Origin of the sequence: Salegentibacter salarius (genome assembly GCF_900168265.1) — a bacterium.
GTDB lineage: Bacteria > Bacteroidota > Bacteroidia > Flavobacteriales > Flavobacteriaceae > Salegentibacter > Salegentibacter salarius.
This window is the reverse complement of the sequence record NZ_FVZF01000002.1, coordinates 173015-267686: the sequence shown is the minus strand read 5'-3', so window position 1 is coordinate 267686 and position 94672 is coordinate 173015. Positions and strand designations below refer to the sequence as shown.

Sequence of the window (94672 nt, the reverse complement as noted above, 5' to 3'; positions counted from 1 at the left end):
TACTATTAAGTGAAGCGGGAATAGCACATCGTAAACGTCGGTGCTGGGATGTGGAAGCCGTTTTTGGGAATATCAAGCAAAACATGGGCTTCAAGCGATTTATGCTTCGGGGAATGGAGAAAGTAACTACTGAAATAGGGTTAATCGCTATGGCGCACAACTTAAGAAAATTCAGTATAGCATAGGAAGGGGGCTTCCTTCCTTTTTTATCATTAAGAATATCTACAAAAGAAGAAGCGCTTCTCTCACAAAAACTTTTATCAATAAAAAAGGCCATCTAAATACTTTTTAGACGGCCTCTTTTTGTTGGTAAGATTTTGCGAATCTACATTTCTACATAATTTTCTCTTAAAAAATGGGGTTTTCTACATAATAGATTCCCAATAAGATTCGTGAATTTTTCTTAAACGCTTGTTTTTCAATTAAATATCAATAGCATTGAAGTTTTGGTACAATTATTCCTTATTACTTATCAGATTTAAACCACATAACTTAAAACCTTATTATTATGAAAAAGCTAGGATTAACTTTAATGGCCGCTGCGGGAATGTTTTTGTTCAGTCAAAATGCCCAGGCGCAGGAAGAAGAACCAGAAGAAATGGAGCAAATTGAAGCTGTAGAAGAGGCTCAGGAAGTGAAAGATGATTTCAAAAAGCTTGACGTCTTAGCATTACCACAAGCTGTAAAGGATGCTGTAATGACCGATATGAATGGTGCCGTTGCCGAAGAAGCCTGGGTAAAGGAAGAAGACGGTAAAAATGTTTACAAACTGGCACTTAATGTAGATGGCGAAAAGAAAAAGGCCTATATAGACAGTGAAGGAAACTGGATCGAGAAAGAGTATAAATAGTTTACTACTCCAACTTCAACTAACCACTAATTTCCGTTGTATTTATTTGCCCTACCAAAAAAAGTTCAACGGAAATTTTAAACTAACAGCCGGAATTTAAGAGAGACCAACTCCTTCGGCACCAGATCTAAAGCAAGAAGTAACAGAGAGCATGTGTACAACTTAATCGGTTAAATTGCCTTTTGGCTTACTAACTAACACTTATTAACCAATTAAGTAAATGGAGGGATTTTATGCAGATTGTGCTTTTGCAGTTTGGAAAATGGATACCACCCAATGACAGATTAATAAATAATTTAGATTGTCATTGAAGAGAGACCTTTAGCGAGGTCTCTTTTTTTTATACTTATTTTTAAACCCAATGAATTTTAGATTGTTAAATTTGCAAGACGGCTAAATTAAAAATCAATGACAAAAATTCTTATAGTTGAAGATGATGTTCCTTTTGGAACTATGCTGAAAACTTTCCTAATCAAGCGCGACTATGAGGTTGAATTGGTTTTTTCTGGAGCAGAAGCTTTTAAAAAGTTGAAAGAAAACTCTTTTAACCTAATTCTTTCTGACGTTAGGTTGCCCGATACCAGCGGACTTGATATTCTAAAAGAAGTGAAAGCTGAGAATGCCGACACCCAGGTTATCATCATGACCAGCTATGCCGAAATTAGTATGGCGGTAGAAGCCATGAAAATAGGAGCCTTTGATTATGTTTCTAAACCATTTAGGCCTGAGTCTATTTTACAAACCATAGAGAATGCTTTAACTCATACCCAGGTGCAACAACCCAGCGCACCAAAACAAGCTAAAAAACCACAAAAACCTGTTTCAGATCAGGAAACCAGTTTTGTAAAAGGAGTTAGTGAAGCGGCGATAAAATTAAGCGATTATATTGAGCTTGTAGCACCTACAAATATGTCTGTTTTAATAATGGGTGAAAGTGGAACAGGGAAAGAGCAGGTGGCAAAAAGTATTCACAAACAAAGTAAGCGAGCCGGCGCTCCATTTATAGCCGTAGATTGTGGGGCTATTCCGCGAGAGTTGGCTTCCAGTGAATTTTTTGGTCATTTAAAAGGTTCTTTTACCGGGGCAATTAACGATAAAACAGGACATTTTGAAGCAGCTAATGGTGGTACTCTTTTTCTCGATGAGATCGGTAACCTCAGTTATGAACTCCAGGTGCAATTATTAAGAGCACTTCAGGAAAGAAAAATTAAACCGGTAGGCAGCAATAACGAGATACAGGTGGATATTCGAGTGATTACCGCTACCAACGAAGATCTTGCGCAAGCTGTAAAAGATGGAGAGTTTAGAGAAGATCTTTATCATCGTTTAAATGAATTTTCAATTAAAGTTCCTGCTTTAAAAGAACGTAAGGAAGATTTGATGCTTTTTGCAGAATACTTTCTTGATGAAGCAAATACTGAATTGGAAAAGAATGTGATAGGCTTTACTGAAAGTGCTATAGAAGCTTTTAAGAACTATAACTGGCCTGGTAATTTAAGGGAGTTAAAGAATATGGTGAAAAGGGCTGCCCTGCTTACCCAGGACGAAATGATACCTCTTAAAGTGCTTCCGCACGAGATTGCGACAGCTACTCATTCTAACACAGAAACCGAATACGGGCTGTTTAAGAATAAGAATGAGGAACAGCTAATTTTGGATGCTTTGGAGAAAGCGGGTGGGAACAAGAGTAAAGCAGCGAGATTGCTTTCTATAGATCGGAAAACACTTTACAATAAACTAAAACAGTACGATATTAAACTTTAATTTCTTGTTCGAGCTCTTCCATTAAGTTTAAAATTCCAGCTTTTAACTGATTAAATTCTTTATCTGTAAAAGCTTCATTTTGTTCCAGCCTTTCTAATTGCCCGGCCAGATGTTTTGCGTTTATCTGCTTTAGCATTGGCACCATTTTATGGGCTAGTCTGGCGACTTCTTTTTCATCATTATTCTTACGAGCAATAGCAATAAGCTCTATTTGTGACCTGGAACTTTCTATAAAAGCCTCTAAAATAGTTTGCACAGCTTCTTGATCTCCCGCCGAAAAATCATAAATATCCTGGAGATCATAATGGTTATTTTTAGAATGTTGAAGGTTGCTATTTACTTTCTCTTTGAGTTCAAGTTTAAAAATATCTGCAATACTTTGTTGCAGTTTTGCAGGCTTATAAGGCTTTAAAAGACTTTTGTTGAATCCGGCGAGTTTGTATGTTTCAGCATCAACATCTGTTCTACCCGATAAAGCGATAACCGGTAATTCCCCAATTTTGTACTTTTTCCTTATGTTTTTAATTAGGTCAAAGCCATCCATTTCTGGCATTTGGATATCGGTTAAAACCAGCGAATACTTTCTGTTTTCCAGTTTCTTAAGAGCATCACTTCCATTTAATGCGCTATCACACTGCATTCCCATAGATTTAAGCAATTCGCCCGTGAGCGACAGCTGAGAAGGTTCATCGTCTACAATAAGAGCGGTTTTCCCGGTGAGATCGGGTAATTCGGGAGTCGCTTCTACTTCAGGTGCTTTGGCTGCTTCAGTAGCTAGCTTTCTAACAGGAAGAAAAACCGTAAACTCACTACCTTCGCCCTGTTTACTTTTCAGTTTTAATTCACCATTTAATAATTCGGTTAAACTCTTGGTAATGGTCAGTCCGAGTCCCGTGCCGCCGTAAGCTTTCTCTATTTTTGTATTTTCCTGTGAAAACTCCTCAAAGATCTCTTCCTGTTTTTCATCAGAAATTCCAATACCGGTATCTTTTACCGAGATAATAAGGCAGTAACTATCTTCAATTTCTTTCTTAAGGTAAATATTGACTTTTATTTCACCTTCTTTAGTAAACTTACAGGCGTTGGTTATTAAGTTGGCGATTATCTGCTTTATCCTAAAGGGATCGCTAAGAACCTGCGTGTCTGTATCTTTAGAAGCTTCAAAAACAATCGCGACATTTTCATTTCTGGTTGCCGGTAAAGCGTTGTAAACAGTATCTTTTATAAGTTTTGCGGGATTAAATGGTAGCTTTTCAACCGTCATTTTTCCGGCTTCCAGTTTAGAAAGATCCAGGAGATCATTAACCAAATGAAGAATGAAGTTAGACGATTTTTTCACCTGTTCCATATAATGGGACTGCTTGGTGTTCAGGGAAGACTTTTCAATAAGATCTGTATAACCAATAAGCGTATTTAACGGCGATCTTAAATCGTGGGTAATCGCGGCCATAAATTGCTCCCGGCGTTTTAAAAGAGTTTCAGCAAAATCTTTGGCTTCCTCTAATTGTCTTCGGTACTGCTGACTTTTAGTGATGTCTTTAATGATAAAAATTAGCGATAATAATATAATTAGGAAACTCACAATACCCGCAATCAGGAATATTTGGGAGCTTTCCTGTATCATATTTTGGGACACTTTAGCTCGCTGTATGGAGGCTTCCCGTTCTTCCAGTTCAATTTTACCCAGCAAGCGTCTTAATTGCTGGTTAATAATCATATCATTTTCCAGGAATTCCTGCTCCTTTTTATCTACGGTATTTCGAAACCGACGATTAGCAATTTCTAACTCGCTTAATACATTTCTAACCGAACCTATTATAGAGTCTGCAGTTCGGTTGGTGAGTTTTTCAGCATTGTCTTCCCGTGAATATTCCAGCCATCTAATTAATAATCTACGTTGATGAGGTTCGAGGTTGGAAAAACGTTGGCGGTAATTGTAATCTTCAAAAGATGGATCTATTTTTTTTAATTCATTTAAAACCTGGGAATAGTAATTCTGATTTCGTTGTTGTTCTCTTAGTTCGTAGAGTTCCTGGAGGTTGGTTGACTTTTCAGATAGCAATTCTTTTATGCTATCCAGTTCATTCTTCATAGAACTATCGGCATAACCGGTTTTTAATCTTTGAATATCAAGCTGAATGCTATCTATTTGATTTTGGTACTTCTCGAGATCAGCTTCATTCCCGGTTTGGATAAGCTGCCTGCTTAAGTTTTCAGTTTCATAAAGGCTGGTGGTAATATCGCTCAGCATAAAGAGCTGCTCGTTATTATTATTGTTGTTCTCTGAAACTTTACTAAAAGCAACTACCTGGTTCCATACCAGCCAAACGGCAACAGTGGCCAGCGCGGCTATCAGGAGATATCCACCAATTACTTTATAGGTTATGGAGCGCTTTGTGTTTCGCATAAAATTATTACTACCAAAATTACACCATTTAAACGAAATGAAACCGGCATTATGCCTGATCTTAGAATTTTATGCCTGGGGGATGATTGTAAGCCGTGATGAGCTAATAATAAATAGGGCTAAATTATAGGCGCAAAAATTATTGCTATTTCATAAAAGTCTTATACATTTGCCGCAAATCTCAAAGGGGTGCCACTTAAGTGTGGCTGAGATCATACCCAAAGAACCTGGGCAGGTAATGCTGCCAAGGGACACGCGCAGAATGCGCAACGTATGTACTCCTGAAAATGCCAAAACACCGGTGGGCAATTTCAGGATTTTTTTTATCTAATTTTTAACCAAGGAATAATAGCCCCTTTTATTCGTAAATAATTTCTTACGAATGAAATCTTTATTATTTTTTACCGGCCTCTGCCTTATTTCACTGCAAGCCGTTGCTCAAACACACATTGTACAGGGAAAAGTAACCCGTGGCGAAAAGCCGGTAGAAGGCGTGGCAGTTTATGCCGTAGAATCTGGAGAAGGTACAGCCACCGATGAAAACGGCAGGTATAGCCTGCAGCTGAAAGAAGGAACTTATAAGCTTGTATTTTCTTATGGAAATCAGAAAAGTTTAGATGTAAACCTTGATCAGGACAAAACCTTAAATGTAGACCTCGCTAATGTTGAGGAAGTTCTGGATGAGGTTTTTCTTTCTTCGGTAAGAGTTACCGCAAAATCTCCCATTACTTATAGTAATCTTAGCAATGAGGAAATTGAAGATCGTAACCTGGGCCAGGATATTCCTGTGTTAATGAATTATATGCCTAATGTGGTCACTACCAGTGATGCCGGTGCCGGTGTGGGTTATACCGGGATTAGGGTAAGAGGAAGCGGCCCAACCAGTACCAATGTGACTATAAATGGGATTCCTTATAACGATGCTGAAAGCCTTGGAACCTTTTGGGTGAACCTGGGGGATTTTGCATCTTCGGTAGAGAATTTACAGTTGCAACGTGGGGTGGGAACTTCCACAAATGGCGCCGGTGCTTTTGGTGCCAGTATAAATATTCTAACCGATGGTTACAGCGAAGAAGCAAACGCAGAAATTGCCAATAGCTACGGTTCTTTTAATACGCACAAGCATACCGTGAAATTCAGTACTGGACTTATAGACGATCATTGGGAATTTGCCGGTCGTGCTTCACAAATTAAAAGTGATGGCTATATAGATAGGGCTAGCAGCGATTTAAAATCTTACTTTCTACAAGGAACTTATGTAGACGAAAATACACTAGTTAAGGCCATCACTTTTGGGGGTAGCGAAACTACTTACCAGGCCTGGTATGGGATAGACTCTACAACGCTTGCCAATGATAGGACTTATAATCCTGCCGGGGTTTATACCGATGAAGAAGGGAACACAAAATTCTATGAAAATCAAACCGATAATTACAAGCAAGATCATTACCAGTTATTGTGGAACCAGGAGTATAATAAAAACTGGTCTTCTAATCTTGCTTTCCATTATACTTACGGGCGTGGTTACTATGAGGAATATGAAGAAGATGCCACTCTAAATGAATTCGGCCTGGAAAATTTTCAGGCTAATGGGGAAGAGGTTCTGACCTCAGATTTGGTAGGCACTAAATGGCTGGATAATGATTTCTACGGAACTACTTTCGGTTTAAATTATCAGGATGCAGATTGGGATGTGAATTTTGGCGGCGCCTGGAACCGATACATTGGCGATCATTTTGGTGAGGTTATTTACACGCGTTTTGCTAGAAATAATGATCCTTATGAGCCATATTATGAAAATGTGGGAAGAAAAACTGATTTTAATCTCTACGGAAAAGCAACTTATGCGATTTCAGAGAAACTGGCCGGTTATTTAGATATGCAAATTAGAACTATAGATTATGAGACCGAAGGGGTTTTATCTGAAGGGAATGAATTTCTGGTAAATGATTCTTTCACTTTTTTCAATCCAAAAGCCGGATTAACCTATGCTTTAAACGACCAAAATCAATTTTATTTCTCTTATGCGCGTGCCAATAGAGAGCCAAGACGAAGCGATTATGAAAATGGTGATCCTGAACATGAAGAACTGGACGATTACGAATTGGGCTGGAGACTTAATACACCAGGTGTTCAGCTAAATACCAATTTATATTATATGGATTATCAAAATCAGTTGGTACTCACTGGAGGGATTGATGATGTTGGTGCTTTTGTTCGTGAAAATAGTGGAAATAGTTATCGCTTAGGTTTGGAAATAGACGCGGTAATTAGACTTTCAGAGAAAGTAGTGTTAAGACCAAACCTGGCTTTAAGTCAAAACAAGAATATTGATTTTGTATCTGCCTGGGATGGTGAACTGGTTGACTTTGTTAACACCGATATTTCTTATTCCCCTTCAATAGTAAGTGGTAATAGAATTAGCTATCTGCCGGTAAACGGATTGGAGTTAGGCCTGCTTTCAAAATATGTGGGAGAGCAATATATGAGCAATATTGAAGCTGAAACCTCTAAGTTAGACGCCTATTTCGTGAACGATTTTAATGTACAATATACCTGGAGAAATGCACCCTTGTTTAAAGAAGTAGTATTTACAGGTTTGGTCAATAATATATTTGGCGAAGAATATGTATCTAATGGCTATTACTATACTTTTGATGTAGAAAACCCAGATACTTCAACTGGTTTGCAAACTTTAGATGGAGCAGGATACTATCCTCAAGCTACTACCAACTTTTTAGCCGGAATTACTTTGAAGTTTTAATTTGTTTGTCACCTTTCTCCTCCTTTTAATGGGAGGGGAGAGGTTTTAATTATAAACCTCAATCGTATTGCCGCGGCGTTCAATTCGGTAAGGTTTCATGGCGTATTCTCCATCGCCTTCCAGTAATTCCCCGGTAATAATATTGTAAGAATTTCCGTCTTCACAATTACAGGTAGCAACTACGCCTTCAACGGTCATTGCAGAACAATTACTTGGCGGATGATTAGGATCGCTTAATTCAAAAGCGGTGTATTGTGAATTATTGATATTATATACAACAACCCCACGTATACCTTCGTTATAGGTTACAAAGCTGTTGCCTGGGAACTGAAGATCATTATATTCAGGGAAATCTAAATTTAGTTGAAGCCTGAAATTTAAATTAATAAGGTTTGGGTTATTAAGCAAATTATCATCATTTGTGGAGCACGCGCTAAAAATTGCTGAAAATAGAAGTAAAACAAGAGTTTTTTTCATCATATTGGCAAATTTTTCGCTAAATAATATTATTGTTTTCAAGGCGTAAATTTATTATATTTGTTAAACAAATCCCGTCGTGCTATGGGATTTTTTCTATTTATATAAACGATGAAGTTATGAGCAAAGTATCTTATTATACTGAAGAGGGGCTAAAAAAATTGAAAGATGAGCTAAATCAGCTACGTGACGTAGAACGGCCAAGAGCTTCTGAAGCTATTGCCGAAGCCCGCGATAAAGGAGATTTAAGTGAGAACGCAGAGTATGATGCTGCTAAGGAAGCACAGGGACTTTTAGAAATGAAGATTTCTAAATTAGAAGAAGTGGTTGCTAACGCAAGAGTGATAGACGAATCTCAATTAGACACAGATAAAGTTTTAGTGCACTCTCACGTAAAAATAAAGAACCAAACTAATGGTGCTGAGGTAGAATATAAACTGGTAGCCCAAAGTGAAGCCGACCTAAAAACAGGTAAAATATCTGTAGATTCTCCAATTGGTAAAGGTTTATTGGGAAAAAAAGTTGGTGATACCGCAGAAATTAATGTTCCTAGTGGAACGATGAAATTTGAAATATTAAAGATCTGGAGAGAATAAGTTCCCGGTTTTTAACACTTTGTAAAATCCTTTTCCAATACCTTTAACTAAGGTTCTGTGAAAAGGATTTTACTTTTAAGATACTAACCAATTCAACAATTAATATGTCTAGTTTATTCACCAAAATTGTAAAAGGCGAAGTGCCTGCTTACAAAATCGCCGAGGATAGTCAGTTTTTAGCTTTTTTAGATATAAATCCCAATGCCAGGGGTCACGTACTATGTATTCCGAAAAAAGAAGTAGATTATATCTTTGATCTCGATGAAGAAATCTATCAGGAATTGATGCGATTTTCTCGAAAAGTAGCGCTGGCCCTAAAAAAAACCGTTGATTGCAAAAGGGTAGGAATGGCAGTTGTAGGACTTGAAGTTCCACACGCCCACGTTCATCTCATTCCACTTAATTCTATGAGTGATATGGACTTTTCTAATAGCGTGAAAATGGAGGATGAAGAATTCAAGAAGTTAGCAGAATCTATTCACGTAAATCTTTAATGGAACCCGAAACGTATAAGTTAGAACTTCAGCTAAGAATAGACTGGAGTGATTTAGATATGTACAAACACGTGAATAATATCTCGTTTATGCGATATATGCAATCGGGGCGTGTTAATTTTTGGGAAGCTTCAGGAATCTATGAAATGTATGAAAATAGCAATATGGGAACCATGCTCGTTTCTACACATTGTGATTTCAAAAAGTCCCTTTACTATCCCGGTAAAGCTATCGTAAAAACCAAATTAGATTTTATTAAGAATAGTAGTTTTGGCTTAAAGCATTTGATTTTAGATGAAGCCAATGAGATTTGTGCCGAAGGAAAAGATGTGGTGGTTTGCTATGATTTTGATAAAGATAAAACATTCAGAATTCCTGAAGATCTAAGAGAGAAACTATCTGAATTTTAAACTTTCCTAAAAGAGATTTTAAAGGTTGTACCTTTATTAATTTCGCTTTCGGCTACCTTAATTCTTCCGTGGTGATAACCTTCAATAATTCTTTTCGCTAAAGATAATCCAAGTCCCCAACCTCTTTTTTTACTCGTATGTCCGGGTTCAAAAATAAGTTTGAATTTGTTTTTTTCCAGGCCTTTGCCGGTATCTTTAATAAAGATATGAGCCCATTTTTGTTCCTCCCGAATACTAATATTTAGCTTTCCTTTTCCTCGCATAGCATCTATGGCATTTTTTACCAGGTTTTCTATGGTCCAGCTATAAAGTTGGCGGTTTAGCATCACCGGAATATTTCCTTGTGGGGTATCTATTGAAAATTCTATAAGCCTGGAACTTCTGGTTTTTAAATAATCATAGCTATTTTGAGTCGCTTCAATGATATTTGTTTTTTCCAGAATCGGAGAAGAACCTATTTTAGAAAATCGCTCTGTAATTGTTTCCAGTCGCGTAATATCTTTTTCCATTTCGGTGATATAGGACTCATTTACATTTTCCTGTTTCAGGATTTCGGTCCAGCCAATAAGAGAAGATAAGGGAGTTCCAATTTGATGTGCGGTTTCTTTAGCCATCCCGGCCCAAAGTTTATTCTGTTCGCTATTTTTGGTTGTGGTATAAAAGAAATAAACCACTCCAATAAAGAGGAAACCTATAAGCACTAATCCTATTGGGTAATATTTAAGGCTGTTTAAGACCGGCGAATTTCCGTAATAGATATATTGTTTTTCTCCATTTCCCAGGTTAATAATAATAGGTTCATTTTCATCTTTTAAACTGGCTAACAATTTTTCGGCGCGTTCAGAATCTTCTAATTTACCGGGATCTATATTAGTTGTATATGCAATTTCTCCATCGGTGTCGGTATGAATAATAGGGATCGTGGTATTATTATTTAAAATTTCCAGAATAAGATCCAGGTCGGCATCCTCGGGGGCGGGATCTCTATCCAGCGCTTCTTGAGCTTTGGCCCAAACGCTCATTTTTGCTCTTTCGTCTTCTTTTAAACGCTGAAAAAAGATGCTGGTATTCCATAATACCAGGCCTACTACGATAAGGCACGAAATAATAATAAACCAGCGGTTAAAAGTGCGTTCGTCTGTGAAGTTCATACAGGCCTTTAAGCTTTAAAAGATTTAAAGATAAGCGTTTTTATACGAATTTTATTGCACGCTCTGGCTTTTCATTCCCTGTTGGTTTCGTTACCTTTGCCAAAAAATAAATATGCTTACAATAGATCCAAAAGAGGTTAGCACGGGTAAACTTCACCGCTATTTGCTTGGTGCCATTGGGCCAAGGCCTATTGCTTTTGCCAGTACCATAGATGCTGAAGGCCGTCCAAATTTGTCACCTTTTAGCTTTTTTAATGTTTTTGGATCTAACCCACCCACCCTAATTTTTTCGCCGGCCAGGAGAGGTCGTGATAATACGGTAAAGCATACTTACAATAATGTGAAAAGTATAGATGAGGTGGTGATCAATATTGTGAATTATGATATTGTTCAGCAAATGTCTCTTTCCAGTACCGAATATGCCGAAGGCGTAAATGAGTTTGAAAAAGCAGGATTTTCAATGCTGAAATCGGAACTTGTAAGACCATTTCGTGTAGCGGAATCTCCGGTACAATTTGAATGTAAAGTAAAGCAGGTTGTAGAAACCGGCCAGGAAGGTGGCGCTGGAAATCTTGTGATTTGCGAAGTCCTTAAAATGCATATTAATGAAAGTATTCTGGATGAAGACGGGTTTATAGATCAGCATAAAATAGATCTTGTAGCCAGAATGGGCGGCAATTGGTACAGCCGCGCCAACCTCGGAATGTTTGAGGTGCCAAAACCACTTTCCACGCTTGGAATTGGTATTGATGCTATTCCTGTTGAAATTAGGGAGAGTAAAACCCTAACCGGAAATGATCTGGGTAAATTAGGAAATGTAGAAGCACTCCCTAAAGATGAAGAGATAGATAGCTTTATAGCCGAAAATAAAGATTTAGCAGACTTGGTGAAAGCCAATAACAAAAAAGATATTCATACACAGGCACAGTTGTTTTTGGAGAAAAACGATACCGATGCTGCCTGGAAATTATTATTAGCAAAAACAGATTAAGATGGAAGTACAAGGTAAGATTAAATTGATAGGAGAAACCAAGACCTTTGGAAATAACGGTTTTAGAAAGAGAGAAATGGTAGTGACTACCGAGGAGCAATATCCGCAACATATTATGGTTGAGTTTGTGCAGGATAAAACAGACTTGCTGAATAATTTTCAGGTAGGGCAACCAGTAAAAATCGGAATTAACCTAAGAGGTAGAGAATGGGTAAGCCCGCAGGGTGAAACCAAATATTTTAATTCTATCCAGGGATGGAGAATAGAAAACTTACAGGCAGATCAGTCTGCCGGTGGCCAAAATGTACCACCACCAGATAATTTTGAGCCTGCCAATAATCTTAATGAAGAAGATTACGACGATCTTCCTTTCTAGTAGTTTTCTGAATAGAAATAAAGTAAGATTAAATTAAACTATTGCGTTTATCCAGATCTCATACAGTGAGAAAAATTGGATTCAAATTATAAAAAGCTTAGCATCCTATTAAGATGGCTAAGCTTTTTCTTTTTGTACATTTCCTATTCACCCAATAATAACGTTTAATTGCATTATTTACAGCATAACGAAAAATTCCCACCCGTTTCTGATACCGATGAACATGGGCTTTTGGCTATTGGTGGTGAATTGAGTATTCCGCGATTGATCTATGCTTATAACCACGGAATTTTTCCCTGGTACGATTCTTCACAGCCTTTACTTTGGTGGAGTCCAGATCCAAGAATGGTACTTTTTCCAAAGAATTTAAAAGTCTCTAAGAGTATGAAACAGTTGCTCAGAAAAGAGAAGTTTAAAGTAACCTTTAATAAAGATTTTAGAGCAGTAATAGAAGCCTGTGCCGATATAAGACGTGAAGGCCAGCACGGCACCTGGATTACCCAGGAAATGATAGATTGCTTTGGCGATTTACACGAACTTAATATAGCGCACTCTGTAGAAGTTTGGGAAGATGATAATTTAGTTGGCGGCCTTTATGGAATTTACCTGGAGGATAAGAAAGTTTTCTGTGGCGAAAGTATGTTCACCAGGGCAAGTAATGCTTCTAAATACGGATTTATAACCCTGGTTAGAAAATTAAAAGAAGAAGGAGTAAAGCTTATAGATTGCCAGGTTTATACCGAGCATTTAGAAAGCCTGGGTGCAGAAGAAATTCCACGGGACGAATTTCTTAGCTATTTAGATTTTTCTGCATAGATTTTCACCAGAGCGTCTTTCACTTGCAGGAGACCTGTTTTATTTTTCCAGGTCTTTCACTTCTGAATGTCTAAAACAAGATATTTCGTGATCGTTCACCATTCCTGTAGCCTGCATATGTGCATACAATACTGTAGAACCAACAAATTTGAAGCCCTTCTTTTTAAGATCTTTGCTTAATTTATCACTAATAGCGGTAGTTGCCGGCGCATTTTTATAGTCTTCAACTTCGTTTTGTATTGGATCACCATCCACGAAGTCCCAGATATATTTACTAAAGCTGCTAAATTCTTTCTGAACTTCCATAAAGGCTTTAGCGTTAGTCACAGTGGCTCGAACCTTTAGTTTATTCCTGATAATTCCCGGATTTTGAAGTAATTCCTGAATTTTTTCTTCAGAATAATTCGCGATTTTTTTATAATCAAAATTATCAAAAGCTTCCCTGAAGTTCTCCCTTTTACGCAACACGGTAATCCAGCTTAAACCTGCCTGAAAGGTTTCCAGGATAAGGAATTCAAAAATAGTATCATCATCATACACGGGTACACCCCATTCGTTATCGTGATAAGCTTCATAGAGTTCATCACCTTCACACCATCCACAGCGGTTTAGTTTTTCCATTCTTAAGGTTTAAAATTGTAAGTGATTGTGCCTGGTTGCTCATTTCTTCCTTCTAACCGCGAAAACCTGGCGTTAAGGGCGTATTCGAGTGCTTTTTCCGTTAAACATTCGTTATCTGAGTTTGAACTTGCTTTGTTAATATCAGTATCAATAACCCGTCCTTCAGCATTTACGGTAATGTTTACTACAATTTTTCCGGGGAGATCACAGGTGTAAATGGGATTTGGGATGGAAACGGCATTTCTTCCGCGAAGCGAAAATGAAATTGAGCTGTTTCTCAAACTCCCAGATTGGGTTGAAATATCTTCTGAGGTGTTATCACCATCAGATCTTTTTTTGTTTTCTGATTTTTTTCCGGTAGCGAAAGTTCCGGCAGTAGAAGCGTCGTTGTCACTGTCTGAACTTTGTTCCTGCTGAGCACTGTTTTTTTCCAGAATTTCGTCGAGTTCCCGGTTAAAATTCTCTTCCCGTGCTTCCTGATTTTCGTTGAATGCTCTATGCGTTTTTGGTGAATTCTGGTTCTGGGTGGTTTCTGGCTTAGGTTCTTCCTCTGGTTTCTCTTCTTCTGTCTCCTCAGCTTCGGTATATTGTTCTAAATCTACCAGCATTTGCTGTTCAATTTTTTTCTTCTGCGATAAGTTGAAATTATAAAGTCCAAGAATTAATACCGAACAAAAAAGTACGGTAATAATAAGGGCTTTATGTTTTTCGAAAAAATCCATGCTATAAAACAAAACCTAAGCTGGTTTATTTTATGCTGAAGGTAGTAATTTTTCAAAAAATTCGAGGTCTAAAGCATTCTCTATACTAAATTCTCCAACACGAGTACGCTTGAGGGTAGAAAGATAAGCGCCAGAGTCTAGAGCCAGGCCAAAATCGTTAGCCATACTCCTTATATAGGTACCTTTGCTGCAAACTATTCTAAAATCCACTTCGGGGAATCGGGGTGCATTAACCTCAAACTCTTTTATAGTAACAGGTCTGCTTTCTACTTTCACTTCTTCTCCTTTGCGGGCATACTCATACAGTCTTTTGCCATCTTTTTTTAAAGCTGAAAAAACCGGAGGTACCTGCTCTATTTCTCCTGTAAATTTCTGGGTGGCTTCTTCAAGATTTTCTTTAGAAATATGGCTTGTTTCAAAAGTTTTGTCAACTTCAGTTTCCATATCAAAAGAAGGAGTGGTGGCGCCCAGGGTGAAGGTGCCGGTGTATTCCTTTTCTGTTCCCTGTAGTTCGGGGATTCTTTTAGTGAATTTCCCCGTACAGATAACCAAAACGCCGGTTGCTAAAGGATCTAAAGTGCCGGCATGGCCAACCTTTATTTTTTTTATTCCGCAGCTCTTTCTAATTAGCCAACGCACTTTATTTACTAACTGAAAAGAAGTCCACTCCAGGGGTTTATCAAAAACCAGAATTTGGCCATTTTTAAAATCTTCAGGAGTAAATTTTTCAATTTCTGTAGTCATAAAAGTTTTTCGATTTCTAATTATAATATGCAATGGCTATAGAGACAATTCCTGCAATAAAGCAGTAAATAGCAAAATAGGAGAGTTTACTTTTTCTAACAATACTAATCATCCAGGTACAGGCAGCAAGTCCGGCGATAAAGGAAGTGGCAAAGCCTATTGCAAGCACAGAGAAAGAAGTAGAGCTTTCCATTAAATTACCGTTTAAAAGATCTTTTGCAATTTTTCCTAATATTAAAGGAACCACCATTAGAAAGGAAAATCTTGCGGCTTTGGTTTTATCGTTTCCTAATAATACCGAAGTAGAAATTGTAGCCCCGCTTCTGGAGATTCCTGGTAAAATTGCGATAGCCTGAGCAACACCTATTACAAAAGCATTACTGTAACTTACCGGTTTATTTGTGTTTTTGGCTTTGTCTGCCAGCCACAACAAGAGCGCTGTAACAATAAGCATAAACCCAACAAATATGATGTTTCCTCCAAAGAGGCTTTCTAATTGTTCTTCAAAGAATAGACCGATTAGCGCTGCCGGAATCATAGACAGCACAATTTTTAGGGAAAATTTAAATTCCTCGTTCCATTTAAACTGGAACAGTCCTTTAAAAATTTCTGCTACATCTTTTCTAAACACCACTACGGTGCTCAATGCGGTTGCGGCGTGAAGAATTACGGTAAAAAGTAAGGATTCACTAGGTATACTGTTATCGCCTAATAGTGCCTTGCCAAGTTCCAGGTGACCGCTGGAAGAAACGGGTAGAAATTCGGTTAGCCCCTGGATAATTCCCAGAATGGCAGCATCTAATTCGTTCAATGTAATTTACTTTTTGGGATTTAAAAGAATAGCATATACTTCTATGGCGAAACCAAGTAGTACTAAAGTTGGTGCCAAACGAATGCGCTGAAAATTATAGATATCTGGGTTAAAAGTATTTGGATCGTCACTTCCGCCACCGGCCATAAGGATAAAACCCAGGGCAATTACTGCCAGCCCAATAAACATAAACTGGTAGTTCTTCTTTTCAAAAATGAAATATTTTTTGTGATCTGTAGATTGCTGATTTTTACTCATAGTGTCTCGTTAACGCTGCAAAAATATGTGAATTGTAACATTTCGCTCAAAAAGTTCAAAATTAACCAATTTAAGTTAAAACAAGAGTAAGGTATATGCTTAATTATTGAATAATAAAAAAGCCATACGGTAGGGCGCATGGCTTTAATCTTTAGCGGCTTATAATATTAAGCAGCGTGAAAAATGCTGTAATGATTTAAAGCTTCCTGGTAAAAACCCATGCTTTTTTCATCTTTCTTTAAACAGGATTTTAGAAAACGTTCTAAGTCCTGGCATTCAAAAGTAATTCCTGTGTACTTTCTCTTTCCTACTGGTATCTGTAAATCTACAGTATGTTCTTTGTAGTTAATTCTTACATTCTTGGCATCAAAATATTTTTTGATAATAGCACGATGCAGAATGGTGTAATTTGAATCTTCTTCGGAGTGTAAGTGAAAAATGCTATACGAGATCAAGCTTTTAAACTCGTCGAGCGTAGCATTAGGGTTAGTATTAAATTCCATAGGTGTTGGTATTATAGGTGTTAGAGATGGCTAAATTACACTTAGATTTCTTTATCTCTGTTAAAAAACTTTTAATAATCCTGTGATTAGCAAATATTTAACGACTAAAGCATCTTTTTTAATTTTTATTAAGCTTTTAATGCTTGAGCTTGAATGAATTATCTTACAGGTTAATTAAGGGTATTCCCTTATAACGATAAAAAGAAGTTTTTTGTATCTATTTAATAGTTACTGCTAGCGGTTGATGCAGAAATCTATCCTTATTGTCCAGGCAAGAGGCGTTAATAAATTTTGTTCCCGAAACAGAAGTAATTCCGTAGGAATCATGAACGTGACCAAAAATATGGAATTCTATTTGTCGATTTTGAATGGTTTTTAATAAAGAAGCACAGCCGGCGTGCCTTCCGTTATTCAATACATCTTTAATTTTATAGGGTGGGGTATGGGTAATAAGAACTTGAGTGTCTTCGGGAATTTGCTTCCAGTGTTTATTTATTTCCTGTGTTTGTTTTTGATTAAAAGCCCACATGCCGTTTCCGGGTGTTACCGGGGAACCCCAAAATTTTATATTATTAATGGTGATGCCATCATTTTTTAAATAACATACATTCTGCGGAATAATTTCCTGAATAGCTTTATCCTCGTTTTTTTCAAAATAGAAATCGTGGTTGCCGGCAATAAATATTTTATGCTGATGTGGTTGTGAAGAAAACCATTCCAGAAAATCTAACACTTCTCTTTTTGTACCACCTTCAGTAATATCTCCTGCATGAATTAAGACATCACCATCAGGAATTGGGATTTGATCGTGTTTATTATGAGTATCTGAAATACAAATGAGCTTCATAGTGGGGAATATAAAAAAATCCGAAGAAATAAATCTTCGGATTTTTAATATGATGATAATTAAAAAATTCTAATCCTCGTCTTCTTCTTCCGAGGAGATATAGTCTTTATCTATAGGTAGTAATTTGTTTGTTATTTTGGTTAAGGAAAAAGCGATAATTACCGCTGTTACCGCAAAAAACAGAAATTTGATCAATAGACTATCACTAAGCGCAAAGCTATACACCGCTAAAAAGATTTCTACGGCTATAAATATTACTTTGATGCTTAATTTAAAAATCATGATTTCTGTTAGGTTGTTTGGACAAATATACAATCAAAAACCATTGAAAATTTGATGTTTATAGGCTTTTGCTAAAATTTAACGCAAAGAAAACTTCGGGGTTAAATTTTTAAGTTAAAAACTCTTAAACAAGGAAACTTAGTGTTTTGAAATTGTAAATTTCAATGGTAAAAAAAGATGAAGATTTGAAAAAAAGGTCTAAAATAATTCTCGGTTTTATTGTTATTCTTATAGTGTTGGTGGTTGCTATTATTGGTGGCAATTTATTTATAGAGAGCAAAATGAAAACTGCACTTCAGGAAAACTTAAGTAAGTCAGAATTTGAATATAATAATCTTAATGCAAGTATTTTAGAAAGAAGTGCTTCCTTAAACAAAGCGGTTTATAGGAAGAGTGGCTTGCAAATTACCGCAGAGGAAATAGAACTGGAGGGTATTGATATTTTGGTATACTTAAGCAGTAAGAAAATTGAAATTTCTACCTTAAAACTTGTAAAACCTGAAGTAACGATTTATACCCAAGCCCAGCAAGAAAAGAAAAAAGATAGCTCTAAAAATGGAAATTCAACAAAATTAGACATGTTGATCAAATCTGTAGAGATTGCTAATGGCAGTTTTAAAATGGCTAAAAACGATTCGGTTAAAAACCAACTTTTTGCCAGCATTCCATCGCTTACTATGAAAGATGTAAGCGCAGACCAGGAATCTTTTAAAAATGGGCTTCCGTTTAATTATGAACAGCTTCAAATGGCTTCAGATAGTTTATTTTTCAATTTGAATGATCAACATGATTTGTTTGTAGAGAAGATAAAAATTGACGGTAGTTCCCTTACGTTCAATAAGATCAATATAAAACCTTTGTATGATAAGCAGGAATTTCAGCAGCATATTCCGTATGAGAAAGATAGGTTCGATCTAAGTATCGAAGAACTGGCGCTTAATTCTTTTAAATGGAATCTTAAAAATGATTCGCTTAGCCTCTTAAGTGAAAATATGAAAATAGCGAATGGTGATATAAAAATTTACCGTGATAAACGCGTAAAAGACGATACGCGCCAAAAGCCTATGTATAGTAGAATGATTAGGGAGTTACCTATAAGATTAAAGCTGGATACTATTAGGGTGAAAAACCTGGCCATACAATATGAAGAATTGGTGAAGGCTAAAAGAGGGGCGGGAAAGGTTACTTTTAAAAATCTAGATGCCAGTATTTATAATATTACGAATATGGAAATGTCTAAAAAAGATTTTCCCAGAACCGATATAGATGTGGAAACCCAGTTTATGGGAGAGGCTAATCTTAATGTAAATTGGAATTTTGATATTTCTAATAAGGCTGATGCATTTACTATTTCAGGACAAATGGATAGGATTTCCAGTGAGGGAATTAATGAATTTTTGAAGCCTGCGTTAAATGTGAAAACTGAAGGCGGAATTAGAGATATGCGATTCAACTTTGCCGGGAATAGCCAAAACTCTACCGGAGAGATGAAACTGATTTATGATAATTTTAAAGTAGAAGTGCTGAGGGAAGATGGGGAAGAAAAGAATAAGCTCCTTTCTGCGCTGGCAAACTTAATAGTAAATAACGAGGCTACTTCTGCCGAAAAAGAACAGAAAAATATAAAGACCAAACGCACCCAAACCAAGTCTTTTTGGAACTATTTATGGAAAAATATTAGAAATGGTGCTTTAAAATCTTTTCTCTAAACGATCTTAAAAGTCACTACCGGCATCTTGGCGTGGTTCACTAGATCTTCGCTTATGCTGCCATTAAAGAAATGAGCTAAACCTTTATGCCCGTGAGTACCAATTCCAATTAGGGTTTTTTCCTTTTTTAAAGCGAAATTTAAAATCCCTTTTTCTACACTTACATCATTGTAAATATGTATTTTATAATCTTTTACGGTGGTGTCTTGAACAAAGTTTTCTATACGTTCTCTAACTTCGGTACTGGTAATAAAGTTATTAGGAGTGTTGATGAAGAGAATGTGAAATTTAGATTCGGTTAGTTTAGAGAAATCGTAGGCGGCTTCCAGTGTTTTTTTGCTATTTATGTCTGCATCAGTAGCGAAAATAAAATTCTCGACCTCAAAGTTTTCATGCTCGTTTTTAATTACGAGAACAGGAATAGTTGAGGTGCGTACTACTTTTTCGGTATTACTGCCAATAAACATTTCTTTGAAACCGCTCGCGCCATGGGAGCCCATTACAATCATATCACATTTATATTCCTGGCTTACCTCCATAATGCCTTCAAAAGCCTGGTGGAACATTACCGTTTCGTGAACTTTAATGTCTTTTAGGAAAGGCCTGGCCATAAGTTTGGCAAAACGCTGGTGAGCTAACTTCATAAAGAAAATAGATTCCGGTAAATTTTGGCTGCTACCGCCACCTACAGGGTCTATAAGCTGCAAAGGTAGTTCTAACATGTGTAGAAGGTAGATCTCGCTATCGTGTTTCTTTGCCAATTGAGCGGCTATTTTTAGGGCGTGTTCGGCGGTATCAGAAAAGTCGGTTGGAACGAGTATTTTTTTCATAGATTCTTCTAAGAGTTTAAAAATGATTGCTTTATTAAAGTTAAGAATAAAATTTCATTTCAAGTCTGGTTTTCTTTCTCTGAAATTATTATTATATTTGCAGCGTTGAAACTAAAAAAGTACAGCGAGGGGACATAAAGTCCCCTCTTTTTATAAGCTATGTTGCAGGATAAAGTAGAAAATTTGTTGAAGGAAGCTTTCCAGGAAAATAATTCACTATTTTTAATAGACCTTAATATCACGAAAGACAACAAGATTTCTGTCGTAATAGACGGTGATAATGGGGTTTCTGTTAACGATTGTATTGCGGTAAGCCGTAAAGTTGAACACAATCTAGACAGGGAAGAAGAGGATTTTTCTTTGGAAGTTAGCTCGGCAGGAGTTTCTGAACCTTTGCGCCTGGAACGGCAATACCGGAAAAACCTGGGTAGAAAACTGCAGGTGACTACCAATAACGAAAAAATTGAAGCAACTTTAACTGAAGTAGATCAGAACGGGATTAAACTAAACTGGAAAGCCAGAGAGCCAAAACCCGTAGGAAAAGGAAAGCATACCGTGCAAAAAGAAGCGGTATTGCCATATTCTGAGATTACAGACGCTAAAGTTATGATAACATTTTAACCTCAAATTGATATGGAAAATATCGCCTTGATTGAGTCATTTTCAGAGTTTAAGGATGACAAATTGATAGATCGTGTAACCCTAATGGCCATCCTTGAAGATGTGTTTAGGAGTGCTTTAAAGAAAAAGTATGGTGAAGACGATAATTTTGATATTATTGTAAACCCAGATAAAGGAGATCTCGAGATTTGGAGAAACAGGGTTGTGGTTGCCGATGGTGAGGTAGAAGATCCTAACCAGGAAATTTCTCTTGCTGAAGCTAGAAAAATTGAACCCGATTTTGAAGTTGGTGAAGATGTATCAGAAGAAGTAAAACTTGTAGATTTGGGTCGTCGTGCTATTTTGGCTTTAAGGCAAAATCTTATTTCTAAAATCCACGAACACGATAACACTAATATTTTCAAGCACTTTAAGGAGCTTGAAGGCGAAATTTACACCGCAGAAGTTCATCATATTAGGCACAGGGCAATTATTTTGTTAGACGACGAAGGAAACGAGATCGTTTTACCAAAGGATCGCCAAATTCCTTCAGATTTCTTCAGAAAAGGAGATAACGTAAAAGGAATAATAGAAAGTGTAGAGCTTAAAGGAAATAAGCCTACAATTATACTTTCACGTACAGCTCCGGTTTTCCTTGAAAAACTATTTGAGCAGGAGATTCCTGAGGTTTTTGATGGTTTAATTACTATCCAGAATGTGGTTCGTGTTCCTGGTGAAAAAGCAAAAGTAGCGGTAGATACTTACGATGATAGAATTGATCCCGTTGGTGCCTGTGTAGGTATGAAAGGGTCTAGAATTCATAGTATTGTTCGCGAATTGGGGAATGAGAATATAGATGTGATCAATTTCACCAATAACGATCAATTATATATTACCAGGGCATTGAGTCCTGCAAAAATTACATCTATTAAATTAGATGAAGAAAATAAAACGGCTGAGGTAATGCTTAAGCCAGAAGAAGTTTCTAAAGCTATTGGCCGTGGAGGTCATAATATTAGGCTTGCCGGGCAGTTAACCGGTTACGAAATAGACGTTTTCAGAGAAGGAGTGGAAGAAGATGTAGAATTAAAAGAATTCTCTGATGAAATTGAAGATTGGGTAATCAAAGAATTTTCAAGAGTTGGGCTGGACACTGCAAAAAGTGTTTTGGAACAGGAATTGGAAGATCTTATTAGACTTACCGATTTAGAAGAAGAAACCATTCGCGAAGTAGTGAAGGTTTTAAAAGAAGAATTTGAAGAGTAGTAAAAAACTCATTAGAATATAAATAATTAAAAGAGGTTAATTTAGAGGGCAATTTATGGCTGAAGCAAAAACAATGCGACTAAACAAAGTATTACGTGAATTCAATATTTCGTTAGACCGGGCTGTAGAATTTTTAAATTCTAAGGGTCACGATATTGAGGCACGTCCTACTACCAAAATCTCACCCGAAGTTTATCAGGTGCTTTCTGATGAATTTGAGACCGACAAGTCTAAAAAAGTCGAGTCTAAAGAAGTAGGTGAAGAAAAGAGAAAGGAGAAGGAAGAATTGCGTTTAGCAAGAGAGAAAGAGCAGGAGGAGAAACGCAAAGCCGAGGAAAAGAAAGAAACTGAGCGTCGTAAAGACGAAGAAGCAGTTTCTTCTAGAGCAAAATTGGCTGGTCCTAAAAAAGTAGGTAAAATTGATCTGGATAAAAAGCCGGAGAAAAAAGCCGAAAAAGAAGAGGAGAAGCCAGCGCCAGCGCAACCTGAACAGCCCGAGGAAGCCAAGAAGCCTGAAGCCAAGGAGGAAAAGCCTGAAAAGACTGAATCTCCAAAACCCAAAGAAGAAGCACCTTCTAAAGAGGATCAAAAAACTGAATTACCTTCCAAAAAAGAGGAAGAGCCTTCAGCTAAAGAAGAAGAGGCGAAAGATCCTGAGTCTATGACTCATAAAACTAATTATACCAAGCTTAACGGCCCTAACTTTACCGGGAAGAAAATTGACCTTTCTCAATTTAAAAAACCCGAAAAGAAAAAAGACGAAAAGAAAGCTGCTGAGGAGAAGAAGGAGAAAGAAAAGCGTAAGAAGCGTCGTCGAAGAATTAGTAAAGATGTGAAGCCTGGAGCTTCAAATCAGGGTGGCGGTAAGAAAGGAGCCCCTAGAAAAAGAGCTAAACCTATTACTAAAGAAGAGCCTAGCGAAGAAGAAGTTCAAAAGCAGGTACGTGAAACCCTTGAAAAACTTCAGGGTAAATCTGGTAAAGGTAAAGGAGCTAAATATAGAAGAGATAAAAGAGATCAACACCGTCAACGTTCAGAAGACGATCTTGCACAGCAGGAAACAGATAGTAAAATCCTTAAGGTTACAGAATTTGTAACAGTAAGTGAAGTTGCTACGATGATGGATGTGCCGGTAACGAAAGTAATTTCGGCCTGTATGTCTCTTGGAATGATGGTAACGATGAATCAGCGATTAGATGCTGAGACACTTTCTATTGTTGCAGATGAATTTGGTTACGAAGTAGATTTTGTAACTGCAGATATCGAGGAAACAGTAGAAGAAGTTCCTGAAAATCCGGAAGATCTTGAAGATAGAGCACCAATTGTAACTGTAATGGGTCACGTAGACCACGGTAAAACTTCTTTGCTGGATTATATTCGTAAAGAAAATGTTATTGCCGGGGAAAGCGGTGGTATTACACAGCATATTGGAGCCTACGGTGTAGAGCTTAAAAACGGTCAAAGAATGACCTTCCTGGATACTCCTGGTCACGAAGCCTTCACGGCGATGCGTGCTCGTGGTGCACAGGTAACAGATATCGCGATTATTGTAATCGCTGCAGATGATGATGTGATGCCGCAGACTAAAGAGGCTATTTCTCACGCCCAGGCTGCCGGTGTTCCTATTGTATTTGCGATCAATAAATCTGATTTGCCAACGGCGAATCCAGAGAAAATTAAAGAAAAACTGGCAGGGATGAACTTGCTTGTTGAAGACTGGGGTGGTAAAGTTCAGTCTCACGATATATCAGCTAAAACAGGAATGGGAGTTGAAGAGCTGCTTGAGAAAGTTTTACTGGAATCTGAAATTCTTGAATTAAAAGCTAATCCGTCTAAAACAGCGACAGGTACAGTAGTAGAGGCCTTCCTTGATAAAGGTAGAGGTTATGTAGCTACTATCCTTGTGCAGGCAGGAACCTTAAAGATTGGAGACTATGTATTAGCAGGTCGCCATAGTGGTAAGGTGAAAGCGATGCACGATGAGCGTGGGCATGAGGTTAAAGAAGCAGGACCAGCAACGCCGGTTTCTATTCTTGGACTTGACGGTGCTCCTCAAGCTGGTGATAAGTTTAAGGTGATGACAGATGAGCGTGAAGCTAAAGATATCGCTGCTAAGCGAACTCAGTTGCAACGTGAGCAGAGTGTTAGAACTCAGCGTCATATTACCCTTGATGAAATTGGACGTAGAATTGCTTTAGGTGACTTTAAAGAACTTAATATTATCCTTAAAGGTGATGTGGATGGTTCTGTAGAAGCCTTAACTGATAGCTTCCTGAAATTATCTACTGAAGAAATTCAGGTGAATATTATTCATAAAGGTGTAGGTGCTATTACAGAAAGTGATGTATTACTTGCTTCGGCTTCAGATGCTGTAATTATTGGGTTTAACGTTCGTCCTGCTGGAAATGCAAGACAGGTAGCCGATAAGGAAGAAATTGATATCAGAACTTACTCAATTATATACGATGCGATCAATGATCTTAAAGATGCGATGGAAGGAATGCTTTCTCCAGAGCTTAAAGAAGAGATCACCGGTACTGCAGAGATTAGGGAAACCTTTAAGATCTCTAAAGTTGGAACCATTGCAGGTTGTATGGTGACTTCTGGTAAGATTTACAGAAACGCTGGAATTCGTCTAATTCGCGACGGAGTTGTGATTTATACCGGAGAGCTTGCTTCATTAAAACGTTTTAAAGACGATGTGAAGGAAGTTGCAAAAGGATATGACTGTGGTCTTCAGGTTAAGAATTACAACGATATTAAGGAAGGTGATGTAGTAGAATCTTTCCGTGAAGTAGAAGTTAAAAAGAAACTTAAATAATTAGGTTTACTATTGAATAGAGAAAAGCGGCTTTAGGCCGCTTTTTTTATGTTCTGATTTTGCTGAAAATAGCTTTAAATATTTCTTTTGAAAACTATTTGCGTCTGGGTTTTGGGATAAATGCTGAAGGAAAGCTTTCTTTAATCTTAAGAAGAGCTCTATCGGCTTCCAGGCGATTTCTAAAGTTACCTACCCATACTTTATAATTAGGGGCTTCGTAAGCGATTAGAGAGGGGTATTCGAACTTACTGCGATAATCCTTAATAACTTCGTTGGCTTCCCCATTATTCCCGTAAAAAAGCTGAATTTTATAACGATCTCCAATTTCGTTATCCTTGCTCATTTCAGATTTTAGTTCCAAAAGTTTAGTGATCTTATCGTTTTCACTTATATTGACCTGACCTTCTTGTGCTGTTAAATTCAGAAAAGAAATTCCTGAGATAAAACAACTTAACAGAAGTTTGTTTAAGCTTAATTTTCTCATAGTTATTTATTTAAGGCAAAAGTATAATTTAATAACTTAAACAAGATGTGTTTTATTATTTAGAACTAGTATAAATTACCGATTAACACTATTGTAACATTCCGAAAATCGACTTTAAGTATTACTTTTGTTGCCGAATTTAAGGGTGCGAAATGTTAATATTACTAAGGCTTAAGGCTTTAAAAACCGTACCAAAGTTAAGACGTTAATTCAACTTATAATATGAAAAAGGTGAAATACCGCCACTCAACTTCGCGACTATTGCTATTAAGTGTAGCATTTTTTATCTCATTTAGCGTTTTGGGAATTGCACAGGAGGAGGCTTCGCAAGATGCCGCAGCCGAAGGCCAGGAGCAAACCGATGAATCATCGGGTGAATCTTCAGGAGATTCTGCGGCTACGTCAGATCTTGGAGATCCTGCGAATGGAAAATCCTTGTTTAATTCGCTATGTGCTGCCTGCCACAAACCGTATTCAGCTTCTATTGGTCCTGCTCTTCATGGGGTGACCGAGAAAAGGGATATGGATTGGTTGTACAGCTGGATCAAGAATAGCCAGGAGTTAATTGCTTCTGGAGATAATGAGGCTGTAGCGATCTACGAAGAGTATAACCAAACTGCTATGCCGGCTTTTCCTCAATTATCAAATACTGATATTGATGATATCCTTGCTTATGTAGAGCAACCAAAGCCAGAACCGCAAGCGACGCAAACCGGTGGTGAATCTGCTGGAGGTGAATCTTCAGGTGGAGGGGTTTCGGTAAATGTTATTCTGGGAATTCTACTTTTTGTTTTGGTGATGCTGCTTGCAGTATTATTCCTGGTAAACAAAACTTTAAGAAATTTTGCAACCGCAAGTGGGGTTGTTATTCCTGAGAAGCCAAAAAGAAAACCGATTTGGAAATCTTTTGTTGAAAATCAATTCCTTGTTTTAGTAAGTGCTGTTTTTGGCTTGCTGGTTATTGGTTGGTTCGCTTATGGTTTCTTTATGCAGATTGGGATCGATCAGGGTTATCAGCCAATTCAGCCAATTCACTATTCGCACAGAATTCACGCCGGCGATAACGAGATAGATTGTAAATACTGTCACTCTTCAGCTAGAACATCTAAGCACTCGGGTATCCCTTCGCTTAATGTTTGTATGAATTGTCACAAAACAATATCTGAAGTTGCTCCAGAAACTGCTACCGAAGATTATTCTAAAGAATTTTATGACGGTGAGATCGCTAAGTTGTACGATGCGGTAGGCTGGAACCCTGCAGAGCAGGATTATACAGGAGAAGAAAAACCTGTGAAATGGGTTAGAATACATAACCTTCCAGATTTCGCATACTTTAATCACTCACAGCACGTAACAGTTGGTGGAATTCAGTGTCAGAAATGTCACGGACCAATACAGGAAATGGAAGTGGTTTATCAGGATGCACCGTTAACAATGGGTTGGTGTATCAATTGTCACCGAGAAACCAATGTTAGAATGGAAGGGAATGAGTATTATGAGAAAATTCACGAAGAATTATCTAAGAAGTACGGTGTAGAAGAACTTACAGTTGCTCAAATGGGAGGCCTTGAATGTGCCAAATGCCATTACTAAAATTTTTTTCCCGGTTGTTCGGGGTTAATTAAGAAGTTAATATCTAGATATATATGTCATCAAACAAAAAATACTGGAAAAGTGTTGAAGAGCTAAATGAAAACAGCTCTGTTGTTGAGACGCTCCAACAAAAAGAATTTGCTGAAGAAATTCCAGTTGATGAATTTCTTGGGGATAAAAACTCCCTTGAAAGTTCAAAAACCTCAAGAAGGGATTTCTTGAAATATGTTGGGTTTAGTACAGCAGCGGCTTCATTGGCTGCTTGTGAAGGGCCTGTTATTAAATCTATTCCTTACGTGGTGCAGCCGGAGCGTATTGTTCCTGGGGTAGCGAATTACTATGCCTCTACCATTGCAGATGGTTTTGATTTTGCCAGCGTATTGGTGAAAACCAGGGAAGGAAGGCCTATTAAGATTGAAAATAATGAATTATCGAAGTCTAAAGGCGGAGTTAACTCTCGTGTGCATGCTTCGGTATTGTCAATGTATGACGCCAATAGGGTAAAACGCCCAATGATTGAAGGAAGAAATGTTTCCTGGGAAGAGTTTGACCGTGAGGTTGGAAGTGCCCTTGATAATGTTTCTGGTGATATGATTTTGTTAACTCAAACATTTGCCAGCCCTTCAACTACAAAATTGATAAATGAATTTTCAGAAAAGTATCCTAATGTACGTCACGTAGTTTACGATACGGTTTCTGAAAACGATGCTTTAAATGCTTTCCAGTCTAAATTCGGAAGGCGTGCATTACCAAATTACGATTTTTCTAAAGCTGAAACTATTGTTTCTGTAGGAGCCGATTTCCTTGGCGACTGGCAGGGCGGTGGATATGATGCAGGCTATGCTAAGGGTCGCGTACCTAAGAATGGTAAAATGTCTCGTCACGTTCAGTTTGAATCTAATATGAGTTTAACAGGAGCGAATGCTGATAAGCGTTATCCTGTAACTCCATCGCAGCAAAAAGCTGTGTTGGCTGCATTGTATGGTTATGTTGCCGGTGGTTCTTCTACCAGTGATTTGCCTGCTAAAATAGACGATGCGGTTGTGAAAGCAGCACGCCAGCTAAGAAAAGCCGGAAGTGGTGCAGTAGTTGTTTCTGGAATTCCAGACGCTAATGCCCAGGCTTTAGTGCTTGAAATTAATGAGGCTCTGGGAAGCGCTGTTATGGATACCGATAATCCTCGTATGATTCGTCAGGGTAATGCTGAAGAAGTTATGCAGGCGGTTGAGGATATGAAATCTGGTTCTGTTGGTGCTGTATTAATGGCTGGGGTGAACCCTGCTTATTCTTTGCCTAATGGGAAAGAGTTTGCTGAAGCTTTAGCGAAGGTTGAAGTTTCTTTGGCTTTTAGTATGAAGCCTGATGAAACTGCTCAGCTTTGTAAGTTTGTAGCTGCAACTCCGCATTATTTAGAAAGCTGGGGTGATATTCAATATACAGCTTCAGACTTTAGTTTAATGCAGCCTACAATTAGACCGTTATTTGATACAAGACAGTTTCAGGACTGCTTGTTGAAATGGACTGGTAATGATAAATCTTATCACGAGTATATAAAAGAAACATGGAGTGGTAGTATTCCTTCCTGGAATACCGCGCTTCACGATGGTGTTTTTAAAGCGACTTCACCAGTAGAAATTGGAGCATCTGAAGCTTCAGGATCTATAAATGTTGCGACAGCTGCCAGCGAGTTAGCTCGACCTTCAGAAAATAATGGGATGGAGCTAACGCTTTATACCAAACCTTCTATGGGAGATGGTCAGCAGGCCAATAACCCTTGGTTGCAAGAAATGCCAGATCCTTTAACAAGAGCATCCTGGGATAATTACCTTACCATTTCCAAGGCCGATGCCGAGTCTATGGGTCTTGAGAACGAAAATGTTTCTAACGGTGGCTTAAACGGAAGTTATGCTAACGTAACTTTAGACGGCGCTGTAGTTAAAAATGTTCCTGTGCTTATTCAGCCGGGACAGGCAAAAGGTACAGTAGGACTTGCGCTAGGTTATGGTAAGAAAGAAGGGATTCAGGAAGAAATGCAAGTAGGTGTAAATGCTTACCCACTATATAAAAACTTAAACGCAGTACAGTCTGTAACTATCGAGAAAGCTCCCGGTGTACACGAATTTGCTTGCGTTCAGCTCCACAATACCCTAATGGGCCGTGGAGATATTATTAAAGAAACTACGCTAGAGGTATTTAATACTAAAGATGTTCACGTATGGAATTCGGTTCCTGAAGTTTCTTTAGATCATATTGAAAAACCTGTTACCTCTCCTGAAGTGGATATGTGGGATGGTTTTGATAGAAGTGTAGGACATCATTTTAATCTATCTATAGATCTTAATGCCTGTACCGGTTGTGGTGCTTGTGTTATTGCCTGTCACGCTGAGAACAATGTTCCTGTGGTAGGAAAAACTGAAGTAAGACGATCTCGGGATATGCACTGGTTGCGTATAGACAGATACTATTCTTCTGAAGACAATTTTATTGATGATCTTGAGAAGAAGGAAACCATTTCAGGTTTAGGAAGTTCTCTTTCTGAATTTGGGGAATTGGAAGAGCCGGCAGATAATCCTATGGTAGTTTTCCAACCTGTAATGTGTCAGCATTGTAACCATGCTCCTTGTGAGACTGTTTGTCCCGTAGCTGCAACTTCTCACGGAAGACAGGGTCAGAATCAAATGATCTATAATCGTTGTGTAGGTACAAGATACTGTGCTAACAACTGTCCTTACAAAGTGCGTCGTTTTAACTGGTTCAACTATACTGAAAACGAAGAGTTCGATTACCATATGAATAATGACCTTGGAAGAATGGTTATTAATCCTGATGTAACCGTGCGTTCAAGAGGGGTTATGGAGAAGTGTTCTATGTGTATTCAGAAGACTCAAAAAACTATTCTTGATGCCAAGCGTGAAGGAAGAGTGATTGAAGATGGTGAGTTCCAGACAGCTTGTTCTGCAGCTTGTGATAAAGGAGCGATGACATTTGGTGATATTAACAATGAAGGTGCTGTGATTAGAGATAAGAAGGAAGATGACAGGATGTATCATTTATTGGAATATGTAGGTACTAAACCAAACGTGATGTACCAGACCAAAATTAGGAACACAACAGAAGCTTAATAAATTAATAAAGAAATCAATTAAAAAAGGATATGTCTCATTACGAAGCACCTATACGAAAGCCTTTAGTTACCGGGGATAAAAGCTACCACGATGTTACCGTGGATGTAGCTGCGCCGGTAGAGGGAAGGGCTAATAAATCCTGGTGGATTGTCTTTTCAATTGCCCTTATTGCCTTTCTTTGGGGTGTAGGTTGTATAATTTATACTATCTCTACAGGTATTGGAACCTGGGGACTTAATAAAACCGTAGGCTGGGCCTGGGATATTACCAACTTTGTTTGGTGGGTAGGTATTGGTCACGCTGGTACTCTAATTTCAGCCGTACTTTTATTATTCAGGCAAAAATGGAGAATGGCAATTAACCGTTCTGCAGAGGCGATGACTATCTTCTCTGTAATGCAGGCTGGTTTGTTCCCTTTAATTCACATGGGTAGACCATGGTTGGCTTACTGGGTGCTGCCTATACCAAACCAATTTGGTTCATTATGGGTAAACTTTAACTCGCCATTGCTTTGGGATGTATTTGCTATCTCAACCTATCTTTCTGTTTCATTGGTGTTCTGGTGGACAGGATTACTGCCCGATTTTGCGATGATTCGTGACCGTGCAATTACTCCTTTTAATAAGAAAATCTACGGAATTTTAAGTTTTGGATGGAGTGGCCGTGCAAAAGACTGGCAACGTTTTGAGGAGGTTTCTTTGGTACTTGCTGGTTTGGCAACACCTTTGGTACTTTCTGTACACACCATTGTATCATTTGACTTTGCTACATCGGTTATACCGGGTTGGCATACCACGATTTTCCCTCCTTACTTTGTTGCGGGAGCGGTATTCTCTGGTTTTGCTATGGTAAATACTCTTCTTATCATTATGAGAAAGGTATCTAATCTTGAAAATTATATTACCGTACAGCATATAGAATTAATGAACATAGTAATTATGATTACTGGTTCTATTGTTGGGGTTGCTTATATTACTGAGTTAGTTATTGCCTGGTACTCTGGAGTAGAGTATGAGCAATATGCATTCCTTAACAGGGCTACTGGGCCTTACGCCTGGGCATATTGGGCAATGATGACGTGTAACGTATTTTCTCCGCAGTTTATGTGGTTTAAGAAATTACGTACAAGTATTATGTTCTCGTTCTTTATTTCTATTGTGGTAAACATCGGGATGTGGTTTGAGCGTTTTGTGATTATTGTAACATCACTTCACCGCGATTACCTTCCATCTTCCTGGACAATGTTCTCACCAACATTTGTAGATATAGGAATATTTATTGGAACTCTTGGATTCTTCTTTGTATTGTTCTTGTTATATGCAAGGTCTTTCCCTGTAATTGCACAGGCTGAAGTAAAAACAATACTTAAATCTTCTGGAGCAAAGTATAAAAAACTTAGAGCAGAGCACGGAGATGATGTAAAACATTATACTCCCGTAAATGTAGGTGAGCCAAAGAAAAATATCGACACTAAGGTTGATAAGAAGATGGGTGATGACGATGCTTATAAAGCTGAAGGAGACGATGGGCATAATGAAACTGTAAATGCAGATGCATTAGTGCTTACCGAAGTTCAAAAGGATAGAATAGATACAATGCTAGACAGAACCGGATCTTATAACCCGGAAAATCAAACAGCAGATAATCTACAAAAACTTAAAGCAGTAGGTCCCTTCCTTGAACAGCGTTTACACCAGGTAGGTCTTTATACCTATGTTCAGGTAAGTAAACTTACCCAGGATGATTTTGAATTGCTTGATGAAGTGATAGAAAACTTCCCTAATTCGGCACAACGTGAAGATTGGGTGGCACAGGCAACTGAACTAAAAAATAAGTAATTAAGATGGCATCAAAAGTTATACACGCTATTTATAATGATGACGATCTGCTTTTGCAGGGCGTAAAGCAAGTGAGAGAGGCTCGTTATCATATTGGTGAAATTTATACGCCAATGCCTGTTCACGGTTTAGATAAAGCTATGGGCTTAGCGCCTACAAGATTGGCAATTACCTCTTTTCTTTACGGTGTTGTTGGTTTTGTGGTGGCAGTTGCAATGATGAATTTCATTATGATAGAAGACTGGCCGCAGGATATTGGAGGGAAACCAAGTTTTAGTTTCATCGAGAATTCACCTGCATTTGTACCTATTATGTTTGAGCTTACAGTATTTTTTGCGGCTCACCTTATGGTAATTACTTTTTATATGAGAAGTAAATTATGGCCTTTTAAACAAGCAGAAAATCCAGATGTTAGAACAACTGATGATATGTTCCTTATGGAAGTTGATGTTGCGGATCATAACGTAGATGAGTTGACGAAATTCCTTTACGATACCGGAGCTGCTGAAATTAAATTAATAGATAATAAATAGACAGAATGAAAAATTTGTTCTATAAAACGATAGTATTGTTCCTGGTTGGGGGCGTTGTAATGTCTTGTGCAGATAGTGACGAGCCCAATTACCAGTATATGCCAGATATGTATAAACCAATAGGCTATGAGACTTATGGCGAATACGATATTTTTGTAAACGGCCAGGAAGCCAAACTTCCGGTAGAAGGAACTATTCCAAGAGGATGGATGCCTTACGATTACGAGAATACACCAGAAGGTATGGCTAATGCTAAAGCCAATCTTAATAATCCACTTCCGTATACAGAGGACAACCTTAATGAAGGGAAACAACTGTATACTATCTACTGTGCTGTTTGTCACGGAGATAATGGAGATGGTAAAGGGATTCTTGCTGAAAGAGAAAAGATTCTTGGTATTCCTTCTTACGATGATGCCGGGCGTGCTATTACCGAAGGAAGTGTTTATCATGTAATTTATTACGGGTTGAATTCAATGGGTTCTTATGCTGCACAAACCAGTGAAGAAGAGCGTTGGAAAATTACTCATTATGTAATGAATCTTAAGAATGAGCTGGAAGGCGGTGAAGAAATACCTTTTGAGGAAGAAAAAGAAGCCTCTATTGCTGAAGCCAATCCTGTAGAAGTACAAAGAGCCCAGCAAAATGCAGAAGAATCTCAGGGTGAAGGTGCAGCGCTAACCCTAGATGAAGAAAACAATAATTAAGAACAAAGCATTTAGATCTATAAATATGTATACGCTATCCAGTAAATTAAAATTAACAGCAATTATTTTTATGATTGTTGGTGCTATTGGGCTCGTAATTGGGTTTCTTCAGGCGCCATCAGATTTGGATGATGTTAGAGAAATGATGGCTGCGGAAGAACATCACGGTGAAACATCCCACGGAGAAGAGGAAGCTGCTAACTTTGCAGAAGCCGAGCACGGGGTATTATTAGATGATGAACCTAGCAGAAATGCTGATGAGGATGAAGCTCACGCTGCTGAAGCCGGAGCGCATGATACCGAACATCTTGAGCATAAATTGCATCAATTACAGAACAAGCCCTGGGCTGCAGTTTATGTTGCTGCATTCTTTTTCTTTATGATTTCACTGGGAGTCTTAGCATTTTATGCGCTACAATATGCTTCACAAGCAGGATGGTCTCCGGTATTGTTTAGAGTTATGGAGGCTATTTCAGCATATATTGTTCCTGGAGGGATTATTATGTTCGTATTATTGGCTCTTTCCGGTTTTCATCTAAATCACTTATTTATATGGATGGATCCAGAAGTTGTAGCTCACGATGAAATTATTCAGAATAAAACCGCTTATTTAAATGTGCCTTTCTTCTTGATAAGAGCAGCTATATTTTTAGGAGGTTGGTTTATTTTTAGACATTTTCTGGTTAGAAATTCAAGAAGACTTGATGAAGCTACAGATCTCCATTACTTTAAAAAGAACTTTAAACTTGCGGCAGGATTTTTAGTATTCTTCCTTGTTTCAGAATCTATGATGAGCTGGGACTGGATTATGAGTTTAGATCCGCACTGGTTTAGTACTTTGTTTGGCTGGTATGTATTCTCGAGTATGTTTGTTTCAGGAATTACTGTTATTGCATTGGTGAGTATTTACCTGAAATCAAGAGGTCACCTGCCTTTTGTAAACAACAGTCATATACACGATTTAGCTAAGTTTATGTTCGGAATTAGTATTTTCTGGACTTACCTTTGGTTCTCGCAATTTATGCTTATCTGGTATTCTAACATTCCTGAGGAAGTAGTGTACTTTATTAGTCGTATTGAAAATTACAGCTTGCCATTCTTCGGTATGGTAGTATTAAATTTTGTTTTTCCATTATTAGTATTAATGAATAGCGATTACAAAAGAATCAATTGGTTTGTGGTGATGACGGGAGTTATTATCCTTGTAGGGCATTATTTAGATATATTTACAATGGTTATGCCTTCAACTGTAGGAGAATCCTGGTTTATAGGAATTCCTGAGATAAGTGCAGTATTTTTCTTTGGAGGATTGTTTACTTTTGTAATCTTTAACGCGCTTACTAAAGCTCCATTGCTTGCTAAACGCAACCCGTATATTAAGGAAAGTGAACACTTCCACTATTAATAAAAGATTGTTTAAAGAAGAAATTATAAAATGACCGTATTTTTAGTAATAATTGTACTAGCCCTATTGGCCGTTACCGGTTGGCAAATGTCTAAGATTTTTCAGCTTTCTAAAGGTCCTGGTGCCGAAAGTGCTGAGATAGCTAACGATAATGATAATAGGCAACAAGCCAAGCTTATGCTTTGGTTTATGATCTTCCTTTACGTGGGGATGGCTTACAGCTTTTGGCATTGGAGTAAATTATACCTTCCTCAAGCTGCTTCAGAGCACGGGAACGAGGTAGATACGTTAATGTTTATATCTATCGGACTTATTATGGTAGTGCAGGTTATTACACAGGCATTGCTCCACTGGTTCGCTTATAAGTATCAGGGGAAAAAGGGAAACAGAGCTCTTTTCTTTGCAGATAATGATAAACTTGAATTTATCTGGACCATTATTCCGGTAATTACTCTTGCAGGTTTAATTATCTACGGATTATTTACCTGGAGTGATATAATGAATATTAGCGAAGACGATGATCCAATAGTTATTGAGATCTACGCTAAACAGTTTAGCTGGCAGGCAAGATATGCCGGAGAGGACAATACCTTAGGAGAAGCTAACGTGCGTTTTATTGAAGGTATAAACACCGTAGGACTTAACGTGAACGATACGTATGCAGATGATGATAAGATCACTACAGAACTTCACCTTCCGGTTGGAAAACAAGTTTTGTTTAAATTCAGATCTCAGGATGTACTTCACTCTGCTTACTTTCCGCATTTTAGAGCTCAAATGAACGTAGTGCCTGGTATGGTAACCCAATTTGCCTTTACTCCAGATATTACTACAGCAGAAATGCGAGATTCAGAATATATGGTAGATAAAGTAAAAACCATTAATAAAATAAGAAAAGAGAATAGCAAAGCCTTAATGGCTGAAGGAGAAGCTCCGTTAGATTCATACGAATTTGATTACTTCTTGCTTTGTAACAAGATTTGTGGAGATGCACACTATAATATGCAGATGAAGATTGTAGTAGAAAGCGAAGAAGAGTACAACCAATGGTTAAGCGAGCAAGACGAGTTTGCTACCGTTATGGAATCACAAGAATAACAGAACTAAAAAGAATATACTTTAGATATGTCAGCAATAGCAACAGCACCGGCTCACGATCACCACGAGGATCACGGACATCATCATAAACAAACTTTTATTACTAAATACATATTTAGTACAGATCATAAGATGATTGCCAAGCAATATCTTATCACAGGTATTTTAATGGGTATTGTAGGGATTATGATGTCCGTACTTTTCCGTTTACAATTAGCCTGGCCAGAAGAATCTTTTATGATCTTCGAATGGCTTTTAGGAGATAAATGGGCTCCGGAAGGTGTGATGACACCTTCAATCTACCTTGCTTTGGTAACCATACACGGTACCATCATGGTATTCTTTGTATTAACTGCCGGCTTGAGTGGTACCTTTAGTAACTTACTTATTCCACTTCAAATTGGAGCACGGGATATGGCATCTGGGTTTATGAACATGCTTTCTTACTGGTTGTTCTTTATCTCTTGTTGTATAATGTTAAGCTCGCTGTTTATAGAATCTGGTCCTGCTTCTGCAGGTTGGACAATCTATCCGCCGCTTAGTGCATTACCACAGGCTATTGGAGGTTCTGGTATGGGGATGACCCTTTGGTTAATTTCCATGGCAATCTTTATCGCTTCGTCACTTTTAGGATCGCTTAACTATATTGTTACGGTACTTAACCTTAGAACTAAGGGAATGTCTATGATGAGACTTCCGCTTACCATTTGGGCATTTTTTATTACTGCCGTTATTGGTGTGGTTTCTTTCCCAGTTCTATTATCTGCAGCACTTTTACTAATAATGGATAGAAGTTTTGGAACTTCTTTCTTCCTTAGTGATATTTATATACAGGGTGAAGTATTAAGTCACCAGGGTGGTTCTCCGGTTCTATTCGAACACTTATTCTGGTTCCTTGGTCACCCAGAAGTTTATATTGTAATTCTACCTGCAATGGGTATTGTATCTGAAGTTTTAGCTACAAATTCACGTAAGCCAATCTTTGGTTACCGTGCGATGGTTGCTTCAATTCTTGCAATTGCGTTCCTTTCTACAATCGTATGGGGTCACCATATGTTCGTTTCAGGGATGAATCCATTCTTAGGTTCTGTATTTACATTTACAACATTATTAATTGCAATACCTTCTGCAGTAAAAGCCTTTAACTGGATCACAACACTCTGGAAAGGTAACTTGCAAATGAACCCCGCAATGCTGTTTTCTATTGGTTTTGTTTCAACATTCATTACCGGTGGTCTAACAGGAATTATTCTTGGGGATTCAACATTAGATATTAACGTTCACGATACTTATTTCGTAATTGCTCACTTCCACCTGGTAATGGGTATATCTGCGATCTACGGCCTTTTAGCCGGTGTTTATCACTGGTTCCCTAAAATGTTTGGCCGAATGATGAACAAGAACCTTGGTTATGTTCACTTCTGGATCACTGCTGTAGGTGCTTACGGGGTGTTCTTCCCAATGCACTTTATAGGTCTGGCCGGTTTGCCTAGACGTTACTATACAAACACTGCATTTCCTTATTTTGATGATCTTGCGAATGTAAACGTGATTATCACGGTATTTGCACTTATTACTGCTGGTGTACAGGTAGTTTTCCTATATAATTTCTTTAGCTCTATGTTCTACGGAAAAAAGGCTACACAAAATCCATGGAATGCTACTACTTTAGAATGGACTACTCCGGTAGAGCACATTCACGGAAACTGGCCTGGTGCTATTCCTGCAGTTTACCGTTGGTCTTACGATTATAGTAAGATGAATCTTGAAGGAACAGATTATGTAATTCCTGGTCAGGATTTTGTTCCGCAGAATGTTCCTCTACAGGATCACGAAGAAGAATTAAATCACTGAACTTGATAAATAGAATATATAAAAACCTCTCCCTACTCGGAGAGGTTTTTTGCTTTTAGACTTATTTTAGAGATTCTTATAGAATTGCCCCAGGGTATTTTACTCGATAATCGGGATTGAATGCTCCGCGGCTTGCCCCGAAATCAAATTATATTTTTCAATAATAAAGCTTCGTGAGCTTGCTCCGAAGTAGTTTACTTATCTTTGCTTATATACAGCTCCATAATTTTGATGTTTTATGAATGAAAATCTTGATCCTTCAGGAGAAAATTTCTCCCCAGAAGAATTTGATATCGAAAGGGCATTGCGCCCCTTAAGTTTTGATGATTTTGCCGGCCAGGATCAGGTTTTGGAGAATCTTAAAGTATTTGTTGAAGCCGCAAACCAAAGGGAAGAAGCTTTAGATCATACTCTATTTCACGGCCCTCCCGGATTAGGGAAGACTACCTTAGCCCATATCCTGGCTAATGAGTTGGGAGTTGGAATAAAAGTCACTTCAGGTCCTGTTTTGGATAAGCCCGGTGATCTTGCCGGTTTACTTACCAATCTCGAAGAACGTGATATCTTATTTATAGACGAGATCCATAGGTTAAGTCCGGTAGTTGAAGAATATCTGTATTCTGCAATGGAAGATTATCGTATAGATATTATGATTGAATCTGGGCCAAATGCAAGAACAGTTCAAATCAATTTAAATCCGTTTACACTTATTGGAGCTACAACGCGCTCAGGATTGCTCACGGCGCCTATGCGGGCACGTTTTGGTATTTCCAGTCGCTTACAATATTATTCAACCGAATTGCTTTCAGATATCGTACAGCGTAGCGCTGAGATACTTCGGGTTCCCATTAGCCTGGATGCTGCAATAGAAGTTGCCGGTAGAAGCCGCGGAACTCCCAGGATTGCCAATGCTTTACTGCGTAGAGTGCGGGACTTTGCCCAAATTAAAGGGAATGGCAAAATAGATATGGAAATCGCTAAATACGGGCTTAAAGCTTTAAATGTAGATGCCCACGGTTTAGATGAAATGGATAATAAGATCCTGGAAACCATTATTGATAAATTTAAAGGTGGTCCGGTAGGATTAACTACCTTGTCTACCGCAGTAAGCGAAAGTGCGGAAACCATTGAAGAGGTGTACGAGCCTTTTCTTATTCAGCAAGGATTTATTTATAGAACTCCAAGAGGGAGGGAAGTGACCGAAGCTGCTTACAAACATTTGGGCAGGGTGAAAGGAGATATTCAGGGCGGACTTTTTAATCAATAATTTATGACTGAATCTGGCAAAATACCTGAAGTATCTTTACTGAAATTCCTTAAGCACTCTGCCAATATTTTAAAGAATCCTCTGCCTTTTCATCATGATAATTTTCAGAAGAAAGGTGATACATTTCGGTTAAATATTGGATTTAATAAATCGGTGATATTTTCCAGGGATGCCGGACTGGTGGAATATGTACTTCAAAAGAATCAGAAAAATTTCGTAAAGTCTGAGATTCAGACTAAGGATCTGGTTAAATATGTTGGAAAAGGTTTGCTTACCTCAGAAGGCGAGCATTGGAAAAAACAACGAAAACTAATTCAGCCTGCATTCCATAAAAAACAACTTGCTAACCTGCTGGATTCTATAAAGCAAGCAATATTACTGGAATATAAAAAGATCACAGTAAATGAAGAGCTTGATATTTTTCCTGTTTATAATGATCTCGCTTTTCAAACCGTTGTGAAATCTTTGTTTAGCAGTGCTGCGAATCAGGAGGAGATCAACAGGCTGCAATATATTACAGAAGAGACCCAGAAAATGCTTGTTAAGGAACTACGCCAGCCCTATCTGGGTTGGTGGTTTAGAGCAAGCGGGAAGATCGATAGCTATCTTAAGCTAACTGCCGAAGCCCGGAACATTCTAAGCAAGATAGTTCAGGAAAGAAGGGATTCACAAGAAAAATATGATGATCTTTTGGATATGCTGTTGGAAGCAAAGTATGATGACGGAAATTTTATGGATGAAGAGCAGCTTATAGATGAGATTCTGATACTTTTTACAGCCGGTCATGAGACTACATCTAATGCACTAACCTTTACAGCTCAATTGCTGGCGCTAAATCCGCAATGGCAGGAAAAGATCTATGAAGAAATTTCTGCCTTAAAGGAACAGGAACTGGACTTGATGAGCTATGTGACCAAATGCCAGATTACTCAGCAGGTGATTGAAGAGTCTATGAGACTATATCCACCGGCATATTTTATAGATCGGGTTAACCTTGAAGAAGATAATTTCGAAGGAAAATATTTCGAGCCTGGATCTAATTTATTGTTCTCCATTCATGAGGTTCATCGTCACCCTGATCTATGGGAAGATCCCGATGCTTTTAAACCGGAACGCTTCGCTGAAGGAGGACGAAAATTTTCTTCGCAATATTTTCCTTTTGGCGCCGGTCCCAGGAAATGTATAGGTAATAACTTCGCCATGTTCGAGATGATCATTGCAGTCACCGAATTGGTAAGCCAGTATAAAATAGTTCCTGGTTTTGATGAGATCGATATTAAGCCACTTATTACGCTCAAACCAAAAAATGCTATTCTAAAATTTCAATCAAGATCCTAATTTTATATTCTGCTAAATCCATCTATTTTATTACTGATGGCCATAATATTGATCTAACTTTAGATTAATAAACAATCATTGTTTCCTTTTAATTATTACTGAGCGCATTTAAGTTTTCTAAAAAAACTATTCTTCCTAAAGATTTCTCAGGAGGCATTTTAAAAACCTCCTGTAAACCCTTATTGTTTTGTAAATCAATTAGTTGTATATTAAGTATTCACGTGTTTGAAAAAAAGTAACCTTAAAACTAAGTATGATGAAAGCTAAAATTTTTATTCTAATTGTCTTACTTTTTGGATTTAGCTCGGCTTACTGCCAAATTGATTTGAATAAGGAGTACGCGCAAGAAAAGGAGGAAGTGAAGGAAGCTCTTGAGGAGATTGAGCAAAGCATAAGAAATAACGAGACAGATAAATTAATCTCGATGCATGCCTACGGACCAAAATTTACCGAATTCCAGGATGGCGATAAAAGACAGGGTCCTAAAGAAAATGAAGAATTCGAACGAAATTTCCTTGGTAGCATTACTGAAGTTGAAAAGTGGGATTGGGAAGACCTGGAAATCCATATATATGGTGGTGACGTAGCTAATGTGACTTTTCATGCCAATTTCAAATTTGAAAGGGGCGAAGAAGCTTATGATTTTAAGATGCAGGGAACTTTACTCTTCATTAAAACCAGTGATGGCTGGAAAATCACCCATGAGCATATGGCTCCAATAGCCGAAAACACACCATAGCCATATTTACCGAATATTCTTCGAAGCCAGGATATAATTTTGTTTCCAGAGCTTTTGGTTTTAAATCTTTCAAATGTTTTAAAAATCGCATCTTTGTAAAACTATGAAGGATACTCTGAAGGAAGCTTACACAAGTATGATAAAATCCGAAGCCGAACGCCTCGGATTTTTATCTTGTGGCATCTCGAAAGCAGAATTTCTGGAGGAAGAAGCTCCGCGTTTAGAAGAGTTTCTCAAGAAAAACCGTCACGGGGAAATGCGCTGGATGGAGAATAACTTTGATAAGCGACTGGATCCTACAAAATTGGTAGAAGGTTCTAAAAGTGTGATTTCACTCTTGTTAAATTATTATCCTGGTGAAACTCAGAGGGAAGATTCTTATAAAATCAGTAAATACGCATATGGCCGGGATTATCATTTTGTAATTAAAGATAAACTGAAGCAGCTATTGCAGTTTATGCAGGATGAAATTGGAGAAATTGATGGGCGTGCTTTTGTAGATTCGGCCCCTGTTATGGATAAAGTTTGGGCCGCAAAAAGCGGACTCGGCTGGATTGGGAAGCACTCCAATTTACTCTCCAAACAAACTGGTTCTTTCTATTTTATAGCCGAATTGATTGTAGGTCTCGAGTTGGAATACGATACGCCGGTTACCGATCACTGCGGAAGTTGTACCGCCTGCATAGACGCCTGTCCTACTGATGCGATTGTAGATCCTTACAAGGTAGATGGCAGTAAATGTATTTCATATTTTACCATAGAGCTTAAAGACGAATTGCCTAATTCTTATAAAAACCAGTTCGAAGACTGGATGTTTGGTTGTGATATTTGCCAGGATGTATGTCCCTGGAATAGGTTTTCAAAACCACATAACGAGCCATTATTTAATCCGCATCCAGAATTGCTTGAAAAAGATAAAAAAGGCTGGGAAGAACTTACTAAAGAAACTTTTAATGAGATCTTTAGAAAATCGGCTGTAAAGAGAACCAAATTTGAAGGTTTGAAGAGAAATATTCAGTTTTTAAAAGACTAACTGTTTGTTTCAGGCTTCAGGTTGCTAGCTAAAGATTTTTGTTTCTTGCATATAATTCAGAATAAATCAGCTTTCTGTTGTTGATTTTTCATAAAAAATTCCGCAGGAAAATATTCTTCTAATTTATTAAAATTTAAATTTTCTTTTGGTTAAAGAAAGTCAATTTTGCAGCTAAGCTTGCTACCTTTGTAATTAGCAGAAAAATTAAATTATGAGTAATAATCCTAGAAAAAGAAGAGAGGCCCTGGTGTATCACGCCAAGCCAAAACCAGGAAAAATAGAGGTTAAACCAACCAAAAAATACGCTACGCAAAGGGATCTTTCCCTCGCTTATTCACCAGGGGTGGCAGAGCCCTGTCTCGAGATAGAAAAGGATAAAGAAAATGCTTATAAATATACCACAAAGGGAAACCTTGTAGCGGTAATATCTAATGGAACCGCAGTTTTAGGTCTTGGAGATATTGGTCCTGAAGCCTCTAAACCGGTGATGGAAGGAAAAGGCCTTCTTTTCAAGATCTTTGCCGATATAGATGTTTTTGATATTGAAGTAGATACCAAAGATGTAGATAAATTCATTGAAACGGTTAAAAACATTGCACCTACTTTTGGCGGAATTAACCTGGAAGATATCAAAGCTCCTGAAGCTTTTGAGATAGAACAAAGGCTAAAGGCAGAGCTGGATATTCCGGTAATGCACGATGATCAACACGGGACGGCAATTATTTCTGCCGCGGCTTTACTGAATGCATTAGAGCTCGCTAAGAAAAAGATAGAAAAAGTGAAAATCGTAATAAGTGGCGCCGGTGCCGCTGCGGTTTCCTGTACAAAACTCTACAAATCTTTTGGCGCAAAGGCAGAGAATATTGTGATGACAGATAGTAAAGGCGTGATTAGAAAAGACCGACCTGACCTTTCTGAAGAAAAGAAAGAATTTGCGACTTCCAGGAAAATAGATACTCTTGAAGAAGCGATGAAGAATGCCGATGTTTTTGTAGGCCTTTCTATAGCCGATATTGTTTCTCCTGAGATGCTGAAAAGTATGGCGAAACGCCCTATCGTTTTTGCGATGGCAAATCCAAACCCAGAGATAGATTATCAGGTGGCGATGGATACTCGCAAGGATATTATTATGGCGACCGGAAGAAGTGACCATCCTAATCAGGTTAATAATGTACTCGGATTTCCTTTTATTTTTCGTGGAGCTTTAGATGTTAGGGCGACCAAGATTAATGAAGAGATGAAAAAAGCCGCGGTAAAAGCCCTGGCCGAACTTGCCAAAGAAGCCGTGCCAGAACAAGTGAATATCGCTTATGGAGAAACCAGGCTTAATTTTGGTTCAGATTATATTATTCCCAAGCCATTTGATCCGCGATTAATAGCTAAAGTGCCTCCAGCCGTAGCTAAAGCCGCGATGGAAAGTGGTGTGGCAAGACAGCCAATTCAGGATTGGGAGAAATACGAAGAGGAGCTGCTTGAAAGAATGGGCAGTGATAATAAGATTACGAGATTGTTGCTTAACCGCGCAAAAATGAATCCTAAAAGAATTGTTTTTGCTGAAGCCGATCATCTTGATGTGCTTAAAGCTGCGCAAATTGTTCATGATGAAGGTGTGGCCATTCCTATTCTGCTTGGTCGCCGAGGTGTGATTGAAGAATTGATGCACGAGATAGATTTTAATGAAGATGTGCTTATCATCGATCCAAAATCTGATGAAGAAGAAGAACATAGAAAGGCTTATGCGCAGGTTTATTGGAAAACCAGGAGCCGAAGTGGAGTAACGCTTTATGATGCCGAAAAACTAATGCGCGAACGTAATTATTTCGCAGCCATGATGGTTAACGAGGGTGATGCCGATGGTTTACTGTCTGGTTATTCCAGAGCATATCCGGCGGTGGTAAAACCAATGCTGGAACTTATTGGAATGGCTCCTGGAGTAAGTCGTGTGGCAGCTACTAATATTATGAACACTTCCCGAGGTCCGCTTTTTATTAGTGATACCTCTATAAATATAGACCCGCCGGCAAAAGACCTTGCTAAAATTGCACAAATGACGGCGAGAACGGTTAAGTTATTTGGTTTGGAACCGGTAATTGCCATGATGTCTTATGCGAACTTTGGTTCTTCTAAAGACCCTCACGCTACAAAAGTTAAAGACGCTGTCTCTTACTTGCACCGTTATCACCCCGATTTAAATGTAGACGGGGAATTGCAGGCAGATTTTGCGCTTAACCGTGAAATGCTTCAGAATAAGTTTCCATTTTCAAAACTGGCAGGGAAAAAAGTGAATACTTTAATTTACCCTAACCTGGATTCAGCTAATAGTACCTACAAACTTATAAAAGAGCTGAACAAGGTAGACTCTATTGGCCCAATTATGATGGGAATGCGCAGGCCGGTGCATATTCTTCAGCTTGGAGCAAGCGTAGAAGAAATTGTGAATATGACGGCAGTGACTGTTGTAGATGCCCAGGAAAAAGAAAAGAAGCAAAAGAAGTAAAATTAAGCGGAAATACAGTAGTTAAGCCCGGGACAAAGGTTTCGGGCTTAACTTTTATTTACTACATTTGGCTCTTTAAGTTAAAATTTTATGATTCATCATCTCAAGGGGCAATTAATAGAGAAGAATCCTACCTACTTAGTAATCGCCTGTAACGGTGTTGGGTATATGGTCAATATTTCCCTGCACACTTTTTCCCTCATTCCAGATTCAGAAAATATAAGTATTTACACCCATTTGCACGTAAAGGAAGATTCCCATACGCTGTACGGATTTTATCAAAAATCAGAGCGGGATATTTTTAGGTTACTAATTTCTGTTTCCGGCGTGGGGACTAGCACTGCAAGAACAATGTTGTCTTCTTTAGAACCCAATCAGGTTAAAGACGCCATTGCCAATGGCGATGTGCCTACTATACAAAGCGTTAAGGGAATTGGAGCTAAAACCGCCCAGCGGGTAATTTTAGACTTAAAAGACAAGATATTAAAAGTCTATGGGGAAGACGAAGTTTTTGTTCCTCAAGACAATACAATAAAAGAAGAAGCGTTATCTGCATTAGAGACTCTGGGCTTTGCCAGAAAGCAGGCTACCAGGGTAGTAGATAAAATCATGAAAGATTCAACCAGCCCTACCGTAGAATCTATTATAAAAATGGCTCTTAAAAATCTGTAAAGAATTGAGGCACAATTATTTGAAGCTGTCAACTTCAGTTAGACTCAGCTTGTTGTTGTCATTGATAATTTCATTGAGTTCCACTGCGCAGGAAACCCCACAGGATACTACTGATACGGGGTATACTTTGGGTGAAATTGCCCTGCCAGATTCTCAGCTTATTTCTTCTTTCTATGAATACGATCCTATCCTGGACCGCTATATTTACCGCGAAAAATTAGGAGATTTAGACCTTTCTGTTCCATTAATTTTAACTCCGCAAGAATATGAAAATCTTGTTTTAGATGAAGAAATGCGGAATTATTTTAAGCGCAAGATTGATGCGCAAGCCGGTCGAAAAGAAGGTTCAGAGGAAATTCAGCGAGATCTACTGCCAGATTTTTACGTCAATAATAATTTTTTCGAGAGTGTTTTTGGAGGTTCAGAAATTAATATCGTTCCGCAGGGAACGGTAGAAATGGATCTGGGCTTACTGTATACAAAACAGGATAATCCGGCCTTCTCCCCACGAAACCGAAGTAATCTTACTTTTGATTTTGATCAGCGAATAAGCCTTAGTCTTTTAGGGCAAATTGGGGAGCGCCTGCAAATTACCGCCAATTATGATACACAGTCAACTTTCGATTTTCAGAATCAATTAAAGCTTGAATATACGCCTACTGAAGATGATATAGTTCGAAAAATTGAAGTGGGTAATGTGAATATGCCGCTTAACAATGCGTTAATGCAAGGAGCGCAAAGCTTATTCGGATTTAAAACTGAATTACAATTTGGGAAAACCCGAATTACCGGCGTGTTTTCTGAACAAAAATCAGAGCGTCGTACCGTAAATGTTGAAGGTGGTGCCGCGGTAGAAGATTTTGAAAAATTTGCGCTGGATTACGATCAGGATCGTCACTTTTTTCTTTCGCATTATTTTAGGGATCATTATGATGAGGCTCTTGAAGATTATCCGTTTATCAACGCAAATATTCAAATAAAAAGGGTTCAGGTTTGGGTGACCAATCGTACCAATAACGTACAGAATCTTACCGATACCCGTAATATAGTCGGGATTCAGGATCTGGGAGAAACAAATGAGTCCGGCAATATAGGTCTTGATAATATACCTGCCGGTTTTTTCAATCAGCCCGCCGGAAGTTTTCCTGATAACGCCAACAACGATTTTAATCCATTCGGAATAGATGATTCAGCTGAATCTGTTTTAACACCTGCTATTCGTGACGTGGCTACTGTAGATAATGGTTTTGGCGGTGTGCAGGTTTCTGAAGGTCTGGATTATGTGAAATTGGAGAATGCCCGCCAATTACAGCCTAATGAATACAGCTTAAATACACAATTAGGATATATCTCCTTAAATCAACGCTTAAGTAACGACGAAATTCTTGCGGTTGCTTTTCAATATACGGTAAACGGCGAAGTTTATCAGGTTGGAGAGTTTGCCAATGATGGTGTAAATGCTACGGGAGATAATATTGTTGGTCAGGATCCAATGGAGCCTAGCTCTAACCAGCGGGTAAACCGAAATCTGGTAGTTAAAATGCTTAAAAGCACCATTACCAATGTAGATGAGCCGGTTTGGGATTTAATGATGAAGAATATTTACAGTCTTGGAGCTTATCAATTGGAGCGTGAAGATTTCAGGTTGAATATTCTATATACAGATCCACAACCTCTAAATTATATAAAACCGGCTGGTGATGGTTCTGTTCCGCTTCCGGAAGATGTTAGCGATACGCCGCTGCTTCGTGTTTTTAATTTAGATAAACTGAATAATAATAATGATCCCATAAATGGCGGAGATGGTTTCTTTGATTATGTCCCCGGCCTAACTATAGATCCGCAAACCGGAAATATTATTTTTACTACGGTAGAACCCTTTGGGCAGCATTTATTTGATGAACTGGATAATTCTCCAAATACCGGGACAGAAGATTATGATAATCCTGAAACATGGAATGCCAACCAGCAGAAATATGTTTTCAGGTCTTTGTACCGCACCACGAAAACCCAGGCCGAACAGGAAGATGCCGATAAAAATAAATTTCAGTTAAAGGGAAGATATAAATCTGGAGAAGTTGAAGGAATTCCAATTGGTTTTAACCTGCCACCGGGCTCAGTTACCGTAACCGCTGGGGGAAGAGTCCTGCAGGAAGGTGTAGATTATGTGGTAAATTATGAACTTGGAAGAGTGCAGATTCTTGATGAAGCTTTGCTGGCTTCAGATATTCCAATCCAGGTTAATACTGAAAATAATGCCTTATTTGGGCAGCAAACCAAACGTTTTACCGGAATAAATGTAGAGCACCAGTTTAATGAAAACTTTTTAGTAGGTGCTACTTTTTTAAACCTGAAGGAACGCCCGCTTACTCAAAAGGCGAATTATAGTTACGAGCCTATAAATAACTCCATATTTGGATTTAACGTAAACTATTCTACCGAAGTTCCTTTGTTTACCAGGATGGTAAATAAACTGCCAAATATCGATACCGATGTGCCTTCTAATTTCTCTGTTACCGGGGAGTTTGCTTATTTGCAACCGGGAGCGCCGGCAATTAATGACTTTCAGGGAGAGGCTACTACTTATATAGATGATTTTGAAGCAGCGCAAACCACTATAGATATTAGTTCTCCGCTTAGTTGGGAGTTGAGTAGTGTGCCTTTAGGTTTTGGTGGTGAACTGGCCAATGGTGATAATAAGGTAGGGTACAAACGTGCAGGTTTATCCTGGTATACTATAGATCCAATATTTTATAGCAGTAACCGACCCGATGGAATTACAGATAATGATATTTCAAACTATGCTACAAGAAGAGTAGCACTTAGCGAGATATTTCCAAATACCGATGTAGTACAGGGCCAACCGCAGGTAGTTTATACGATGGATGTGGCTTATTTCCCTACAGAACGTGGTCCTTATAACTTTAATCCCATGGCAACTGAAGGTACTTTACCAAATCCCTCTCAAAATTTTGGAGGAATTATGCGCGGTATAAATACCACGAATTTTGAGCAAAGCAATGTGGAGTTTATAGAGTTTTGGGTGATGGATCCTTATATCTACTCCGAAAATAGTGGGAATTCAGCCGGAACTATCAATTTTAACTTGGGGAATATTTCTGAAGACGTGCTAAAAGATGGGCGTAAGCAGTTTGAAAATGGATTGCCACCCGGTGGCGGTACAGAGAATACTATAGAAACCGAGCTTGCTAAAGTTCCGGCAGATCAATCTTTAATTTATGCTTTTGATACTGAAGGGGAAGAACGTACCAATCAGGATGTAGGTTACGATGGGCTTTCAGATGCGCAAGAAGCTTTAAAATTCCCGGAATTCAGCAATTTTCCTGATCCTGCGGCCGATAATTATGAGTATTTTCTAAACACTACAGGAGATATTGTTACCCGTTATAGAAACTATAATGGCCCCGATGGAAATTCACCTCCGGAAGTTGGAGATACCAATAGGGGGAATACTACTTTACCCACTACAGAAGATGTGAATCGTGACAACACGATGAACACTATAGACAGTTATTTTGAATACGAAATACCTTTTTTCCCGGGTATGGGTATTGAAAACAACCAATATATAACCGATGAAAAGGAACTTGTTACAACACTTAGAAACGGAAACGAACTCCCGGTACGTTGGCTTCAGTTCAAAATTCCTATTTACGAACCCACAGATGCAAAGGGCGGTATAGCAGATTATAGGTCTATACGCTTTATGAGAATGTTTCTTAGCGGTTTTCAGGAAAAAACATTATTGCGGTTCGGGACTATGGAGTTGGTTAGAGGAGATTACCGAAGATATAACCGCGGTTTAAGAGACAGGAATATACTTCCTGAAAATCAGAACACACTTTTCGAAGTTTCAGCGGTAAATATTGAGGAAAATGAAAATCGGGAGCCGGTGCCTTATGTGTTGCCTCCAGGGGTAATTAGGGAAGAGCTTTTCGAAAATAACACTAATATCAGGCAAAATGAACAATCCCTTTCGCTTAGGGTTTGTGATTTAGAACCGCAAGATGCCAGGGCGGTTTACAAGAATTTTCAGTTAGATATGCGGCAGTATAAGAAACTGGAAATGTTTTTACACGCTGAATCTCTACCGAATAGAACTCCGTTAAAAGACGGCCAGTTGGTTGCTTTTATTAGAATGGGAACCGATTTCACCGATAATTACTATCAAATTGAAGTGCCTTTAAGTCCTACCGCTTTTGGCGCAATGACTGCTGAAGAAATTTGGCCGGCAGGAAATAGAATGGAATTACCATTAGATTTATTGCAACGCGTAAAGACCAGTGTGTTAGGCGATCCAGCCTTAAATGCAGGAGAATTGAATTTCTTTACCGAGAATTTAGATTTAGTAGATGAAGAAGAATCCTATGAAATGGATCAACTGCGCCTGGGAATTAAGGGTAATCCAAGTTTTGGAAATGTTAGAGTGCTAATGCTCGGTTTAAAAAATGGAACTCCAACCAACGGTGTCCAGGATTTATGTGGAGAAGTTTGGTTTAACGAACTAAGACTTTCAGACCTTGATAATGAGGGTGGTTGGGCAACCATAATTAATATGGATACCAACCTGGCCGATTTTGCTACCGTAGCCGCTACCGGTAGAAAAAGTACGGTAGGATTTGGAACTATAGAACAGGGGCCAAATCAGCGAAGCAGGGAAAATTCCCAGCAATACGACGTAGTTACTAATATTAATGCCGGCCAGTTACTTCCGGAAAAATGGGGCGTAAAAATTCCTTTTAATTATAGTAGGGGAGAAGAATTAATTACTCCAAAATACGATCAGGAATTTTTAGATTTAGAATTAGAAACGCGACTTGCAGATATTGTTGATCCTGCCGAAAGAGAGCAGATAAAAAGACAGTCTCAGTCTTATACCAAGCGACAAAGCGTAAATGTAATTGGTTTGCGTAAAGAACGTACCGGCGAAGCAAAGCCTATGCCTTACGATATTGAGAATTTTGCTTTTACCACTTCTTACAACCAGGTTGATCATCGGGATTTTGAAATTGAAGAATCTCTGAATCAAAATGTGCGGGCTGGAGCTACTTATGAGTTTAATTTTGAGCCTAAGCAAGTAGAGCCTTTTAAGAATATTTCAGCTTTAGATAGTAGCGATTATTATTCGCTGGTTAGAGATTTTAATGTGAACTTATTACCGTCTAATATAAATGCGAGTTCTACTATTCTGAGACAATACAATGAGCAGAAATTTAGATCGCTGGAACTTTCAGATGAAGATTTAGGGATTCCTACCCTTTACCAGCGAAACTATTTATTCAATTGGGAATATGGTATAAATTATAATCTTACAAATTCGCTAAGCTTTGCTTTTAACGCTTCAAATAATCGAATTGTTAGAAACTATATAGATGAAGAAGGTTTTGCCGATAACTCTATTGGAGTTTGGGATAATTTCTTCAGTATTGGTACTCCAGATTTGCATTACCAGAATTTACAGGTAAATTATGATCTTCCTTTTGATAAAATCCCAGTGTTGGATTTTATAAATGCAACTTATTCTTATACTGGCGATTTCCAATGGCAACGTGGTTCTAGGATCTACGAAAACCTGGAAGGGATTCCCGATATTGGAAATAGCGTACAGAATTCTAGCTCTCACCAGATAAATGCTAATCTTGATATGGAAGCGTTATATTCTTATTTGGGGCTGGAAAAGAAAGATGGTAGAGGCGGTCAAACTATAAAACAACGTAGTGCAGGTGTGCCCACGCTAGATGGAACACCTCAAGATGAGCAGCGAACACAGGATGCTGAAGTGGTTGAAAAAACCAGTAAAAGCTATAATACTTTTGTAGATTTTGTAACTATTTTGAGTAGGTTGCAAATAAACTACCGGCAAAATGAAGGAACTTTCCTGCCCGGTTACACCCCAAGTGTAGGTTTTATGGGAACTTTGCAACCAAGTACAAGCTTTACTTTTGGCTGGCAGGACGAGGTGAGGTACCAGGCTGCCAGGAGAGGTTGGTTAACTTTATTTCAAAATTTCAATCAGCAATATTCTACTTTAAAAAACGAGCAATTAGATTTACAGGCTTCCCTGGATATTATTCCAGATCTCACGGTAGACATAAGTGCTAATAGAAATTATTCAGAGAATTATTCAGAAAATTATAGGGTAAACCCAACTACCCTGGAGTATATTCCATTGACTCCATATAACTACGGAAACTTCAACATTTCTACTATTCTTATCAAAACAGCCTTTAATCAATCTAACGAGCAATCTTCAGCAACTTTTGAAAGCTTCAGGGAGAATCGTTTAGAAATAGCTCAAAGATTAGCCCGGGAGCGTGGTTTAGATCCTAATGATGTAGATGAAGACGGTTACCCGGTGGGAATAGGGAAAACAAACCAGGCTGTCTTGCTTCCGGCATTTGTTTCGGCCTACGCAGGTAAAGATCCAGAGGATATAAAGTTAGGAGCGTTTAGAGATATGCCTTTGCCTAACTGGAATATGAAATATACCGGGTTAATGCGTATTGGTTGGTTTAGAGATAAATTTAGAAGGTTTTCTATAAACCACGGATATCAATCTAACTATACCATCAACCAGTTTCAAACAAACCTGGATTACGATGCCGATAACGAATTTGATACTAACCAGGCTGGAGATTTTAAAAACCCTATCCTGTATTCCAATATTGTTTTAACCGAATTATTTACTCCGTTATTCCGTTTAGACCTGGAAACTAAGAATGCTATTCAATTATTGGCAGAGGTAAGAAAAGACCGAATGCTTTCCCTGAGTTTTGATAATAATTTATTGACTGAAACTACAGGAAATGAATACATAGTTGGTGCCGGGTATAGAATTAAAGATCTAAAAATTGCCACTGGTCTTGGTGGGAGAAATAGAATTTTAAGTAGCGATCTTAATTTTAAAGCTGATGTTTCTTTTAGAAGAAATAAAAGTATCATCAGGTATTTAGATTTAGAAACCAGCCAGGTGATTGCCGGGCAGGATATTTGGCGTCTAAATTTCACGACAGATTATGCCATTTCCAGTAATTTAACGGCCATATTCTACTACGAACATAACTTCTCTGAATATGCTGTTTCTACTGCTTTTCCGCAAACAACAATAAGATCTGGAATAACCCTTAGATATAATTTCGGAAATTAATTGAGCCTTGTTTGAAGTATTGCTTTAAAAAATTAACTTTGCTCTAATATAAAATAGAACTAATGAATATTCCACAAGAATTAAAGTACACTAAAGACCACGAATGGATTAGGGTAGAAGGTGATACAGTAACCATCGGTATTACAGATTTCGCTCAAAGCGAATTGGGAGATATCGTTTATGTAGAGGTAGAAACTCTGGATGAAACCCTAGATAAAGAAGAGGTTTTTGGTACTGTAGAAGCTGTAAAAACTGTTTCAGACCTTTATTTGCCAATATCAGGAGAGATAATTGAGTTTAATGAGAGCCTTGAAGACGAACCGGAAAAGGTGAATTCAGATCCTTACGGAGAAGGTTGGATGATTAAAGTGAAATTTTCTGATGAATCTCAGTTAGAAGAGCTTTTAAGTGCAGATGCCTATAAAGAAATTCTTGGTAGCTAGAATAGCCTTATTTGTAGCTGCTTTTTATACTATTTTACTTACGGTTTCCTCTTTAGTGAAACTTGGTAAGATTAGCGTTGGAAGCTTTAGTCCTACAGATAAACTTTTACATCTTGGAGCTTATTTTGGGTTGTTGGTATTGTGGAAGGTATATTTTATGTTGAAAAATAAGCCTAAAAGTACTTATAAAAACAATCTGTTTAAAATAGCGGGCCTCGCAGTGCTGTTTGGTATGTTAATTGAGGTTTTGCAAGGTGTGCTCACCAGTTATCGCGAGCCAGATTGGTTCGATATCCTGGCTAATACCGCTGGAATTTTACTTGCTGTTGTTATCTTTCTTTTCTTTGAAAAGAGTCTAAAAAGGTTAAATAGTAAGATTAATTTAATTTTTTAGAAAAAATATTTAATTTAGCAATCCTTATTAATCAATAACCTATTATGGAACCAAAGAAAAATCCAAAAGCCGATTTAAAGAGAAAGAGCGTGCTGTTTCTCCAGTTGGGGCTTGTCCTGGTCCTGTTAATTACCTGGCGTGCTATTGAATGGAAGACTTATGACAAGGAAGCCATTGATACCGGTCAGTTAAATATGGACGATCTAGACGATGAAGAAATCCCAATTACAGAGATGCAGAATACGCCTCCACCGCCACCACCTCCGCCTCCGGCACCAGAGGTTATTGAAGTTGTAGAGGATGAGGAAGAGGTAGAAGAAGACGAAATTGAGTCTACTGAAACAAATCTTGATGAGATTGTAGAAGTAGAGGAAGTTGTTGAGGCGCCTACAGAAGAAGAGGTGGAAGATGTACCTTTTGCTGTTATTGAAGATGTGCCAATTTTCCCAGGTTGCGAAAACCTAAGCAACAACGAAGAGCGTAAACAATGTATGAGCCAAAAGATCAGTCAGTTTGTAAACCGTAACTTTGATACCGATCTTGGTGCAGAGCTTGGTCTTTCTGGTGTAAACAGGGTAATCGTTCAGTTTAAAATTGATGAAAAAGGAAATATTACCAATGTAATGTCTCGTGCTCCTCACCCAAGGTTGGAGCAAGAAGCAGCAAGGGTAATTAATAAATTGCCTAAAATGCAACCAGGTAAACAAAGAGGTAAAGCAGTAGGAGTTATGTACTCTTTACCAATTGTATTCCAGGTACAGGACTAATAAAAGTTCTTATATAGATTTTAAATCCCGGGCTCGTCCCGGGATTTTTTATTTTTAGCTGGTTTACTCTATTCAAAAAATGTATATTTCCAAGGTGTAACCAATCTTTCCCTAATTTTAATATGAAGAGCTACCTGTTTCTTCTGGTTTTATTATTCAGTATTAATTTAAAATCTCAGGCTCAGGGTTATACCCAACGCTTTCCCGAGTTTCCCCAGTGTGTAAACGTAGATTTCGAAAATAAATCGGTGTGTTTTAAAAACACCTTAAGGGAGTTTATTCTTGATAATTACAAGGTTCCTTCTGAAGTTATTAGAGAGGATTACCGGGGAAAAATTACTGTGATTTTTGAAGTTGATGAAAATGGTGATTTCGCAATTATTTATACAGATGCAGCATATATTGAGCTGAAAGAAGAAATGCAACGGGTTTTTGATCTTCTTCCTCAAATTAACCCAGCCACCTATAACGCCAGGCCTATTTTTGTTCAATTTAAAATGCCGGTAAAAATTCCGTTATCATTAAATACGGAGCAACTAGAGCAAACTTCCAGGAGTAATTATAAAGCGGAGCCTGAGATTATTGAATTGGAAAAAGAAAGTGATTTAATCAATGAATATGATGAGATTCAATCGGGAGAATTTACACGGCCTCGCTACGAAAGCCAGATAAATATTCCGCTTTCCCACGAGTATTATAGCCGCTTTTATGCTGAATTCAATAAAATAGGGGTGAATACACACGCGGCTTCAAAACCTTTACTTTTTTCTGAAGTTTCAAAATATTACGATTTTAAGGCTGAAGAAAATAAAATGCTTAAGGATGTGAATTCCTGGTTTGGGCGTAAATTGCTAAACGAACACCTGGTTCAATATGAAACCGAAGATTACTGGTTTACGCTGGATTTTGCTTTAGATCTTCAGTTAGGTAAGGATTTTCAGCAAACAGAATTCGACTTTACTTATAACAATACCCGGGCGCTAATTTTTCAGGGTGGTTTAGGGAAAAATTTCAATTTCTATACGGTAGCCTACGAAAATCAGGGCAGGTTTGCCGATTATTATAACCGCTTTGCAGAGTCTTTAAGGCCAGATGGTGGTGATCCGGCAATAATCCCGGGAAGAGGAATTGCAAAACCATTTATGGATGAGGGGTATGATTATCCTGTGGCCGAAGGTTATTTGTCTTATACGCCAAATAAATTCTTCAACCTGCAATTTGGTCACGGTAAAAACTTTATTGGAGATGGCTACCGCTCGCTTTTAATGAGTGATAATGCTTCCCCGTATCCTTATTTTAAACTCAACACCACGTTTTGGAAATTAAAATATACCAATACCTGGATGTCTTTGCGTGATGTGAGACCGGCAGTTACAGAAAATGGATCCTTTAGAACAAAATATATGGCCAACCATTATTTAAGTTATAATGTTACCAAAAGACTTAATATTGGTTTATTTGAATCTGTAGTTTGGGAAAATGATAATAATCGTGGTTTCGATTTAAATTATTTGAATCCGATTATATTTTACCGGGCCATAGAATTTTCTACCGGGGCCCGAGGCGGAAATGCAATAATCGGTCTTACTTCAAAATATAAGTTTTCAGATGAAATTAATGTTTATGGTCAAATGATTATAGATGAATTCTCCACCTCTGATGTATTTGGAGGAAATCAAAGCTGGAAAAACAAACTTGGGTATCAATTAGGAGTAAAATATTTTGATGCTTTTAAAATTCCCGGGTTATTTCTACAGGCAGAATATAACCAGGTGCGGCCTTATACTTATTCCCATAATACGGGAGTTTTAAATTATGGGCATAATAATCAGTCTATGGCTCACTTATGGGGTTCTAATTTTAGAGAAATTCTTGCTATTGCTCGTTATAAAAAAGACAGGTGGTATGGAAATGCCAAGGTGATTTACGGCAAAAGAGGTTTCGATTATAATATGGCAACCAATCAGGCTGCTTATGGAGGAGATATTTATACCAGTGAGCGTCAGCGACCTTTTGATACGGGTGTAGAAATAGGCCAGGGAAATACTACTAATTCTTTATTTTCCAGTATTGAGGCCGGCTATATTGTGAACCCGGCAACCAACCTTAAATTATATGGAAGTTTTATTTATCGCTCTTTCGATCCAGATATAAAAACTGCCCAAACTTTTGAGAATACTACAAGCTGGTTAAATTTTGGAATTAGGACCGATATTTTTAACTGGTATTATGATTACTAAACATTCCATTTCTTCAATTTTTTTCTGAATATTATATCAAATCGCTAAGTGCTGAAAATTAACATTTTTGCCCCCTTGCCAAAACCCAATTAAGGAGTATCTTTGCGCCAATTGAAAAAACCTATTTTTGAGCAGCACCGGTGTACATACTTCCTCGGCTTCTATCCTAACAGACTTTAAAGAAATTACCAAGGTTCGGCTTGCTGTAAGCGTGGTTTTTTCATCTATTGCAGGTTATTTTTTAGGCGCCGATAACATAGATTTTGTTACTGTCTTTTTATTAGCTATTGGCGGGTATTTTATGGTTGGTGCCTCAAATGCATACAATCAGGTTATAGAACGTAATTTGGATGCGCTTATGGATCGCACCAAGAACCGGCCGATTCCCGATGGAAGAATGTCGGTAAGTACCGCGTTTTTAATTGCCAGTGTTTTTACAATTTCAGGACTTATAGTACTATATATTATTAACCCTAAAACCGCGATGTTTGGGGCTATTAGTATTTTTATATATGTAAGTGTATATACTCCGCTAAAGACTAAAACTCCGTTATCGGTATTTGTGGGTGCTATTCCGGGAGCAATTCCTTTTATGTTGGGTTGGGTAGCGGCCACCGGAGATTTTAGTATAGAACCCGGCACTTTATTTATGATCCAATTCTTCTGGCAGTTCCCGCATTTTTGGGCTATTGGCTGGTGGTTATATGACGATTATAAAAAAGGTGGGTTCTTTATGTTGCCTACCGGAAAACGGGATAGGGGAACTGCAATACAAATTATTCTTTATTCTGTTTGGACTGTTTTAGTATCATTAATTCCGGTGTTTGGGGTAACAGGGAAACTCTATCTAACTCCTGTTGCTGGTGCAATTATTCTTTTGCTGGGTCTGGGAATGCTTTATTATGCATTTAAATTGTATAAAGAAAAAACTGCCCAAGCAGCTAAAAAATTAATGTTTGCGAGCGTATCTTATATTACGCTGCTACAAATAGTATATGTTTTAGATAAATTTATAAGACAATGGATTTAACTCAGGGTGCTGAAAAGCACAAATACGACCGGGCTAAAAAGATGATGCTCTGGTTTGGAATAATTAGCATGATAATGACCTTTGGTGGTTTAACCAGTGCTTATGTTGTGAGCAAAACAAGGCCAGACTGGCTAACGGAATTCGAGCTGCCAAGTGCCTTTTTTTGGAGTACGCTTGTTATAGTCTTGAGTAGTGTCACTTTTATTCTTGCGAAACAAAGTATTTTGTCTGGAAATCGCAGAAATGCTTCAGCCATGTTAATTGGCACATTAGTACTTGCAGTATTGTTTGTGGTCTTTCAATTTAATGGTTTTACTGAAATTATTGCTAACGGATATTACTTTACCGGAAGCGAAAGTAGTATTACTACTTCTTTTATTTATGTGTTGGTTTTAGTGCATATGGTGCACCTACTGGCAGGTATAATCACGCTTTTAGTAGTAATTTATAACCATTTTAAACAACGTTATAAAAAAGGTCAAATGCTTGGTATTGAGCTAGGTGCGACTTTTTGGCATTTTGTTGATCTTATGTGGATATACCTGTTTGTGTTTTTATATTTCTTTAGATAATAAAATTGCGTATTTTTGCGCAATACTTAAAATTTAAATACTCTTCTATGGAAGCTACTGTTGTTAGAACAGGCACCGAAGGTAAAACCTGGGGTGGTGGAAATGAACCTTTAAAGGCCAGTTATGGCAAATTGATGATGTGGTTTTTTATCACTTCCGATGCTCTTACCTTCTCTGGTTTTCTTGCAGCTTATGGGTTCTCCCGCTTTAAATTTATAGACTCCTGGCCAATTGCCGACGAAGTTTTTAATCACTTCCCATTTTTACACGGTGTGGATGCACCAATGTATTATGTGGCTTTAATGACGTTTATTCTTATCTTTTCTTCTGTAACCATGGTATTGGCAGTAGATGCCGGTCACCAGTTAAAGAAAGGAAAGGTTACTTTTTATATGTTTCTTACCATAATTGGAGGGATTATTTTCCTTGGTTCTCAAGCCTGGGAATGGAAAAATTTCATCAATGGTACTTATGGCGCTGTTTATACCGAAGGTGGTAACATTTTACAATTTATTGATGGCGATGGTCACAGAGTGGCTCTTTCAGATATCGCTGTTCCAGAAGCTTCAGTTAGAGTAGAACATGAAGCCAGAAATGGAATTTGGTTTGAAAGTGAAAGATCTTTACCATCTTATTCTATAGAAGAAGTAAAAGCAGGTTTTGGCGAAAACTCAGACCTCTTAATAAGAACTCAAATGGTAAACGAAGAGGGTGAAAAAACCATTCTTTCTCGCGAAGAGTCCGTTGCTAAATTAAATAGTGAAGCTGTTGGCGTGATAGAAGGTGCTAATCTTACCCGTAACGAATATGGCCCGCCATTGTTTGCCGATTTCTTTTTCTTTATTACCGGTTTTCACGGTTTCCACGTTTTTTCAGGGGTACTCATCAATATCATTATCTTCTTTAATGTGATTCTGGGAACTTACGAGCGTAGAGGTAATTATGAAATGGTAGAAAAAGTTGGTCTTTACTGGCACTTTGTAGATTTAGTTTGGGTATTTGTTTTTACATTCTTTTACCTGGTTTAATTTCAGAAATAAATAAAAATGGCACACGATACAGCACATCATCACGAATCTAATACAAAGAGGATCTGGACGGTTTTTGTAATCCTTTCCGTTATAACATTAGTTGAAGTTATTTTAGGGATTATAAAGCCCGATTTTCTAACAGAAACTTCTTTTTTAAGTATGTCGCTCCTTAACTGGATCTTCATCATACTAACAATTTACAAAGCTTATTATATCGCCTGGGCGTTTATGCACCTGGAGGGAGAAACTAAAGGCTTACGACGTGCAATAGTTTGGACGTCAATTTTCTTGATTAGTTACCTTATTTTTATTCTTCTAACCGAGGGTGGTTATATCTACGAGGTTTATAAAACTAACCACGTTGCCTGGGATTTTTAAGTAAAGGCTTTAAAAGTTAAAAATGTATAGAAAGGCGGTTTTGTTAAACCGTCTTTTTATTTTTGCACCACTTTTATATACAGGATATGAAAAAGTTTTTTGTGCTTTTAGTGCTCTTTGCACTGCCTATTATCGCTTATATGTTTTTTGCTTCAGGGCAAAATAATTTCGCCAAATTACCTGTTTTAACCGAAAATGTTAACGATGTTTCTGAGTTTGAAGACCTTGATGGGAATTCAATTAGCTTAGAGGATAAAATTAGCATTGTATCTTTTTTTGGTGAAAATCTCGATGATCTAAAAGGCAACACCTTTAATCTTGATCAAAAAATACTTGAGAAATATTACGAATTCAATGATTTTCAGTTTGTAGTAGTGCTTCCCAACGAAGCCCGCGAGGAGGCCAAAAAATTTAAAGATGAGTTTAGTGGTATTTCTGAAACCGAAAAATGGAAATTCATTTTTGGTGCTCCTACAGAGATAAAAGAAACCTTTAAAAGCTTTGATACACCGCATAATTTGGAAGGTACTTATACTCCCTATGTTTTTATTGTGGATAAAGATCTTAATTTAAGAGGTAGGGATGATGATGAAGATTTTGGAAAAGTTTATGGCTATGATTCTCGCTCCGTAGCAGAATTGAGCGATAAAATGAATGATGACGTAAAAGTAATTCTTGCCGAATACCGGTTAGCTTTAAAAAAGAATAACGCCGAAAGAAAAAATAATTAAAATGAAAAGAAAATATTCTTACATTGGTCTCTCTCTAATTATCCTTGTCTTTGGAATTATTTTTATTCCCAAAATTGTGAAAACCATTACGAGTGATGAGGTGGTGAAAGCTGATAGGTTGAATGTTAAAGGCGCAGAAAAGAGATCTAATACCAATAAGAAACTTGCTTATATAGAAATTAATGGGAGAAAGAAAAAGGCTCCAGATTTTCAATTGGTAAATCAGGATGGGGATACCATTTCTAATAAAGATTACCTGGGGAAAGTATATGTGGCCGAATTCTTTTTTACTACCTGTCCTACAATTTGCCCAATAATGAATCAGAATCTCGTAGAGGTTCAGGAAGAATTTCAGGATAAAGAAGATTTTGGAATAGTTTCATTTTCTATAGATCCAAAACATGACACGCCAGAGGTTTTAAAATCTTATGCCGAAAATTATGGAATAGATCATCCTAACTGGAATTTATTAACCGGTGAAAAAGATTCTATTTACGGCCTGGCCAATGGAGGCTTCAATATTTATGCGGGAGAAGATAGCGATGTTCCCGGTGGTTTTGCACACCAGGGCTTGTTCGCGCTTGTAGATAAAGAAGGTTATATTAGGTCTCGTCTGGATAGGTTTGGTAACCCAATAATATACTACCGCGGTTCGGTAGAGAGAAACAAATCGGTAGTGGAAGGTGAGGAAGAACCACAAATTGATATTTTAATTGAAGATATTAAAAAATTACTGTGAAAAGAACATTGACAAAAACCGATAAAGTTGCGGTGCCCGTAATTATCGCGCTATCTGTATTGGTGCCTATCATAGTGCTAATTTTAATGTATTTGCCTGAGCGCTATAATATTTTTGGTACTCAAACCGGGACTTTCCCGTTTTTTCACGCGGTTTTAAATGGCTCAACGGCCATTTTATTGATGCTTGGTTATTTCTTTATGAGTATTCGGGAATATAAATTGCACCGAAATACTATGATTATTGCTTTTGGGCTTTCAGCTATATTTTTAGTGAGTTATGTGATCTCAAAAATCAGTAATGATCCTGTGCCTTATGGCGGGGAAGGTATTTTGCGACCTGTTTATTTCTTTATCCTTATAACTCATATTGTGCTTTCGGCCATTATTGTGCCTTTAGTTCTTTTCACTATGTATCGCGGTTTGACCGGGGAATATAAAAAGCACGCAAAAATTGCCCGCTGGACGTTTCCTATTTGGTTATACGTGGCGATTACCGGGGTTTTGGTCTATATTTTTATGTGGCCATATTATTAAAAATAATTGCTTCTGAAAAAATCAAGTCTTAACACCTCTAATTGAAGCTTGAACGAAAACAACTTAGTAGCAAGCTCACAAAACATTATTATTGGAAAATATAGCTTGATTTCTAGGCATCCCGATTTTTCGGGACGGAGCATTTAATCTCAATTATCTAGTAAAATTTCTTAACTTTGCATTCAGAAATTATCACTATGAAAATCAGGTTTTTATTTCTTATTTCCCTCTTACTTTTGCTTCCTGAAATAGCAGAAGCACAATGCTCAATGTGTCGGGCAGTTCTGGAAAGTGATACCGATCAAAGCGCTGCAAAAGGTATCAATGATGGGATTCTTTACCTTATGGCTTTTCCTTATCTCCTGGTTGGTGGGTTAGGTTACTTTATCTATCGTTCACGTAAAAAAGCCAAAAAATCTGGCGAAGCTTAAACAACTTCAAAATATTTTCTTAATTATACTGTAACTTTTTCTCTTTCGCAGAGTCTTATGGGTGACGCTTTTCAATAAAAAGTTAGCAACCTGTAATTTCACTGCGATGATAGAAATTAAAGATCTTCATAAATCCTATAAAATGGGTAGTAACTCACTGCACGTTTTAAAAGGAATTAATTTTAGCGTAGCCGAAGGAGAACTCGTTTCTATTATGGGGTCTTCAGGATCGGGGAAATCTACCCTTTTAAACATTCTTGGGATGCTTGATGAAGCAGATTCAGGTTCTTATACCCTGGATGGCGTTCCTATTAAAAATCTAAATGAAAAAATTGCCGCTCGTTACCGTAATAAGTTTTTGGGCTTCATTTTTCAGTCTTTCAACCTTATTTCTTATAAAAATGCTTTGGATAATGTAGCGCTTCCGCTTTATTACCAGGGGATTAAACGTGGCGAACGTGTAGATAAAGCTATGGCTTACCTGGAAAAAGTTGGTCTTGCCGACTGGGCAGGACATTTGCCAAATGAACTTTCCGGAGGGCAGAAACAAAGAGTTGCAATTGCAAGAGCGCTAGCCAGCGATCCAAAAGTACTTTTAGCCGATGAACCTACCGGAGCATTAGATTCAAAAACATCTTATGAAGTGATGAATCTAATTCAGGAGATCAATGATGAAGGCCGAACAATACTTGTAGTAACTCACGAACCCGATATTGCTGCAATGACAAAGAGAATCGTCAATTTAAAAGACGGTAAGATAATTCAGGATACTAAGGTTAATCAAGTAAGAGCGCTGGAAAATGTTTGATTTAGAGCGTTGGGAAGAGATCTTTGATACGATTCGTAAAAATAAATTACGAACCTTTTTAACCGGGCTTTCGGTAGCTTCAGGGATCTTTATTTTGGTAGTTCTCCTGGGAATTGGTGAAGGTATGCGTAATGGAATTTCACAGGAGTTTGAAAGGGATGCCGCCAATATTATTTATGTTTATACCGGTGTGACTTCTAAAGAATACAAAGGTTTAAACCCGGGTAGGAGAATTCAAATGAAGAATGAAGATTTTGACTACACCGCCTTAAAACACCAGGACGACTTAGAATTTAGATCTTCTATTTTTAGAATTTGGAATGGGATAGTAAACTATGGTAAAGAATCTGGCTCGTATCGCGTGGAAGGTGTTTATCCCGATTATCAGTTTCTTGAAAATAGCGGGATGATAGAAGGCCGATTTGTAAATTATAAAGATCATGACAATTTTGAAAAAGTTGTGGTGGTAGGGAATAAAGTTCGAAACGACCTTTTTAAAGATAGTAAAGACCCAATAGGAAAATACGTTCAAATTTCCGGAATAAATTTTAAAGTAATTGGAGTTTATACCGATCCGGGAGGCGAACGAGAAGAAAGTAAGGTTTTTATGCCTATTTCTACCGCTCAACGTGTTTTTGGCGGCGGTAACAATATTGCCAATATGGCTTTCACCTTAGAACCCGAAGACAATTTTCAAGCGGCTCTCGCTGCTTCTAATCGGTTTACCGCAGATGTTGAAACGCAACTTAAAGAAACACATACTATAGCTCCAGATGATGAAAGTGCGGTAAGCATAAATAATTCCCTGGAAAATGCGAAGCGCTTCTACGATCTTATGGATATGATAAAATTCTTCTTTTGGGGTGTTGGTATTTGTACCATTATCGCCGGGGTTGTGGGAGTAAGTAATATTATGCTCATTATCGTAAAAGAAAGAACTCGAGAAATTGGAATTCGGAAAGCCCTGGGGGCAGAGCCGCTTTCTATAGTTGGAATGGTATTGCACGAATCTATTTTTGTAACTGCAATAGCCGGGTTTATTGGCTTAATTGCCAGTTTACTGTTGTTGGAATTCGTGGGGCCACTTATAGAAACCCAGTATATTGCTAATCCTGCAGTTAATTTTAATGTAGCGCTTACCACCGTTTTTATTTTGGTTCTTGCCGGTGCTATTGCCGGATTTTTTCCTGCCTGGAGGGCTGCGAGAATTAAACCTATTGTAGCATTAAGAGACGAATAATATGTTTAGCAGGGATAAATGGAGCGAAATAATTGAAGCACTAAGTTCTAACTGGTTTAGAACTTTACTAACTGCTTTTGGGGTAATGTGGGGAATCTTTATCCTTGTAATTCTACTTGCTGCCGGAAAAGGGCTTGAGAATGGCGTAAAAAAAGGTTTTGGAGGTATTGCTACCAATACCATGTTTATGTGGACTCAAACTCCTTCTAAACCATATAAAGGCTTGCCTAAAGGCCGAAATTATAATTTTAAAACAGGAGATGTTGAAGCGCTTAGAGAAAATGTGCCGGGACTTCGATTTATTTCTCCAAGAAACCAATTAGGAGGTTTCGGCGGAAATAATAATGTGGTGCGGGGCCTTCAAACCGGTGCTTTCAATGTATATGGTGATTATCCCGAGATCATTCAGCAGGAACCTATGGATGTTACTGCCGGAAGGTTTATCAATTATCTCGATATCGAAGAAAAGCGTAAAGTTGCGATAATTGGAGAAGGGGTGAGACGCGAACTTTATGAAAAGGATGAGGAGGTTTTGGGAACTTATCTCAAAATTAACGGTGTCAATTTTATGGTAATAGGCACCTATAAGAAAAAAGGCGGTGGCGGCGGAAACGCAGAAGAAGCTCAAAAAGAAATCTATGTACCATTTACTGCATTTTCCCAGGCTTTTAATATGGGCGATACCGTAGGTTGGATGGCGATTACCGCTCACGATGAAAATTCTATCACCAGTTTAAAATCTCGCATTCTGGATCTTATAAAAAGCAGGCATTCCATTCATCCGGAAGATGACAGGGCTGTGGGAAATTTTGATTTATATGAAGAATTCAACAAAATAAACGGGTTGTTCGTGGCACTAAAAGCAGTCGCCTATTTTGTAGGTATCCTGGTATTGCTTTCGGGAATTATTGGGATTAGTAATATTATGCTAATCGTAGTAAAAGAAAGAACAAACGAGATTGGGGTAAGACGTGCTCTTGGGGCTACGCCCTGGTCTATTAGGGGGCAAATTTTAATGGAATCTATTTTCCTGACTATTATCTCGGGAATGGCCGGAATTATTTTCGCCACGGGAATAATTGCAGCAGTAAATTATGCTTTAAGCGGAATGGATACTTCAGAAATGATGTTTGCTAACCCAAGTGTAGATTTGGGTGTAGTGCTTACCGCACTGGCAATTTTAGTATGCTCAGGTTTATTGGCGGGGCTTATACCTGCGCAGAATGCAATTAAAATAAAGCCTGTAGATGCCCTTAGAACCGAATAAAAAGAAAAAGTAAAGAAGACAAATACAATCAAAAAATGAAAAAAACAGTTACCATCTCAATTTTAGTATTGATCGCCTTGGTTTTTGTAGGCGCGTTATACTATTTGTTTCAAAAAAACCAGGAGGATCCTACGGTTTATGAAACCGAACAGGCTTCAGTAGAAACCATCGTCAAAAAGACTGTGGCGACGGGAAATATTGTTCCGAAGGAGGAAGTGCTTATTAAGCCTAATATTTCCGGAATTATAGACGAAATATATATTGAAGCCGGCGAGAAAGTGAAGGCTGGAGATCTTATTGCGAAAATACGGGTAATCCCAAATGTAAATTCATTACAAAGTGCGAAAGACGCCGTAGCTACTGCTAAGATCAATTTAGATAATGAGAAAAAAACATTTGAAAGACAAAAATCTTTGTTCGAAAAAGGAGTGATCTCTCAAAACGATTTTGATAATGCTGAAGCCAATTACAAAAGGATGCAGCAAAACTTCCGCTCTGCAGAGCAGAATTTTGAAATTGTGCAAACAGGAACCACTAGTGGTATTGGCAGTGCTGCCAATACGCTTATTCGCTCTACAGTAGACGGGATGGTGCTTGATGTTCCCGTTAAGGTAGGAAACCAGGTGATTGAAAGTAATAACTTTAATGATGGTACTACTTTAGCGACTCTTGCCGATGTGAACGAAATGATTTTTGAAGGAAAAGTTGATGAAAGTGAAGTTGGGAAAATTAAAGAAGATTTACCGCTGGAAGTAACGGTTGGCGCTATAGAGAATAAAACTTTTAATGCAGTTTTAGATTATATCGCTCCAAAAGGTGTAGATGAAAATGGAGCGATTCAGTTTGAGATTAAAGGAACCTTAGATAAGGCAGATACAACTTTTATTCGTGCCGGTTTAAGCGCGAATGCCTCTATTATTTTAGATAGGGCAGATGAGGTGCTGGCAATTAAAGAAGCTTTAGTGCAGTTTGACCCTAAAACTCAGGAGCCATTTGTGGAAGTTGAAACCGGGGATCAGCAGTTTGAAAGAAGGGATTTGGAATTAGGAATTAGCGATGGAATTCAGGTTGAAGTGAAAAATGGTATTTCTAAAGACGATAAAATTAAGGTTTGGAACAAAGTACAACCTAGTCCGGAATTCGCCGGCCAATAGATTTTTATTTCAAAATGTAACAAGTTTAGAATTTCACAGACTCATCAACTACAATTCCGATTATGAAAAAATACAGCTTACTAACCATATTTTTATTTTCTGCTTTATTCGTAAATGCCCAGGAAAATAATGCCTGGACACTTCAGGAATGTGTGAACTACGCATTAGAAAACAATATTTCAGTAAAACAAAGCGAGCTCGATGTAGAACTTGCCGAGTTGGGAAAAAGAGACGCTATTGGTAATTTCTTACCAAATGTAAATGCATCGGCCACGAACTCCTGGAATACCGGTCTTACCCAAAACGTAACTACCGGGGTGCTGCAAACACAAACCACCCGAAACTTTTCCGCAGGTGTTACCGCAAGTCTTAATCTTTTTGACGGACTTAGAAACTTTAAACAGTTGCAACGCGCAAAAATATCAAAACTTGCTAGCCAGTATGCTCTGGATAGAATGAAGGATGATATCACTCTTTTTGTAGCTGATTCTTATTTGCAAGTGCTTTTTAATAAGCAAAACCTGGAAATTCTTAAGATGCAAAATGAAGTTACCAGAGAGCAAATGGAGAGAACAGAAGAATTGGTAGAAGCGGGTTCTTTGCCGCAAGGGGACCTTCTGGAAATTCAAGCTACCTATGCTGATGAAAAACAGCGAATAATTGTTGCTCAAAACAATATTAGAATTTCTCTTATTAGCCTGGCGCAAACCCTGCTTATAAAAGATTACGAGAATTTTGATATTGTAGAAAGAGGTTATGATATTTTTGGTACAGAAATTTTAGATAATCCGGTAGAAGATATTGTTGCACAAGCAAGAGAAGAGAGATCTGAAATCAAAATTGCAGAAGCTAACAAGCAAATTGCCGAAAAAGACGTGGAAATAGCTAAAGGAGCTTATTACCCAAGCGTAGGAGCTTTCTTTAATTATAATACCAGGGAGTCTGGACAGGGAAGAGTTGTTGGTGCAGAGCCAGATCCTAACGATCCAACCCGTGAAATTGGAGTGGTAGAAAGTACAGGAGATATTGTAGTTGCTCCTAATGTCTTAACCACTATTGGAAGTCCATTGCCGTTTTTTGAACAATTACAGCGTAATGATGGGGTAACTTATGGAGTACAGGTTAGCGTTCCAATCTTTAACGGTTTAGCTACCAGGAACCAGGTGAGAAGAAGTCAGGTGAATGCCAGAAGAGCCGAGTACGAATTGGAGCAGGCAGAGTTAGATCTTGAGGCAAATGTTTATCAGGCTTATGTAGATGCTGAAGGAGCTTTTGAAGCTTATGAAGCTGCCCTGGTTGCCGCAAATGCACAAGAGCAGGCTTTTGAATATGCTACGCAACGTTTTGACGTGGGAATTTCTAATGCTTTTGAATTTAGCCAGGCAAAATTACGATACGAAAACGCACAAAGCGAAGTGCTAAGAACCAAATACGATTACATTTTTAAATTAAAAGTACTTGAATTATATTTTGGAGTACCGGTTACCGATCTTAAATTTTAAATTATGAAGAAAAAGACTCTATTTATAATTATTGGAATTGCTCTTGCGCTTATTCTTTTTCTTATTGTAGGTAAAAAAGCCGGTTGGTTTGGAAAAACCGGTAATTTTAAAGAAGTAGAAATCACCAAAATTGAACCTATAGATATTGTAGAAACTGTTTCGGCTACCGGGAAAATTCAGCCAGAGATTGAAGTTAAACTATCTTCAGAAGTTTCAGGAGAAATAATTGAACTACCTGTGGTAGAAGGCCAGGCTGTAGAAAAAGGTGATTTATTGGTTAGGGTAAATCCAGATATTTATCAATCTAACGTGAATAGAGCACAGGCCGGTTTAGAAACTTCAAGGGCAAATTATGCACAGGCTCAGGCAAGTTTAAAGCAAGCTGAAGCGAATTATAACCGAAACAAAAGTCTTTTTGAAAAAGGAGTGATTTCTAAAGCTGAATGGGATAGGGTTGTTTCAGAATATGAAGTAGCGCAGGCCAATAAGGAATCGGCTTATTACAATATGCAAAGTACTTCGGCTACGGTAAAGGAAGCTCAGGATAATTTAGGACGTACCAATATTTACGCGCCTATGAGCGGTACAATTTCAAAATTAGATGCCGAACTGGGGGAAAGGGTTGTTGGAACCCAGCAAATGGCCGGTACCGAAATTCTTAGGGTGGCTAATCTTACCAATATGGAAGTGGAAGTAGATGTGAATGAAAATGATATTGTAAAGGTTCAGGTTGGAGATTCTACCATTGTTGAGGTTGATGCTTACTTAGGGAAAGAATTTAAAGGAATTGTTACCGAAATTTCAAACTCGGCTGATGCTGCGCTTACCACAGATCAGGTGACTAACTTTAAGGTGAAAGTTCGTATTTTAGAGGAATCATACAAAGATCTATTAGAAGGGAAAGCAGATAATTATTCTCCATTTAGACCTGGTATGACCGCTACGGTAGATATCATCACAAACAGAAAAGATAACATAATTGGGGTTCCTATTAGTGCGATAGTGATTAAAGATGATACCACAGCAACTGAAAGTGCCGATCAAAAATACGAAGCTGTTTTTCTAAAGGAAGGAGAGAAAGCTGAGCTTAGAAAAGTTTCTACCGGAATTCAGGATGATAGCAATATTGAAATTACTGAAGGTTTAGCCGAAGGGGAAACCGTGATCACAGGACCATATAATACCGTAACTAAAAGCCTGAAAGAAGGTGATGACGTTGAGGTAATTAATAAATAAAAAAACTACAGGATTTGGCATTAATACTTTGCTTAGAAACCGCTACCACAAATTGCTCTGTTGCACTTTCAAAAGATGGTGCTCTCTTAGCATTAAAGGAAGATAAGAGCAATAATTATTCGCACGCCGAAAAGTTGCACGTTTTTATAGATGAAATTCTAAAAGAAAACAACTTAGGGGTGGGAGATCTTGATGCTATTGCGGTAAGTAAAGGCCCTGGATCTTATACAGGATTAAGAATTGGAGTATCTACCGCAAAAGGGCTATGTTTTTCACTGAATATTCCTTTAATATCTATAGCCACGCTGGCCTCTTTAGCCGCGCAGGTTGAATTGAAAAAGGGATTTATTATTCCGATGTTGGATGCACGTAGAATGGAAGTTTATTCTAGCGTTTTTGATGAAAACCTGAAGGAAATAAGAGAAACTAAAGCAGAAGTTTTGGATGAAAATTCTTTTACCGATTATCTTGAAAAGGATAAAACAGTATTTATAGGAAATGGAGTGGAAAAATTTAAGGCTATTTGTACACATTCCAACGCTGACTTTAATTTAGATAAGTTACCATCTGCAAAAGAAATGTGCAGTTTAGCAGAAGCCAAATACAAAATAAGCGACACCGAAGATGTCGCTTATTTTGAACCTTATTATTTAAAAGATTTTATTGCCGGTTAATCGGCGAGGTTAGCCCCGTTGTTTTTCGATCTCTTTTCAATCGTTCCATTCATCTTTGTTTGGTCATAAAGATAAACATCACGTTGAGGATAAGGAATTGTCATTCCGGCTTCTTCCAGTCTTATTTTTCCTTCTTCAATCATAAACCAGTGTAGATCCCAGAATTTACTGTTTTCAGCAAAATATCTCACTGAAAAGTTAACCGAATCGGCTCCAAGTTCAGAAACAATAATTTGCGGTGCCGGGTCTTTTAGCACATCTTCCTGCTCTTCCACAAGGTTTCTAAGTACTTCCTTAGCCTTTTTCAGATCGTCATCATAAGAGATCCCGAAGCTTAAGTTTTCTTTTCTTGTTCCATTAAAGCTGTAATTTATAATATTATCATTACTCAATTCTCCATTTGGAATTACAGCACGCTGATTTCCGAAGGTGTCTAATTTTGTATAGAATAAGGAGATCTCTACCACACTACCCGAAACGCCTTGAACTTCTATCCAATCTCCAACCTTAAAAGGTTTTAATATGATTAGGATAACACCACCGGCCAAATTAGAGAGTGATCCTTGCATAGCAAGACCAATAGCTAAACCTGCAGCACCAATTGCGGCTACCAGGGAAGCGCTCTGTACACCAAGTTGCGTTATAAAAAGAACAAATAATATTATTTTAAGTCCCCACTTTAGAGCATTTAGTGTGAAAATTTCTAAGGTTTTATCGTAATCTTTCTTTTGGAATATTTTTTCTACATATTTTACAATCAAACCAATTACCCAAAGGCCAATTATTAGAAGTGCCAGTGATCCAATTAAAGTTGGTAGGTAATCAATAAATTTTTCAGCGTATTCTTTTGCGATATCGCCCCAATCGTTTAGTTTATCCATAATTTAATTTGTTTGAGAAACAAATTGACTATAAATTTTTTATTTATAATAAATTTCGCTGTTTAATTTTTGTTAAAACTGTTTTATTCTTTTGACAGAATCTTCCACAGAACTTAAAGGGAGATCACATTTTCCATTACTGCAGATATAAATTAGATCTTTATCGCTTTTAAACCTGTTCTTTAAAATTGATATTTCTGATGGCTTTGTAGTACCCGCAAAAATGGTGTGTGGAAAGAATTCCTGCTCTAATTCCTTTTTTATAGAAATGGCGTTTTTACCCGTAATAGCAACTTCATAAAATGGATCAGTGAAATTAAGCATCAAGTGCAGCCAGTTGGCATAAGACTGCGGATAGCTTTTTATTTGCGGCTGGACTGTTTTGAGCATTTTCTTTGCTAAATCATAATAATCCTGTTTTCCTGTGATTTTTGAAACCTTAAATAGATTTTTAGCCATAACCGAATTCGATGCCGGCAGCACATTATCATTCAACTCATAATTTCTGGTGATTAAAGCTTCATCTTCAGAAGAGGTGAAATAGAATAATCCGGTTTTTTCATCCTGGAAGTCTTCCATGCATACTGAAATTAATTGCTTTGCAATTTCCAGCCATTTTTCTTCAAAAGTAGCTTCATATAGATTTAGAAAAGCTTCGGTGCAAAGAACATAATCTTCCAGGTAAGCATTTATAGAACTATTCCCGTTTTTATAATTATGCCAAAGCCTATGATCTTTCTTAAACTGATATTTTTGAAGAAATGCTGCGTTATTTAATGCATTTTCCAGGAATTCTGGTTCCCCAAAAGCTTTATAGGCATCTACATATCCATTTAGCATAAGCGCATTCCAGGAAGTTAAACTTTTATCATCCAGTCCCGGTTTTGTTCTTTTATCCCGCTCTTTTTTTAAAATTTTTGTCCAGTGTTTTTTTTTTTCTTCTAATTCAGTTAAACTAAGATTGAATTCTTCTGCAATCGCTTCGTCACTTTTAGATCGAATAAGCACATAATTATTGTCCTCCCATTTTCCGAAGGAATTAATATTATAATAAGCTTCGAATATTGAAAAATCTTCGCTTAATAAATCTTGCAATTGGTCTTTTTCCCAAACGTAATAGGCGCCTTCGCTTTTATTCCCGGTTTTATCTTCACTATCGGCGTCTAAGGCCGAATAAAACGCTCCGGTACTATCGGTAAGTTCCTCTTTTACAAAATCCAGGGTTTTATAAACTACTTCTTTGTACCAGTTATCTTTCGTAAAAGCAAAGGCCTTGCTGTAAAGACTCACCAATTGGCCATTATCATAAAGCATTTTCTCGAAATGTGGTACGTGCCAGCGTTCGTCTACCGAGTATCTTGAAAATCCACCACCAATATGGTCATAAACTCCACCATAGGAGATTTTATTAAGGCTTAGCAAGGATTGCTCAAGTATCTCTTTGTCGTCTTTCTGTACTGCATACCTGAATAAGAAAGACTGGTTTACCGGAAGCATAAATTTTGGTCCTCCCTGTGAACCACCATTTTTCCTGTCAAATCCTTTTTTCCATTTTTCAAGCATTTTATCTAGAAAATCTGTAGTGAAGGGAGTTTCTTCCTGGGGAGTTTCTATAAGTTGTAATTGCTGCAGTCCCTCTTCCAGTTTAGAAGCGTACGATTTCATTTCATCGGGCTTGGTTTGATATAGCCCAGAGAGTTGTTTTAAAGCATCTTTCCACTGCTCTTTTCTAAAATAGGTGCCACCCCAAACCGGGCGCCCGTCTGGTAATGCCACGATATTCATAGGCCATCCACCTGCTCCGGTCATTACCTGGATAGCATTCATATAAACCTGGTCCACATCGGGGCGTTCTTCCCGGTCAACTTTTATATTTATAAAATGCTGGTTCATAATTTCAGCCACCGCCTTATCTTCAAAACTTTCGTGCTCCATTACGTGACACCAGTGGCAGGCAGAATAGCCAACACTAATAAGTAGAAGTTTATCTTCCTTGCGCGCCTTTTCCAGGCTTTGTGTGTTCCAGGCCTCCCAGTTAACTGGGTTATGTGCGTGTTGTAAAAGGTAAGGACTGGTCTCGTGAATTAGGTTATTGGTGAATTTTGGTTTGGGCATGATTATTTTTTAAATGAAAAACGCTCCCCGGAATCCCAGAGAGCGTTGCTAATTTTATAAATGAAAATTAACTGATTTCAAAAGAGATTTTTACATTAACCCTAAATTCGGTAATGTTTTCTCCATTTACAAGTGCACTTTGTTCTTTAACATAAACCGATTTTATATTCTTTACGGTTTTAGCTGCATGTTTCACTGCTTTTTTTGTGGCATCTTCCCAGCTTTCGGTAGAATTCGCCAAAATCTCAATTACTTTTATAATAGACATAATGTGTTGGTTTTAGAATGTTACAAATCAATTCTCTTTTAAAAATACCGAGAATTTCTTCGGAAATAGAGATTGTTTTAAAACTAGGGGATTTTACTAGTTAGTGCCTTGAAGTTTTTACTCTATAGTGCGTTCTACCTAAGTTGTTCTTACTTTTCGCAGTACATTTTTTAGGATAATTGAAAAATTACTATGCTAATAGCCTGTATTTAATTAAAGTTTTAATAACCTACAAAAAGATATTTATAGGAAAAAATCGCTGAATTTTGCAGGTTGAAAGGACTTTGTTTACATGCAGGATGTTTACTTAATAATTCTGGGACTTTTATTTATCCTGGCCATTACAGATTTAGTGGTTGGGGTGAGTAACGATGCCATTAATTTTCTTAACTCTGCAGTAGGTTCCAAAGCGGTTTCCCTTCGTTCTATTCTCATTATTGCAAGTTTGGGAGTGGCAGTAGGCGCCATATTTTCCAGCGGATTAATGGAAGTAGCCCGAAAAGGAATTTTTCTTCCGCAAGAATTCTACTTTGAAGAGATCATGGTCATTTTTATGGCCGTAATGCTTACCGATGTTCTGTTGCTTGATTTCTTTAATTCCCTGGGGCTGCCAACCTCTACTACCGTCTCAATTATGTTCGAGCTGTTGGGAGCGGCCGTTAGTATTGCGCTTATAAAGATCTTTAAAACTACCAATGATATTTCTAATTTGGTAGATTTTATAAATGTTGACAAAGCTTCTGAAGTTATTTTTGGCATTTTACTGGCTATTGTTATTGCTTTTGTGGCCGGCGCGGTTGTTCAGTATTTTTCACGCCTAGTGCTTTCTTTTAAATACGAAAGAAAACTGAAATACACCGGGGCCATTTTTGGCGGAGTTTCCCTTGCTGCGATTTTCTATTTTATTCTTATTAAAGGGCTAAATAGCTTAGCTTTTGTATCAGATCACTTTGTGGAAGATGTACACAATAACCGCATACAGATCATTATTTTTAGCTTAATAGGCTTTACAATTCTCTCTAAGGTCTTAACAAGTTTCTTTAAGGTAAATATTCTTAAACTCATTGTTATGGTGGGCACCTTTGCATTGGCGCTCGCTTTTGCAGGAAACGATCTTGTTAATTTTATTGGGGTGCCCATAGCTGCCTGGCAATCTTATGAAATATGGAGTGCCTCTGGGGTTGCCGCTTCAGAATTGTTAATGAGCGATTTGGCCGGCAGTGTTCCTACCCCTGAAATTATCTTAATTTTTGCCGGAGGAGTCATGGTTCTTACTATCTGGTTTTCTGATAAAGCGAAAGCAGTTGTAGATACCGGTGTAAAATTATCCAGGCAGAATGAGGGTTCAGAACGGTTTGGAGCTAATTATTTATCCCGAACAATCGTTAGATATTCTATGATGTTTGGTAGTGCGGTTTCAGAGGTAATTCCTAAAAAAGTTAGAAATAGAATTGATACGCAATTTGAAACTCCAAAGGCAAAAACTACCGGGAGAGAAATCGCACCGCCTGCGTTCGATTTGGTGCGGGCATCTGTGAATTTGGTGGTGGCCAGTATTTTGATTTCAATGGGGACTAATTTGCAGCTTCCGCTTTCTACTACCTACGTGACTTTTATGGTGGCGATGGGAACTTCTTTAGCTGATAGGGCCTGGAACCAGGAAAGTGCTGTTTACAGGGTTGCCGGTGTTCTTAATGTTATTGGAGGTTGGTTTGTAACCGCTTTTGTGGCATTTCTTGGAGCAGCACTTTTTGCTGTGATTATTTATTTTGGAGGGCTTATAGCTATTGCTATCCTTGTTTGTTTTACCGCCTTTGTTATTATAAGAAATACGCTGTCTCACGCGAAAAAATCTAAAGCGAATAAACTTCAGAAAAAATATAAACGTACCGATATTATTACCATTAATGAGATTACCGCCGAAAGTTCGGTGAATATCTCTCAGGTGATTTCGGGTATTAAAAAGCGCTACACCAAAACTGTAGATAATTTAGGATATCACGATCTTGGTAAACTTAAGAAGAATAATAAAAAAGTTGGTGAGCTTGAAAGTGAGGTAGACGATCTAAAAGGTAATATCTATTATTTTATAAAATCGCTGGATGAAGATTCGGTGGAAGCGAGTCGATTTTATATTCATTTGCTGAATTATTTACAGGAAATGGTAAACTCTACCCGATATATTACCCGAAACTCTTTTGAGCACGTAAATAACAACCACAAAAACCTAAAATTTAACCAGATTAGGGATCTGAAAAAGATAGATAAAAAACTTCAGGAGTTATTTTCGGAAATAAAGTACACTTTTGATGAACACGATTTTGAGCGGTTAGATGATATTCTTGCTGAAAAGCAACAATTGCTCGATATGGTTTCAGAAATGATAGAGAAACAAATTAAACGCATAAGGACTTCAGAAAGCAGTCCTAAAAACACCAAACTTTACTTTGGGCTTTTACTGGAATCTAAAGACCTTATTTCGTCTACGCTTAATTTAGTTCAGCTATTTAGGGAATTCTATGTTGAAGCGAAATCTACGCTTTAGCAGCTTCAGAAATTATCCGTTTACTGCTTCTACGTAATCTACTTTTCCGCGAAGCATATCTCTTAGCATCGTTTCAATTCCGCTTTTAAGCGTCATGGTTGAAGAAGGGCAGCCACTACAAGCTCCCTGAAGGATAACTTTAACGGTTTTATTTTCAGAATTGTAAGAATCAAAAAGAATATTTCCACCATCACTGGCAACAGCAGGTTTAATGTATTCATCAAGAATCGCGATAACCTGTTTTGAAGTATCGTCCAGGTCTTTAATTTCCTGGCTTACCTCTGGATTTGCCGGGTGGGTTGATGCTTCTGTTTGTTGAGGTACAGAAGCTTCGGCTTTTAAAACTTCTTTCCCATCCTGCAGGTAATTAGTGATGAATTCTCTTAACTCCAGGGTGATTTCCTCCCATTGCGCAACATCATATTTGTGGATAGAAACGTAATTAGAATCTATAAATACTGCTTTTACAAAAGGGAAATGAAAAAGTTGTTGCGCAAGTGGCGCATCTTTAGCTTCATCAATATTTTTGAACTCGGCAGTTTTTAAAACCAGTTTTTTATTCGCTACAAACTTCATTACGCCCGGGTTTGGTGTGCTTTCAGCATAAACCGTTACCGGAACATTTTTTGTTTGATCTGCATCTTCCTTAATCACCACACCATCTTTATTTAGAAAATCTTCTATTTGGGCGGCAACTTCTTCCTGCACATCATCCCATTCTACGATATCATATTTTTCAATCGCGATGAAATTTTGAGCTATGTAAACCGTTTTTACAAAAGGTAGGTAAAACAATTGCTGTGCTAATGGAGATTTAGCTGCTTCATCTATATTGTTAAATTCGTAATTTTCGTGACGGGTTAAAAATTTGTTGGTTTCAAATTTTATGATTCCCGGTTTATTTGTGCCTTGTATATTTATAGTGAAATCGCTCATATCAATTTTTTTGCAAAAGTACTAAAGAAAACTTAGTTAATCTATATCTTTACCTTTCTTATGGGGATTAGAACTTTATTTATCAGGTGTTTTAAAGCTAGCCAAATTTCGATGGCTGCAAAAATCATTTTTATAATACTATTTGGTTTTTTACTGAATTCCTCAGCAAAAGCACAGGAAGTAATTCCCATTTATTCCGATTACCTAACCGATAACCTTTTTCTTATCCATCCCTCTATGGCCGGTGCGGCCAATAGAAATCAAATAAGGCTTACTGCCAGGCAACAATGGTTTGACGTGGAGAATGCTCCCAGCTTACAAACACTGGCTGTAAATGGAAGGGTGGGAGACAAACTTGGTGTTGGCGGAATTGTTTTTAATGATCAAAATGGAAATTTCTCTAAAATAGGGGCCTACGGAACAGTTGCCTATCATTTGCTTTTCTCCAGGAGTGAATTGGATCTCAACCAGCTTTCTTTTGGTATTAGTGCAGGTATTATTCAGCATAGATTAGATCAAAGCGGGTTCACCGAATTTGATCCCTTTGTCACTGGAAATAATATATCTGATGTTTTCGCTAATATGGATGTTGGAATGTCTTATTATTATCTTGATTTCTACGCTCATTTAGCTGCAAAAAATATTATCTCGGTAAATCGAGAACTTTTTTATTCCGATGCTGTTCCCAGCAATCAACGTAAATATTTGTTCTCTACAGGCTATGTATTCACTAATGATAGTGACTGGAGTTATGAGCCATCTACCTTATTTCAACTGCGTGAAGTTACTAATGAGATGAATATTGATTTAAATATGAAAGTTTATCGCAATGTAAATTTTGGTCAATTATGGGGTGGAATTTCATACAGAAATAGCTTTGAAGGAGCCGAGTATACATCAGAGGGAGAAGAAATTAAAAGTCAGCAGCTACGCTACATTACTCCATTTGTCGGTTTAGATTACAATAATTTTATGTTTGGTTATACTTTTAGCTACCAGTTCAACTCGGTAGTATTAAGCAATAACGGCTTCCATCAAATCACTATTGGATACGATTTTGGAAAAAGCAGAGGACGCTGGAATTGTAAGTGTCCCGCTGTTAATTAGAAATCCAGATAACTAACTTTATACCCATATTTTACGGCTTCAGTTAAATTTTCAAGCACTGTGGGATTGGTGTTGCTGAAAAATTCCGGAATGGGTCTTTCCATTGGTTCTTCTTTCAGTAATAAATTATTTAATTCAAGAATGGATTTTGTTTGCCTCGCTACGGCCTCTCCTGAATCTATAATTACTACTTCCTTTGGAAGCAATTCTTTTAGTATAGGAATAAGATAAGGATAGTGACTGCAACCCAGCACCAGGTAGTCTATCTTATTTACAAAAAATGGTTCCAGTAATTTAAGTAAAAGACTTTTCATTTGAGGGGAATCCAGTTCTCCTGCTTCAATAAGTTCTACCAGGCCACGACCTTCAATTTCTACTACATTAATATTTCTTGCATAAAAATCTGAAGTCTGGGAGAAAAGAGTACTGGTTAGCGTTCCGCGGGTGGCCAGTATGCCTATAGTTTTTGATTTTGATTTTAAAGCGGCCGGTTTAATTGCCGGTTCAATTCCTATAAAAGGAATAGAATATTCATTTCTTAAATCTTTAATAGCATTAGTCGTGGCAGTATTGCAGGCAACCACGATTATCTTGGCGCCCATATCCAGCAACTTCTCCGTGTTTTTCCGGCTGAGATTTTTAATCTCTTCAATGGGCTTTTCCCCGTAGGGTGCATTCTTGCTATCGGCTAGATAAATTGTTTTTTCAAAAGGAAGTAAGTCGTGAATTTCCTTCCAAATAGAAGTTCCTCCAACACCCGAATCAAATATGCCTATAGGTTGCGAATAGTTCATTGGTACAAAAATAAAAACTGCGCCTAAAAGGGGCGCAGTTTTTACTCTTTATTTATGTATTGGGTGAAAATTACATTCCCAATTCAGCTTTTACATCAGCCATAAGGTTCTTACCGTCGGCAAGGATTACTCCTGTTCCAGTAGTAGAGTCAAGTACATAATCGTATCCTTGTTCTCTGGCTACTTTTTGGATAGCTTCACGAGCTTTTTCAATTACCGGTCTAATTAGATCGTTTTCTTTCTTTTGTAGCTCCTGTCTTGCTCTCTGGCTGTGTTCCTGGATTCTTCTTTCAGTTGCCTGAAGTTCGCTTGCTCTTTTTGCATTTTCTTCTTCTGTTACTGTTTCAGCTTCAGATTGGTAACGTTGCATAGTATTTTGAGCTTCAGTAAGCATATCTTTAATCTCAGCATCGTAAGTTTTCTCTAACTTTTCAAGTTGAGACATTGCATCTTTATAAGCAGGCATAGTTTCTACCAACTCCTGGGTAGCGATGTGGGCAACTTTACTCTGTGCGTTTGTAAATGTAGTAGCTCCTATGGTTAATGCAAGGGCTATAAAAAGTGTTTTGAATTGTTTCATTTTAATTGATATTAATTGTTTAAGTATTAAGGTTTAAAATTATTTAGTTTATCGTGTCTTTTCTTGCTCGTGCCGCTTCAATAGAATCTCTTTTTTGTTGTCTTTCTTTTAAAATTCTTTCTCTGCGTTCTTCAAATGCTCTTTGTCTTGCTTCTTTAATAGAATCTTGTTTTCTCCTTCTTTCTTCTATTAAGGCCTGGCGCTCACTTTTGCGATCCTCAACGGCTTTTTCTCTCGCGCTTAATTCTTCATCTTCTTCTGCTGTGCGCGCTTCAGCTCTTTCCAGCTCCCGTTCTTCTTGTTTGGTCTCAATTTGTCTTCGGTTAGAAGCTCTGTTGATGCTTCTTAAAACCTGGTCACTTAAGTCAAAACGGTTTTTAGCAAAAAGCATACCCGATTCAGCATTTCTATCAAATATAAAATCGAAATCCCTTGTTTCGGCTATTTCCTGAACCGCTGTGAAAACCTGATCCTGAATGGGCTTTATTAATTGCCGCTTCTGAATCATATAATCACCTTTCGGGCCAAAACGCTTTTGCTCATAATCTGTTGCCTGTTCCTGCTGATATGCGATCTCTTCTTTCCGTTCCTCAATAAGTTCAGAAGTAAGTAGCGCGCGTTCATTTTGCAGGCTGGTTTTCATTTCATTAATTTCTTTCCGCTTCTGCTCAATTTCATTTTGCCATTCTTTAACTCTCTGGTCTAATTGAGTTGAAGCTTGCTGATATTCGGGAACATTTTCTAGGATATATTCCATATCCACATAGCCTATATTTATTGGCTTTTGGGCATTTGCTCCGAAACCAATCAAGATAAAAAGTGTGAATAAAAATGTTCTTTTAAGCATACTTAAATCGAATATAGAAAATATCGTGCCAAATTAAAATTGCTGTCCAATTATGAAATGTGTTTCCCATCCATTTGCTCCCGGTATTCCCTGGATAGAATCGAATCCATACCCAAAGTCTATACCAAGTAAACCAAAGGCTGGCATAAAGATTCGTAAACCTGCACCGGCCGATCTGTTAAGTTGGAAAGGATTAAAATCCCTGAAGTTATCGTAAGATGCACCACCTTCTAAAAAGGTAAGGGCGTAAATAGATGCTGAAGGTTTAAGTGTAATAGGGTATCTAAGCTCTAAAGAGTATTTGTTATAGATAGTTGCACCATCATCATTCACTCCTGCAGGGCGATCTATAGGTACTACAGATTGGTTTGGATAACCTCTTAACTGAATGGTTTCTCTACCATCTAAACTAAATGCTCCAAGTCCGTCCCCACCAAGAAAGAATCTTTCAAAAGGAGGAACGCCACGTTCGTTGTTATATGCTCCAAGGAAACCGTATTCTGCATTGGTTCTTAGTACAAGCTTATCGTAAATTTGGGTATACCATTCTCCACTAAACTTAACTTTATAGAATTCCAGCCAGTTAAATTTCTTCTGGTCTATTTTACGTTGGTCCCCGACAGCATTCTCAGGTGTTACCCTATCGCCTTGTTGGTTAATAAGATTACCGTTTTCATCTTCTAACTGGTATTCTCTGTCTTCGGCTAAATTAGCGTAATCTACACCATTCCAAAGAGAGTATGGAGGAGTGAATTTAGCAGTGATCTTAAATTTAGAACCTCCCGTTGGGAAAATTGGGTTTACATAAGTGTTATCCCGTGTAAGTCCTAAAGTGTAGGTGAAGTTATTTGAGTGACCATCACCAAAAGTAAATAAACCTGTATTATAGTTATTTAGGTTATAACGCTGAAAACCTACAGAGTGAGATACAGTGATGTAAGGATCTGGCACGGTTAAACGTTTTGCCAAACCAATATTTACTCCAAGAATATCAAAACTTCTACTTCTATCTGCCTCCCTGTTTACATAATCGAATAAAAACTGTCTCGTATAAGAGAATGAAGTTTGAAGACTTACCGGCTTTTTACCGCCTAACCATGGTTCCATAAATGAAAGGCTGTAGGTTTGGTAAAAAGTACTGGCCTGTGCTCTAAGAGAAAGGGTTTGCCCATCTCCCATAGGTACCGGTTTGTAAGCTTCTTTGTCAAAAATTCCCGATAAAGAGAAGTTGTTGAAAGAAAGCCCTAAAGTACCAATAAAGCCTCCACCACCATAACCACCTTGTAGTTCTATTTGGCTGGCACCAGCTTCTACCACAGAATATTCAAGATCTAAAGTACCCGATTGTGGATCTGGATCTACAAATTTTGGTTCTAACTGTTCTGCATCAAAAAAACCAAGTTGACCAAGTTCTCTTACTGTATTTACAACATCTTCCTGGCTATATTTTTGCCCGGGTTTAGTTCTTAGCTCACGGTAAATTACGTGATCTTTTGTTTTATCGTTTCCGGTTACTCTAATGTTGTTGAAGTAAGCTTCTTTCCCTTCAACAATTCTAATTTCAAAGTCTATGGTGTCGTTGTAGACATTGGTCTCTACAAGGTTGATAGTAGAAAATAAATAACCGTTGTTTTTATATAGGTTAGAAAGATCTTCTCCGTCTGGTTTAGTTTGATCCGCAATTCTTTTGTCTAAAAGAACCCCATTGTAAACATCTCCCTTTTTTATTCCCAGAACACGTTCTAGCTGTGCATCTGTATAAACTGAATTCCCCAGGTAATCAATATCTCCAATATAATATTGATCTCCTTCTTCAATTTTAAGGTTTAAAGCAATTGTTTCGTCATCAATTTCAACTAGAGAATCTGTTACGATCCTGGCATCACGATAACCGCTTTCCTTATAATTGTCTATTAGGCTTTTTTTGTCTTCCTGGTAATCTGCCCTAACAAATTTAGATCTTTTCCAGAAGCGAATAATATTCTTCTGTTTGGTGTTTTTCATAGACCTTCTAAGCTTGGCGTCAGAAAATTTTTCGTTACCTGTAAAATTGATATCGGCAATTTTAACACGATCGCCCTGATCTATATCTATAAGCATATTTACCAGGTTGGTGTTAGCCGTTGTATCGGTAACTTCGCTGGTACTTATTTTTGCATTAGCATTAAAATATCCTTCTTTACGATATTTGCTTTCTATATAATTCTTGGTGGTGGTGATAAGATTTTCTGAAACCTTAGCGCCGGTTCTCAGTTTATTTTCCTCAATAATTTCTTCCTGTTCCCGCTTTTTAAGGCCGGTAACTTTAACTTTATTTAGTTTTGGAACTTCCTGGATTTCAATTTCCAGGTCTGCAACATTACCATCACTTACATTGGTAATGTAAAAATTGATGTCACTAAATTGATCAATATCCCATAGTTTATTGATCACGTTACTAATTTTATCTCCGGGGATATATATATCTTCCCCTTTTTTTAAACCGGTATAAGCAATTACGGTTTGTTCGTTAAAACTAACGGTTCCCGTAACTTTTATATCTCCAATTATATATTTTTTGCCATCTGCTAATGGTAAGCCTTGAGCTTGTGAAGAAATGCTAAAAATTAAACTACATGCTACTGCCAGAAGGGTAAATACTTTCTTCGTCATGAATGCGCTAACTAAGTTGCTCACTGGTTTTTCCAAATCGTCTTTCTCTATTTTGATAATTGTAAATGGCTTCAAAAAGATTTTCTTTTCTAAAATCTGGCCATAAAGTTTTTGTAAAATATAATTCTGCATAAGCAATTTGCCATAATAGGAAGTTGCTAATGCGTTGTTCTCCGCTGGTTCTGATTAATAAATCTACCTCCGGAAAATTTCGGGTGTAAAGATGCTGATTTATAACCGATTCATCAATAGCATCGGCGGTTATTTCATTATTTTTAACTTTCAGGCTAATTTCACGTATTGCTGAGGTTAATTCTTCCCGTGAACCGTAGCTAAGCGCAAGGTTGAGAATCATGCGATTGTTGGTCTTGGTTTTCTCTATAACCTCATTAAGTTCCCGAAATACTTTCTTCGGAAGGGTTTTTAAATTCCCTATCGCATTTAAACGAATATTATTTTTCTGAAGTGTTTTGATTTCCTTCTTTAAAGAGGAAACCAGTAAACGCATTAAAGTGTCTACTTCTAATTTTGGGCGATTCCAATTTTCGGTAGAAAAGGCATAAAGGGTTAGGTGTTCAATGCCAATTTCGGCTGAAGCTTCTACAACATCCCGAACAGCGGTAGTGCCTTCTTCGTGCCCCGCGGCCCTTAAGAAGCCCTTTTTTCGCGCCCACCTTCCATTGCCATCCATAATTATGGCAATATGCTTTGGTAGTTTTTTAAGGTCTATGTTGTCTTTATAATTCATATTAAAATCGGCTATAGCAAGGTTCTCTTCCCCATGAAAAGGTGAAATTTACTCCTGTGAAAACATACCAATCGTTGGTGTTTCTATTTCCGAATTCCCTTTTGGGCATTCTATTTCCAAAAATTTCTTCTGGCCAGCTTCCGTCTAAATTATCGGTAAACGTATAGCGTACGCCTACTTCCAGCGCTCCTACAATATGGCGTGTTATGCTTTCTTTGTAACCAAAAACCACCGGAATCGCAAAATCCCAGTTGGCTCCCTGGTTTTCCAATTCCCCATTGGGGAAATCTGCACTCAGTAATAAGTGGTCTACTCTAAAATATGTTATTCCGGTATAAAGATAAGGAGTACTTTGCGGGTGACCTTCATGAAGGTCAAAACTCCAGAAATTAAATTCTAATCCAAGGGAAGCTTCTGCAATAGTATTGGTAAAAGAATAGCCTCTGCTCGCTCTTCTGGGATCGTTAGAATCGGTATCATCGGCATTTATTTCAGCGTATAAAAGGGAGAATCTAAAAGCATGCCGTGAGCTGCGATTCCATTTAAGAAGTGCGCCGCCAACCAGGCTATTTGGAAGTACAAAATTGGTTCGGCCTACATCACCAATGTAATTAGCGCCACCAATATATGGTCCTACTTCAAATGTTTGTGAATTTGTTTTTGGGGCAAAAACAAGCAAGATTACTACAACTAATATGTACCTCATAGGTTTTCAAAAGTTTGCAAATATAACAATAATGTTTGCTCTACAATAATTTGAGCAAATTTGTACATGTTCTTAAACAGTTTTTAAAATCATTTATTGCTTAATTGCGTTTATCTTCTCCCCACATGAGCTTTTTTCTGAGGGTTTGAAGAAAACTATCGCCGTTAAGTTCAACAAGGTTTATCGCGTAGGGTGCTTTTTCAATAATGATCTCGGTATCATTTTCCAGGGTGGCAATTCGGGAATCCATAGAGACCAGGTGAGAATCTTCTCTTCCTGAAACCCGAAGTGTTATTTTGGTGTCGTCTTTAATTACTAAAGGGCGGGCATTTAAATTGTGCGGCGCAATGGGTGTGATAATAATAGATGCAGCATCTGGTGTTATTACGGGGCCGCCACAGCTAAGAGAATAGCCGGTAGATCCCGTTGGTGTAGAAACAATTAAGCCATCTGCCCAGTAAGAATTTAGATATTGATCGTTTAGCCAGGTGTCTACCGTAATCATAGAGGTGGTGTTTTTTCGGCTTACGGCAATCTCATTCAAGGCAATATTTTTAAAAACAGGATCGTGGCTTGGCGGGTTTGTGCTAATATTTAATACACTGCGAGAAGAAATGCTGTAATCTTTTTGCAAGATAGTTTCCAGGCTATCTTTAATCTCTTCCTTTTGGATAGTTGCCAAAAAGCCTAATCTTCCTGTATTAATGCCAACTATTGGGATATCTAAATTCCTGATGTAATTAATTGACTTTAAAATAGTACCATCACCGCCAATACAAAAGAATAGATCAAAGCTGTTATTCAGTTCTTCAAAAGTGCTGAAGTAAGAATAATCTTCATTAATGGTCTTATTTAAATGAATAAGTTCCAGGAAATCTTTTTCAATAATTACATTGATGTTTTTACGCTTCAGTAGTTCCAGAAGCTGTGCTATATAAGTCCCGGCATTGGTGTGATAAAATTGACCGTAGATGCCTACTTTCATATATTCATATATTTATCTAAATACTTAGAGCGGTCTCTAAGATTTTTATTGAAATTATCTTCCCGGTGTTCAGAAATAATTTTATAGCCATACCTGCGGAAAGACTGAATGATCTCATTTATTCCAGACGGACTCAATTTAATGGTGATTTGAACTACGTCATTTTCAATTTTCGAAATAAATGAACCAAGAATATTTGCGCTATTAGATTCTACAATCTGCACGATTTCACTAAAGGAGTAATCCTTTATTCCTTTTTGGATTACGATAATATTTCCCGCTTCGCTTAAAAACGGGGTTTCATTAAAAAGGGCAATGATCTCGTTTAGCTCAACATAACCTAGATAATGATTTTCTTCATCTAAAACCGGTAAAATATTGGTGTTGTTCTGCGCAAAACGTTCTAAAATATCCAGCCAAAAATCTGTATTTCTCACAAAAAAACCTTCTAAAGCATATTGATAATCTTCTAAAGATTTTTCGGCTTCAAAGCAACGAATATCATTTTCTGAAATGCAACCCATATAAATACCGTTGTTTTCTACCGGCAAATGCGAATAGGTTAACTGATTGAATAAGTCCTGGACTTCCCCAATTTTATCAGAAAAATGCCTTATGGAAACATCGTTAATTATAAAATTATCCATCTTCATGATGTCGCTTCGTTTTTATGCAAATTAATTAAAATAAAATTCATTAGGGCATTTCCAAGTTTGTATTTTTGTTAAACAAAAGCTTATAAAATGACGAAATTAAGTGTAAATATCAATAAAATTGCCACTTTACGAAATGCTCGTGGTGGTAACATTCCTGCTGTAGTTGAAGCAGCTAAGAAAATAGAGTCTTTTGGCGGGCAGGGAATCACCGTGCACCCAAGACCAGATGAACGCCATATTACTTACCAGGATGTTCGGGATCTTTCATCCATTGTAAAAACCGAATTTAATATAGAAGGAAATCCGGTAGCGAAATTTATCAATTTGGTGATGGAAGCTAAACCAGCGCAGGTTACTTTGGTGCCAGATGCTGAAGATGCGATTACTTCTAACGCCGGTTGGGATACCATTAAAAACAAGAAATTTCTCCAGGAAGTGATTCAGGAGTTTAAAGATAATGGTATTAGAACTTCAATTTTTGTAGATCCAGATGAAAAAATGATAGAAGGAGCTGCAGAAACAGGAACAGACCGAATTGAATTATATACCGAAGATTTTGCCGTGAAATTTGCAAAAGGCGATAAATCTGGAGTAGAACCGTATACAAAATGTGCGGAATTAGCGCATCAATTAGGTTTAGGAATTAATGCAGGTCACGACCTTTCCTTAGATAACATTAAGTTTTTTAATGTGCATGTTCCGCATCTTGATGAAGTTTCCATTGGCCACGCGCTAATCGCTGAAGCCTTATATATGGGATTGGAAACAACGATTAAAAAATATCTTGAACTTCTGAAATAATTCATTTTTAGAAAACAGAAAAACGATGAAATTAAACTCTATAATAATAGGAGAGGGCACGCCGCTTTTAATTCTCCACGGATTTTTGGGGATGAGCGATAACTGGAAAACCATTGGTAGCAAACTTGCAGAAGAAAAGAATTTCCAGGTTCACCTTGTAGATCAGCGTAACCACGGTAAAAGTCCGCATACAGATAGTCACAGTTATCAACTAATGGCTGAAGATATTAAAGCCTATTGTGAGCAACATTCTTTATCGAAAATCATATTAATGGGGCATTCTATGGGTGGTAAAACTGCGATGCTTGCTGCTGCAAACTATCCAGATCTAGTAAAAAAGCTTATCGTGGTAGATATTGCTCCAAAATATTATGAACCACATCATCAACAAATATTAGAAGGCTTAACCGCTTTGGAAGATGCTAACCTGGAATCGCGAAAGGATGGCGATAAATTACTTTCAGATTTTATTTCAGAAAAACCGGTACGGCTTTTTCTGCTGAAAAACCTTAATCGTACCTCTAAAGGTGATTATCGTTTAAAAGTTAATCTTCAAACTTTAAAAGATAATATTGAAGAAGTGGGGCGGGCGCTGCCGCAGGATAAAGTTTATAGCGGGCCTACACTATTTATAAAAGGAGCTAATTCAAATTATATTAAAAAAGAAGACCGGGCAGATATTAAAAATCAATTCCCGGAAGTAGAATTCAAAGAAATCGCAAACGCCGGACATTGGGTTCACGCTGAGAAAATGGATGATTTCTATGCAGCTGTTGTTGACTTTCTTTAAAATCTTTCTAAATTTATTATGTGTGCATAATAAATAATCCAATTTTCTTGAGTAATATGTAATTTATGCTAAATTTGATACCAAGAAATTATTAGAATACTATAAAATCCAATTCAATTATGAAAAAATTACTTTTCCTGGGCCTTTTTGGTCTAATGGCTGCGGTAACTTATGCCGGTGGGTATAGGGTGAGTCTTCAGGGACAACGATCGCTTGCTATGGGTCACACGGGAGTGGCGGTAGTTAACAATGCCGAACTTGCTTTTTTTAACCCGGCTGGGCTTGTTTATCTTGAAAATAAGATAAATGTAGCCGCTGGTGCCAGTGCCGTATTTTCTAGTGTGAAATACCAAAACTCAGAATTCGGACTTAGTTCTGAGACTGACAGTCCTGTGGGAACTCCTTTTTATGCTTATGGGTCTTATAGAGTAAACGACTGGCTAACTTTAGGGCTTGCTGCTTATACCCCTTATGGGAGTAGCGTAGAATGGCCAACAGATTGGGCTGGATCTCATTTGGTGAATACTATAGATCTTCAGGCTATATATATTCAGGCTTTGGCTGCAGTAAAAATTTCAGATAAATTAAGTGTTGGTGGTGGACCAATCTATGTAAATGGATCGGTGAATTTTAACCGAAACCTAAACCGTACTTTAACCGATATAGAAGGAAATCGTTCTAACGTAACTGTAGATGCCAGCGGCGTAAGTGCCTTTGGATGGTCAGCCAGTGCGATGTATAATGCTACTGAAGATTTACGTTTTGGTATTAATTACCGAAGTGAAATTATGGTGGAAGCCGAAGGTGGAGATGCTACTTTTGAAAATATTCCAAATTCACCATTAACTCCTTTTCAGAATACAGAATTTGATGCGTCTTTACCAATGCCAGCTGAGCTTTCGGTAGGAGTTTCTTACGAGCTTTTAGACAAATGGCTTCTTGCTTTCGATTATAATATGACTTACTGGGACGTTTATGAGTCTTTAGATTTAGACTTCGCAAATGCACAAATTCCTGATTCTGAAAATCCACGTAATTATAAAAATTCTTCAACTTATAGATTTGGTTTGCAATATCTTGCCAACGAAACTATTACCTTGAGAGTTGGATATTACTTTGATGAATCTCCAGTACAGTCTGGTTACTTTGCTCCTGAAACTCCAAGAAACGATGCTCACGGATTTACCGGTGGTCTTTCTGTAAATGTGAATGACAAATTCTCTATAGATGCGGCTTTCCTTTATAACAGGTATGAAGAAGTAGATGAGTCTTACGATTATTATAGCGAAAATGGGCAAAATGTTCCATTTGAAGGAACTTATAAGACTTCAGCCTTTATTCCTGGACTTGGTGTAACCTACAAATTATAAAATTAGAAAATGAAACATTATTTTAAATATATAGCAGTATTGGCGCTGGGAATTGTTTCCTGTGAGCCAGAATTTGATAATCCGGTAGACGAAGCCGGTGCTTATACCAATGGAGAAGCCGATTTTTCCAGGTATGTAGCTTTGGGTAATTCTCTTACAGCGGGTTATGCAGACAATGCCCTTTATATTACCGGGCAGGAAAACTCTTATCCGAATATTCTTTCACAACAATTTGAAAAAACTCAGGATGTTGAGGAATTTACCATTCCTTTTATGAATGATAATGCCGGCGGACTTTTATTAGGCGGAAACCAAATCACTCAAAACCGACTTGTATTGGCTGCAGGTGAAAATGGAGCTCGTTCTCCACAAGTATACACAGGTATGCAAGCTACTACCGAAGTTGGGAGTGTGTTGCAGGGCCCATTTAGTAATATGGGTGTACCGGGAGCTAAATCTTACCATCTTGGATTTTCCGGTTATGGAAATGTTCAAAATATAGTTACAGGAACTGCAAACCCATATTTTGCTCGTTTTGCTTCTTCCCCAAGTGCTACAGTTTTAGAAGATGCGCTTGCTCAAAATCCAACTTTTTTCTCTTTATGGATAGGAAATAACGATGTATTGGGTTACGCTACTTCTGGGGGAACGGGAGAATTTCAGTTAAACAATTTAGATCCTTCTACTTACGGAGAAAACGATATTACAGATCCTAATGCCTTTGCCGGTATTTACGGGCAAATGGTTCAGGCTTTAGCGGCTTCAGCAAGTGGAGGAGTTTTAGTTAACATTCCAGATGTTGCTGCGGTACCATTCTTTAATACAGTGCCAAATAATGCACTTGCATTAGATGCTGAAACAGCAGCTAATTTAACCGGTTATTTCCAGGCTGTTTCACAGGTTTTTGCTGGCGGATTAATGCAGCAGGGAGTTCCTGCTGAACAAGCACAGGCTTTAGCTTCACAATATGCGATCACTTTTAGTGAGGGTGCAAATAGGTTCTTAATAGATGTGGAGCCTTCAGAGGCGAATCCACTAGGGTTTAGACAAATGACGGCAGAAGAAAAACTAGTTTTAACCATAGACCAGGCTGCTTTAGCGCAGGGTTATGGTGCAGTTAGCCTTTCGCCACAGGTAATGCAAATTCTTGGAGCTTTACAACAAGGTCAAACTCCAACTCAGGAAGAGGCGAACGCACTTTTTGGAGCGGTAAACGGAATTGACGATGCTGATGCTTTAGATGAAGCTGAATTAGCTAATATAGAACAGGCAACTGCAGCTTATAATGCGTCTATCCAGGCCATTGCTGATGCTAATGGATTAGGGTATGTAGATGCTCAGGGCTTGTTAAATCAATTGGCAGAAGGTGGAATTTCTTTTGACGGCGGAACCATAACTTCAGAATTTGGAGCAGGTGGTGCTTTTTCTCTTGATGGAATTCATTTAACTCCTCGTGGAAATGCAGTTATGGCTAACGAAATTATTGATGTGATCAATTCAACATATAATGCTAGTGTGCCAAAAGTAAATGTTGGAACTTATGGTACAGTTACTCTAAGTAACGAAGTGCAGTAAAACCATTACTTTATATTACAAAAATAGAAACGCCGGATTTTTCCGGCGTTTTTTGTATTTTTCAGAAACTAACTAATCTTAAAATTATGAGTTTTATATTAAGAATACTACTTACTGCATTAGCTGTGGTGATCCTGGCTAAATTTCTGCCAGGCGTTGAGGTAGCCGGTTATTTAACAGCTATAATAGTGGCACTGGTTCTGGCGATCCTAAACTTGTTAGTAAAACCCCTTCTGGTAATTCTTACCTTACCCGTAACTATACTAACTTTAGGCTTGTTTTTACTGGTGATCAATGCGATAATTATTTTACTGGCAGATGCTTTTGTTTCAGGATTTGGAGTTAGCGGCTTTTTTATTGCCCTGCTTTTTAGCTTGCTTTTATCCCTGTTTCAATCCCTGCTTTTTTCATTATTGGGAAAAGATTAGGAACTATGCTGGAATTCAATAATTTGAAACTTTGTTGGCTTGGGAAAAAAGTGTAATTTTGCACTCCAATTTTTATAACAAGTCAAGATGAATATTACCAGAGAGAATATTGATGAATTGAATGCGGTGGTAAAAGTAGATATCGCCAAAGAAGACTATGCCGGTAAAGTTGAAAAGATCTTAAAAGATTACCGTAAAAACGCCAATATTCCCGGCTTTAGAAAAGGGCACGTGCCTATGGGAATGGTGAAAAAACAATACGGTCAGGCTGTTTTGGTAGATGAGGTAAACAAACTTCTACAGGATTCACTAAATAAATATCTTACCGAAGAAAAACTGGATGTTCTTGGAAATCCTATTCCTAAAGAGCAGGAAAACTTCGATTGGAATAAAGAAGAATATACTTTTGAGTTTGAACTTGGTTTGGCTCCAGAGTTTGATGTAAACCTTGAACTTGAAAAGCCGGTAACCCATTATAATATTGTGGCAGATGAGAAAATGGTGAATAACCAGATCGAATCTATTAGAAAACAATACGGGAAATTGATCTCTAAAGATGAAGCTGAAGAAGGCGATATCGTTGCCGGTACCTTCAAGAATGAAGAAGAAGGGATTGAGAAAGAAACTTCAATAGAATTAGAGAAACTTAAGGGGAAAAGAAACCTTAATAAGTTTGTTGGAGCTAAAGTTGGTGATTCTTTCACCTTAAAAACTAAAAATCTTTTTGAAGACGATCATGAGTTAATCGAGCATTTAGGAATTGAGCACGATAAAGCGCACGATCTAGATATTGAAGTAGAATTCACGGTAAAAGAGATCAACCATAGAGAATTGGCAGAGCTTAACCAGGAATTGTTCGATAAGCTTTTTGGTGAAGGTAAAGTAACCAGTGAAGATGAGCTTAAAGAAAAGATCAAGGAAGATGCAGCAAAGCAATTTAAGCAGCAAAGCGATCAGCAGTTAATGAACGATGTGACCAAGCAGCTTATTGAGCAAACTAAATTTGAACTTCCTAAAGAATTTCTTCAAAAATGGATTCAGACCGTTGGTGAGAAACCAATGACCGAAGAAGAAGCCAAAGAAGAATACGAAAAGAGTGAAGAAGGTTTACGTTACCAGTTAATTGAAGGTAAAATAGTAAACGAAAATAACCTTACAGTAGAGTTTGAAGATCTTAAGGCTTTTGCTAAAGAAAAGATCAAAGAACAAATGGCTCAATTTGGCCAAATGAATCCTGGAGATAAAGAACTTGACGATATCGCGGCAAGAATTCTTTCTAATCAGGATGAAGTAAAAAGAATGTCAGAGCAATTAATGAACGAGAAATTGCTTGGTTTCTACAAAGAGAAAATGTCTTTTGAAGAAAAAGAAGTGACTTACGACGAATTTGTGAAAGAGATTTACGAGTAAGCTTTTTCTATAAATTTATACTTATATTTAAGGCGTTAAACCATTCGGGTTAACGCCTTTTCACTTAAAAGGCAGCTAAGAGAAAAAGCTTTAAAAAAAAGAAGATTGATGGATTACGGAAAAGAATTTGAAAAATACGCCACTAAGCACCACGGTATAAATAGTAATTATTACCAGAAAATAGTGAGCAGCATGACTCCTACGGGGATGACTCCTAATATTATTGAAGAGCGACAAATGAACGCTGTAGCTATGGATGTTTTTTCCAGATTAATGATGGATAGAATTATCTTTATGGGTACTGCAATTAACGATCAGGTTGCAAATATTATACAAGCGCAAATGTTATTTTTAGAAAGTACAGATGCTTCTAAAGATATCCAGATCTATATTAATTCTCCGGGAGGAAGTGTTTATGCTGGTTTGGGAATTTATGATACTATGCAGTTCATAAAACCAGATGTGGCTACAATTTGTACAGGTATGGCGGCTTCTATGGGAGCAGTTCTACTTTGTGCCGGTGAGAATGGAAAAAGAAGTGGTTTGCCACATTCCAGGGTAATGATTCACCAACCTCTTGGTGGTGCCCAGGGGCAGGCTAGTGATATTGAGATCACCGCCAGGGAGATCTTAACCCTTAAAAAGGAATTATACGAGATTATTGCTAAGCATTCCGGACAAACTTATGAGAAGATAGAAGAAGATAGTGATCGTGATTACTGGATGAAGGCCGATAAAGCCAAGGAATACGGTATGATCGACGAAATTTTAACGAGAGAAGGATAAGAATTAATTTTCAGTTTATTATTTTATATACTGGAAATTGAAATTTGACGAAATGGCGAAAGAAGAATTAGAATGTTCGTTTTGCGGTAGAAAAAAACCTGAAACCAACTTACTTATAGCGGGGCTGGATGCGCATATATGTGATAAATGTATAGAGCAGGCCCACGGCATTGTTTTAGAAGAACTCAAACAGGGGGAAGCTAAAGAACTGTCTTCAGACCTAATGCTGAGCAAACCAAAAGTGATTAAAGAATTTTTGGATCAGTATGTAATAGGGCAGGAAGCAACCAAAAAAGTGATGTCGGTAGCGGTTTATAACCACTACAAAAGGCTCTTGCAACCGGCAAGCGGTGATGATGTTGAAATTCAAAAATCTAACATCGTAATGGTTGGGGAAACCGGTACTGGGAAAACCCTTATTGCAAAAACCATTGCAAAAATGCTTAATGTGCCTTTGGCTATTGTAGACGCTACGGTGCTTACCGAAGCTGGTTACGTGGGTGAAGATGTAGAAGGTATCTTAACAAGATTGCTTCAGGCAGCCGATTATAATGTTGAAAAAGCACAACGCGGAATTGTATTTATTGATGAAATAGATAAAATTGCCCGTAAAAGCGATAATCCTTCTATTACCAGAGATGTTTCAGGAGAAGGAGTTCAGCAAGCATTATTAAAATTACTGGAAGGAACCACTGTTAACGTACCGCCAAAAGGAGGCCGTAAACACCCCGATCAGAAATTCGTAGAGGTTGATACCGAAAATATCCTTTTCATTGCAGGAGGAGCCTTTGATGGTATTGAGCGAAACATCAGTAAGAGGTTAAATATGCAGGCGGTTGGTTTCAGCGCTTCAAAAAGCGATGACAATATAGAGAGAACCAATTTGCTGAAATATATTATTCCGAAGGATTTAAAAGATTTCGGACTTATTCCTGAAATAATAGGAAGGTTGCCGGCGCTTACTTACATGAATCCGCTTGACGAAAGCACGCTTCGTTCTATTTTAACCGAGCCGAAAAATGCCATTATTAAACAATATAAGAAGTTGTTTGAAATGGACGATATCGAGTTTGAAATGACCGATGATGCTTTAGATTACATAGTTGAAAAAGCGGTAGAATATAAACTGGGAGCAAGAGGATTAAGATCTTTATGTGAAGCAGTGCTTACCGATGCAATGTTTGAAATGCCCGAAAGCGGCAAAAGCAAGCTAAAAGTAACTCGCGCTTATGCCGAAGAAAAATTAAATAAGTCTACCATAAGCAAGCTTAAAGCAGTTTCTTAAACTAGAACTTAGTATATTTTAAAAAACTGCCCGGAAATGGAGTTAAAACCATTTCTGGGCAGTTTTTTTATTTTCGGTTTGGATTTTCTGGAACTTTTAAGTTAAAATCTCGTAATGTATAGGTTTAAAACTCCCGTTGTTGCTGTCTTCAGCAGAGCAGGCGGTTAAAGCGACGATAAGATCCATTTTTGCTTCAAATAGCACATAATCGCCAGCTTTACTTAATGGCGGATCAACGCTAATTTTTCCCTTCTCATCAAACTGAACGTTCATAAAAATGTTGAAAGCCGTGGGAATATCGTCTGGCTGAATTTCAAATTCTTCCAGGCTGGTATATAAGTTTTCAAAACAGCTGGGATGGTAACCATCGTAATCATACATCACCTCAAAAGTTTCTGGGCTGCAAGGAGCAAGCAAAAAATCGTTTCTCCCGTTCGTATCTTCAAGGATCTCTACCATTTTATTACTGCGATTGCTCCAAAGAAAGTTTCCTGAACTTATTAAAATAGATTCCTCGAAGTCCATGGTCTTTCCCGAGGAAAGTTTTTCCCTCCTGTCTTTTGCATTAAATAAAACCATATCGCTAACCTGTTCGCCTTCGGCATCTATCACTTTCAGTTTCTGTCCTTTTTTTAATTTAAAGGCGGCTCCAGATTGTTTTTTTATTACTTGCATTTATGCTCTTTTTTAATGTTTTCGCTTAACGCGGAATTTAAATTATTTTGCTGTTTTTCCAAATGTGCGGTGACCGAATCAATATCTTCCTTATCATA

Annotated in this window: 85 protein-coding genes (1 of these 85 only partly in view); 58 read left to right on the top strand and 27 right to left on the bottom strand. The window is 37.8% G+C overall.

Translation table 11 applies throughout. From position 1 onward, the window contains the following. The 3 genes from B5440_RS02480 to B5440_RS02470 all read left to right on the top strand — a co-directional run. Positions 1–185, top strand: a 185-nt coding sequence (locus B5440_RS02480) for a transposase (protein ID WP_143533298.1), incomplete at its 5' end; no start/stop codon positions are given. Between the two features lie 323 nt (positions 186–508). Beyond that, positions 509–850, top strand: a complete 342-nt coding sequence (locus tag B5440_RS02475; protein WP_070053901.1) for a hypothetical protein — start codon at positions 509–511, stop codon at positions 848–850. A gap of 408 nt (positions 851–1258) precedes the next feature. After that, complete coding sequence (locus tag B5440_RS02470; RefSeq protein ID WP_070053900.1) at positions 1259–2614, top strand: sigma-54-dependent transcriptional regulator; 1356 nt, start codon at positions 1259–1261, stop codon at positions 2612–2614. Here B5440_RS02470 and B5440_RS02465 read toward each other — a convergent pair. After that, the gene (locus B5440_RS02465; RefSeq protein ID WP_070053899.1) at positions 2604–5021 is read right to left on the bottom strand and encodes a hybrid sensor histidine kinase/response regulator; all 2418 of its coding nucleotides are present in this window, start codon (positions 5019–5021) and stop codon (positions 2604–2606) included. The genes B5440_RS02470 and B5440_RS02465 overlap by 11 nt on opposite strands. A 382-nt stretch (positions 5022–5403) precedes the next feature. Between B5440_RS02465 and B5440_RS02460 the strand changes: the two genes are divergently transcribed. Further along, entirely contained in the window at positions 5404–7785 is a 2382-nt protein-coding gene (locus B5440_RS02460) for a TonB-dependent receptor (RefSeq protein ID WP_070053898.1), read from the top strand. Between the two features lie 45 nt (positions 7786–7830). On the opposite strand, the gene B5440_RS02455 is transcribed toward B5440_RS02460, so the two are convergent. Further along, the gene (locus tag B5440_RS02455; protein ID WP_232755999.1) at positions 7831–8265 is read right to left on the bottom strand and encodes a Rieske (2Fe-2S) protein; all 435 of its coding nucleotides are present in this window, start codon (positions 8263–8265) and stop codon (positions 7831–7833) included. Between the two features lie 116 nt (positions 8266–8381). On the opposite strand from B5440_RS02455, the gene greA reads away from it, so the two are divergent. The 3 genes from greA to B5440_RS02440 all read left to right on the top strand — a co-directional run bounded on the left by greA (position 8382) and on the right by B5440_RS02440 (position 9762). Then, complete coding sequence (gene greA, locus B5440_RS02450) at positions 8382–8858, top strand: transcription elongation factor GreA (RefSeq protein ID WP_057482999.1); 477 nt, start codon at positions 8382–8384, stop codon at positions 8856–8858. 104 nt (positions 8859–8962) lie between these two features. Continuing rightward, positions 8963–9352, top strand: coding sequence for an HIT family protein (locus B5440_RS02445; RefSeq protein ID WP_070053896.1), 390 nt, complete (start codon positions 8963–8965; stop codon positions 9350–9352). Then, the gene (locus tag B5440_RS02440) at positions 9352–9762 is read left to right on the top strand and encodes an acyl-CoA thioesterase (RefSeq protein ID WP_070053895.1); all 411 of its coding nucleotides are present in this window, start codon (positions 9352–9354) and stop codon (positions 9760–9762) included. The genes B5440_RS02445 and B5440_RS02440 overlap by 1 nt, the downstream gene beginning before the upstream one ends. Here the strand turns inward: B5440_RS02440 and B5440_RS02435 are convergent. After that, positions 9759–10913, bottom strand: a complete 1155-nt coding sequence (locus B5440_RS02435) for a sensor histidine kinase (RefSeq protein ID WP_070053894.1) — start codon at positions 10911–10913, stop codon at positions 9759–9761. The two genes, B5440_RS02440 and B5440_RS02435, sit on opposite strands and share 4 nt — an antisense overlap. Positions 10914–11025: 112 nt before the next feature. On the opposite strand from B5440_RS02435, the gene B5440_RS02430 reads away from it, so the two are divergent. The 3 genes from B5440_RS02430 (at position 11026) to aat (ending at position 13096) form a co-directional block, all read left to right on the top strand. Beyond that, complete coding sequence (locus B5440_RS02430; protein ID WP_070053893.1) at positions 11026–11904, top strand: flavin reductase family protein; 879 nt, start codon at positions 11026–11028, stop codon at positions 11902–11904. Position 11905: 1 nt separating this feature from the next. Beyond that, positions 11906–12280, top strand: a complete 375-nt coding sequence (locus B5440_RS02425) for a DUF3127 domain-containing protein (protein ID WP_070053892.1) — start codon at positions 11906–11908, stop codon at positions 12278–12280. A gap of 168 nt (positions 12281–12448) precedes the next feature. Next, a complete protein-coding gene (gene aat, locus B5440_RS02420) occupies positions 12449–13096 on the top strand; it encodes a leucyl/phenylalanyl-tRNA--protein transferase (RefSeq protein ID WP_070053891.1) in 648 nt (215 codons plus the stop codon). Between the two features lie 39 nt (positions 13097–13135). Here aat and B5440_RS02415 read toward each other — a convergent pair whose 3' ends face one another. From B5440_RS02415 to B5440_RS02380, 8 genes are all read right to left on the bottom strand, one after another. Then, positions 13136–13717: a DNA-3-methyladenine glycosylase I gene (locus tag B5440_RS02415; RefSeq protein WP_070053890.1), complete on the bottom strand. Its 582-nt coding sequence runs from the start codon at positions 13715–13717 to the stop codon at positions 13136–13138. A gap of 2 nt (positions 13718–13719) precedes the next feature. After that, complete coding sequence (locus B5440_RS02410; protein ID WP_070053889.1) at positions 13720–14439, bottom strand: energy transducer TonB family protein; 720 nt, start codon at positions 14437–14439, stop codon at positions 13720–13722. Positions 14440–14469: 30 nt separating this feature from the next. Further along, a complete protein-coding gene (truB, locus tag B5440_RS02405) occupies positions 14470–15183 on the bottom strand; it encodes a tRNA pseudouridine(55) synthase TruB (protein WP_070053913.1) in 714 nt (237 codons plus the stop codon). A gap of 16 nt (positions 15184–15199) precedes the next feature. Continuing rightward, entirely contained in the window at positions 15200–15994 is a 795-nt protein-coding gene (locus B5440_RS02400) for an undecaprenyl-diphosphate phosphatase (protein WP_070053888.1), read from the bottom strand. 6 nt (positions 15995–16000) lie between these two features. Then, complete coding sequence (locus B5440_RS02395) at positions 16001–16252, bottom strand: DUF3098 domain-containing protein (RefSeq protein ID WP_070053887.1); 252 nt, start codon at positions 16250–16252, stop codon at positions 16001–16003. A 167-nt stretch (positions 16253–16419) separates the two neighbouring features. Next, entirely contained in the window at positions 16420–16755 is a 336-nt protein-coding gene (locus B5440_RS02390) for a hypothetical protein (protein ID WP_070053886.1), read from the bottom strand. 217 nt (positions 16756–16972) lie between these two features. Then, positions 16973–17602, bottom strand: coding sequence for a metallophosphoesterase family protein (locus B5440_RS02385; protein WP_070053885.1), 630 nt, complete (start codon positions 17600–17602; stop codon positions 16973–16975). A 69-nt stretch (positions 17603–17671) separates the two neighbouring features. Further along, the gene (locus tag B5440_RS02380) at positions 17672–17884 is read right to left on the bottom strand and encodes a hypothetical protein (RefSeq protein ID WP_070053884.1); all 213 of its coding nucleotides are present in this window, start codon (positions 17882–17884) and stop codon (positions 17672–17674) included. Between the two features lie 164 nt (positions 17885–18048). Between B5440_RS02380 and B5440_RS02375 the strand changes: the two genes are divergently transcribed. After that, complete coding sequence (locus B5440_RS02375; RefSeq protein WP_070053883.1) at positions 18049–19593, top strand: hypothetical protein; 1545 nt, start codon at positions 18049–18051, stop codon at positions 19591–19593. On the opposite strand, the gene B5440_RS02370 is transcribed toward B5440_RS02375, so the two are convergent. After that, positions 19590–20423 (bottom strand): universal stress protein, encoded by an 834-nt coding sequence (locus B5440_RS02370; protein ID WP_070053882.1) that lies wholly within the window; start codon positions 20421–20423, stop codon positions 19590–19592. The genes B5440_RS02375 and B5440_RS02370 overlap by 4 nt on opposite strands. 159 nt (positions 20424–20582) lie before the next feature. Here B5440_RS02370 and rimP point away from each other — a divergent pair, with 159 nt between their 5' ends. From rimP to infB, 3 genes are read left to right on the top strand one after another with little or no spacing between them, the layout of a single operon-like run. After that, on the top strand, positions 20583–21044 hold the full coding sequence (rimP, locus tag B5440_RS02365; protein ID WP_057482860.1) for a ribosome assembly cofactor RimP: 462 nt from the start codon (positions 20583–20585) through the stop codon (positions 21042–21044). Between the two features lie 12 nt (positions 21045–21056). Further along, positions 21057–22289, top strand: coding sequence for a transcription termination factor NusA (nusA, locus tag B5440_RS02360; RefSeq protein WP_057482861.1), 1233 nt, complete (start codon positions 21057–21059; stop codon positions 22287–22289). Between the two features lie 55 nt (positions 22290–22344). Continuing rightward, entirely contained in the window at positions 22345–25110 is a 2766-nt protein-coding gene (gene infB / locus B5440_RS02355) for a translation initiation factor IF-2 (protein WP_070053881.1), read from the top strand. 94 nt (positions 25111–25204) lie between these two features. Here the strand turns inward: infB and B5440_RS02350 are convergent, their stop codons facing one another. Beyond that, a complete protein-coding gene (locus B5440_RS02350; protein WP_070053880.1) occupies positions 25205–25594 on the bottom strand; it encodes an SPOR domain-containing protein in 390 nt (129 codons plus the stop codon). 222 nt (positions 25595–25816) lie between these two features. On the opposite strand from B5440_RS02350, the gene B5440_RS02345 reads away from it, so the two are divergent. From B5440_RS02345 to tsaB, 34 genes are all read left to right on the top strand, one after another. Further along, positions 25817–27187, top strand: a complete 1371-nt coding sequence (locus B5440_RS02345) for a c-type cytochrome (protein WP_070053879.1) — start codon at positions 25817–25819, stop codon at positions 27185–27187. Positions 27188–27240: 53 nt separating this feature from the next. Continuing rightward, positions 27241–30309, top strand: a complete 3069-nt coding sequence (locus tag B5440_RS02340) for a TAT-variant-translocated molybdopterin oxidoreductase (RefSeq protein ID WP_070053878.1) — start codon at positions 27241–27243, stop codon at positions 30307–30309. A gap of 32 nt (positions 30310–30341) precedes the next feature. After that, the gene (gene nrfD / locus B5440_RS02335) at positions 30342–32150 is read left to right on the top strand and encodes an NrfD/PsrC family molybdoenzyme membrane anchor subunit (RefSeq protein WP_079711050.1); all 1809 of its coding nucleotides are present in this window, start codon (positions 30342–30344) and stop codon (positions 32148–32150) included. 5 nt (positions 32151–32155) lie between these two features. Next, positions 32156–32683, top strand: a complete 528-nt coding sequence (locus B5440_RS02330) for a DUF3341 domain-containing protein (RefSeq protein ID WP_070053877.1) — start codon at positions 32156–32158, stop codon at positions 32681–32683. Positions 32684–32688: 5 nt separating this feature from the next. Continuing rightward, positions 32689–33390, top strand: a complete 702-nt coding sequence (locus B5440_RS02325) for a c-type cytochrome (RefSeq protein ID WP_070053876.1) — start codon at positions 32689–32691, stop codon at positions 33388–33390. Between the two features lie 25 nt (positions 33391–33415). Continuing rightward, positions 33416–34795: a quinol:cytochrome C oxidoreductase gene (locus tag B5440_RS02320; RefSeq protein WP_070053875.1), complete on the top strand. Its 1380-nt coding sequence runs from the start codon at positions 33416–33418 to the stop codon at positions 34793–34795. Between the two features lie 30 nt (positions 34796–34825). Beyond that, positions 34826–35893 (top strand): cytochrome c oxidase subunit II, encoded by a 1068-nt coding sequence (locus tag B5440_RS02315; RefSeq protein ID WP_070053874.1) that lies wholly within the window; start codon positions 34826–34828, stop codon positions 35891–35893. A gap of 27 nt (positions 35894–35920) precedes the next feature. After that, complete coding sequence (locus B5440_RS02310; RefSeq protein WP_070053873.1) at positions 35921–37747, top strand: cytochrome c oxidase subunit I; 1827 nt, start codon at positions 35921–35923, stop codon at positions 37745–37747. 238 nt (positions 37748–37985) lie between these two features. After that, a complete protein-coding gene (gene ruvB / locus B5440_RS02305) occupies positions 37986–39014 on the top strand; it encodes a Holliday junction branch migration DNA helicase RuvB (protein ID WP_070053872.1) in 1029 nt (342 codons plus the stop codon). Between the two features lie 3 nt (positions 39015–39017). After that, a complete protein-coding gene (locus tag B5440_RS02300; RefSeq protein WP_070053871.1) occupies positions 39018–40352 on the top strand; it encodes a cytochrome P450 in 1335 nt (444 codons plus the stop codon). A 253-nt stretch (positions 40353–40605) separates the two neighbouring features. Further along, a complete protein-coding gene (locus tag B5440_RS02295; protein WP_079711049.1) occupies positions 40606–41091 on the top strand; it encodes a nuclear transport factor 2 family protein in 486 nt (161 codons plus the stop codon). Positions 41092–41194: 103 nt separating this feature from the next. Continuing rightward, positions 41195–42124, top strand: coding sequence for a tRNA epoxyqueuosine(34) reductase QueG (gene queG, locus B5440_RS02290; protein ID WP_070053869.1), 930 nt, complete (start codon positions 41195–41197; stop codon positions 42122–42124). 211 nt (positions 42125–42335) lie between these two features. Then, the gene (locus B5440_RS02285; protein WP_070053868.1) at positions 42336–44621 is read left to right on the top strand and encodes an NADP-dependent malic enzyme; all 2286 of its coding nucleotides are present in this window, start codon (positions 42336–42338) and stop codon (positions 44619–44621) included. Positions 44622–44711: 90 nt separating this feature from the next. After that, entirely contained in the window at positions 44712–45293 is a 582-nt protein-coding gene (gene ruvA, locus B5440_RS02280) for a Holliday junction branch migration protein RuvA (protein WP_070053867.1), read from the top strand. Between the two features lie 25 nt (positions 45294–45318). After that, positions 45319–52461, top strand: coding sequence for a T9SS outer membrane translocon Sov/SprA (gene sov / locus B5440_RS02275; protein ID WP_449415952.1), 7143 nt, complete (start codon positions 45319–45321; stop codon positions 52459–52461). A 62-nt stretch (positions 52462–52523) separates the two neighbouring features. Continuing rightward, positions 52524–52904, top strand: coding sequence for a glycine cleavage system protein GcvH (gcvH, locus tag B5440_RS02270; RefSeq protein ID WP_070053865.1), 381 nt, complete (start codon positions 52524–52526; stop codon positions 52902–52904). Then, positions 52894–53298 (top strand): VanZ family protein, encoded by a 405-nt coding sequence (locus B5440_RS02265; RefSeq protein ID WP_232755998.1) that lies wholly within the window; start codon positions 52894–52896, stop codon positions 53296–53298. Before gcvH ends, B5440_RS02265 begins: the two co-directional genes overlap by 11 nt. Before the next feature lie 44 nt (positions 53299–53342). Continuing rightward, positions 53343–54065 carry an energy transducer TonB gene (locus B5440_RS02260; protein ID WP_070053864.1) on the top strand — a complete coding sequence of 241 codons (723 nt, stop codon included), beginning with the start codon at positions 53343–53345 and terminating at the stop codon, positions 54063–54065. A gap of 122 nt (positions 54066–54187) precedes the next feature. Beyond that, on the top strand, positions 54188–56305 hold the full coding sequence (locus B5440_RS02255; RefSeq protein WP_070053863.1) for a gliding motility protein RemB: 2118 nt from the start codon (positions 54188–54190) through the stop codon (positions 56303–56305). 127 nt (positions 56306–56432) lie between these two features. Then, positions 56433–57335 carry a heme o synthase gene (gene cyoE, locus B5440_RS02250; protein WP_070053862.1) on the top strand — a complete coding sequence of 301 codons (903 nt, stop codon included), beginning with the start codon at positions 56433–56435 and terminating at the stop codon, positions 57333–57335. Then, on the top strand, positions 57326–57907 hold the full coding sequence (locus B5440_RS02245) for a cytochrome c oxidase subunit 3 (protein WP_070053861.1): 582 nt from the start codon (positions 57326–57328) through the stop codon (positions 57905–57907). Before cyoE ends, B5440_RS02245 begins: the two co-directional genes overlap by 10 nt. A 47-nt stretch (positions 57908–57954) precedes the next feature. Further along, complete coding sequence (locus tag B5440_RS02240) at positions 57955–58935, top strand: cytochrome c oxidase subunit 3 (protein ID WP_070053860.1); 981 nt, start codon at positions 57955–57957, stop codon at positions 58933–58935. An 18-nt stretch (positions 58936–58953) separates the two neighbouring features. Continuing rightward, a complete protein-coding gene (locus tag B5440_RS02235) occupies positions 58954–59316 on the top strand; it encodes a cytochrome C oxidase subunit IV family protein (RefSeq protein ID WP_070053859.1) in 363 nt (120 codons plus the stop codon). 86 nt (positions 59317–59402) lie between these two features. Then, positions 59403–60047 carry a hypothetical protein gene (locus B5440_RS02230; RefSeq protein WP_070053858.1) on the top strand — a complete coding sequence of 215 codons (645 nt, stop codon included), beginning with the start codon at positions 59403–59405 and terminating at the stop codon, positions 60045–60047. A 1-nt stretch (position 60048) separates the two neighbouring features. Further along, positions 60049–60786 (top strand): SCO family protein, encoded by a 738-nt coding sequence (locus B5440_RS02225; RefSeq protein ID WP_070053857.1) that lies wholly within the window; start codon positions 60049–60051, stop codon positions 60784–60786. Next, positions 60783–61322 carry a DUF420 domain-containing protein gene (locus B5440_RS02220; RefSeq protein ID WP_070053856.1) on the top strand — a complete coding sequence of 180 codons (540 nt, stop codon included), beginning with the start codon at positions 60783–60785 and terminating at the stop codon, positions 61320–61322. The genes B5440_RS02225 and B5440_RS02220 overlap by 4 nt, the downstream gene beginning before the upstream one ends. 197 nt (positions 61323–61519) lie before the next feature. Further along, positions 61520–61753 carry a hypothetical protein gene (locus B5440_RS02215; RefSeq protein WP_070053855.1) on the top strand — a complete coding sequence of 78 codons (234 nt, stop codon included), beginning with the start codon at positions 61520–61522 and terminating at the stop codon, positions 61751–61753. Positions 61754–61859: 106 nt separating this feature from the next. Next, entirely contained in the window at positions 61860–62561 is a 702-nt protein-coding gene (locus B5440_RS02210) for an ABC transporter ATP-binding protein (protein ID WP_070053854.1), read from the top strand. Beyond that, positions 62554–63801, top strand: coding sequence for an ABC transporter permease (locus tag B5440_RS02205; protein ID WP_070053853.1), 1248 nt, complete (start codon positions 62554–62556; stop codon positions 63799–63801). The genes B5440_RS02210 and B5440_RS02205 overlap by 8 nt, the downstream gene beginning before the upstream one ends. 1 nt (position 63802) lies before the next feature. Continuing rightward, positions 63803–65068: an ABC transporter permease gene (locus B5440_RS02200; RefSeq protein ID WP_070053852.1), complete on the top strand. Its 1266-nt coding sequence runs from the start codon at positions 63803–63805 to the stop codon at positions 65066–65068. A gap of 35 nt (positions 65069–65103) precedes the next feature. Beyond that, entirely contained in the window at positions 65104–66222 is a 1119-nt protein-coding gene (locus tag B5440_RS02195; protein ID WP_070053851.1) for an efflux RND transporter periplasmic adaptor subunit, read from the top strand. 62 nt (positions 66223–66284) lie between these two features. Continuing rightward, a complete protein-coding gene (locus B5440_RS02190) occupies positions 66285–67724 on the top strand; it encodes a TolC family protein (RefSeq protein ID WP_070053850.1) in 1440 nt (479 codons plus the stop codon). 3 nt (positions 67725–67727) lie between these two features. Next, positions 67728–68960: an efflux RND transporter periplasmic adaptor subunit gene (locus B5440_RS02185; RefSeq protein ID WP_070053849.1), complete on the top strand. Its 1233-nt coding sequence runs from the start codon at positions 67728–67730 to the stop codon at positions 68958–68960. A 14-nt stretch (positions 68961–68974) separates the two neighbouring features. Beyond that, positions 68975–69634: a tRNA (adenosine(37)-N6)-threonylcarbamoyltransferase complex dimerization subunit type 1 TsaB gene (gene tsaB / locus B5440_RS02180; RefSeq protein ID WP_070053848.1), complete on the top strand. Its 660-nt coding sequence runs from the start codon at positions 68975–68977 to the stop codon at positions 69632–69634. On the opposite strand, the gene B5440_RS02175 is transcribed toward tsaB, so the two are convergent. The 3 genes from B5440_RS02175 to B5440_RS02165 form a co-directional block, all read right to left on the bottom strand. Then, a complete protein-coding gene (locus B5440_RS02175) occupies positions 69631–70515 on the bottom strand; it encodes a mechanosensitive ion channel family protein (RefSeq protein ID WP_070053847.1) in 885 nt (294 codons plus the stop codon). The two genes, tsaB and B5440_RS02175, sit on opposite strands and share 4 nt — an antisense overlap. 72 nt (positions 70516–70587) lie before the next feature. Further along, a complete protein-coding gene (locus tag B5440_RS02170) occupies positions 70588–72630 on the bottom strand; it encodes a thioredoxin domain-containing protein (RefSeq protein WP_070053846.1) in 2043 nt (680 codons plus the stop codon). Between the two features lie 67 nt (positions 72631–72697). Beyond that, the gene (locus B5440_RS02165) at positions 72698–72898 is read right to left on the bottom strand and encodes a dodecin family protein (RefSeq protein WP_070053845.1); all 201 of its coding nucleotides are present in this window, start codon (positions 72896–72898) and stop codon (positions 72698–72700) included. Between the two features lie 292 nt (positions 72899–73190). Between B5440_RS02165 and B5440_RS02160 the strand changes: the two genes are divergently transcribed. After that, positions 73191–75443, top strand: coding sequence for an inorganic phosphate transporter (locus B5440_RS02160; protein WP_070053844.1), 2253 nt, complete (start codon positions 73191–73193; stop codon positions 75441–75443). Between the two features lie 12 nt (positions 75444–75455). On the opposite strand, the gene B5440_RS02155 is transcribed toward B5440_RS02160, so the two are convergent. Next, positions 75456–76379, bottom strand: a complete 924-nt coding sequence (locus tag B5440_RS02155; RefSeq protein ID WP_070053843.1) for a NifU family protein — start codon at positions 76377–76379, stop codon at positions 75456–75458. 111 nt (positions 76380–76490) lie between these two features. Here B5440_RS02155 and B5440_RS02150 point away from each other — a divergent pair, with 111 nt between their 5' ends. Then, positions 76491–77486 carry a PorP/SprF family type IX secretion system membrane protein gene (locus tag B5440_RS02150; protein ID WP_070053842.1) on the top strand — a complete coding sequence of 332 codons (996 nt, stop codon included), beginning with the start codon at positions 76491–76493 and terminating at the stop codon, positions 77484–77486. Here the strand turns inward: B5440_RS02150 and murI are convergent. From murI to B5440_RS02110, 8 genes are all read right to left on the bottom strand, one after another. Continuing rightward, on the bottom strand, positions 77483–78280 hold the full coding sequence (gene murI, locus B5440_RS02145; protein ID WP_070053841.1) for a glutamate racemase: 798 nt from the start codon (positions 78278–78280) through the stop codon (positions 77483–77485). The two genes, B5440_RS02150 and murI, sit on opposite strands and share 4 nt — an antisense overlap. Before the next feature lie 70 nt (positions 78281–78350). Continuing rightward, on the bottom strand, positions 78351–78860 hold the full coding sequence (locus B5440_RS02140; RefSeq protein ID WP_070053840.1) for an OmpH/Skp family outer membrane protein: 510 nt from the start codon (positions 78858–78860) through the stop codon (positions 78351–78353). A gap of 43 nt (positions 78861–78903) precedes the next feature. Further along, positions 78904–79707 (bottom strand): OmpH family outer membrane protein, encoded by an 804-nt coding sequence (locus B5440_RS02135; protein ID WP_070053839.1) that lies wholly within the window; start codon positions 79705–79707, stop codon positions 78904–78906. A 33-nt stretch (positions 79708–79740) separates the two neighbouring features. After that, positions 79741–82359, bottom strand: coding sequence for a BamA/OMP85 family outer membrane protein (locus B5440_RS02130; protein ID WP_176728205.1), 2619 nt, complete (start codon positions 82357–82359; stop codon positions 79741–79743). A gap of 7 nt (positions 82360–82366) precedes the next feature. Next, positions 82367–83107 (bottom strand): isoprenyl transferase, encoded by a 741-nt coding sequence (locus B5440_RS02125; RefSeq protein ID WP_070053838.1) that lies wholly within the window; start codon positions 83105–83107, stop codon positions 82367–82369. 1 nt (position 83108) lies between these two features. After that, the gene (gene porG, locus B5440_RS02120) at positions 83109–83813 is read right to left on the bottom strand and encodes a type IX secretion system protein PorG (protein ID WP_070053837.1); all 705 of its coding nucleotides are present in this window, start codon (positions 83811–83813) and stop codon (positions 83109–83111) included. Positions 83814–83913: 100 nt separating this feature from the next. Beyond that, a complete protein-coding gene (locus tag B5440_RS02115) occupies positions 83914–84798 on the bottom strand; it encodes an NAD kinase (protein ID WP_070053836.1) in 885 nt (294 codons plus the stop codon). After that, positions 84795–85451, bottom strand: a complete 657-nt coding sequence (locus B5440_RS02110) for a CBS domain-containing protein (RefSeq protein ID WP_070053835.1) — start codon at positions 85449–85451, stop codon at positions 84795–84797. The genes B5440_RS02115 and B5440_RS02110 overlap by 4 nt, the downstream gene beginning before the upstream one ends. A 90-nt stretch (positions 85452–85541) precedes the next feature. Between B5440_RS02110 and B5440_RS02105 the strand changes: the two genes are divergently transcribed. The 8 genes from B5440_RS02105 to clpX all read left to right on the top strand — a co-directional run bounded on the left by B5440_RS02105 (position 85542) and on the right by clpX (position 93899). Next, complete coding sequence (locus B5440_RS02105) at positions 85542–86255, top strand: pyridoxine 5'-phosphate synthase (RefSeq protein WP_070053834.1); 714 nt, start codon at positions 85542–85544, stop codon at positions 86253–86255. A 25-nt stretch (positions 86256–86280) separates the two neighbouring features. Further along, complete coding sequence (locus tag B5440_RS02100; protein WP_070053833.1) at positions 86281–87045, top strand: alpha/beta fold hydrolase; 765 nt, start codon at positions 86281–86283, stop codon at positions 87043–87045. Between the two features lie 119 nt (positions 87046–87164). Then, positions 87165–88415, top strand: coding sequence for an OmpP1/FadL family transporter (locus B5440_RS02095; protein WP_070053832.1), 1251 nt, complete (start codon positions 87165–87167; stop codon positions 88413–88415). A gap of 9 nt (positions 88416–88424) precedes the next feature. Then, positions 88425–89990, top strand: coding sequence for an SGNH/GDSL hydrolase family protein (locus B5440_RS02090; RefSeq protein ID WP_070053831.1), 1566 nt, complete (start codon positions 88425–88427; stop codon positions 89988–89990). 86 nt (positions 89991–90076) lie between these two features. Beyond that, positions 90077–90418, top strand: a complete 342-nt coding sequence (locus B5440_RS02085) for a phage holin family protein (protein WP_070053830.1) — start codon at positions 90077–90079, stop codon at positions 90416–90418. Between the two features lie 87 nt (positions 90419–90505). Then, positions 90506–91828 (top strand): trigger factor, encoded by a 1323-nt coding sequence (tig, locus tag B5440_RS02080; protein WP_070053829.1) that lies wholly within the window; start codon positions 90506–90508, stop codon positions 91826–91828. A gap of 108 nt (positions 91829–91936) precedes the next feature. Continuing rightward, positions 91937–92614, top strand: coding sequence for an ATP-dependent Clp endopeptidase proteolytic subunit ClpP (gene clpP / locus B5440_RS02075; protein ID WP_070053828.1), 678 nt, complete (start codon positions 91937–91939; stop codon positions 92612–92614). Positions 92615–92666: 52 nt separating this feature from the next. After that, positions 92667–93899 (top strand): ATP-dependent Clp protease ATP-binding subunit ClpX, encoded by a 1233-nt coding sequence (clpX, locus tag B5440_RS02070; protein ID WP_070053911.1) that lies wholly within the window; start codon positions 92667–92669, stop codon positions 93897–93899. A 96-nt stretch (positions 93900–93995) separates the two neighbouring features. On the opposite strand, the gene B5440_RS02065 is transcribed toward clpX, so the two are convergent. Both B5440_RS02065 and B5440_RS02060 read right to left on the bottom strand, forming a co-directional pair. After that, complete coding sequence (locus tag B5440_RS02065; protein ID WP_070053827.1) at positions 93996–94574, bottom strand: DUF1989 domain-containing protein; 579 nt, start codon at positions 94572–94574, stop codon at positions 93996–93998. Continuing rightward, positions 94565–94672 carry the 3' portion of an FMN-binding negative transcriptional regulator gene (locus B5440_RS02060; protein WP_070053826.1) on the bottom strand. The gene runs 510 nt beyond the window's last position, so 108 of the gene's 618 nt are visible here — the last part of the coding sequence; the start codon falls outside the window, past its right edge — the gene reads right to left on this strand; its stop codon occupies positions 94565–94567. Before B5440_RS02060 ends, B5440_RS02065 begins: the two co-directional genes overlap by 10 nt.

Coding starts and splice junctions, on each gene's coding strand:
- B5440_RS02475 (WP_070053901.1), top strand. CDS start 509: ATGAAAAAGCTAGGATTAACTTTAATGGCCGCTGCGGGAATGTTTTTG.
- B5440_RS02470 (WP_070053900.1), top strand. CDS start 1,259: ATGACAAAAATTCTTATAGTTGAAGATGATGTTCCTTTTGGAACTATG.
- B5440_RS02465 (WP_070053899.1), bottom strand. CDS start 5,021: ATGCGAAACACAAAGCGCTCCATAACCTATAAAGTAATTGGTGGATAT.
- B5440_RS02460 (WP_070053898.1), top strand. CDS start 5,404: ATGAAATCTTTATTATTTTTTACCGGCCTCTGCCTTATTTCACTGCAA.
- B5440_RS02455 (WP_232755999.1), bottom strand. CDS start 8,265: ATGATGAAAAAAACTCTTGTTTTACTTCTATTTTCAGCAATTTTTAGC.
- greA (WP_057482999.1), top strand. CDS start 8,382: ATGAGCAAAGTATCTTATTATACTGAAGAGGGGCTAAAAAAATTGAAA.
- B5440_RS02445 (WP_070053896.1), top strand. CDS start 8,963: ATGTCTAGTTTATTCACCAAAATTGTAAAAGGCGAAGTGCCTGCTTAC.
- B5440_RS02440 (WP_070053895.1), top strand. CDS start 9,352: ATGGAACCCGAAACGTATAAGTTAGAACTTCAGCTAAGAATAGACTGG.
- B5440_RS02435 (WP_070053894.1), bottom strand. CDS start 10,913: ATGAACTTCACAGACGAACGCACTTTTAACCGCTGGTTTATTATTATT.
- B5440_RS02430 (WP_070053893.1), top strand. CDS start 11,026: ATGCTTACAATAGATCCAAAAGAGGTTAGCACGGGTAAACTTCACCGC.
- B5440_RS02425 (WP_070053892.1), top strand. CDS start 11,906: ATGGAAGTACAAGGTAAGATTAAATTGATAGGAGAAACCAAGACCTTT.
- B5440_RS02415 (WP_070053890.1), bottom strand. CDS start 13,717: ATGGAAAAACTAAACCGCTGTGGATGGTGTGAAGGTGATGAACTCTAT.
- B5440_RS02410 (WP_070053889.1), bottom strand. CDS start 14,439: ATGGATTTTTTCGAAAAACATAAAGCCCTTATTATTACCGTACTTTTT.
- truB (WP_070053913.1), bottom strand. CDS start 15,183: ATGACTACAGAAATTGAAAAATTTACTCCTGAAGATTTTAAAAATGGC.
- B5440_RS02395 (WP_070053887.1), bottom strand. CDS start 16,252: ATGAGTAAAAATCAGCAATCTACAGATCACAAAAAATATTTCATTTTT.
- B5440_RS02390 (WP_070053886.1), bottom strand. CDS start 16,755: ATGGAATTTAATACTAACCCTAATGCTACGCTCGACGAGTTTAAAAGC.
- B5440_RS02385 (WP_070053885.1), bottom strand. CDS start 17,602: ATGAAGCTCATTTGTATTTCAGATACTCATAATAAACACGATCAAATC.
- B5440_RS02380 (WP_070053884.1), bottom strand. CDS start 17,884: ATGATTTTTAAATTAAGCATCAAAGTAATATTTATAGCCGTAGAAATC.
- B5440_RS02375 (WP_070053883.1), top strand. CDS start 18,049: ATGGTAAAAAAAGATGAAGATTTGAAAAAAAGGTCTAAAATAATTCTC.
- B5440_RS02370 (WP_070053882.1), bottom strand. CDS start 20,423: ATGAAAAAAATACTCGTTCCAACCGACTTTTCTGATACCGCCGAACAC.
- rimP (WP_057482860.1), top strand. CDS start 20,583: ATGTTGCAGGATAAAGTAGAAAATTTGTTGAAGGAAGCTTTCCAGGAA.
- nusA (WP_057482861.1), top strand. CDS start 21,057: ATGGAAAATATCGCCTTGATTGAGTCATTTTCAGAGTTTAAGGATGAC.
- infB (WP_070053881.1), top strand. CDS start 22,345: ATGGCTGAAGCAAAAACAATGCGACTAAACAAAGTATTACGTGAATTC.
- B5440_RS02350 (WP_070053880.1), bottom strand. CDS start 25,594: ATGAGAAAATTAAGCTTAAACAAACTTCTGTTAAGTTGTTTTATCTCA.
- B5440_RS02345 (WP_070053879.1), top strand. CDS start 25,817: ATGAAAAAGGTGAAATACCGCCACTCAACTTCGCGACTATTGCTATTA.
- B5440_RS02340 (WP_070053878.1), top strand. CDS start 27,241: ATGTCATCAAACAAAAAATACTGGAAAAGTGTTGAAGAGCTAAATGAA.
- nrfD (WP_079711050.1), top strand. CDS start 30,342: ATGTCTCATTACGAAGCACCTATACGAAAGCCTTTAGTTACCGGGGAT.
- B5440_RS02330 (WP_070053877.1), top strand. CDS start 32,156: ATGGCATCAAAAGTTATACACGCTATTTATAATGATGACGATCTGCTT.
- B5440_RS02325 (WP_070053876.1), top strand. CDS start 32,689: ATGAAAAATTTGTTCTATAAAACGATAGTATTGTTCCTGGTTGGGGGC.
- B5440_RS02320 (WP_070053875.1), top strand. CDS start 33,416: ATGTATACGCTATCCAGTAAATTAAAATTAACAGCAATTATTTTTATG.
- B5440_RS02315 (WP_070053874.1), top strand. CDS start 34,826: ATGACCGTATTTTTAGTAATAATTGTACTAGCCCTATTGGCCGTTACC.
- B5440_RS02310 (WP_070053873.1), top strand. CDS start 35,921: ATGTCAGCAATAGCAACAGCACCGGCTCACGATCACCACGAGGATCAC.
- ruvB (WP_070053872.1), top strand. CDS start 37,986: ATGAATGAAAATCTTGATCCTTCAGGAGAAAATTTCTCCCCAGAAGAA.
- B5440_RS02300 (WP_070053871.1), top strand. CDS start 39,018: ATGACTGAATCTGGCAAAATACCTGAAGTATCTTTACTGAAATTCCTT.
- B5440_RS02295 (WP_079711049.1), top strand. CDS start 40,606: ATGATGAAAGCTAAAATTTTTATTCTAATTGTCTTACTTTTTGGATTT.
- queG (WP_070053869.1), top strand. CDS start 41,195: ATGAAGGATACTCTGAAGGAAGCTTACACAAGTATGATAAAATCCGAA.
- B5440_RS02285 (WP_070053868.1), top strand. CDS start 42,336: ATGAGTAATAATCCTAGAAAAAGAAGAGAGGCCCTGGTGTATCACGCC.
- ruvA (WP_070053867.1), top strand. CDS start 44,712: ATGATTCATCATCTCAAGGGGCAATTAATAGAGAAGAATCCTACCTAC.
- gcvH (WP_070053865.1), top strand. CDS start 52,524: ATGAATATTCCACAAGAATTAAAGTACACTAAAGACCACGAATGGATT.
- B5440_RS02260 (WP_070053864.1), top strand. CDS start 53,343: ATGGAACCAAAGAAAAATCCAAAAGCCGATTTAAAGAGAAAGAGCGTG.
- B5440_RS02255 (WP_070053863.1), top strand. CDS start 54,188: ATGAAGAGCTACCTGTTTCTTCTGGTTTTATTATTCAGTATTAATTTA.
- B5440_RS02245 (WP_070053861.1), top strand. CDS start 57,326: ATGGATTTAACTCAGGGTGCTGAAAAGCACAAATACGACCGGGCTAAA.
- B5440_RS02240 (WP_070053860.1), top strand. CDS start 57,955: ATGGAAGCTACTGTTGTTAGAACAGGCACCGAAGGTAAAACCTGGGGT.
- B5440_RS02235 (WP_070053859.1), top strand. CDS start 58,954: ATGGCACACGATACAGCACATCATCACGAATCTAATACAAAGAGGATC.
- B5440_RS02230 (WP_070053858.1), top strand. CDS start 59,403: ATGAAAAAGTTTTTTGTGCTTTTAGTGCTCTTTGCACTGCCTATTATC.
- B5440_RS02225 (WP_070053857.1), top strand. CDS start 60,049: ATGAAAAGAAAATATTCTTACATTGGTCTCTCTCTAATTATCCTTGTC.
- B5440_RS02215 (WP_070053855.1), top strand. CDS start 61,520: ATGAAAATCAGGTTTTTATTTCTTATTTCCCTCTTACTTTTGCTTCCT.
- B5440_RS02210 (WP_070053854.1), top strand. CDS start 61,860: ATGATAGAAATTAAAGATCTTCATAAATCCTATAAAATGGGTAGTAAC.
- B5440_RS02205 (WP_070053853.1), top strand. CDS start 62,554: ATGTTTGATTTAGAGCGTTGGGAAGAGATCTTTGATACGATTCGTAAA.
- B5440_RS02200 (WP_070053852.1), top strand. CDS start 63,803: ATGTTTAGCAGGGATAAATGGAGCGAAATAATTGAAGCACTAAGTTCT.
- B5440_RS02195 (WP_070053851.1), top strand. CDS start 65,104: ATGAAAAAAACAGTTACCATCTCAATTTTAGTATTGATCGCCTTGGTT.
- B5440_RS02190 (WP_070053850.1), top strand. CDS start 66,285: ATGAAAAAATACAGCTTACTAACCATATTTTTATTTTCTGCTTTATTC.
- B5440_RS02185 (WP_070053849.1), top strand. CDS start 67,728: ATGAAGAAAAAGACTCTATTTATAATTATTGGAATTGCTCTTGCGCTT.
- B5440_RS02175 (WP_070053847.1), bottom strand. CDS start 70,515: ATGGATAAACTAAACGATTGGGGCGATATCGCAAAAGAATACGCTGAA.
- B5440_RS02170 (WP_070053846.1), bottom strand. CDS start 72,630: ATGCCCAAACCAAAATTCACCAATAACCTAATTCACGAGACCAGTCCT.
- B5440_RS02165 (WP_070053845.1), bottom strand. CDS start 72,898: ATGTCTATTATAAAAGTAATTGAGATTTTGGCGAATTCTACCGAAAGC.
- B5440_RS02160 (WP_070053844.1), top strand. CDS start 73,191: ATGCAGGATGTTTACTTAATAATTCTGGGACTTTTATTTATCCTGGCC.
- B5440_RS02155 (WP_070053843.1), bottom strand. CDS start 76,379: ATGAGCGATTTCACTATAAATATACAAGGCACAAATAAACCGGGAATC.
- B5440_RS02150 (WP_070053842.1), top strand. CDS start 76,491: ATGGCTGCAAAAATCATTTTTATAATACTATTTGGTTTTTTACTGAAT.
- murI (WP_070053841.1), bottom strand. CDS start 78,280: ATGAACTATTCGCAACCTATAGGCATATTTGATTCGGGTGTTGGAGGA.
- B5440_RS02140 (WP_070053840.1), bottom strand. CDS start 78,860: ATGAAACAATTCAAAACACTTTTTATAGCCCTTGCATTAACCATAGGA.
- B5440_RS02135 (WP_070053839.1), bottom strand. CDS start 79,707: ATGCTTAAAAGAACATTTTTATTCACACTTTTTATCTTGATTGGTTTC.
- B5440_RS02130 (WP_176728205.1), bottom strand. CDS start 82,359: ATGACGAAGAAAGTATTTACCCTTCTGGCAGTAGCATGTAGTTTAATT.
- B5440_RS02125 (WP_070053838.1), bottom strand. CDS start 83,107: ATGAATTATAAAGACAACATAGACCTTAAAAAACTACCAAAGCATATT.
- porG (WP_070053837.1), bottom strand. CDS start 83,813: ATGAGGTACATATTAGTTGTAGTAATCTTGCTTGTTTTTGCCCCAAAA.
- B5440_RS02115 (WP_070053836.1), bottom strand. CDS start 84,798: ATGAAAGTAGGCATCTACGGTCAATTTTATCACACCAATGCCGGGACT.
- B5440_RS02110 (WP_070053835.1), bottom strand. CDS start 85,451: ATGAAGATGGATAATTTTATAATTAACGATGTTTCCATAAGGCATTTT.
- B5440_RS02105 (WP_070053834.1), top strand. CDS start 85,542: ATGACGAAATTAAGTGTAAATATCAATAAAATTGCCACTTTACGAAAT.
- B5440_RS02100 (WP_070053833.1), top strand. CDS start 86,281: ATGAAATTAAACTCTATAATAATAGGAGAGGGCACGCCGCTTTTAATT.
- B5440_RS02095 (WP_070053832.1), top strand. CDS start 87,165: ATGAAAAAATTACTTTTCCTGGGCCTTTTTGGTCTAATGGCTGCGGTA.
- B5440_RS02090 (WP_070053831.1), top strand. CDS start 88,425: ATGAAACATTATTTTAAATATATAGCAGTATTGGCGCTGGGAATTGTT.
- B5440_RS02085 (WP_070053830.1), top strand. CDS start 90,077: ATGAGTTTTATATTAAGAATACTACTTACTGCATTAGCTGTGGTGATC.
- tig (WP_070053829.1), top strand. CDS start 90,506: ATGAATATTACCAGAGAGAATATTGATGAATTGAATGCGGTGGTAAAA.
- clpP (WP_070053828.1), top strand. CDS start 91,937: ATGGATTACGGAAAAGAATTTGAAAAATACGCCACTAAGCACCACGGT.
- clpX (WP_070053911.1), top strand. CDS start 92,667: ATGGCGAAAGAAGAATTAGAATGTTCGTTTTGCGGTAGAAAAAAACCT.
- B5440_RS02065 (WP_070053827.1), bottom strand. CDS start 94,574: ATGCAAGTAATAAAAAAACAATCTGGAGCCGCCTTTAAATTAAAAAAA.